Consider the following 114,646-nt stretch of genomic DNA (forward strand, 5'->3'; position numbering starts at 1 on the left):
AGGCGCCCTTCAGCCAAGCACGGGCTGGAGGGTCTGTCCAAGGTGATCGCCCTCGAGCGCGGCGGTCGCGGCGTGACGAGCACCTGTGTGAGCCCGGGCTACGTGCGGACTCCTCTCGTCGACAAGCAGATCGCCGACCAGGCGCAGGCGCACGGCATCAGCGAGAACGAGGTCGTGGAGAGCATCTTCCTCGGAGAGAGTGCCGTGAAACGGCTCGCTGAGCCGACAGAGGTCGCCGACCTGGTCCTCTGGCTCTGCGGTGAGAAAGCCGGAATGGCCAACGGCAGCAGCTTCACCCTCGACGGCGGCTGGAGCGCGAGATGAGTCAGCCCTTGAAAGGCCGGATCACGAAGGCGAGAGAAAGGCGTAGATATGGACAAGACGATCGGTTCCGCAGCTGAGGCCGTGGCCGACATACGGTCAGGTTCCTCGGTGGCGGTCGGCGGGTTCGGGCTGTGCGGCATACCGCGGGTACTGATCGACGCATTGTTCGCGGTCGGCGCGACCGATCTCGAAACGGTGTCCAACAACTGTGGCGTTGACGGGGCTGGACTGGGCGTCCTGCTCCGAGCGGGCAGGATCCGCCGCACCGTGTCGTCCTATGTCGGCGAGAACAAGGAGTTCGCACGTCAGTATCTGGCCGGTGAGCTGGAGGTCGAGCTGACACCGCAGGGCACGTTGGCCGAGCGGCTACGAGCGGGAGGTTCAGGGATTCCGGCGTTCTACACCCCGGCGGGAGTAGGCACTCTGGTCGCTGATGGCGGTCTCCCGTGGCGCTACAACGCCGACGGCTCGGTGGCGGTGGCGTCGCCGGCGAAGGAGACTCGGGGGTTCCGCGGCCAGGAGTACGTGCTGGAAGAGGGGATCGTCACCGATTTCGCGCTGGTACGCGCGGCCAAGGGTGATCGGCACGGCAACCTGGTCTTCGACGCCTCGGCCAGGAACTTCAACCCGCTGTGCGCCATGGCCGGCCGGATCACGATCGCTGAGGTCGAGGAGTTGGTCGAGCCGGGCGAACTCGATCCGGAGCAGGTGCACACACCCGGCGTGTTCGTACAGCGCGTCGTCGAGGTCGGCACAGCAGGCAAGGGAATAGAAAAGCGCACCGTCCGGGAGCGAGCCGCCGCCTCCCCCGTATCCGGCCCCGGTCACCAGCCGATGGAAGGTTGAACTGCAATGGCATTGTCGCGAGTTGAACTGGCGGCGCGAGTCGCGCACGAATTGGCCGACGGGCAGTACGTGAATCTGGGCATCGGTCTGCCGACTCTCGTCCCCAACTACGTGCGGAACGGGGTGCACCTGGTGCTGCAGTCCGAGAACGGCATCCTGGGCGTGGGCCCTTATCCATATGAGGACGAGGTGGATGAGGACCTGATCAATGCTGGCAAGGAAACGGTGACTGTCCTGCCGGGAGCGTCCTTCTTCGACTCGGCCTCCTCCTTCGGCATGATCCGCGGGGGCCACATCGATGTCGCGGTCCTGGGCGCGATGCAGGTGGCCGCCAACGGGGATCTGGCGAACTGGACCATCCCCGGAAAGATGATCAAGGGCATGGGCGGTGCCATGGACCTGGTCCACGGGGCGAAGAGGGTCATCGTGATGATGGAGCACACAGCGAAGGACGGCAGCCCCAAGATTGTTCCCGAGTGCACCCTGCCGCTGACCGGCAAGGGCTGCGTGCAGCAGATCATCACGGACCTCGCCGTCATCGACGTCACTGGTGAGGGCCTTGTGCTCCGTGAGACGGCACCCGGGGTCAGCGCCGACGAGGTCCGCAAAGCCACCGGCGCCAACCTGCTCAGCCCGTAGCCGGGACACGTCTGCGCAATGATCCCCGACCAGGCAGCACCGCAGGTGCGGCGAGGCCGCGTGGTCGTCAACGGCCGGATTCGAGTCGCTCCGGCCAACTGCGGGGCCCTGTACTGGTCCGGCCGCCGTCAGGCCTCCCGGACGAGGTGGATCAGGGCGCTCGCGTTGTAGTCCGGGGCAGCGGCAGCGGGAAGCCGTGGGTGAGCAGCACGGCGCCGTGGCCGTAGCGGCGGGCGCGGTGGGTGACGAGGACGGCGGCCTCGGCCGCGTACGTGTACGCGATCTGTTCGGCACTGTGCGGTCCGTCTGCGCGGAACCACGCCGCGACGCCGATGCCCATGTCGAGGATCGCGTACGAGGCGAGCCGTGCTACGCAACGGTGAACTCACCCTCGGCGTAGCCGCGTGGTAGCGCACATGCGCATCGACCATCTGCCGCAGTTGCCGGATCACGTCGCCGCCGGCGTCCAGTGCCGCGTGCCGGTCGGCGATCAGCGCCCTCATCGTCTCGATCATGATCTCGCCGAGCAGGGCCTGCTTCGAGCTCACGTGGCGGTACGGACTCGGGCCGCGGATGCCGAACGCGGCGCCGATGTCGGACATCGTCGTCGCGCGGTAGCCGCGTTCGGCGAACAGGCTCAGCGCCGCCGCGGAGATCGCCTGCGCGTCGACGGTCTGCCGCCTCGGCGGCACCTCCGCATCCCGTCCCGCCCAGTGCGACTCATCTTCGCCATGGAGCGCCTCAATCATGCGGCCGGGGGATACCTGCTACTGATTGTTAGCCCGCTCACTGTGGCGTATCACGCATGCCTCTTGACAGTTCTCTGGTCAAACGATCAAACTCCAAGCTAATGACCATTAGCTCATGAGGAGTGGCATGACAGCCCGGCGTACCGCGCTCGTCACCGGCGCATCTCGTGGAATCGGCAGGGCCATCGCGGAGCGACTCGCGGCAGAAGGGTTCGACCTCACTCTGTCCGCTCGTACGGACGGACCGCTCAAGGACGCCGCCGACGCACTGCGCGCCCACGGGCAGCGCGTGGAGACCGCGCCTGCGGACATGGCGGACCCGGCGGAGGTCGAGGCCCTCGCCGACGCACATCTCGAACTTCACGGAGGCCTCGACGTCCTGGTGCTGGCCGCGGGCATGGGCGCGGGTGGCGAACTGTCGACGTATCCCCTGAACAAATTCGACACGATGATGTCGGTGAACGTCAGGAGCGCGTTGCTGCTCACCCAGCGACTCCTGCCGGCGCTCCGTACGGCCGGATCGGCGCCGTCGGGACCAGGCGCGAAGATCATCGCCATCGCGTCGATCACCGGAGTCGTGAGTGAGCCGGGTCTGGCCGCCTATGGCGCCAGCAAGGCGGCCCTGATCTCCCTGTGCGAGTCGATCACAGTCGCCGAGGGCGGGCGGGGAGTGAGCGCGACGGCGCTGTCCCCCGGGTACGTCGACACCGACATGGCGGCCTGGGTGCACGACCGGGTCGACCCCTCCTCGATGATCCGCGCCTCGGACATCGCGGAGCTCACAGTGGCACTGTGCCGGCTGTCGCGGCATGCCGCAGTGCCCAACATCGTGGTCACCAGGCCCGGAGAGACGCTGTGGCGCGCATGACCACCGCCGGGAAAACAGGGCCGGACGCGGCGGCCCGGGCAATGATCTGACGAGCCGGACGGAGTCACCGTAAGTGTCCTTCGATTTCTCTCTCACACCCCGAGTCGTGGAGTGGCGCGACCGGATCGCCGAGTTCGTGGCGGACGTGGTCGTCCCGCGTGAACAGGAGGCGTTCACGAACGGCGTGGACGACGCTCTGCGCCGGGATCTCCAGCAGGCGGCCAGGGCGGCCGGGCTCTGGGCGCCCCAGGCACCCGCGGACCTGGGCGGGGGCGGCTTCCGCTTCGACGAGGCGGCGGTCCTCCTGGAGGAGGCCGGCACCAGCCTGCTCGGCCCGCTCGCCCTCAACTGCGCGGCCCCTGACGAGGGCAACATCCACCTGCTGAACGTGGTGGCCACGCCGGCGCAGCGCGACAAGTACCTCGTTCCGTTGGTCAACGGCGACATTCGCTCCTGCTTCGCGATGACCGAGCCGCCGCCCGGCGCGGGCTCCGACCCGTCGGCCGTACGCACCCTGGCGACCAAGGTCGCTGACGGCTGGAGGATCTCGGGCGAGAAGCACCTGATCACCGGGGCCGAGGGGGCCGCGTTCACGATCGTCATGGCACGTGACGGCGGGAGTGACGGGGCCACCATGCTGCTGGTCGACACCGGGACGCCCGGCTTCGCGGTGACGGAGCACGCCCGTACCATCGACTCGACCATGGTCGGCGGTCACTGCCGCGTGCTTTTCGAGGACGTCTTCGTTCCCGACGACGCCGTACTCGGCGAGCCCGGCAGGGGCTTCCAGTACATACAGGTCCGGCTCGCGCCCGCGCGCCTGACCCACTGCATGCGATGGCTGGGCGCCGCCCGCCGCGCACACGAGATCGCCCTGGGCCGGGCGGTCGACCGTGAGCTCTTCGGGCAGCGGCTGACCGACCTCGGGATGGCGCAGCAGATGATCGCCGACAACGAGATCGACCTGGTCGCGGCGCGGGCGTTGCTGTGGCAGGCCTGCTGGGAGGTCGCCCAGGGCGGCAGGGACACGGAGTCGTCCTCGCGCGCGAAGGTGTTCATCAGCGAGGCCGTCGGGCGTATCGTCGACCGGTCGGTGCAGCTGGCCGGGGGCCTGGGCACCAGCGAGGACCTGGTCATCGGCCGTATCTACGCCGACATCCGGGCGTTCCGTATCTACGACGGAGCCTCGGAGGCGCACCGGATGTCGATCGCGAAGCGGGCCGCGCGCCGGGCCGGTACCGCCGGACAGGGAAGCGGGGTCCGGTGGTGAGCACCGATCTGCCCGGCCTGCCGGCCGCGAGCATCGAGAAGTGGTTCCAAGCGACGCTGCCGGATCTGCTGGACGGCGGCCCCTGGCACGCGGAGCTGATATCCGGCGGGCTGTCGAACATCACGTACCGCCTGCACCTCCCGCACGGGACCGTAATCCTCCGGCGGCCCCCGCTCGGCCAGGTTCTCCCGAGCGCACACGACATGAAGCGCGAGTACCGCATCCAGACCGCGCTGGCGGGGACCGGCGTCCCGGTACCCCGGACCCTCGCGCTCTGCACCGATCCCGACGTCCTCGGCTGCCCCTTCTACGTCATGGCCGAGGTGCCCGGGCAGATCATGCGCACGGCGGACGACACCGCCGGGCTCACCCCCGAGACGCGCTCGGCGCTGGCCGCCGGTCTGGTGCGCACCCTTGCGGACCTGCACGGTGTCAACCCGTCGAGCGCAGGTCTGGCAGATTTCGGACGTCCCCAAGGCTACTGCGCACGGCAGATCGTCCGCTGGGGCGAGCAATGGCAGCGCTCGCACACCCGCGAACTCCCGGACATGGGCGTCCTCCTGAACAGGCTCTCGGACCATGTGCCGACGCACTCCGAGGCCTCGATCGTCCACGGCGACTACCGTCTCGACAACACGATCTTCGACATGACCGAGTCGCCACGCATCGCGGGCGTGCTCGACTGGGAGCTCTCCACGCTGGGAGACCCCCTGGCCGATCTCGGCATGACCCTGACGTACTGGCACGACCACGGCGACACGGACCGGGAACTGATCCCCGTGGCCGTGGGAGTCACCACGCAGCGAGGCTTCCCCACCAGCCGTGAAGTGGCGGAGAAATACGCCGCGTTGACCGGCCGGGACCTGAGCCTGCTGCCTTTCTACCTGGCCTTCAGCTCGATGAAGCTCGCCGTGATCTTCGAAGGCGTCCACGCCCGCTACATCCGCGGCCAGACGGTGAGCGAAGGCTACGAAGGCGCCGGCGCGGCGGTCCCGGTCCTGGTTTCGAAGGCTCTCCGCGAACTGCGCGCGCTCGCGGGGGCGTAGGCGGGGGTATGGCCGCGGGACGAACGCCTGCTCCCTGGAGCAGAAGCTCGCCGGAACCACGGCCATCCCCACCCCGTCAGCACCGGTGACGAGGCCGCAGGCCCGAGCGACGCAGAAGCGGGCCGCGACATGCGCGACGAAGTCTTCGAGCCAGGCGGGTGGGTCGGCCATCTGGTCGCGGAGGTGTTCACCGCGGATGAAAGGGCGTCCGGGGTGGCGCTGCCAGCAGGCCGAGTACAGACCCAGCCCGGCATGCCGACGCAGCTGGCCGCACTCGCGGCAGATCCGGGGCGGCTGCTTGGGCGGGCCTGGGCGGGAGCACGACCCACACCAGCTGGTGTCGTCCCGCAGATAGCCCGGCTTGCCGCAGCGAGGGCAGGGCTGCTGGACGGGGCGAGTCGCTCGGCTTTGCGGCGGCAGTCCCGTCAGAGTCGGTTGCCGGCCGAGCGGACCGGATGGCCGCACTGGTCGCATACGCGTGAGCAGGTGATGCACCGGCCCGTGTCCTCCTGGAGGACGCGGTCCTTGCCGCAGGACGGACACACTGTCTTCGTGGCCTGCTCCTGCATCCGGCGCCGGCATCGGCAGCAGTGCTGGCGGTCGCGATAGCCGACCGGCCCGCCGCAGGTGATGCAGTCCCGTTGCCTCTTGCCCACGGTGATCGCCGCCGGTCACAGAGGCGGCATTGACCGGCCCCGGGCGGAGGCGGCCTGAGGCAGGTCGGCGGTGGGCCGAGGCGGTGCGACGGGCCGCTCGACGGGGTGGTGTCGACCTCGATCAGGTCGTTGGGGGTGCACTCCAGCGCGGTGCACAACGCGGCCAGGGTGGTCGTCTTCACCTGCGAGGGCTCCTTGGTGAACAGTGCGGACACCGAGGCAGAGGACAGCGGTCCGCAAGACCGAGGTGGACGCCGGCCAGCGGCCGGGAGTCACGTCGGAAGAAGCCGCGGAGATCAAGCGGCTGCGAGCCGAGAACGCCGAACTGCGACGGGCGAACGAGATCCTCAAGGCGGCCTCGGCTTTCTTCGCGGCCGAGCTCGACCGGCCGTCGAAGCGCTCATAGCGTTCATCGACGCACACCGCCAGGTGTTCGGAGTCGAGCCGATCTGCCGTGTCCTGACCAGCCACGAACTGAAGATCGCAACGAGCACCTACTACGCCGCCAAGAACCGCACCCCCAGTGACCGGTCGGTCCGAGACGAGGAGCTGAAGACGCAGATCAGCCGCGTTCACGCGGACAATTTCAGCGTCTACGGAGTCCGGAAAGTCTGGCGGCAACTGCACCGCGAAGGCATACCAGTGGCCCGCTGCACCGTCGCCCGGCTGATGCGCGACCTCGGCCTCGAAGGCGTGCGACGGATCCGCACCACCGTCCGGAACGATGGCCAGGACAGGGCTGGTGACCTGCTCAGGCGCGACTTCACCGCGTCACGTCCGAATGAGCGGTGGGTGGCTGACCTCACCTACGTCGCCACTTGGTCCGGGACCGTCTACGTCGCATTCGTCGTGGACGTGTTCTCCCGGGCGATCGTGGGCTGGTCCGCCGCTACCAGCAAGCGGGCCAAGCTCGTCCTCGACGCCCTCGACATGGCCTTGCGGCGACGCGACCGCGCCGGAACTCCCGCTGGACCGGGGCTGGTTCATCATTCGGACGCGGGCAGCCAGTACACGTCTTTCGCATTCACCGCGCACCTGATCGAGGCCGGCATCGACGCCTCGATCGGCACCGTCGGCGTGCTGGTGGGCCCGGACGACCGTGGAGTCCACCGACACCGTCCAGTCGAGGTCGTCATCGGCGTCCGCTGCCGCCAGGACGGCGGCGAGGATCACCTCCCAGGTGCCGTCGACGGCCCATCTGATCAGCCGTTTGTGAGCGGTCGGGAACGAGCCGAGCTCGTGGGGAAGGTCTCGCCAGGGCGAGTTGGTGCGGTACTTCCACGCGATGGCGTCGAGCGTGCGGCGGTGGTCGGCCCATCGCCGCCCGCGGACCGGATCGGTCGGCAGCAGCGGCTCGATCCGGTCCCACATCGCATCGGTGATCACTAATCGGACGGACACTTCCGATCAACTGACCAACCCATCAAAGAGACACGCTCTAGCCCTGGCACGAAGGGAAGCGTCGAGCGGTATGGCGACGGCTCGGGCATCTGCTGGAGCGCGCCATGGCACCGGCGCCGTGATCGCCGGTTCCGACTGCGCCGGCCTCCTGAGCGGCTGCCCGAAGCTGACCGGAACCATGGAGTGTATGAGTTTGCAAGCATCCATTTCAGGGGGCGATGCTCTTGCGGGTCCGAGGTGTATGCTGCCGCATATGTTTACGGGGAAGGGCAGCCCAGGACGTGATCTGGACAGTGCACGGCTGAGGGCGTGGGAGGTGGTCCGGGACGCCAGCGCCCAGGTCGTGCGTAGTCTGTCCCGTGATCTCGAAGAGACCGCTGGGATCCCGCTGGAGTGGTACTCCGTGATCACCAGGCTGACAGAGGCCGGCGGCACCCTTCCCCAGAACGAACTGCTGCGACGCTCGCGGTTCAGTCAGAGCGGCGTCAGCAGGCTGGCCAAGAGGATGGAGGAGGAAGGGCTGGTCGAGCGCCGTCCCTCGGAGCGCGATCGACGGAACTTGGACGTCGTACTGACCGAGCACGGACAGGACGTCTACTTCAGGGTGCTGTCGGTACACCACTCCTCCGTCCAGAAGCACTTCGGCATGCGTCTCACCGACGAGGAGGCTGCCGCGTTGACCACCTTGATGCGCAAGGTGCTCGACGAGCCGGGAGCCGAGGAAGCCGAGGAAACGGCCACCGAAAACTTTGAGCAGTTCCTGCCGTTCGGGGAAACCGTGCTTGCCGTAACGTCCGAATCGACGTCCCTGCGCGACATCGCGGCCACCCGGGAGGCCCTCGAGCTTCCCCTGCTTCTCGACGCGGCCCGGCACGCGAGGCCGTCCGTCCTGAACGACCTCCGCGCACGCGTCCTGAGCATGTCGCGACTGATCGACGAGCCGGAGGAGTTCTTCCGAGCCGGCTGGGAACTGCATCGGCAGATCGCGTCCTGCTGCCAGAACGACGTCCTGCGGACGCTCTACCTCAACCTGCTCGACGCGATCGCATCGCACTTGAAACGCGTCGTACCGACGCACAACCTCCGGCAGTACCTCTACGAGCGTCTCGCCGTCCACGCCCGCATCGTCGACGCGGTGGCGAGCGGAGAACCCGAACTGATTGAAGCGGCAGCGCGAGCCCATGACCACACCCCCTCTCGGCTGTACGAGGCGATGGCGTACGCCGACGACCGAGTCGCGCTCGACTCCTAGCGAGCGCGTCCGCCAAGGTCACTGATCTCCGAGAAGTTCCTCGTCACCGAGTTCGAGTATCAGAGTGACGCGCGTCGAGTCATCAAGGGCGCGCGTGACGTGCCCCTTCCCCGTGGTGTCCTCCACGAGAATGATCTGTCCGGGCAGTACGGTGCGCCGCTCTCCCGTGCTGATTTCCAACTCGACTCCGCCGGAGAGTGGCACGATCAGTTGGCGTCGCGGTGCGTTGTGCGGTGTCGTGGGCGGAGCCTCCTCCTCCACACGCCGCCAGATCACATTGCGCACCGGTATCCTCTCCGACCACCAGGCGACAGACGTCGACACATCGGAACGCCGGTGACCCCCCGGCATCCGGATGTCCTCGAAATGGCTCTCACCTGCGGCGTCGCTGTACACGCGGAGAATCACCGGCTGGAGAGCCCCGTCCCTGACGCCATCCCCCGTCCCGCAGCCGACGCCGGAACGCTGTGCGCCCAGGGGCTCAGCACCGCTTCGAGTGATGTCCGGGTTTCCTTCTTCCACGTTTCGCTCTCCTCAATGAAATCGTTTCGCCGTTCGGCGCCTGTCGCCGTGTTGCCGACAGCCGTCTCAGAGGAGTGCTGCCACCTGCCCCGCGCTCAGAACGTCGATGCGAGGGTGCTCGATGGCGTGCTCCAGTACCCGACGGAGCGCTGCCATGCGCTCTACGTCGACCCCGGTCACGAACGGATGGACGATCAGCGTGACCAACCCGCCGCGTTCTGCGGCAGCTTCAAGCAGCCCCATCCAGTCTTCGGCCACTTGACCGGGCTTCTGGGCGCCGTCGGGCCGCATCTCGTACTGCCAGAAGTCGATCATGTCCCAGGTCCACGGGACGCCCACGAGTCCGCCCGGCAGCAGCATGATCTCGGGAGTGGTGCCCGGCATGCCGGTGCCGGCGTCGATGCTGCTGTCGATCCGGTACCCGAGCTCGCTCAGCACTTCGAGCGTACGGCCGCCGCGGTAACCGCCGGGTGCACGGAACGCCACGGGAGGGAAGCCCGCAAGTCGCAGCGCTGCCGTGCCGTCCCACAGCAGCTGTTCACGGGCCCGGTCGTCAAGGTCTTCCGCCCAGCGTTCGTGCACCCAACCGTGCAGTCCGATCTCATGTCCCGCCGAGGCGATCCGCTCGATCACCTCGGGGTGGTGCAGCGCGTTCCATCCCTCGACGAAGAAGGTCGCCCGCAGACGTAGCTCCGCGAACAGTTTGAGGAAGGCCGGCACGCCGCGACGGAGCCCGGGCTCGTCTGCGTCCGGGCGAGCCGTATGACGTCGGCCGACAGCGAGTGCCATGCCGAGATTGTCGACGGTCAGGCAGAGCGTGCCCCGTCGGGTAGAGACAGCTGACATGCAGGTCCTCCTTGCCCTCTTGCTGGCGATCGGGTGCCGGAAGCCCGTTTCAGGGAGATCACTACGGCACGTCCGGCAGGTGTCCGGTCAGTGACCGCGCATGACGCCTCGGTGGCGTGCGAACGATAGCACTAGTGCATGCAAGGTGGTAGCTATCACGACTATTGTATGCGGCCGCATGCATTGGTAGCTTCCTCACGGCGGCTTTCCATGGGGCCTACCCGGCCGCCGTCTCGTGCGCGACGACGCCAGCCTCCCCCAGGCGCACCAGGCCACCCCTGAGTTGCCCGGGCGGGACCACTTCTGCTTACTGCGCAGTCCCAGTGCAGGAAAGCCACGCGCCGACGAAACCGTAAGAGCATCGCAAGGAGTCATCAATGACGGATGAAGGAATGCGTATCCCCGGATACATATCGCTCGACAAAGTCGGTAAAGGAGCTCCCTATGTGCTCAGGGCCGGGGAGGGTGAGCACATCGCTGTCCGCAGCAGCCTCCGCACTCTGCTCACCCGCCAGGAAGACACCGAAGGCCACATGGGCCTGACGTACTGCGAAGGCGACATGGCACCGCCCACGCCTCCTCATTACCACCACGACACGACCGAGGGTGTCTACGTCCTGAGTGGCGTTCTCCGCGTCTGGCAGGACGACAGGAAAGGCAACCGCATAGTCACCGATCTCCACCCCGGTGACTTCGGGTTGCTGCCGACTGGCTGGGCCCACTCCTGGGCGTTCGCCGCCCCCAAGACCCGCTTCATCGCGTTCTACGCACCTGGTGGCTTCGAGGGAACCCTCCACTATCTCGATCCTTATGGGGCCCCCACCGCTGAACAGTTGGCCGAAACAGAGAAGCGCTTCGATGTGGTCTGGATGCCCGACTACCCCCTCATCCAGGAATCCGAGAAGACCGGCTGACAACTGGAAACGGCCGGATAAGGGCGCTGAACTGCCAATCTTCAGCCCCGCGGAACAACGAAATCTTCAGCAGGTCCATGGTTGCCCCGTCGGGGCAACCGTGCAGCACTTCCCTCTTGACCCGGGCATCGGGTCGCCCTCTTCACGAAAGCGGAACAAGCCATGTCCCTGTCGCACGCCAATGACGACGCGCGCACACGAGCGCGGGATGCTCGTCGAGTTGTCCTGGCAACGTTCATCGGTACCACGCTCGAGTGGTACGACTTCTTCGTCTACGCGCTCTGCGCGGTTCTGGTGTTCGGTCCGCTGTACTTCCCCACCGGGGACCCGGTGGTGGGTCAGCTCGGGGCCATGGCGACGTTCACGGTGGGGTTCGTGGCACGGCCGCTCGGAGGCGTCATCGCCGGTCACTTCGGTGACCGCATCGGCCGGAAGCGGATGCTCGTCGTGACGCTTGTGATCATGGGCATCTCGACCGTCTGTGTCGGGCTGGTGCCGACCTACGCCCAGATCGGGGTGTGGGCTCCGGCTCTGCTGGTGGCCCTGCGCATCGTCCAGGGTCTTGCCATGGGCGGCGAGTGGGGCGGTGCCGTGTCGATGGCCATCGAGCACGCGCCGGCGAACCGGAGAGCTCTCTACGCCTCTGCGCCGGCCGTCGGACCCGCGTTCGCACTGGTGCTGTCCAACCTCGTCCTGATCGGACTGGAGGCTGCCACCGGGGACGCCTTCACCGTCTGGGGTTGGCGGATCGCTTTCGTCAGCAGTGTGGTCCTCATCGTGATCGGTCTGGTGGCCCGTCGGAAGCTGAGCGAAAGTCCTCTGTTCGAGGCGTCGGTCGCCCAGGAACCGGAGGCGGTGCCCGTGCTGGAGGTGCTGCGCTCGCACGGCGGCACGCTGCTCAAGACCCTGATCGTCGCCGGTGTGCCGGGGATCTCCACCTACATAGTCCAGACGTACTCGCTGACTTACGGGACGAGTGCCGTCGGCTACAGCCGTTCCTCGCTGCTGTGGATCGCCATGGCGTGCGGGGTGGTCGCCATCCCGGCCGTGATCTATTTCGCCCGTCTCGCCGACCGCTTCGGTCTACGGCCGGTGCTCGTGGCCGGGGCCGTCATGCAGGGGCTCACGGCACTGCTCCTGTTCCCGCTGTTCGACTCCGGCAACCTCATGCTCGCCATGCTCGGGGGCGTGCTGGTGGTCACTTCCAGCTGCCTCTCCTTCAGCTGCATACCGGCGCTGCTGACGGAGAACTTCCCGCCGAAGATCCGGTACACCGGCATCTCGCTCGCTTACCAGCTCGGTTCCATCGTGGGCGGTGGGCTCGCACCCATCATCGCCACGGCCATCTTCACCGAGAGCGGGAAGTCGTGGCTCATCGGGACGTACATGGCGGCGGCGAACGTCGTGGCTCTGGGCTGTCTGATGCTGCTGCGCAAGAGGCCGGCATGGCAGGTGAAGGCCGAAGAGAAGACCGCAAGTGCGGCGCCCGCCCAGGGCGACGGCCGCAACCTCGTGGGTGACGTACCTGCCGCCGGTGCCTGACCCTGACCAGTGCCGACGCTGACCGCGCACGGCGGCGGCTGACGGACGAACTGGCGCCCGTCAGCCGCAGCGGCAGCGGCAGCGCGGAAATCCTGCTGGCGGCTTGAGTCCGGCAGGACTCGGATGCTGTCCGCAGGCTCGGTGGCGATCGCGAGGTGCGGTTCGAGTTCCTCAGTGGCGTCTTCCCCTGGACGAACAGGATCGGGGTGCGCGAGCGCTTCCGTGACGGGCGCGTCTTCCTCGTCGGTGACGCGGCCCACAACATGCCCACGACCGGTGGCTTCGGGATGAACACCGGTGTGCTCGACGCGGTCGACCTCTCCTGGAAGCTGGCCGCCGTCCTCAGCTGGATGGGGGCACCCGGACCTGCTGGACACCTATGAGTTCGAGCGCAAGACCAGCTCCGCGCAGACCGCTGAGCTGGCGGCAGAGGTTTACCGCGACTGGTAGGCGATGTCGGAGCATATGGCAGTGTTCGCGGCGAGGCCTCTGAAGGGGAGAAGCCCGGAGGCCGTGGCGGCAAGGAAGGAACTCGGGGAGCTCCTGCTCAAGGTGTTCGGTCGTGAGTTCAACGCGGTCGGAGGGGCCCTGGGCTACCGGTACGAGAACTCGCCGATCTGTGTCCCCGACGGCACCGCCGCTCTGCCCTTTGCGTTCGCGACTTACGTCCCGGCCGCCCGCCCGGGCCACCGTGCTCCGCATGCATGGTTGCCCGACGGAGCGTCCACCCTCGACCTTTTCGGCGAGGAAATGGTCCCTCTCTGTTTCGGCCGCCGGGCGTCCGACGCCCACGGTCTCGTCGTCGCGGCGCGTGCGCGACAGGTCCCCTTGAGGATCGTGGAGATTGATGATCCCGCGGTGGCGGCCCTCTACGCTCGGGCCTTCGTTCTGGTCCGGCCCGACGGGATGGTGGCGTGGCGGAGTGACGAGAGCCCGGCCGATCCGGACGGCCTGATCGACAGGGTGCGAGGCGCCTGCCTGGCGGTGGGCGGCCACAAGCGGACCATGCTGTCGCAGGTATGAAGGGCGCTCGGGAGCGGGTCGAGCGGAGACTCGGCATGGATCATGCACGCCCACCGGAACGTCCGCGACCACGATAGGTAGCCACAGCCAGAGAAGCTCACCTGATCGGCTTCTTCGGCGGGCGCCTTGAGACCGCGCCTGCGTAGTTCGCGCCGATTGGGGCTGCGGTCGTATCCGTTGTCGCCGAGCAAAATATCCGGCGCTTACATGGTCGGGGCATCCCTTCACCAAGTTACACAAAGGAGATGTAATGGATACCGGTCTTGTGCTTATGAGCTATCACGGTTCATGGGATGACGCTGCCTATGCCGAGAAGCACGGCTTTGCGAGTGTGGGTTTCGTCGACTCACCCCTCATCGCCGGTGACCCGTTCGTGGCCATGGCACTGACCGCCGAGCGCACATCGACCCTTCGGATCGGGACGATGCTCGCCATTCCCAGCAATCGCATCGCCCCCGCTTGTGCCACCGCCATCGCGACCATCAATCGGCTCGCCCCCGGCCGGGCGTTCCTCGGCCTCGGCACGGGCAACACGGGCCGCGCGATCCTGGGGCTGAAGTCGCTGCCCGTCAGTCGTCTCGCGGAGTACATCGCCTCGTGCCGCGCTTTGCTCGACGGCGAGGAGACCACCCACCCGGCGGGCGACACCTCGCGGTGGGTGCGGATGGCGCATGCCCCCGAGGATCGTTACGTCGACAGGGACGGTGTCCCGATCTATGTCGCAGCCGACGGCCCACGGGCGCGCGGTGTGGCATACGAGCTCGGCGACGGCTGGATCATGGGACTTCAGGGCTGCAACGCGATGGTGAACGCGCCGGAGGTGCTCGGAGCGTCTCTGGCGGCGGGGCGAGCAGCAGCAGCGGCGGCTGCGGCCGGCAAGGGTCCCGATGACTTCTACACGATGTGTTCGCTGGGGCTGTGCGTCCTTGAGGAGGGGGAATCCCCGATGTCGCCGCGCGCACTCGAACGGGTCGGCCCAGTCGCGATGCTGCCGTTCCATGCGTACGCCGACAACCCGGCTATAGGTGCACACCTTCCTTCCCCGATACGCGACCGCCTGGACATCTACGAGCGCAGGGTGCTGTCCCGCCTCGACGTCCCCCGTGACCGGCTGTACCAGGAGACGCACCGGGGTCACCTCTCGCATCTGCTCCCCGGCGAGGAGGACGTGCTGACCGAGGAGATCATCCGCATGACGACCCTGACGGGCACGGCGCGCGAGATTGCCGACGTCCTTCGAGGGCTCCAAGCAGCAGGGCTGCGGAACGTCACGCTCAACCCGCCGCCGCACCTGGCGCGTGAGGCGGTCCGGGAGTACGCCGAGAAGATCGCGCCGCTGCTCGACGCGGGAGGCCGAGTTTAGTCACACCCAAGCAGCCGCAGACGGCTGCGACGAGCGCATCCACTCGCGGCGGAGCCGTTCTTGGTGCGTCGCCACCGAGCTGCCTGGCCATGATCGGCTCGGCATGGTTCACCTCGGGGGAGGGGCAGGCGATGGCCGACATGGTGGCGGCCGGACCGCTCGACCTGAGCCCGCTGGAACACGTTGTCCATCCCCCACGCGTCAACGAGGCCATCAGCGGCACGGCGCGGCGCAGCGGCGGCTTCAGCAACTTCTTCGTGAGTCCCCTCGCGACCGCGTAGCGGCTCTGCGGAGTCCGGTAGCACAAGGAGCCTGTGGGCCCCACACAAACTACTGTGGGTTACGTCGGGCTCGCGGCCGTGCTCCTGTGCGGTCAGGGCGCGAGCCAGCTGGAGGCGATGTGTCGGCTCAATCCGCGGAGCGTGCGAGCCATGCCGGGGCGGCGGTGCCGACGCGGCTGGCGCTGCTGGCGTCGGCGGCCGCAGGACTGCCCGGCGACCGGGCCCTGCTGCTGGCCCTGCAGCAGGCGACCGCAGGTCTGGGGGGACTCGGCGGCGTGGTACACCGGCGGGACCCCGGATCCGGAGCGCTGAGGCTCATGGCGGTCAGCGGGCTCGCTCCCCCGGTCACCGAGGCATGGGCCGGTCTCCCGGAGGACGGTGACAGCGCGCCTGCCCGCGCCGTCCGGGGTGTCTCCGAGGTCTGGCTGACCGGGGATGTCGCCGGGGTCGGGGCATCAGGTACGGCATCCGTGCCGCTGCCCGGCCCCGACGGGCCGGTGGGCGCGCTGTCGGTGTTCACCGTGGCATCCGCGGCACCGGACCCCGACCAGTGGTCCCTGCTCCGGTCGGTGGCGGCATGGGCCGTCGAGCACCTGGACACACCGGCATCCGACGGCACCTACGTGCCGCACGAGCCGTTCCTCCGTACGCTGCGCGGCCTGCGCGTCGGCTTCGTGACGGTCGACGACGACTGGCGGGTCACCTTCGCCAACGAGGAGGCCGAGCGCCTGCTTGCCGTTGGACGGGTACAGCCCGGAACCGTGTTCTGGGACTTTCCCGCCACCCGTGTCCACGGCCTGGAGGCCCAGTGCCGACGGGCAGCCGCTGAGGGCCGGCCGGTCGGCTTCGACGTGCGCTGGCCGACCGACCAGCGGCTCTACCACGTCCGGCTCGACCCCGTGCCGGGCAGCGGGCTGGCGGTCTCGTTCCTCGACGTCACCGACCGTCGGCTGGGGCAGGGCGCGGGCTCGGCGGAGGAAGGGGCGATGGCCGCGCGCACCGCCCGGATGGGCGTGCTGACCGTGGCCCTCGCTGAGGCCGTGACGTCGCAGGACGTGGTCCGGGCGGTCGCGGAGCATGTGCTGCCGGCGTTCGGCGCGGACGGACTGGTGGTGGAGGCGCTGGAGGCCGGACGGGTCAGGGTGGTCGACTCCGTCGGCTACCCGCATGAGTTCCTCAGCCGGATCGACGGCATCCCTCTGGCCGCCAACACCGCGGTCACCGAGGCGCTGCGCACGCGAACCCCCGCGTTCGTCGAGTCCACGGCCGCCTTCACCGAGCGCTATCCGAATTTGAAGCGCCTGACCGCGATGTCGCCCATGAAGGCATGGGCCTTCCTCCCGCTCATCGCCTCGGGTCACGCCGTTGGCTGCTGTGTCGTCTCCTTCGCCCGGCCGCGCTCCTTCGACGAGGAGGAACGCGCCCTGCTGACCGCCCTGAGCGGCTTGGTCGCCCAGGCTCTGGAACGGGCCCGCCTGTACGACGTCGAACACACCCGGGCCCGGGGACTCCAGCGCGACCTGTTGCCCAGAACGCTGCCCTCCCTGCCCGCCGCCTCCGCCGCCGCCCGCTACCTGCCCGCGGGGCGCGGCGGGGACGAGGTCGGCGGGGACTGGTACGACGTCATCCCGCTGTCCGCCGACCGCGTGGCCATCGTGATCGGGGACGTCATGGGGCACGGCATCACCGAGGCCGCGACCATGGGCCGACTCCGCACGGCCGTCCGCACGCTCGCCGACCTGGAGCTGGAGCCGGCCGAACTCCTCGGCCACCTCAACGAACTCGTCGGCGACCTCGGCTATGACCACTACGCCACCTGCGCGTACGCCGTCTACGACCCAGTCACCCGCACCTGTTCCTTCTGCCTGGCAGGTCATCCGCCGCCACTCGTGGTGCATCCCGACGGCACGGTGCACAGTCCAGAACTGACCGTCAACCCTCCCCTCGGCGCCGCCGAACCGCCCTTCGACGTCCACGAGGTGCGCCTGCCCGACGAGAGCCTGCTGGTGTTCTGCACGGACGGTCTCGTCGAGTCCGCCACCCGGGACACGGAGGAAGGCCTCGCCCAGCTGCGCCGGACCCTGGCCGAAGAAGTGAGCCGCACCCCGTACTTCGACGTCGACCCGCCGGACGACGGAGGCGATCTCGACAGACTGTGCGACCACATCGTCTCGGCCCTGGTACCCGATCGGGAGGAAACCACCGACGACGCCGCGCTACTCGTCACCCGTATCCGCGGCACCCCCGCCGCCGATGTCGTCTCCTACGACCTGCCCCATGACCCCAGGGCCGCCGGACAGGCCCGAGCCCACGTCCGAGACCGGCTCGCCGGCTGGGACCTGGAACAACTGGCCATGACCACCGAGCTGTTGGTGAGCGAGCTGGTGGGCAACGTGGTCCGGCACGCACAGGGACCCATCCGCCTGCGCCTCCTGCGCAGCCGGTCACTCATCTGCGAGGTGTACGACCACAGCCTCACCACCCCGCGCATCCGGCGCGCCGGGTACACGGACGAGGGTGGCCGAGGCCTCCACATGGTCGCCGCCCTCTCCCGGCGCTGGGGCACCCGCTTCCTCGGAGACGGCAAGTGCATCTGGACCGAGCAGGACCTACCGTCGGGATCCTGATCAGCCGTATTTGTGATGAACCGCACCAGAAACTGCTGGTCTTCCTCCATGCAACGCGGATGTCACGCTGAGCGGGCGTTGACGCGGCAAGGCTGTGCCGAGGCAGTCCTTCGCCCACGGCCACCCGCGTCCCTCTTTGACGCGCCCTTATGAACGTCGCACAAGAGGGTCAAAATCTGGGCGTTCCCATCGGCAACCTGCTGCCCGCCGAACGACCCAAGGTAGGGGGACGCGGATTCAGTGCCGTGAACGGGGTTGTCCAAGACGGCTCCGACGCCGAGTTGGGCACATCGAGTACGGGGGATCGACCCTCTCCCGGGGCAGCTGACAGCGGCTCTCAGCGCCCCGCTGATTCGAGTGGGTCACGATGCGTCGGCACGACGGTCTCGCGCAACCCGCGGCCGGCTTCGGCATCTCGGCCGGCACCGCGGCCCCGATCCTGCTCTCGGCGCGCGTGGCGGGGGCATCGATGTCGCAGCCCTGTCGCTGTCGGACACCATCAGGGCGAGTTCCGCCCGGGGTCGTGGAGCTCGCCGTGGAGGGGCGTGACGGGCGAGCAACTCGTCGTACTCGGCGAGCAGTGCCTCGCTCAGCGCCTTGGCGGAAACTACGTCAGCGTCATGCGTCTGCTGAGACCTCGCAGAAGAAGTTGAGTGACCGGGTTGTCCTACGCCGACCGGGCGTTGGTCAATCTCCACGCCGTAACTCTCTTCGAGGTTTTCAGGTCGATCGTCGATCACAGTTGTGGCGATTGTGGCGAGGATCCTGGGACGCCTGACGTCGGGCAGGGTGCTTCAGCAGGTCGATCGTCGTTTTCGAACAGGGTGCGCATGTCGCAAGATCGTGGTCGCCGACGTCCGCGACGCCGGTTCAGTAGTTCGTCAGGCTGCGGCCGGTCCAGCGGGTGGGGCGAGTTCCCTGCGGATGACGGGGGCGATCTCGGTGGCGAGAAGCTCGATCGAGTCGTGGACCATCCCGGCGGGCATACCGCCGAAATCGACCTGGCCCATGAAACGGTCGATGCCGAGCACTTCGCGTTCGGCGAGGATCTTGTCGATGATCTCCTGGGGACTGCCGACCATCAGCGCGCCGAACGGTACCGCTGCGGCGTCGAACTCGGCGCGTCCGATGTGAAAGCCGCGTCCGGTGGGCGGCTTGGGGCGGACGTATTCCTTGTAGAAGGGGAAGACGTCGTCGCGTGCGCCCTGGGAGGTGCGGCCGACGTAAAAGTGGCCGGATCTGCCGAGCCGCAGCCGGTCGGCGGGGTGGCCGGCCGCTGTGCCGACCGCGCGGTAGTGCTCGACGAGGGGGCGGACACTTCGGATGTCCCCTCCGATGAGGCCGAGTGCCATGGGCAGGCCGAGGCGTCCGGCGCGTTCCACGCTGGAGGGGGTCCCGCCCACGCCGAGCCACAGCGGCAACTGCGGCTGCTGGGGCGGGGGCTGGAGGACAGGCCGTCCATGGCCGGGCGGAACCGTCCGCGCCAGGTGACGTGTTCGGGGTTCTCACGGATGGCGAGCAGCAGCCGCAGCTTCTCCGCGAACACGTCGTCGTAGTCCTCGAGGTCCACGCCGAACAGGCGGAACGCCTCGACGAACGCACTGCGCCCCGCGATGATCTCGGTGCGGCCGTCGCTGATCAGGTCGAGGGAGGCGAAGTCCTGGTGCAGCCGGACCGGATCGGCGGTGGACAGCACCGACACGGCACTGGCCAGCCGGATGCGGCTGGTGGCCTGGGCGATCGCGGCCAGCGGGACGGCGGGGTTGGCGACTGCGAAGTCCCAGCTGTGGTGCTCGCCGAGACCGAAGACGTCCAGGCCGGCCTGGTCGGCGGCGATGGCGTAGGAGACGATCTCGCGGGTGCGGCGCCCCGGGTCGTGCAGTTTTCCTGTGGCGGGGTCGGTCTGCAGGTCGGACAGGGAGATGATGCCCAGTTCCACGGTCGTCTCCGGTAGGCGGACAGGGGTTGAGAGGGAGCGGCCCGACCGGTGTGGTCGCGGACCGGGCCGCTGTGAAGGGCCGGGGGACCGGGTGGTCAGAAGGAGTGGGGCCCGAACCGGCCCCACATGATGACCGCGGCGACGATGAGCAGGATCGCGTTGAACCCGATGGCCTGCGGCTCCTTGCGGCGGGCGTGGAGGCCCATGGCCAGGACCATGATCACAGCCAGGCCGGTGGCGGCCAGCGGGGTAAGCGTGGTGGCGATGTCGAAAGCACCCGGCAGGATCAGCCCGAGGGCGCCGGCGAGTTCGGCGACGCCGATCAGACGTACCACAGGGGTCGAGACGTCACTGACCCACGGCAGCTGGGATATGAGCTTTTCGCGGGGCTGGGTGGCCTTGGTGACGCCGGCGGCCGCGAACAGCGCGGCGAGGACGCCCTGCAGGATCCACAGGAACACGTTCATCGGAGCGGAAACCTTCGTCTTCGGTCCCGCCGCGGCGGGGATCGCCGCGGCGGATAGGGATTGAGCGGATCAAGATTCAACGGGGGAGAGCTGGGAGGCGTCAGGCGGTGAAGACGCGCTCGGCTTCGTCGCGTTGGGTGTGCAGGTCCCAGTAGAGAGGGGCGATGTCCTCGGCCTCGGCGGTCGGGATTTCGGGAGGGCCGCCCGCGCCGATCCACACGCCGATGGCGACGTGCGCGGCCTGGATACCGGTGCCGGCCAGCTCCTTGTGCAGGTTGAGCACCCAGTTGCGCAGCGCCGCCTGGGCGGGGTTGACGTTGCCGAGCATGGGGATGGGGTCGACCGAGCCGGCGCCGTTGGTGAAGAGCAGGGTGCCCGCGCCGGCCTCACGCATCGCGGGCAGGACGGCCTGGGTGGCGGTGATGGCGCTGTGGAGCAGGAAGTCGATCCATCCCTGCACATCGGAGGGGCTGGTCTGGGACGGGGAGGTGAGGGCCATGGAGCTTATGGAGCCGTTGCCCGGAGAGGGGGAGTGCTCCAGGACGTCGATGCCGCCGAAGCGGGTGGCGGCGTCCTTGAGGGCCTGGGTCAGCGCGTCGTGGTCGAGCACGTCCGCCGGGAACGCCGCGGCGGTGATGCCCTCGGCGGTGAGCCGGGCGACGAGGTCGTCGAGCTTGGCGCGGTTGCGGGCGATGAGAGCGACGTCGTAGCCGCGCGAGCCGAAGGTGCGGGCGATGGCGAGGCCCATTCCGGGGCCGGCTCCGACGATGGCGATGCTGGGCATGGTGAAGTCCTTTCGTGTTGTGGGGGAAGCGTCTGGGATACGGAGTGGTCAGGCGACGGTGATCGCGATCTTGCCGACGGTGCCGGCGCCGAACGCGGCGAAGGCCTCGGGGGCACGCTCCAGGTCGAACTCGGCGGTCACCGACACCTTGAGGGCGCCGGAGGCGACCTGCCCGGCGAGGGTGGACAGGGTGTCGGCGGTCGGGTTGGACCGGAGCACGGCGGTGTGCAGCTTGCGGTCCTCCGAGGCCTCGGGGACTGGGGCGAGGGTCAGGGCGGAGGCGACGGCGCCGCCGTCGCGGGTGAGCGCGGTGAGCTCGGCCAGGTCGCCGGCGAGGTGCAGCACCGCGTCCACGCCGCCGGGGGCGATCGCCCGGACTGCGCGGTCACGTCCTGGGTGTAGTCGATGACGGTCACCTCGGCGGCGGTCAGCGCCGAGACGAAGCCGCTCTCGGAACCCGACTTGGCCGTGGCGATCACCCTCGCGCCCTGGGCCGCGGCCACCTGTACGGCGATGGCACCCACGCCGCCGGTGGCACCGGAGATCAGCACCGTGCTGCCCTCCAGCGGGCCGAGCAGGGCGAGACCGTCGGAGGCGGCGGTGCCCGCCAGCCCGAGCGCGCCGGCGTCACGCACCAAGACCCCGTCGGGCCGGCGGGCGATGCCGACGGCAGCGGGAACGGCGACGTACTGCGCCATCGAACCGGTGCCCAGGTATGCCTTGGCGTCCACGCCGAACACGGCGTCGCCGACCGCGAAACCCTCGACACCCTCACCGACCGCCTCGACGGTGCCGGCGAAGTCCTTGCCGGGGATCAGCGGGAAGCGGTGCTCCATAACGCCCTGCAGGTATCCGGCCGTCGTGGCCAGGTCGAACCCGTTCACCGAGGAGGCGGCCACCTTCACCAGCACCTCACCGGCCTCGGGGCGCGGCACCTCCACCTCGGCCACCTCGGGGCTGCCGGGTACCTGCGGCAATGTCACAGCGCGCACTGATCATCAACTCCTTGGCATCGGTTCGCCCGATTCGGAAAGGGGCATCCGATTCGTTTTCCGGAAAGGCCTGTCCGGTTCCGCGGGGTCCACGATAGCACTGAAACTGGATGGGTCATTCCGATTCGGTAGACTGAGTGTCATGAACCTTGGCGCCCAATCCAGCGATGACCCTGCCGCACAGCCTCTCCGCAGCGACGCCGAGCGCAACCGCACACGGATACTCGCCGCCGCGCGCACGGTGTTCAGGCGTGACGGCCTGCATGCCTCCATGGCTTCCGTGGCCCGCGAGGCGGGGGTGGGCATCGCCACCCTGTTCCGCCGTTTCCCGACGAAGGAGGACCTGGTCGCCGCGGTCTTCGCCGACCGTATGGACGCCTACGTCGACGCGGTCGGCGTTGCCCTCGACGACCCCGATCCCTGGCGCGGTCTCGCGGGGTTCATCGAAACGGGCTGCGCGATGCAGGCCGGGGATTACGGCTTCGCCGACGTGCTGACCATGACCTTCCCCACAGCCAAGGCTCTGGAGGAGCGCCGAAACCAGGCGTACGAGGGCGTCGTCCAGCTCATCGGCCGCGCCAAGGCCGCAGGACGTCTGCGTGAGGACTTCACCCCCGAGGACCTGGTGCTGGCGTACATGGCCAATGCCGGCGTCGTCAACGCCACCGGCGACACTGCTCCCGACGCCTGGAAACGCGTCGTCGCCTTGATGCTCCAGTCCTTCGAGGCCCCCGCCCGAGGCCCCCTGCCCGACTCGCCCGAGCCCCGCGCCCTCTACAAGGCCATGCTCCGGGCCAGTCAGGCGTGCTCCGCCTCGCCGGAACCCGGGAGGAAGGACTGAAAGGTCACGTGCGGCCGGATGCGCATCAGTGGCTCGGTCCGGTGGCCGGCACCGTCGGACCGAGGCGCCCAGGCCGGGCAGCTAAGGCATCTATGAAGCTCACGGGATGACTGGCAGCGCAGGGCGCGCGGCATCGATCAGCTACGACGCCGGCACACCCGGTCTCTCATCCCACCCACAGCCGCAGCACTCTCCTGCCTGTGGCGGAAGAAAAGAGGCAGACGGACATGGCAAGAGGCATACAAGTGGGCGACAAAGCACCCGACTTCACCCTGCTGTTGTCGAGCAGGTCTACCCGCTGAGCGCAGTCCAGGACGCCCACCGCGCGGTCGAGACCGGCCACGCCCGAGGCAAGCGCGTAGTCGACCCAACTCAGTAGGTCGGCCGGCCCTGCTCACCTCGTCAAAGAGTCGTTCTTTGAAGGGCGGGGTCCCTAAGACGCCGTCGGTCGCGGGCGCTGTCCCGGCGGTGGTCCGGTACACCGCCGCCACCGACGGCTCGCGCACCCAGATCTCCCCGGCCGTGCGGCCGGCGAGCACTCCGGCCCCGTCCCTGACCGTCAACGCCCGGGAATCTGGGGAGTCGCGAGCTCGCCTGACGTTCATCGGCACCGTCAGTCAAGGTGGCTGACATCCGATGTATTGGGGAGCTCCACGCTGCCCTCTGCTCCTTCCGGGCGCAGTCGAGGCGCGGGCAGTTGGTTAATCATCATCCAAGAATGGCCTGTCGTGCTGCTGGTGGAGTCACATGAGTTGGTGCTGCAGCCCCCTAGACATCCGATCTATGCCGCGGCAAAGATGACGTGGCCTCGGAGGACTCGAAGAGGTCGCACTTCCCCTCGTGTCGAACACCCATGGCTGGGAGATCTTGCCGTGACCCATGCATCCCACCCGCAGCGAAGAAGCGTCCTGAAGCTCGGCGGCGCCCTCGCCCTCGCACCCCTGATCACTCAGCTGGCCGGCGGCACCCCTGCGGGGCCGGCCTTCGCCGCGTCGGCGTCCGTCCAGTGGCCGACCCTGTCGCGCAAGGCGCTGAAGTACTCGGTCCCCGCCATGGACTGGCAGTCGCAGGCCCTGCCGGTCGGCAACGGTCGTCTCGGTGCCATGTTGTTCGCCGACCCGGACGAGGAGCGCATCCAGTTCAACGAGCAGAGTCTGTGGGGCGGGATCAACAACTACGACAACGCGCTCGCGGGCAAGCCCGACAACGCGTTCGACACCAGCATGACCGGCTTCGGCTCGTACCGGAACTTCGGCGACGTCGTCGTCACCTTCGCCGACCGTGCGAAGGTCACGGCTCCCGGCGGGCCGTACCGCACGTCCTCGTCGGAGGGCGTGGAGAAGTCGTACGACGGGAACGCGAGCACCAAGTGGTGCATCGAGGGGCCCGGTTCGAGGGTGCGGTGGCAGGTCGAGCTCCTCGAGCCCGTCGAGGTCCCCTCCTACCGTCTGACGAGTGCGAACGATGTGCCGCAGCGCGACCCGCAGGAGTGGACGCTGTCCGGTTCCGCCGACGGATCCGCCTGGACCACGCTGGACAGCCGCTCTTTGGCGGCGCCCTTCGAGAGCCGTTTCCAGACGAAGGAGTTCACCTGTGCCATCAGCGGGTCGTACCGCTTCTACCGGTTCGACTTCATCCCCAAGGCAGGGGTCAGCCACTTCCAGGTGGCCGAGATCGGTCTGTCCGGCGTCGACCTCGGCGGCGCCGCGCTGTACCTGTCGTCGCCGAGCGGGCACTCCGAGGGATCGGGTGCCGGGGCCGGGGCCATGGACATCTCGTGTTCGGTGGACCGCGATCCGGCCACCGTCTGGCGGGTCGACGACGCCGCGCCCACGGTCATCTGGCAGGCCGACCTGCCCCGCGCGGTCGCCGTCACCTCGTACACGCTGACGGCGGCCCCGGACCGTCCGCAGGACGACCCCCGGCGCTGGACGCTGGAGGCGTCGCAGGACGGGCGGGCGTGGGTGACCCTCGACACGCAGAACCCCGGTGCGCCCTTCGCCGACCGCGGTGAGACCCGGGCGTTCCGGATCACCAACAGCACCGCCTACCGCACCTACCGGCTCACGTTCACCCCCGGCGGGTCGTCCACCGGCTTCCAGATCGCCGAAGTCGCCCTGGAAGGCAGGGGGTTCGACACGCGCACGCAGCGCGCGTTCGTCGACTACCAGCGCGCCCTGGACTTCGTGGACGGTGTCCATGTCACCCGGTTCGGCGCGCCGGGGCGGCGCGTCCTGCGGGAGGCCTTCGCCAGCCGGTCGGCGGACGTCATGGTCTTCCGGTACAGGTCGGAAAGGGACCGGGGACTTTCCGGGGCGATCTCTCTGACGTCCGCGCAGCAAGGCGCCCCGACGACCGTCGACGCCGCCGCCCGGCGGATCGCCTTCGGCGGAGTCATGGGCAACGGTCTCAAGCACGCGTGCACCGTCCAGGTCGTGGACACCGACGGCGACCTCCGCGCCGACGGGTCGATGCTCCGGTTCAGCGGCTGCACAAGCCTGACCCTGCTGCTCGACGCCCGCACCGACTACAAGCTGGACGCCGCCGCCGGATGGCGCGGAGCTGATCCCGAACCGGTCATCACCAGGACACTCGACAGAGCATCCGCCCGGTCCTACAGGGAGCTGCGCGAGGAGCACACCGCCGCGACACGTGCTCTCATGAACCGCGTCTTTGTCGACTGGGGCACCTCCGACGACGCCGTCATCGCCCTGCCCAGCAACGCCCGGCTCGCACGTTACGCGGCGGGCGGAGAGGACCCGACCCTCGAACAGGCGATGTTCGACTACGGCCGCTACCTGCTGATCAGTTCCTCGCGCCCGGACGGCCTGCCCGCCAACCTCCAGGGCCTGTGGAACGACAGCAACTCACCGGCGTGGGCCTCCGACTACCACACCAACATCAACGTCCAGATGAACTACTGGGGGGCCGAGACGACGAACCTGCCGGAGTCCCACGAAGCACTCATCGAGTTCATCAGGCAGGTGGCGGTGCCCAGCCGCGTGGCGACCCGCAACGCCTTCGGAAAGGACACACGAGGCTGGACCGCCCGCACCAGCCAGAGCATCTTCGGCGGCAACGCGTGGGAGTGGAACACCGTCGCGAGCGCCTGGTACGCGCAGCACCTCTACGAACACTGGGCGTTCACCCAGGACATGAAGTACCTCCGTACCGTCGCGTACCCGATGATCAAGAAGATCTGCGAGTTCTGGGAGGACCACCTCAAGGAGCGCGAGGACGGACTCCTCGTCGCACCGAACGGCTGGTCCCCCGAACACGGGCCGCGCGAGGACGGCGTCATGTACGACCAGCAGATCATCTGGGACCTGTTCCAGAACTACCTCGACTGCGAGGCCGCGCTGGGGGCCGATCCCGCCTACCGTGCCAAGGTCACGGACATGCAGGCACGCCTCGCGCCGAACAAGATCGGCCGGTGGGGGCAACTGCAGGAGTGGCAGGAGGACATCGACAGCCCCACCGACATCCACCGCCACACCTCACACCTCTTCGCGGTCTACCCGGGCCGCCAGATCACCCCGAAGACACCCGACTTCGCGGCCGCCGCCCTCGTCTCGCTCAAGGCGAGGTGCGGTGAGAAGGACGGCGTCCCGTTCACGGCCGCGACGGTGTCGGGCGACAGCCGCCGCTCATGGACCTGGCCCTGGCGGGCGGCCCTGTTCGCCCGCCTCGGCGACGGACACCGCGCCCAGATCATGCTGCGCGGACTGCTCACCTACAACACGCTGCCCAACCTGTTCTGCAACCACCCGCCCTTCCAGATGGACGGCAACTTCGGCATCACGGGCGCCGTCGCGGAGATGCTCCTGCAGAGCCACGACGACGTCATCCACCTGCTCCCCGCCCTGCCGGACGCCTGGAAGGCCAAGGGTTCCTTCACCGGACTGCGCGCCCGCGGCGGCTACGAGGTCAGCTGTGAATGGCGGGACGGGAAGGTCACGTCCTACAAGATCGTGGCCGACCGGGCACGGAACCAGGGGAACATCACCGTACGGGTGAACGGCGCCGACAGGAAGGTGAAGCCGAGCAAGTCCTGACGGCGCCAAAGGGGAGACGGCGGCCGCGGGGCCGTGACGGCGAACACCGATCCGTTCTCGTCCCGCGCCGCCGCTGCCGTCGGCACGGCCGGTTTCGCGACCGCGTCCTGCCGACCGGTACAAGACACGTCGCGTCCGGCAATCGTGCTCGTTGTTGGCAAGGTCGGGATCAGCCAGCAGGATGCCGTGAAGCAACCGCCACAGAGCGGCCGGGTCGGACGAATCTGACGTTCGTCGGGTTGACCGAACGAGCCGCCGACCGGGTCCCTGCGCGGCGTCACGCGGTGTGTGGTTGCCGAGAGCCGTCGTTGCCGACCTCGGCCACGGCGAACCAGCCATGGTCCGCCACCGACTGATGACCTCCGTGGACGATCTCGCTGATGAACTGCCGGGTTTTGGGACATCCTGAGGTGGTTTCAGGCCTTGGTCGTGTGCTTGAGGTGGGTGTCGAAGAAGGCCTCAATGCGTAGCCATGCGTCAACAGAGGCTTCTGGGACAGGTCCGAACCCGGCGACGCGGTACAGCGGGTGCAGCAGGCGCGGGCCGAATTGTTCGTCGTTGAGGAAGGCGTGGCCTGCCTGTGGGTACTCCTTCACGTCGTGTACGACGCCGAGCCTGTCGAGGGCGGATTCGAGCTTGGCCGCCGCTCCCTTGAGCGGTCGATCGCGGCCCCCGTAGCTGGCGACGATGGGGCAGGCGTCGGCCAGGGCCTGGTCCATGTCCTTGGGGAGCTGGCCGTAGTTGGCGGACGCGGCGTCGAAGATGCCGCTGCCTGCCCCCATGAGGGCGAAGGACCCGCCCATGCAGAAACCGATGATCCCGACCGCGCCGGTGCAGTCGGGGTCATCGACGAGGTAGGTTCTCGCGGCGGCGATGTCCTGGTAGGCGCGGCCGTGGCCGGACAGCGCGGCCCGCATGGTGGGTATCAGGCAGCGGCGTGCGCCTCCGTCCGTGTACAGGTCGGGCATCAGGGTCAGATATCCGGCGCTTGCGAGCCGCCGCGCCTGTCGGAGCATCTCGTCATTGGCACCCATGACCTCGTGCGCGACCACGACTCCGGGCCATGGGCCAGGTCCGTCCGGCCGGACGAGATGCCCGGTCAGCCGCTTGGAACCGCCGGCCGGGGCGCTGAGGTGGGTCAGGGTGACGGAAACGGGATCTGGCATGGCATCCTCCGGACGACGATGTGGTGTGGTGTGGTGTGGGTGAGGCCGATGGGTCAGGTGGCCGGGGAAGGAACCGTGCCAGGTTGAGTGGATCCGTCCGGGGCGCACCGCACCCTTGTGAAGAGTCCAGGACCGGGGTTCATGCCCGGGCGGTGGTGACCCAGTCGTACGATGGTCGCCGCACGGCTGGGTCACGGGAGAAGACACCCTTGACGTGTACGGCGAGCAACGTCTCGATCGAATCGGGGGTGAGCTCGGTGAAGGGGGCGTTGCGGATGTTGCCCGCGTTGTTGATCAGGATGTCCACGGTGCCGTAGGCGTCGAGCGCGGTCTGCACGATGGCCTTGCCGCCCTCGGGGGTGGCGACCGAGTGGTAGTTCGCGACGGCTTGGCCCCCCCCCGCGTCGATGATTTCCTTGACGACATGGTCGGCCATGGCGGTGCCGCCGCCGGTGCCCGCGATCGTGCCGCCGAGGTCGTTGACGACGACCTTGGCGCCGCGCGCGGCGAGGTCGAGGGCGTGGGTGCGACCCAGACCGCCGCCGGCGCCGGTCACGATGGCGACCCTGCCCTCGAACGAGATTCCGTCCACTGTCAGATCACTTCCTTACTGTCGTCTGTTGCGGCAGGCAGCCGCGGTCGCTCTGCGCCGATGACGTCGGACGAGGCGCAGCACCAGGCCTCACTCACGTGTGCCGCCTGGGGTTGGGTCAGGCCGGGCGGACGCCGTCCACGGTGATCCGCAGGGCCGACGGGCCACGCAGGTCGGCCATCGGGCGGTAGGGCGGCGGGTCCTGCGACAAGCGAGGGTTGACCAGACGTCGGGTCAGCTCGCGGACCGCGATCTGGCCTTCCATGCGGCCGAGTCCGGCCCCGAAGCAGAAGTGGATGCCGGCGCCGAAGCTGAGGTGGCCGATGTCGGGACGAGTGATGTCGAAGGTGTCCGGGTCGGGGAAGCGGCGCGGATCCCGGTTGGCCGCGGCGAGGGCGAGGATGACCGTGGAACCCTTGGGAATGGTGCGGTCGCCGATGACGATGTCGTCGACCGCGACACGCGGCCGCAGATGCACGGAGGGCTCCAGGCGCAAGGTCTCCTCGATGGCACCGGCGGCGAGGGAGGGGTCGGCCTGGAGCCGGGCCAGCTGCTCGGGGTGACGCAGCAGCAGGAGCATGCTGCTGCTTATGAGGTTGACGGTGGTCTCGTGGCCGCCGATGAAGAGCATGATGGCGGTGCTGAGCAGTTCCGGCAGGCTCATCGGGCTGCCCGGGCCGTCGTCGTGGATCATGCGCGACAAGATGTCCTGCCCCGGCTTCTTGCGAAGCCGCTCGATGTGGGCGAGGAAATACTCGGCCAGTTCCTGCTGGGCATGGTTCCTGGCCGCGGCGGCCTCAGGGTCGCGCGGGTCGACCAAGAACTCCGGGCTGCCGGCCCCCTCCTCAGCAAGAGGGGCCAGCGTGAAGGCGTCTTCGGGCGGGACACCCAGGAGGTGGCAGGCCACGCGGACGGGGATCGGGTGGGAGAACTCCGAAACCAGGTCGAACTCGCCGCGCCCGGTCAGGTGGTCGATGTGGTCGCGGATCAGCTCTTCCACCATCGGCCGTAGGCTCTCGACGAAGCCCGGACGTGCGGGCGGGCCGAAGTGGCGCTGGGCCAGGCCGCGCAGCTGGTCGTGGGTGGGGTTGTCCCGCACGAGGAACGACGGAGCAGTACCGGGAGCCGGAGCGTCCACGCCAACCCGGCTGTCCGGGCTGGCGTTGCCACGGTCGGCGGAGATGCGTGGGTCCCGGAGCAGCGCACTGACCTCGTCGTATCCGCTGACGACGCAGGTTCCGTCGTCCTGGACGGAGACCGCCTCTTTGCGTAGTTCGGTGTAGAGAGGCCAGGGGTGAGGGCGGCTGTCAGGGTGAAGAACCTGCCTGTACAGGGTGGACGCCATGGGGGTGCCACTCGCTTTCGTGTGGGGGGATCGGGGGGGGATCAGCGGCCGACCGGCCGAAGGGCGCGTGCGGTGTTCTCGTCGCAGGCGACGAACTCGGCCGGGAACGGCGCACCTTGGCGGACGAGGGATTCGTAGTAGTGCAGGTAACGCCCGTTGTCGAAGGTGACCGCGGCCACCGTGCGGTCTTCGCGTCCGTACAGCACGCTGAAGGAGCCCTGGCCGAGGGTGCCTTGGACCACCGCGATACGGTCGGCGATGCCGGGGTAGCCGACGCCCTTGATGTTCACGCCGAACTGGCTGGACCAGAAGGCCGGCAGACCGGTATGGGGGATCGGGGCCTGGCCGGGCCGACGCGTGATGTTGTGGGCGACCGTGCGGGCCTGGGTGACGGCGTTGCCCCAGTGCTCCACCGACAGCCGGCGGTCCGGGAGGAGGGGATGCGGCGCGGCGGCGACATCACCGGCGACGTACACGTCGGGCACGGGCTGCCCGTCGTGGCCGAGAGCGCGGCACTGGTCGTCGCAGTGCACCCCGCCGCTGTCCGCCCGTACGGCGGAGTCGTCCAGCCATTCGACGTTGCGCTGGGCGCCGAGCGCGACGACGGCCAGGTCCGCGTCGACGGCGGCGCCGTCCGACAGCACGATCTGCCGCAGCGCCCCGGTCCCGTCCGCCACGAAACGCTCGACGGTGTTCCACATCCGCACGTCCACGCCCTTGTCCCGGGCGAGGTCCGCCACCACGCCACCGATCACGCTTCCCAGCGGTCCCTGCAACGGCGTGGCCTGTGCCTCGACGAGTGTGACGTCGAGGCCGAGTTCGCGGCAGCCGGAGGCCAGTTCGCTCCCGAGGAAGCCGGCGCCGATGACGACGACGCGACGCGGTGGACGGGCCAGGCGCCGCTGAAGGTCTTCGGCGTCGTCGCGGGTGCGGACGGTGAGGACACCGTCGATGTCGTCGGCGGCGCCGCCGGGGAACGGACGGGCCCGGGTACCGGTGGCGATGACCAGGCTGTCGTAGCCGACCGTGCCGCCGTCCGCCAGCCGGACCAGGCGGTGGTCCGTATCCAGGCCCGTCGCCGGGACACCCAACCGGAAGCGTGCGTCCAGGGGCCGCGTGACCGGCAGTTCGAGGCGATCGGGCGGCAGCTTCTCGCTCACGCATGCCTTGGTCAGCGGAGGGCGGTCGTACGGACGATGGGGCTCGTCGCCGATGATGGTCAGCTGTCCGGAGAAGCCGGACTCGCGCAGGGCCTCGGCGGTCTTCAGCCCGGCGAGGGAGGCGCCGACGATGACAACGTCGCGGCCGTTCCCCCCGCTGGTCGTGGCGGGTTCGTCCGCGTTGCCCGTGCCGACGGTGATGGCGCGCACGGGGCAGGCCAGTGCGGCGCGGTGTACCGCGTCCCGCATCTCGTCGGGTGGGTTCGGTACGTAGGTCAGAGCCTCAAGGCCATGCAGGGTGAAGGCGTCGGGGGCGGCGAACACGCACTGTCCGTAGCCCTCGCAGCGGTTCAGGTCGACACTTACCTTCACTGGGCATCCCCGCTCGGCCGGGACGTGAGCACCGAAAGCAGAACCCGGTCCACCAAGGACTCCACGAAGGCGGCATCGACCTGGCTGTCGGCGACCAGGACCTGGTGCAGGATCGCGGCACGCGCGAGATCCGCCAGCGGGACGGGATCCGCGTCATCCCCGACCTCGCCGCGTTCCCTGGCCCAGCTCAGGACGGTCTCCGCCAGACGGGCGTGGTGCAGGCGGACCAGTTCCTTGGTCATGCCTCCGACACTGCCGTCGTCGGAGGCGGCGACCAGGAGGCCGGAGAGGTACTTGGGTGAAGGCTGCACCTGCGCGCCGCCGGTCGGCACCAAGTTGTGCAGCAGATCGCCGCGCAACGATCCGGTGGCGGTCACGTCAGCGGTCTGGTCGACGGCCCGGCACGCGGCCCGGCGCAGCGCCGCGGCCATCCGCTCGTCCTTGTTCGCCCAACGGCGGTACATCGTTTTCGTGCTGGCCTTGGCCCGCTCGCACACAGCGGTCAGGGTCAGCCGCTCGTAGCCGACCTCGGCCAGCAGGTCCAGCGCGGCGTCCAGCAGCGCGGCCTCGCGGTGGACGTCCATCGGGCGGCCTGCTGATTCGGCTGGGGTCGGCGTGGTCATGGACGGCTCCAGAACATCAGGAAACGCCATGCGTTCCTTCCCCACTTGCTCAGACGTAAGGCGGACAGAAAGTTGATCTTGTGGCATGAGCGTCTCTCTGGGAGTGGTGACCGTGACGACTGTCGAGGCGGATGTGCGCCTGCTGCCCAGTGGCTCAGGGTGTCCAAGCAGGGTGGGGGAGTCCCGCCCCGTCATAATCGGAAGGTGCTTTCCAGTTAACCGTACGGGACGGCCGTCCCGGATGTCGAGTCGGAAGGTGCCTCGATGCGTTCTGACGCCCAGCGCAATCGCAGGCGGGTCCTGGAGGCGGCGATGGAGACGTTTGCCGTGGAGGGCCTGTCGGTTCCGGTGGCCGATATCGCCCGGCGGGCAGGGTCGGCACCGGCACCGTCAGTCGGCATTTCCCGACGAAGGAATCCCTGTACGAAGCGATCGTGCTTCACCTGGTCGGTGGCATCGTCGACAAGGCCCGGGACCTCTCCGCACAGAATGATCCGGGCAGCGCGTTCTTCCAGTTCCTGGCCCACATGGTCGAGCAAGCGGCGGTGAACCGCGGTCTTGCCGAGGCGATGAGCGGTGCCGGTTTCGATGTCGAAGCGGTCGCCTTCCGTCCCGAGCGCAGCCTTGAAGCTGTGGAGAGCGAGCTGCTGACGAGGGCTCAGCAGGCGGGTGTGGTACGGCGGGACATCACTCGCGCCGATGTGAAAGCGCTCCTGGTCGGCTGTCTGGCCCGAGAACGTCAGGGCTGCGACCCGGAAGCCCGGCAGCGCATGATCGACGTGGTGTGCACCGGCCTGCGAGCCGAACCGGGCACACCAGTCGGCGACCGGGGGCTTGTCGGCTGAGCGGGTCCTTCAGTGACTTGTTTCTACTTCGTGGACGGCACCTTCGGCACTCCCGGGAACGGCAGCCGCAGCGCACCGAAGGCCTCCGCCGGGACCGCGGTCTCGCAGGAGGAGCCGATGGGGCAGCCGCCGAGGAAGTGAGCCGTGAGGGGGAGTCCCCACCAACGCGCCGACGTGCGACCCCGTGAACCCATGGATCTCGGCCGCGATGGCCGACGCGCCCTCCGAAGCCTCCCCTGTCAGGTACGCCCAGGAGCTCGTGGCGGGCATCGCTCACGCCACCCTGGAGATGCTCGATAAGCGCCCATCTCGCGGTCGAGAATCCACGAGCCCTGAGGGCGGTGCTCCAGGCCCGTCTGGACAGGGTCGACACCCGGGCGCTTCAGGGGTTCCGCCGCTCGACTGAGCCGGTCAGTCTGGGCTCTGGCTCGGATCGGGAAGAGTGGAACTTCAAGAGATCCGATGTGTGGCGGTTCCTGAGGCTGGAGGGTGGCCTTCCCAAGAGGTGGCGGGCCTCTAGAAATCGCCTGTCCAATGTGCTGATTTGGTTGAATCTCGTCTCAGCTATAGACGCGGCCGCCGTTGTGCTCCTATAAATCCATCCGATGTATTCCTTAGGGCGACGCGAAGCACGGCCGTCATGTCGGCGTTCCGCCCCTGACGCCCTGTCATCCCCCTCTTGACACATGGAGCCGCACCATGTCCTCTGCCTCCCTCAGCAGACGCTCTCTGATGAAGGCCGCCGCCCTTGCCGGAGGAGTGGCGGCCTTCGGGCTGCCTCAGGCCCTGTGGCCCTCCACCGCCGAGGCATACACCGTCCCCTCGAAGATGGACTGGTGGTACCAGGCCAGGTTCGGGATGTTCATCCACTTCGGGTCGTACTCGTACCTCGGCCAGGGCGAGTGGGCGTTCGACAGCCAGCAGTGGAGCAAGGCGGACTACCAGACCCAGGTCACCAAGAACTTCAACCCGACCCAGTTCAACGCCGCCACCATCGCCGAACTGGCCAAGAACGCCGGCATGAAGTACCTCGTGATCACCGCCAAGCACCACGAGGGCTACGCGATGTGGAACTCCGATGTGGCGGGCTTCACCGACACCACGGGTACCAAGCAGTACAACCTGCGCGACTACAACGGCATTCAGACCGACCTGCTCATGGACCTCAAGACGGAATGCGAGAGCCGTGGCATCAAGTTCTGCCTGTACTACTCGATCCTCGACTGGAACCACCCGTCCCAGACCGACCGTCACGAGAGCGGTCTCACCACGATGTCCTCGCAGGCCGCCCGCACCGCCTACATCGCCGACATGAAGGCACAGCTTCAGGAACTGCTGGACCGCTACGACCCGGCACTGCTGTGGTTCGACGGCGACTGGTTCGACGAGCCCTCCAGCCCCACCCTGCAAGACTGGTGGCTGACATCGGACGGCGAAGACCTGTACGACTGGCTGATCGCCCGCAAGCCCGACCTCATCGTCAACGAACGGGTCAAGCGGGACCACGGCCTCGGCGACTACGCGGTCGCGGAGTTCGGGATACCCAGCGCACCCATGAGCCGGCCGTGGGAGCGGTGCGCAACCATGAACGGCTCCTGGGGCTACGACGCGTCGAAGGAGAACTCCTACAGATCAGTCACGGATATCGTTCGAGAGCTCGTGACGGTCGTCTCCCGGGACGGCAACCACCTGCTGAACATCGGCCCCAAGGGCGACGGCTCGGTCACCGCAGGAACCCAAACCGTACTGAACGGCCTGGCCTCATGGATGTCGACGTACAGCGACAGCATTCACGGCACCAGCGGCAGCCCGTTCGCCACCGAACCCGCCTGGGGGAAGGTCACCAAGAAGAACGGCAAGCTCTTCGCCCACGTCTTCACCTGGCCCACGAACGGGCAGCTACGGATCCCGGCGATCGACAACACGATCAACCGCGTCTATCTGCTGAACAACCCCTCGGTCTCGCTCCCGTACACGGTCACCGACCAGATCAACGTCACCGTCCCCGCCACCGCGCCGAACGCCATCGATTCCGTGGTGTGCGTCGAGGTGCAGGGCATGCCCGTGAGGGTCTCGGCGACGGTATTCCAGAACGTCAACTACGAAGGTGCCCGGGCCGTCCTGCCGCTGGGCGGCTACACCTCCTCCCAGCTGTCCGCCGCAGGCCTGGGACCTGCCATGACCTCCTCCCTCCTGGTGCCCGACGGCTACCAGGTGACGGGCTACTCCGGCGACAACTTCACCGGCACCGCCTGGACGTTCACCTCCAACACCCCCGACCTCCGGGTGACCGGCAACAACGACGTCATCGCCTCGCTGAAGGTGACGTTCAGGCCCGACAAATACTTCAGCCTGACCAATGTCACGAACCACCTGGTGCTGGACAGCGGCGGCAATGTCGCGAGCGGCTCGCCCCTGAAGCAGTGGGAGTCGATAGACAACGCCAATCTCCAGTGGCAGGCCATCGAACTCGGGAACGGCTACTACAGGCTCGTCAACCGCACCAACGGCATGGTCGCCGACGGCTGGGGCGCAACCCGCAACGGCGATCCGGCCCGGCAGAAGGCCTGGGACGGCAGCAACACGCAGCAATGGCAGATCGTCCACCGAGGCCAAGGCCAGTACTCCATCGCCAACCGCAGCACGGGACTGGTCCTCGACGGCGGCGGAATGGTCACATCAGGGTCCGTGACCAAGCAGTGGACGTGGCAGCAGAGCACCAACCTGCTGTGGACGATCAGGCCAGTCGGCTGACTGGGTCGGTGGCTGCACAAGCGACTCAAGAACACAGCTGAGCGGTCACATCAGATGCGGCGGTGCTGAAGAGCGCCGCCGCACAGGGAACTTGTCGGTCAGCACCCACCGACTTGCCTGTGCACGCCACACGTTGGGGCGTGTACACCCGGGTGCTCGGTGGTGGCGGGCGTCCAGCGTGCCGGCGCGGCGCGGGACCAGTCCGTCGAGCCGTGCCTGGTGGCGATTGAGCACAGGGCGGTGGACTCCTCCTGTCGCCCACGCTGGTGGCCGAGGGGCCGGAGACGAGCGTCAGCGGCCGGTACGGGTCCAGCCGGTTCAGCGCCTCGGGCACGTCGGGGGCGATCTGGCTCGCCCGGACTACGCAGACGTGCTGGTCCGGCAGCAGAGTCAGGGCCCGGCGGCCCTGGCCGGGGCCGTGGTCGAGGGTCACGGTTCCGGTGACGGCGATGGCGGTGGCGACGGTGGTGATCACGGCGTCCGCAGCGTCGAGCTGGTCCACCGTCAGCGGCGGGACGTCCTCCAGCCGCGACCAGGGCCCCTGGGAGACGAGGTCCTCGGGGAGTCCCGGCGGCATGACCACGGACCGCGCTCCGGTCCGTGCCAGCGCGCGCCCGACGGCGGCCGCGGCACCGGCCATCGGCACCCGGACCACCGTGGCTCGGTACTCGGCGGCGCGTTCGGTGAACAGCCGACGACGTCCGGTCCCGCATGGTCCGCGCGACGCCCGTGCGGGACCGGTACGTCATCGGGGCTCTCGGAGCCCGGCACGTCTGCCAGAGCCGTCCTCACTGCGCCGAGGACTGTCTCGCGGCCGCTCATCGTGCTTCCTTCCCTTCCGCCGCCGTACGGCCTCCGTCTTGTCCGGTCGTTCTCGTACGGCGCCACCAGGCACGCATCGATTCCCGGGCCGGCGCGGGCGCGTCCCGGGTGGCGGACCAGCGGGCGAGGGGACCCGGCAGGAAGCCGATCCGGCCCTCGCGGCCCACGAGGCGGGCCCCGAGGGCTGCGAGCTTCTGGACTGCGGCCAGCCGTCCGGGGGAAGACAGCACGGCGCCCGCGGCCTTCATGGCCAGCGCCTCGGTGATGGGCAGCAACCGGGCCGCACGTTTCGCCTCCACGGCCTTGGCACGCAGATGGACCAGCACTTCAGGAATGTTGATCTTCACGGGGCAGGCGTCGTAGCAGGCACCGCACAGGGTCGAAGCGAAGGGCCGCGAGGCAGCGTTCTCGACGCCGACGAGCTGCGGCGTCAGGACGGCGCCGATCGGGCCGGGGGCGCTCGCCCGTGGACGAGCGGGGCAGGAGCTGGAGGAAGACGTCCAGGTCGGCGAAGGACGGCAGCACTTTCTCGATGCCCATGACGGTGATCAGGGTCTGAGGCAGGGTCAGGCACATCCGCCCGTTGCCCTCCGACTCCCGCGACCACCACCGTGCCGGTGTCGGCGGCGGCGAAGTTGGCACCGGAGACGGCCACTTTGGCCCGCAAGAACTTCTCCCGCAGATGGAGCCGGGCCGCTTCGGCGAGGTCGTGTGGGTTGTCGGTGAGTTCCTCGGGGGCCGGTCTGCCCCAGTCGCCCATCTCCCGCTGGAAGATGTCCAGTTCGGCAATCAGGTCGATGCCTCCCCCACGCTCGACTGCGCTCGCGCGGGGGACCCCCACCGCCAGATCGTCCACTCGCTCACGCCGGCGGCGCGGATGGCGGCGGTCAGCTCCTCGGGCACCTCCCGGTGCGCCGCCTCGTACTCCTCGACGCGGTCGGCACGGACCCTGGTGTGCAGGGCGACCCTCATGACGGCTCCTTCTCAGCCGGCACTACGGGGACGGGGACGCCCTCGGCCAGCAGCCCCTCGGCGCGCAGCTCGCCCCACAGCGCGTCCGGGATCGGGCGGCGCAGCTGCTCGACGGTGTCGCGTACCTCGTCGGCGGAGCGGGCGCCGGTCAGGACGCTCGCGACCGCGGAGTGGCCGAAGGGGAAGCGCAGGGCGGCGGCGCGCAGCGGGACGCGGTGGCGTTCGGCCACCTTCAGCAGGCGCAGCGCGCGGTCGAGCACCGCCCGGGGCGCCGGGGCGTAGTCATATGTGGCGCCCGGCCTCGGATCGGTGAGCAGGCCGGAGTTGAAGACCCCTCCTACGACCACGCTCCGGCCTCGCGCGGCGGCCTCCGGCAGTAGTTCGGCGAGCCCGCCCTGCTCCAGGAGGGTGTAGCGGCCGGCCAGCAGTACCACGTCGATGTCGGTCTCGCGCAGGAAACGGGCGGGCAGCGCGGACTGGTTCATGCCGACGCCGATGGCCCCGACCACGCCTTCGGTGCGCAGGCGTTCCAGCGCCGGATACGCCTCGCGCAGGGCCTGCTCGGCGTGGTCGTCCGGGTCGTGCAGCAGCGCCACGTCGATCCGGTCGAGGCCGAGGCGGTCCAGACTCGCCTCCAGGGAGCGCAACACCCCGTCGGCGCTGAAGTCCCAGACGCGGCGGTGGGTCGCGGAGACGGCGAAGCCGTTCGCGAGGTCGTCGCCGCAGCCACCCTCCGGGTCGGGGACGAGCAGCCGGCCCACCTTGGTGGAGACGGTGTAGGTGTCCCGGGGGCGGTCGCGCAGGGCCGCGCCGAGCCGCCGTTCCGACAGGCCGAGCCCGTAGTGGGGTGCGGTGTCGAAGGTGCGGATTCCTGCGTTCCAGGCCGCGTCCACGGTGGCGAGGGCGGCCTCGTCGGTGACCGGCTGGTAGAGGTTGCCGATGGCCGCGCACCCGAGCGCGAGCTGCGTGACCCCGACCGCGCTGCCGCCCAGCGTGGTGGTTCTCACGACACGGCCGCCGGGCGCAGCCGCAGCCCCTGCATGCCGCCGTCCACCGCGAGTGCGGTGCCCGTGACGGACGCCGCGGCGGGACTCGCGAGGTAGACGATGGCGGCCGCCACCTCGTCGGCGGTGACCAGACGGCCCATGGGCTGGCGGGCGTTGAGCGCGGCACGCTCCGCTTCCGGGTCGTCGGCGGCGTCCAGCAGCCGACCCACCCAGGGGGTGTCGGCGGTACCGGGGTTGACACAGTTGACGCGGATGCCCTCGCGGACGTGGTCGGCGGCCATGGCGAGGGTGAGGGACAGCACGGCGCCCTTGCCGGCTGAGTACAGGGCGCGCTGTGGCAGTCCGGCGGTGGCCGCGATGGAGCAGGTGTTGACGACGGCCGCAGTGCCCGGACGGGCAGTGGCAGCGCTGCGCAGATGGGGGAGGGCGGCCCGGGTGGTGCGGACCATGCCGAGGACGTTGACGTCCAGGACGCGGTGCCACTGCTCGTCGGGGTTGTCCTCGACGGTACCGATGGCGCCGATGCCTGCGTTGTTGACGAGGATGTCGATGCCGCCCAGCCCGGTGGCCGCGGCCTCCACGGCGGCGCGTACCGAGGTGTCGTCGCTGACATCGGCCTTGAGACCGAGCAACGGCCGTGGCACACCGGCGGGTTCGAGGTCCAGGACGGCCACCGCCGCGCCCTGCGCGGCCAGCGCGCGGGCCGTGGCGAGCCCGATTCCTGCAGCGCCTCCGGTGACGACGGCTCTGAGACCTGACAGATCGGTCATGCCGCATCCTCCTGCCCGGCGTGGTCGGCCGCCCAGAACGTCCCGTCGGGGTAGCGGTATTCGGCGAGGGATTCCTCGCGCATGGTGGCGGAGAAGCCGGGGGAGAGCGGCGCGGTGTAGTGGCCGTCGCTCATCACCACGGGCTCGGTGAAGTGCTGATGGAGATGGTCGACGTACTCGATGACCCGGTTCTCGGTGGTACCGGACAGCGCCAGGTAGTCGAACATCGACAGGTGCTGCACCAGCTCGCACAGCCCGACTCCGCCGGCGTGCGGGCACACCGGCACCCCGAACTTGGCGGCGAGCAGCAGGATGGCGAGGTTTTCGTTGACTCCGCCGACCCGGGCGGCGTCGATCTGGAGGATGTCGAGGGCGCCGGCCTGGAGGAGTTGCTTGAAGACGATGCGGTTCTGCACGTGCTCGCCGGTGGCGACCTTCACCGGTGCCACCGCACGGCGTACTGCCGCGTGGCCGAGGACGTCGTCGGGGCTGGTGGGCTCCTCGATCCAGTACGGATCGAACTCGGCGAGCGCCTTGGTCCACTCGATCGCCTCGTCGACGTTCCAGCGCTGGTTGGCGTCGATGGCGATGCGGATGCCGTCGCCGACGGCGGCACGGGCGGTGCGCATCCGCCGGATGTCGTCGTCGAGGTCGGCGCCGACCTTGAGCTTGATCTGGGTGAAGCCGTCGGTGACGGCCTGCTTGGCGAGCCGGGTGAGCTTGTCGTCGGAGTAGCCGAGCCAGCCGGGCGAGGTGGTGTAGCCGGGATAGCCGCGCTCCAGCAGGATCGACTCGCGCTCCGCGAGCCCCGTCCGGCCTTCGCGCAGCAGCCTCAGAGCGTCCTCGGGGGTGAGGGCGTCGGCGATGTAGCGGAAGTCGACCTGGGAGACCAGCCATTCGGGTTCTGCGTGGGCGAGCAGTTGCCACAGCGGCTTGCCCTCCCGCTTGGCGGCGAGGTCCCACACGGCGTTGACGACGGCGCCGATCGCCATGTGCATCACGCCCTTCTCGGGGCCGAGCCAGCGCAGCTGGCTGTCCCCGATCAGGTCGCGGCTGAGCGAGCCCGGGTCGGCGCACAGCTCCGCCACGTCACGCCCCACCACGTGCGGCCGCAGTGCGTTGATCGCGGCCGCCTGGACGTCGTTGCCGCGTCCGATGGTGAAGGTGAAACCGTGGCCTTCGGGCCCGTCGCCGGCGTCCGTGCGCAGCACGACGTAGGCGGCGGAGTAGTCGGGGTCCGGGTTCATCGCGTCCGAGCCGTCCAGTTCCCGTGAGGTGGGGAAGCGGACGTCGTAGGTGTCGACCGCGGTGATCCGGGCGGAGGTTGCAGTCAAGGGGGTGCCTTTCACGCTTGGCCGAAGGTCTGGCGCTGGCTGCCGAGTCCGTCCACGGACAGCTCGACGGTGTCGCCGGAACGCAGATAGGGGGTGCCGGGAAGGCCGAGGGCGACGCCCGCGGGTGTACCGGTGTTGATCACGTCGCCCGGCTCCAGAACCATGTACTGGCTCAGGTACGACACGATGTGGTCGACCGGGAAGATCATGTCGCTGGTGTGGCCGTCCTGCCGCTTCACGCCGTTGACGCTCAGGTGTAGTCCGAGGTTCTGCGGGTCGCCGACCTCGTCGGCGGGGACCAGCCAGGGGCCGAGGGGATTGAAGGTCTCGCAGGACTTGCCCAGGTCCCACTGCGGCGAGTACTCCAGCTGGAACTCACGCTCCGAGACGTCGTGGCTGACCGCGTAGCCGGCGATCACCGTCCGCGCGGCGGCCGGCCCGTCGAGGTAGCGTGCCCGGCGGCCGATGACGACCGCCAGTTCGACCTCCCAGTCCGTCTTCACCGAGCCTCGGGGAATCAGCACTTCGTCGTACGGGCCCACGACCGTGCCCGGGTCCTTCATGAAGACCACCGGACGCGGCGGGATCGGCGCTCCGGTCTCGGCGGCGTGGTCGCGGTAGTTCAGGCCGACACAGACGATTTTGCCGGGACGGGCGACAGGTGCGCCGACCCGCAGACCGTCCGCGTCCAGTTCGGGCAGCCCGCCCGCCGCGACCGCCGCACGGGCTCGGTCGACACCGTCCTCGGCAAGGAACGCGCCGTCGATGTCGGAGGCCACGGATGACAGATCCAGCAGTCGGCCGTCGTCGGTGCGGACAGCGGGCCGCTCCTCGCCGGGCGCGCCGACTCGTAGCAGTTTCACTGGGCAACTCCTTGCCATGGGTTGGTTCGTGAGGGGGTCACCGGCCGAATGGGCGCGCCGCCGTCGGTGCCATGAGCAGGACCTGCGGAGGGTTTGGCGCCTCTTCCCAGTCATCGGAGGAATGGCGGCAGGGTGACTGTAAACGCAGAAGGGCCCGCTGACCAAGGAAACCTCGGATGTATTTCGCCATCGTTGGCTGCTGCTTCCCGTCTGTCTGGTTAGTATGAGTTGTTTTGCCCATGAATGGAGATGAGGTTCGGTGTCTTCCCCCCGATGAATCCGGAGAGCCCTCACACGCTCATCTTCCCTGCTGAGAGCAGGGAGCGTCGGTCGGTTCTCCGGGTTTTGAGGGGGCTGGCACCGCCACGCATCCGTCCCGCCTCGCCATCGCGGGGCGGTCTGCGGTGGCCTCGTTGCTGAATTGTGAGCTGTTGTCCCTCAGCGCCTCAAACTCGCAGTCACCGATATAAGCGCAGGTGGGAAGCGGTTTTGGCAGGCGATCCAGGGTGCCCGCGCGGACTCGTGGCGGTCTGCGGGCCTCCGGAACGGAAATCTGCGGCCGTGCACTCTTGTCAACGCCGGCAACGCCGTCGTAACGTCCTCGACGTCCCAAATACATCGGAGGAATGGCTCGCACGTTCCGGTGTACAACCGGTGCGCACCGTGCGGCCGTTCGGCCTCCATGTCCGTCTGGCTGCCACTCCCTCACGCCCCCGTCTGGTGCGGTCCGCGCATGCCCTTGCGCCGGATCCGCAGTCTGCCCGGCGGCGGCCTCGTCCTTCCCCCGCAGGCGAGTACGCCCCCTCCACCCTCGCCCGGCGGCTCCCCGCCCTGCCTGAAGAGAGAACACGGTTATGAAGCTCGCTCGCACCCGCTCCACCGCCGCAGGCGTCATCGCCGTCGTGGCGGCGATGACGCTCGTCACCGCGTGCAATCGCGACAGTTCCGACTCGGCCGGCTCGAGCAGTGACGCACCCGCGATCGGCATCGACCTGCCGCGCTCCGACTCCGACTTCTGGAACTCCTACGCGCAGTACCTGAAGAAGGACATCAAGTCCGATGGTGTCAACGCCCTCCCGCTGAGCAACTCGCAGAACGACGTCACCAAGCTGGTCGCCAACGTCCAGGTGTTCCAGAACACCGGTGCCAAGGCCGTCGTCATGGCGCCCCAGGACACCGGCGCCATCGCCTCCACCCTCGACACCCTGTCGGCTGCGAAGATCCCGGTGGTCAGCGTCGACACCCGTCCCGACAAGGGCGACGTCTACATGGTCGTCCGCGCCGACAACAAGGCGTACGGCACCAAGGCCTGCGAGTACCTCGGCAAGCAGTTGAACGGCGAGGGCAAGGTCGCCGAGTTGCAGGGCGCCCTGGACTCCATCAACGGGCGCGACCGCTCCGAGGCCTTCGCCGCCTGCATGAAGGAGAAGTTCCCCAAGATCAAGGTGTTCGAGCTGCCCACCGACTGGAAGGGCGACGTGGCCTCCGCCAAGCTCCAGTCGCTGCTGGCCCAGCACCCGGACCTGAACGGCATCTACATGCAGGCCGGCGGTGTCTTCCTGCAGCCCACCCTGGCGCTGCTGGAACAGAAGAAGCTGCTCAAGCCGGCGGGCCAGAAGGGCCACATCACGATCATCTCCAACGACGGCATCCCGCAGGAATTCGACGCCATCCGCAAGGGCCGGATCGACGCCACCGTCTCCCAGCCCGCCGACCTTTACGCCAAGTACGCCCTCTACTACGCCCAGGCCGCGGCCGAGGGCAAGACCTTCAAGCCGGGCAAGACCGACCACGACTCCACCATCGTCAAGATCCCGGGCGGCCTGGAGGACCAGCTGCCCGCCCCGTTGGTGACCAAGGACAACGTGGACGACAAGACCCTGTGGGGCAACAACGTCGGCTGATCACCGGCAGCTCACGCCCGCGGCGGGGAGGGAACGGCACCTGCCTCCGTCCCCACCGCGCTCTTCCCCGCTCCCCAGCATCCGACGTCAAAGGACGGAATCCACCATGGCGGATACCGCGACCGGTCCCGAGCATCCGGCCCCGGTGGCCGAGGCGACCGGCATCAGCAAACGGTTCGGCGCGACCGTCGCCCTGCGCGACGCACGTATCAGCGTCGCCGCGGGCGAGTCGCACGCCTTGGTCGGCCGCAACGGCGCCGGCAAGTCGACGCTCGTGTCCATCCTCACCGGCCTCCAGCAGCCCGACACCGGCAACCTGCGCTTCTCGGGCGAACCGGCGCCCGCCGTCGGCGACATCGACGCCTGGCGCTCCCGCGTCGCCTGCGTCTACCAGCGCTCCACCATCATCGGTGACCTGACCGTCGCCGAGAACCTCTTCCTGAACCGGCAGAGCGCCGGCGCGGTACAGCCCATCCGCTGGAAGCAACTGCGGCTGCGCGCGGAAGAGTTGCTCGGCGAGTACGGCGTGGCCGTCGACCCTGCCGCACGCGCGAAAGACCTCACCGTCGAGCAGCGGCAGTTCGTCGAGATCGCCAGGGCCCTGTCTTTCGGCGCCCGATTCATCATCCTCGACGAACCGACCGCCAAGCTCGACGCCCGCGGCATCGGCCGCCTCTTCGACAAGCTCCGCGACTTGCAGGACCAGGGCGTCGCCTTCCTCTTCATCTCCCACCACCTGCAAGAGGTGTACGACCTCTGCAGCACGGTCACCGTCTACCGCGACGCGGCCCACATCCTGACCGCGCCCGTGGCCGAGCTCGGTCACCAGGCGCTGGTGGAGGCCATGACCGGCGAGTCCGCCTCCGTCGCGGCGGTCGCCGAGAGCCGGCCCCCGGCCGCACGGGCAGGCTCCGAGGAAGTGCTGGAGATCAGCGGCCTGACGCTTCCCGGTGCCTGCGAGGAGCTGTCTCTCTCGGTCCGCGCGGGCGAGGTGATCGGGCTCGCCGGTGCCGCGGCCAGCGGCAACGTCCAGGTGGGCGAGGCCGTCGCCGGTCTCCACCGGGCCAAGGAGGGCAGGATCTCGGTCGGCGGGAGGAGCGTGCACACCGGCAGCGTGCCGTCCGCCCTGGCCGCCGGGGTCGGTCTGGTCCCCGAGGACCGCCACCTCCAGGGACTGGTCAACAATCGCAGCGTCGCGGAGAACGCCACCCTGACCGTCACCGACCAGCTCGGCCCGCTGGGCACGGTCCTGCCCGCCCGGACCAGGGCCTTCGCCCAGCGCATGATCCAGGACCTCGACATCAAGACCCCGGGCGCCACCACGCCGGTCTCCGCCCTGTCCGGCGGCAACCAGCAGAAGGTCGTCGTCGCCCGCGCCCTGGCCACCGACCCCCATGTGCTGGTGGCCATCCGCCCCACCAACGGCGTGGACGTCAAGTCCAAGGAGTTCCTGCTCGGCAGGATCCGGCAGGTCGCCGACGGCGGCAAGGCCGCGCTGATCGTCTCCGACGAACTGGACGACCTCAAAGTGTGTGACCGGGTCGTCGTCATGTTGCACGGCCGGGTGGTCGCCGAGTTCGACCGCGGCTGGAAGGACGACCACCTCGTCGCCGCCATGGAGGGCGTCGGCACCCCCCTCGCATCCACCGTATCCGGCACCGACGAGCACGGAAGGTAGTCATGTCCGCCACCACAGAACTCACCGAGCCCGCAGCGAGCGCGGCGGAGCCGGCCACCGCGGACACCGCCCGCCGCCGGGTCGACCTCGGCCGCTTTCGTGAACTGTCCCTGGTTCCCGCCATCCTTGTCCTGATGCTGATCGGGTTCATCGTCTCGCCGGCCTTCCTCACCGCCGACAACCTCATCGGCGTCGCCCAGCAGTCCACCGAGCTGAGCCTGCTCGTCCTCGCCACCACTTTCATCCTCATCTGCGGACGGATGGACCTGTCCCTGGAGTCGACCATCGGTGTGGCTCCGGTCATCGCCGTGTGGCTCGTGCTGCCTTCCAGCGGTGGGCGGTTCATGGGCCTCGGGCTGTTTCCCGAATGGGCGGCGGTCCCGCTCTGCCTCCTGGTCGGCGCGGTGATCGGCGCCGTCAACGGCTTCCTCATCCTCAAACTGCGCCTCAACGGTTTCATCGTCACCCTCGGCGCCCTGACCATGCTGCGAGGCCTTCAGGTGGCCCTCTCCGAGGGCCAGTCCATCGTGGAGCTGCCGTCCTCGTTCACCTACCTGGGCAAGGCCTCCTGGCTGGGCGTCCCGGCCGCCATCTGGATCTGCGCGCTGCTGTTCGCGGTGGGCGGCAGCGCGCTGGCGTGGCTGCGGCACGGCCGCGCGCTGTACGCGATCGGAGGCAACGCGGATGCCGCCCGCACCGCAGGCATCCGCGTCGACCGGATCGTCTGGGTGGTGCTGATCATCGGCAGCCTGCTCGCCGCGTTCGCCGGAATCCTCTACAGCGGGCACTACGGCTCCATCTCCGCGACCCAGGGCAGCGGCTGGATCTTCCAGGTCTTCGCCGCGACCGTCATCGGCGGAGTGAGCCTCAACGGCGGCAAGGGCTCCGTGTTTGGCGCCCTCACTGGGGTCCTCACCCTCCAGCTGGTCGTCAACGTGATGACACTGGCAGGTGTACCGCCCCTGTGGAACCAGTTCCTCAACGGCGCGATCATCATCGTCGCCCTGATCATCTCCCGCTTCGCCTCCGGCGAGAAGCAGGAGTAGAGGACGACTCCCGGCGGCTTCGCCCTCCGCCCGGACGAGGACCGGGCGGAACGCGACGGCCCTTACCCCCCACAGAGAGGCACCCCAGTGGCACTGACGGACGAGGCCATGGACAAGATCAAGGCGATGATCGTCGCCGGCGAACTCGCCCCCGGCTCCCGCCTTCCCAAGGAGGAGATCCTCGCCGCCCAGCTCGGGCTCTCCCGCAACTCGCTGCGCGAAGCCGTGCGGGCCCTGACCGCCATGCGGATCCTGGTCAGCCGACAGGGCGACGGCACCTACGTCTCCAGCCTGGAGCCCCACCTTCTCCTCGAAACGCTGTCCTTCGCAGCGGATGTGTCCCAGGGGCGTGCCGCCCTGCAGTTGCTCCAGGTACGCCGACTGCTCGAACCCCAGGCGACCGGACTGGCCGCGGCCATGCTGCAACCGCACGACCTCCAAGAACTCCGCGACATCCTCGACCGGTGCCGTTCGGCCGCAACCGTCGAGGACTTCGTCGCCCACGACATCGCCTTCCACCTGCGCATCGTCGAAGCCGTCGGCAACCCGGTTCTCTCCATGCTCCTGGAGGTGCTCTCCACCCGCACTCAGCGGGTACGCATCGTCCGAGGCAGCCGCACCCGTGATGCGCTGGACAGCGCCCACCAGGATCACGAGGAGATCCTCCGCGCGCTCCAGGCACGCGACGCGCTGCTCGCGGTCTCTGCCGCGACTGTTCACATCACTGCCGTCGAGCAGTGGCTGGTGACGAGCTGCGTGGACGACACTCTCCGCCCGATCGACGGCTGACCGCTCCCCACCGCTTTCCGGGGCCGTCCCCAGGATCGTGCTTCACCTTGAATCGACCATCGGACGTACCCAATTGGGGCTCGTGGCCAGAGAGATGTCGCTGCCCCGGTGCGGCGCCTTCTCCCGGGACTGACCGGTCCCGGTCCCGGCGGTACTCCTAGTCCGGCGCGCATCCTCGCAGGATGTACGCGATCACGTCGTCCGGACCGTGTTCGGCGGTCTCGGTCGGCAGCATGCCGCTGGCTGCCAGCCCGGCATAGCCGCGCAGGGTGGTGAAGACCGGCAGGGCCAGGCGCTGCCACGGTCCTGCGAAGAAATGGTCGGTGGCGTCGGGGCGCAGCACGAAGGATCCCTCCGGCCTGCTCAGCCGCACCTGGTCTCCCACCTCGGCGGTCCGTCCCCACCGAGCCCCGCGCCCGGATGATCCAGCACGCACAGCTCGACAAGGCCTGCGGGTTCGTAGCGCCACACCGAGTACGTACGCCGGGTCAGCCCGCTGCCCATCAGCACCCGCACCTGCTGGCCGGGCCGCACCCTCAGCCCGGCGTTCCGGGAGCGGCCTGGACATGTTTGCTGCCATCGAATGTTGAGCGCACCGGCAGGCGGCAGACGCACCTCGCAACAAGGCTCCGGCCGGAGGTTACGGACGTACGTGTTCCCGAGTTCACGGAGCGCGTGAGCGCGACCGGCGGGGCCCAGGTGCCGACTGGCGCCTGGTCACCGAACCGAGCTCAGTGGCATGACCCTGTAGTACGTCGGCACTGCGATCACGGCGACCGCGACGTGCATCAGGAGCAGCGCCACCACACCGGTCACCTCGCCCTCGCCGAACAGGAAAAAATCCGGCACGCAGGACAACACGACGACCGACGGGACGAGTCGGCGGAGCAGCCGTTCGGGATCGGGGGAGAACCTGCGGACGAGGGTCCACCCGACGGAACCTCCCAGCACTCCCAGCGCAGTCAGCCGCAGCAGGAAGGCGACGAACACACCTCCCGTCACCGTGATCGGACCCCGACGGGAGGGGAGCGTCTCAGAGACACGGGACATGGCAACTCCAAACGGACGCGAGGGACATTGGTCAGTTCTTGGGGCTACTTGTGGCATTCACTTGTTGAAAGAAGCGGTCGCCGTCACGCCTGCCGGCTGCGCGCCGTGTCGTAGCCACGAGGTAGTGGACGGCAACGGCGAAAACCAGCAGCGCGGTCCAGTCGTTCAGGCGCAGGCCGAGGATGTGGTGGGCCTCGTCCACCCGCAAGTACTCGATCCAGAAGCGACCTGCGGCGTACGCGGCGGCGTACAGCGCGAACGCCCGCCCCCGGTCGAGACGGAAACGGCGATCCGCCCACAGGACCAGGGCGACCACGCCGAGACACCACAACGACTCGTACAGGAACGCCGGGTGATAAGTGGCCAGGTTCGGGGTGTCCTCAGGCCGGTGCGCGGGGTCGATCTCCAGGGCCCAGGGGAGGGCGGTGGCCCGCCCGTAGAGCTCCTGGTTGAACCAGTTGCCCCAGCGGCCGATGGCCTGCCCCAGTGCGATGCCGGGAGCGACGGCGTCGGCGAACGCGGACAGCGGAACGCCGTTACGGCGGCAGCCGATCCAGGCTCCGACGGCACCGCCGGCGATGGCGCCCCAGATACCGATACCGCCGTCCCAGATGAACAGGGCCTTCGCCGGATCACCACCCTTGCCGAAGTACGGCTCGCTGGAGGTGATCACGTGGTAGAGGCGGGCGCCGACCACGCCGAAGGGGACCGCCCACAGAGCGATGTCCGCCACGACGGCCTTCTCTCCGCCGCGTGCGGCCCATCGACGGCCACCCAGCCACACGGCGGCGGCGATGCCGAGGATCAGCATCAATGAGTAACCGCGCAGCGGCAGCGGCCCCAGCTGGACCTCACCGACGGACGGGCTGGGAATGAAGGCCAAGGTCACGGGTAGTTCCTCACACGAGGCGGTGGAACAGCCGGCCATCGGCTGCGGGGCTGATCGTCGCCGCCCGCGTCCCTCCCGCACATCGACCGATCAACGCGTCCTTCGTCCACCGATCGGTGAACCCGCCCCGCTGGTCGGCTGATTCTGCCGCTACGCGGCTGCACCTACTCTGTAGGCCATGGCACTGCAACAGGCGTGGGACCGGCAGCGGTGGAAGACCATCGGACAGCACGCCTTCTTCGTCACCGTGCTCGCCCTGTCCGTGCCGGGTGCGCTGGCCGGGGCGAACATGACGACCGGCGCCGCACTGTCGCGGATCGGCCCGGCAGTGGGGCTCGCCCTTTGGTACGCGTACTGGATCGCGCTGCGCGGTGGCGCCGACCGCCCGCCGCTGCCTTACCTCGTCGGTGCCTTGTCCGCGTGGGCGGTCATGACCGTAGTGGACCCCGCGTTCCTCCCGGTGGCGATGGCGGTGCTGAGCCCGTACTTGCTGCGGTGGGCCTGGTGGTCGGCCGGCGGGGTGCTGGTGCTGGGCGCCGCCTGGTCGTGGCAGAGCCTGACCACGGACGGCTCCGTCGACGTGCGGGCGCTCACGGGATGCGTACTTGGTACCGCCGTGGCGGTCACGATCACCTGCTACGTCGCGACCCTCGATCACGAGAGTCACACGCGGCAGCGGCTCCTCGACGAGCTCACCGCCACCCAGGCCGAACGCGCGGCAGCGGAACGCCAGGCGGGCACCCTGGCCGAACGGCAGCGCCTGGCCCGCGAGGTCCACGACACGCTCACCCAGGGGTTCGCCTCCATCGCCATGCTGCTGGACGCTGCACGCGACGACCTGCCACCCGACTCCCCTGCGGCCCGCCGCGTCGAGCATGCCATGCGCACGGCCCGGGACAACCTCGCAGAGAGCCGCCGCCTCGTGCACGCTCTTCGCCCGGCGCCACTTGACCGCACGCACCTGGCAGAGGCGGTCCGTGAACTCACCGCCCGGCTCGCGGAGGAGACCGGCACCGAGGTCTACACGATTGTCACCGGCCGCCCGGCCGCCCTGCCTCCCAGTACCGAGGGCGAGTTGCTGCGGGTCGTGCAGGAGGCACTGACCAACGCCCGGCGGCACGCCCGCGCGATGAGTGTCTCGGTCACGCTGTCGTACCTCGGCGACGTCCTGGCGATCGACATCCAGGACGACGGCACCGGGTTCGCACCGGTTGCCCGGCATACGGGCGTTGGCCTGATCACCATGCGGGAGCGGATTGCCGCTTTGCACGGCACGTTCGCGGTCGAAAGCTCCCCGGGCGAGGGTACGACCGTCGCCGTCACGGTGCCACTCCCGGTCGAGCCTTCCGCCTCCGACCCCTCAGCCGTGTCGGGCACCGAGCGTATGGCCCCGGCGTCATGAGGACGTCGGCCGGTCCCACGATCCGAGTCCTCCTCGCCGACGACCACCCCGTGGTCCGTGACGGGCTTGCCGCCATGCTCTCCACCCAGCCCGATCTCACGGTCGTCGGCGAAGCCGCCACCGGCGCCGAGGCACTGCGCCAGACTGCCTCACTCGCACCCGACGTCGTGCTGATGGACCTGCAGATGCCCGGCATGGACGGCACGACCGCGACCGCCGCCATCCGTGCCGCCCACCCCGAGGTGCGGGTACTCGTCCTGACCACCTACGACACGGACGCCGACATCACTGCCGCCGTCGACGCCGGCGCAGTCGGCTACCTGCTCAAGGACACCGGACGACACGAGCTCTGCGAGGCGGTTCGTACCGCGGCTCGGGGAGGCGCGGCACTGTCGCCCACGGTGGCCGCCAAGGTCCTCGCCCATATGCGCGGCGACCGGGGCGCCGGCTTGTCCGGCAGGGAGCTCGAAGTCCTGTCCGCCGTGGCCCGGGGGCAGAGCAACAAACAGATCGCCCGCGCCCTGCGCCTGTCGGAGGCCACTGTCAAGACCCATCTGCTGCACATCTACGCCAAGCTCGACGTCCGCGACCGGACCGCCGCCGTCACCGCCGCACTGGGCAGGGGAATCATCCGCATGGACTGAAGGCCTTGCTGAAGACACAGGGGCATGGGGCAGTCCGGTGGGAGAGAGGTCGCGGCGTCGCGCCGCCCGGGAACACGAAGCACCCCACAATCGTGGGCTCGGCAGCCGGGCTGGCGAGACCGAGCAGAACGCCGGAGACCAGCGGCCGTATGGTGACGATACTGTCTTCACCGACTGGTCACGGAATTACCCCAGTTGACTTCCTGCGCCTCGGTATCCCACCAACACTCAGGACAAGCACGGCGACGAACCGCTCTTCGTCGCCGGTCTGTTGGACACAGGAGTTGCACCGGTCCAGGAGCGTCCCGTTGAGCCCGGATGGTGGCGTACGGCCAGGGCAGGGCCTATACCGAGGGCTGCATGGGCCGCTTATGGCCGCTTTTTCGGGGTGAGGGCCGGGCCTCATTGTGCTTGGGCCGCACGCGGGTGCCCGCGTGGTGCAGGATCCGATCGACGGTGCCGACGGAGTAGCTGCACTCCGCAGCGAGGTCCGGCACCGTGACGCCGGCCTCGTACCCCGCAGCACCTCACCGTCGTCTGTGGCGCCCAACGCCCCGACGCCGCGCTGGAACGCCGATTGCTCGACCAGAACCGACGGCTGGTGTCCACGAAGCCGCGCATACTGGTGCGAGTGGTACGGCTTGCCGGCCAGCACGGTTTATCGCCTCGCAGAACTCCGCGAGGCTGCTGCGTTATCAAGGCTGTCGCCGCCGGAGATCTCTGGCCCCGCTACGGCGACACACCCCTCATGACCTGCGCTGTACCAAAGTGCCAACCATTTCGCTGATTCTGCGGCTCCGGCCGCTGAAGCTACTTGGCATCAGTGCAGGTCGTGAGCGTGGCCTGGTGCCAACTAAGGCGCCCGGTCACACCGTGTGACGAGGATTTTCATCACCTCGATGCATGTGGATCGAGCCGCGTTCGATCGGTCCCGGGGTACGGGACTCCGAGGTTCATGCCCGCTATCGGTGGAGACCGGTGGTTGCTGCCCGTACCCCGGTGTCACCGAGGCGTTGAACCGCCTGGCCGAGGCAGTCCCGCTGATCATCATCACCAACAGCGCCTTCGAGTGGAACATCGTCTGCTCGATCCCCCACCTGCGGCGGCCAAGGCGTCCGCTGGACTCAAGCCCAAACCCGTCCGGCACCAACCGAGCACACCAAGGGAAACGACGTATGCCTCTTGGCCGAGGGTCAGCGCAGCCGGTCCTTGGCCTTGTAGTACGCCCCGGCGAAGGGCAGGAACCAGGCGGTGCCGTTGTAGAACGGCACCGGAACCTTGGGGAAGCCGAAGCCGCGCATGGGGTTGGCCTCCGGGTGGCCGTCCATGACCTCGGCCATGGCGCGGCCCATGTAGGTGGCCATCTGGACGCCGTGGCCGCAGTAACCCATGGAGTAGTAGAGGCCGTTGTCCTCGCCCGCGTGCGGAACGCGGTCGTAGGAGAAGCCGACCATGCCGCCCCATACATAGTCGATCTTCACCCCGGCCATCTGCGGGAAGATCTCGGTCATCTCCCGCTTCAGGACGTCACCGCTCTTGATGTCCGAGGCGGGGTCCGAGGGGGCGAAGCGGGCCCGGCCGCCGAAGGCCAGGCGGTTGTCCGGGGTGATGCGAATGTAGTGGCCGATGTTCTTGGAGGACACGACCACGCGGTTGTTGGGAATGAGCTGCCTGGCCCGCTTCTCGCCCAGTGGCTCGGTGACGATGACGAAGCTGCCGACGTTGATCAGCCGCTTGCGGAACCAGGGCAGCGACTTGTCGGTGTAGGCGTCGGTGGCCGCCATGACCTGCGTGGCGCGGATGGTGCCGTGCAGGGTTTCCACCAGGAAGCCGCCGCCAGGGAGGCGGGTGAGGCCGGTCGCGGCGTTGCGTTCGTGGATCTGAGCCCCGGCGCGTTCGGCGGCCTCGGCCAGGCCATGGACGTATTTGCCGACGTGAAGGTGCGCGCTGAGCGGGTCGAGCAGGGCTCCGTGGTAGTAGTCGGAGCCCAGCTCGGCACGTAGATCGCTCTTGCTCAGCAGCGTGGTGTCGTGACCGAAGTTGTCGGCCAGGTCGCGCTGCTTGGCCCGCATGCTCTCGAAGTGCCGCGGCTTGAACGCGACGCCCAGACGGCCTACGCGGTGGAAGTCGCAGTCGATCTGCTCCTTGACCGTCAGCTCCTCCACCAGGTCCACCGCCTCGCGGAAGGCGTCGTACAGTTCCCGGGCCCGCGGCTGCCCGTAGCGCTTGCGCGCCTCGGCCGGGTCGATGGTGATGCCCTGGGTGCACATGCTGCCGTTGCGTCCGGAGGCGCCGGAGCCGACCTTGTCCTTCTCCACGAGGACGACGTGGGCGCCCTTGAGTGCCGCGTGGTAGGCGGTGGACAGGCCGGTGAGGCCGCCGCCGATGACCACCAGGTCCGCCTGCTCGGGCAGGGGCTTGCCGGTCCGGTCGGGGAAGGCGGGAGCTGTGTCGAGCCAGTAGGGGATCTGCTTCATGACGTACGTCCTCGGGTCTTCTGGTGGTCCAGGGGGTGTTGTCCGGGTCCCGGCTTCAGCAGCCGAGCAGGGCCGGCAGGCCGGACAGGTCGGGCAGCTCGTCGAAGGGCTGGTAGTCGGCGCTGCCGCGGGCGCCGATGGAGCCGTTGTGGCCGTAGCGGTTGATCCACACGCGGCGAGCGAGGCCGAGATCGCGGGTGGGGATGAGGTCGTACTCCCAGCCCTGGGCGACGTGGATGACCTGGGCGGGGTCGATGTCCATGGTCTGGAAGGCGTACTCGAAGGTCTGCCGGGACGGCTTGTACGCCTTGGCCTGCTGGGCGGTGATGACATGGTCGAACTCGACGCCCATGTGGGCCAGGTTCTGGGCGATGAGGTCGTCGTCCGTGTTGGAGATGATGGCGATCTCGTACCGGGACTTCAGCGCCCGCAGGGCGGCCGGGACCTCGGGGTGGGGGCCGAAGGTGGGCACGGCCGCGACCAGGGCCTCGCCGTCGGACTGCCGGTACTCCAGGCCGTGCAGACGCATCGCTATCTCCAGGCTGGCGGGCAGCAGCTCGCGGAAGGGGCGGTATGCCTCCAGGACGGCGTGGAACCGCATGATGCGGAAGTCGTCGAGGAACTCGTCGACGTTCAGACGGTCCAGGTCCAGCCGGTCGGCCAGGACCTTCAGGGTGGTGGGGCCGAGCTGGAAGTCGACCAGGGTGCCGTAGGCATCGAAGGTGACGATCTGGCGCATGGTGTTCAACCTCTTTCCTGGCATATGGGACACCGGGTTCAGGAGGCTGCCGAGGCGTTGGGGCAGCGACCTGTTTCGGGGGATGGGGGCTGAGGGGTGCCCGAGGGGCCGCCGCTGGAGGACGAACCCCCGGGCAGGGCCGGGGACGACGCATGCTGATCAGGTGGTCGGCGGCAGCATCGTTACTGCGCCGATGCGATGAGCCTCTCTCCGGCTCGAGGTGTTGCGTCAGTGAAGCACTGTGGAGAATCCGGCAACAAGGGACGTGAGGCCGCGAGATCGACCGCGCATTTTGTGCGTGTGCACAATTTCTGAGAGGCACCGCGAGTGGCTCCGGCGCGGACTGCGGCCGTCGGCCGGTTGCCTCGCCCCGTCCGACGACCGGTGGATCAGGACATCGTCGCCCGGAAGCGGGCGCCCGCGTCCGTCTCCAGCCAAGCCAGGGCGAGGACCAGCCGGGCGGCGTCGTTCGGTCGGGACAGCTTCAGCCCGGTCGCCTCTTCCGCGGCCTGCAGGCGATTGCCCACCGTGTTCCGGTGACGGTAGGTGCGTGCGGCCACCTCCGCGACCGAGCCCAGGTCGAGGTACCAGCGCAGGGTCTCGACGATGCTGTCGCTGTCGCGCAGCTCGAGCAGTGGGCGCAGCACGCCGGTGGCCATCGCACCGGTGAGCTCCTCCTGCGCCGACATGATCGCCCCGATCCAGTGGCCCTCCACGTGCCGCACTCCGGGCTGCGCGGAGCTGCGGATCGCGGCACGTGCGAACCGGATGCCCCGCGCCGTCAGCGCCAGGCCGGGGACTTCCGCGACGCCGCAGCGCCATGGGGCGAACGGCCGCAGCATGGCCAGCACGGCCTCTTCATCGCGCCGTCCGTGACCGATGATGCCGAGGAGCTCGTCGCCCATCCATCCGAAGTGACGCAGCAGGCCGCCCCGACGCAGCGCATCGTCGACCTGGGACACGGCCGGGTCCCCGGTAGGAACGGATTCGACCACGACCACGGTCAGGGCGACGTTCTCGGAGAAGCCCAGCAACGTGGAGGCCTCGGCGACGATGGAGGGATCCTGCTCCCCTTCCAGGACCAGGCGGGTGAAGGCACGGTTGCGCACCTCCGCACGATGGCTCGCCAGGTCGCGCTCGGTGCGGCGGTAGGCGTCGACGACCTCGACGCTGTTGGCGTCCGTCGCCTCCCAGACGCGGATCAGCCCGTCGAGGAAGTCGGGATCGGCGCTGATGCCACGTGCTCGCCCCTCTGCGAGCACGGCCTCCCACAGGGTCCTGAGGTCCAGCTGGAAGGAGTGCATCAGAGCGGTCAGGGGAAACGCCTGCTCCGCTCGCTCGCGTCCCACGTCCTCGGTGGCGCGCGAGACCGTCCGGGGCACGGGACCGCCGGCCAGCCGGGTCAGGGCGAGTTCGAGGGTTCGTCGCATCCCCTCCCGTTTCTGGACCGGGTCCCAGTCCGCCGACGCGTAGGCGGGCTCCTCGGCTTCCAGTCGTTCGAGAGCACGAGAGGTCAGTTCGTCGAGTCGTTCTTCGAGGAGCCGGCGCGCGATCGCCTGCACGGCGTCGTGGCGGGCCCCGCCCTGACGGCGTCCCGGGCCGCTCATGAGGACCGCCTCTCCCGACGACAGCCGTCACCGGACGGATCCGGGGCCGTCTCCGGGTCATGCCGCTGACATGCCGGTGGGGCTCCCTGGCAGTGATTGTGCACAGGCACAAAATACGGGGTCGATGTCGCGGCCTCGCGTCCCTTGTTGCCGGATTCTCCGCGGGGTTTCATCTGACGCATCACCTCGGGCGGGAAAGAGCTTGTGACATGACCACGCACTTGGAGCAGCTAATGGCACTTCCGTTAGCCACCTGATCCCCAGTCCGTCACCTTGAGCAGGCGCGCTGCTGAGGGCGCAGCGTTCCTCGGGTCAGTGTCAGCGCTTCGCCAGGCAGAGCGGGATCGAGACCACCCAAGACTCCGGCAGAGACTACGCCGAGCTCAAGGCGAGGGTCGAGGACCATGAGGACACCGATGGACCCTGCCGAGGCGCTACGCGGGGTGCTCGCCGCCAACGTCACCTGGGAAGCCATGACCGCCGCCGCGTGAGCTGATGACCGGTCTCGATGAGCGCTCCGCCTTTGACGGACGACCCGCCTCGGACCTGATCGCCGACCAGGTGGTGGAGAGCGTCCTGGCCCGGGTCCCACTTGGTCGAGGTCTGCGTAGCCCCAGAAGCGATCGAGACACAGCCGCGGCAGCCCTGCCCGCCGCCCCCGGGAACCGCAATCGATCGACCTGAGCGTCGTGACACAGGCCCACGGTGAGTGATGAGCGACCTGACGACGAGAGAGAGAACGCACCGATGACCTCAGCGACCAACACCGGCCAGGACGGAACGACCATCCCCTGTCACACCGGCCCACTGCCGGGCTCGCTCCTCGATCACGTCCTGCGGCAGTCCTTCGGACTCGAGGGATATGTCCAGCACCCACTGGGCGGGGAGATCGACCAGAACGTCCGGATCACCGGCGACGACGGCATGCGCTACTTCGTACGGGTCACCCGCGCGGAGCCGGACTCGGCCGACGTCCTCTGGCAGAACTCGCTCCTCCAGCATCTGGCCTCCACCGTTCCCGGCCTTCCGGTGCCACGGCTGGTCCCGACACGCGAGGGGAAGTTCCTCGCCGCCGTCGTCCACGAGGGCCGAACGCACGTGGTCCGCGTGATGAGCTGGCTTGAGGGCCGGGTCCTGGCGGAACTCGACGACCACCCCGCGGCGCTTCTGCGTCAGCTGGGAGAAGCCGCCGGGCGGCTGAGCCTCGGACTCTCCAGCGTGGAGCCACCGGTGGGCTTGGAACCGCACGACTGGGACATGCGCCGGGCCGCTGAGATCGTCGAGGCGTCGCTGCACGCCGTACAGGACGCGGGCCGACGGGAGTCGGTGCGTACGATCATGGGCTGGTACGACGATCTCCTGCCGGCCTGGGACCGACTGCCGCGGAGCGTCGTACACCAGGATCTCAATGATGCCAACGTCCTGGCCGACGCCGACGAGGACGGGGTGCTGCGGATCTCGGGCATCGTCGACCTGGGCGACTCGCTCTACAGTGTGCGCGCGGCGGAGGTGGCGATCGCGGCGGGCTACGCCATGGTCCGCAAGGCCGACCCGCTCGCCGCTGCGGCCGAAGTCGTGGCCGGCTTCCACTCGGTGCTCCCCCTGACGGCTGAGGAACTGGCGGCTGTCTATCCGTTGGCGGCCGCCCGGCTGTGCATGAACGCCGTGACGTGGACGCGCCGGGTCGCCGAGTGCGACACGCCGTACGGGCGGACCCGCATGCGACACACCTGGCCCACGATCGCGCAGGTGGCCGAGGTCTGCCCCGACGTCGCCGAGGCGACGTTCCGGGTCGCGTGCGGGCTCCCCCCGACGCGGGAGCAGCGGGCTCTGGAAGAGGTCCTGGCAGAGGCGGCCCGAGAGGGCTCCCCGCACGCACCGGCCCCGCAGCTGCTCGACCTGCGACCGGCAAGTGATCTCTACGACGAAGTCGACTGGCACGACGCGAGGGCGGTGCGAGCGAGCATCGACGACGTCCTCGACGGACGACGGCGACGGGGCTACGTGCCCCACCTCAGCGCATCGCTGCTCCTGGGGGACCGGCGCCGTCCGGGAGCCGACGAGCCCGCGACGGTTCAGGTCGGCGGCTCGCTGATCGTGGCCGACGCCGAGGAGGTTGCCAGCCCGCTGTCCGGCGTCGTCGAAGCCCGCGGTGGCGCCGGGATGCCGTTGGTACTGCGACATGCGGTCGAGGGGCGGGAGTTCTGGACGTGCTGGTGGGGACTCGACGACACGCCGCCCGTCGCGGCGACGGTCCCGGCCGGGGCGCCGTTGGGACGCGCCGCGGCGAGCGAGGAGACGGACCCGCTCGGGCCCTGCGTCCAGGTACAGGTCCACCGCACCGCGCGGATGGCCATGTGGCCGCCGCCTCGTGTCGTGCCGCCTTCCGCACGGCAGGTGTGGAGCCACCTGTCACCCGACCCCGCCCGGCTCCTCGGGTTCACCGAGTCCTCCGCCGCGGCCCCCACCATCGACGACGTCGTCTCAGTGCGCCGTCGCCACATCGCTCGCTCCCAGCGCAACTACTACCGCACCCCGATGAACCTCGTGCGCGGGCGGGACGTGTGGTTCCACGACGAGGACGGCCTGGCCTATCTGGACTCGCTGAACAACGTCACCCACGTCGGCCATGCCGAGCCACGGGTGACGGCCGCCGCCACCCGACAGATGCGCAAGCTCAACACCAACAGCCGTTTCGTCTACCCGCAGATCGCCAGTTACGTACAGAAGCTGGTGGCCACGCTGCCCGACCCGCTCGAGGTCGTCTTCCTCGTGTGTACCGGCAGCGAGGCGAACGACCTGGCGCTGCGGATCGCCCGCCAGGTGACAGGTCGTCAGCACATCGTCAACATCGACGGCGCGTACCACGGAAACACCGGTGTGGTGACCGGGATCAGCCCGAACCGTTACAAGGGCCCCGGCGGCGCCGGGGCACCCGCGACCACCCACGAGGTCGTCATCCCGGACCGCTACCGCAGCACCTACGGGTACGACGACGCGGACGCCGGAGTCAAGTACGCGCGCGACGCCGCGGCTGTCATCGAGCGGATCACGGCCGACGGCCGACCCCCGGCCGCCTTCATCGCCGAGTCCCTGATGGGATCGGGTGGGAACATCGTGTTCCCCGACGGCTACCTCGACGGCGTGTTCTCCGCTGCCAGGCGGGCGGGTGCCCTGTGCATCTCCGACGAGGTCCAGGTCGGCGTCGGACGACTCGGGCCCTGGTGGGGGTTCGAGCTCCAGGGGGTGGTCCCGGACATCGTCACGATGGGCAAGCCGCTCGGGAACGGGCATCCCCTCGCGGCGGTGGTCACGACCCGGGAGATCGCCGACGCGTTCGACACGGGCATGAAGTACTTCAACACCTTCGGCGGCAACCCGGTCTCCTGCGCGATCGGCGAGGCCGTGCTCGACATCGTCGAGCAGGACGGGCTGAGGGAGAACGCCGTGAGCGTGGGCGGGTACTTCGCCCAGTCGCTGCGCGAGCTCCAGCAGCGCCAACCGCTCATCGGTGACGTACGGGCCGCAGGCCTCTACCTCGGCGTCGAACTGGTCCGCAACCGCACCACCAAGATGCCGGCCACCGAGCAGGCCTTCATGGTCACCGAGCTCATGAAGGAGCGAGGCGTCATCGTCTTCCCCAATGGCGTGCACGACAACGTACTGAAGATCAAACCGCCCATGACCTTCCGCCGCGAGCACGTGGATCTCTACGTCGACGTGCTGGACGAGGTCCTGTCCCTGCCCGAGCTGCGCTCGGCCGTTCAGTCCTGAGACGGGTAACCGTCCACTGAGGCAGGGAACGAGAGTGGCCCGCGAAAGCGAGAAGTGCCCCGCGGGCCGGCTTCTCCGGCCAGGGCTTCTAGCCCTCGCCCGCCATGGGCGGCATCGCCGCGGACCTCGCCCTGGAGCGCCGCGCCTCCCAGTCGATCGACTTCATCACACAAACGGCCGTTCCACGGCCTGAGTCAGAAAGAGAAGACACATGACCCTGACCATCGGCGCGCTGAGGGCCGAGCCCGGCCAGAAAACCCGCGGGACCCTGCCCGCCGACCTGGGCACCACGACGGTGGACGTCCCCCTGATCCTCGTCAACGGGTCCCGTCCCGGCCCGAGGGTCGTGATCACCGGTGGCGTTCACGGCGGCGAGTTCATCCCCGTCGACGCCACCACCCGCCTGGCCGGGCTGCTGGAACCGGACGAGATCGCCGGCCAGCTGGTGATCTGCCCCGTGTCCAACCCCCCGGCCGTCTACGGGGGCAGGCTCAACATCTCCCCGCTGGACGGCGTCAACATCAACCGCGTCTTCCCCGGCGACAAGGACGGCGGCCCCACCGACCGGATGGCGGCCTGGCTCTTCGAGCACCTGATCGACGGCGCCGACGCCTACGTGGACCTGCACAGCGGCGGCATCGACCAACACCTGCTCGACTTCGTCGGCTACCGCCTGACCGGGGACGCCGAGCTCGACGCGAAGAACAAGGCGATGGCCCACGCGGTCGGATACGAGCTGGTCATCTTCGGCACCAGCGCCGACGGCGGCAACAGCCACGCCGCGGCGAACCGGCAGGGCATCCCCGCGATCCTCGTCGAGACCGGCCAACTCGGCGACCGCGACCCCGCCACCGTGCGCAGGCTCCTCGACGCCCTCTACCGGATCCTGCACCACCTCGGAGCCATCGAGGCGTCGGAGCACATCAAGCAGCCGACCGTGCAGCCACGGGACTGGATGTGGACGGGCGACGTCGAGTCTTCCGTCGCAGGCCTCTGGTACCCGGACGCGGTCACCGGCGACGAGGTGACCGAGGGACAGACCATCGGCCGCATCATCGACCCGGTCGACGGCACCGAGCACAAGATCACCGCCAACGCCACCGGAAAGATCGTCTACAACATGAACGGACTCTCCGTCCGCCCCGGCACGCACCTCGCAGCCATCGCCGCCCCGCACCACTGACGGGACTCCTTCCAGGAGAATTGTCTGGAAGAGCGATCCGGTTTCTGGCCCCGCTATGGCGACGCACGCCTCATGACCTGCGCTGTACCGAAGTGCCAATGATTTCGCTGACTCTTGCGGCTCCGGCTGCCGAAGCCACTTGGTATCAGTGCAGGTCGTGAACGTGGCCTGGTGCCAACTAGCGAGCCCGGTCACACCGCAACCCGCAGTCGGCGCGAGACCTGCGGCCGATGTGCCACGCCGGGCACGCGCAGGCCGAGGTGGACGGTTCCGGTCCGGATGATCCGGAACCGGGCGGCGCGCCTGCCCTCCTCGAAGAGACGCTCCCTTTCTGCATCCGGCGCGGCCGGCGGGCCCTTCGTCTCCGGCTGTTCCTCCCGGAGACGCGGCACCACGGGCCGCCCGGGCACCCTCATGGGCCGTTCGGCCTCATCGCGGACCTGGCGAGGCCTCGGCGCCTCCGCCGGGGGTGACACTGGTCGGCAGCGACCCGCACACCCGACCCTCGGAGCCGCGAAGGGGGCAGCCGTATGACGGCCTGGACGTGGGAGTACGAGGGATACGATCCCGCGCACGAGCGTGTGCGGGAGTCGCTGTGCACGCTCGGCAACGGCTGCTTCGCCACGCGCGGGGCCCTGCCCGAGTGCACGGCGGACGACGTGCACTACCCGGGCACCTACGCGGCCGGCTGCTACAACCGTCTCACCTCCGTCGTCGCGGGCCGGCACGTCGAGAACGAGGACATGGTCAACCTGCCGAACTGGCTGCCGCTCCGTTTCCGGACCGCGGGCGGCGCGTGGCTCACGCCCGACACCGCACCGGTACTGAGCCACCGTCAGACCCTAGTCCTGGAGTCGGGCCTGCTGGAGCGCGTGACCCGTTACGGCCTGGACGGCGGACGGGTGCTGTCGGTACGGCAGCACCGTCTCGTGCACATGGCCGATCCGCATCTCGCCGCCCTGCGCACCGAGTTCACCGTGGAGGGTGCCACCACGGAACTGGACGTCGAGGCGGCACTCGACGGCGGGGTCACCAACGCCGGAGTGCGCCGCTACCGCAGCCTCGATGGACGCCACCTGACCCATGTGCACACCGGCACCGCCCACCCCGGCACCGTCTGGCTGCGCTGCCGTACCCGGACTTCGGACATCCGCATCGGCATGGCCGCCCGGCTGACCGCCGACGCACCGGTCGCCGACACGCACGAACCTCCGCGGGCGCTCCAGCGCGTGACCCTGGTCCTGGAGCCGGGCCGTACCGTGACCGTCGACAAGACGGTGGCCCTGCACACGTCACGCGACCCGGCGATCAGCGACCCGCTCCAGACCGCCGTCGACCGCGTGACCACCGCCCCCGGCTTCGAGGAACTGCTGGAGTCGCACGCGACCGCCTGGGGCCAGCTGTGGCGGCGGGCCGAGATCGATGTCCCCGGGGAGCCGGGAGCCATCCTGCGGCTGCACCTCTTCCACGTGCTCCAGACCCTTTCCCCGCACACCGCCGACCTGGACGTGGGCGTACCGGCCCGCGGACTGCACGGAGAGGCCTACCGCGGGCACATCTTCTGGGACGAACTGTTCGTCCTGCCCTACCTCAACCTGCACTTCCCCGAGGTCTCCCGCGCCCTCCTCCACTACCGCCACCGGCGCCTGGACCGGGCCCGCGCCGCCGCGCGGGCCCTCGGTCGGCGCGGCGCGCTGTACCCGTGGCAGAGCGGCAGCGACGGACGCGAGGAGACCCAGCGCCTGCATCTCAATCCCCGCTCGGGACGCTGGCTGCCCGACCACTCCCACCTGCAGCACCACGTGGGATCGGCCATCGCGTACAACGTGTGGCAGTACTGCGAGGCCAGCGGTGACGCGGAGTTCCTGCACACCAAGGGCGCCGAGATGCTGCTGCAGATCGCGCGCTTCTGGGCCGACTCGGCCACCTGGGACGAGAGCCTTCGACGGCACCGCATCCGGGGTGTGGTCGGCCCGGACGAGTACCACGAGGCCTATCCCGGCGCCGAGGCCCCCGGCCTCGACGACAACGCGTACACCAACGTCACGGCCGCGTGGGTCCTCACCCGCACCCTGGAGGTGCTGCGCGACCACCTCCCCGAGCCGCGGCGGCGCGAACTCCTGGAACGGGCCGCCCTGGAGGAAGGCGAGCTGGAGCGGTGGGAGAACGTCTCCCGCACGCTGCACGTGCCCTTCCACGAGGGCGTCATCAGCCAGTTCGACGGCTACGGCGACCTCGCCGAACTCGACTGGGAGGGCTACCGGAAGCGGTACGACGACATCCGCCGGCTCGACCGGATCCTGGAGGCGGAGGGCGACACCGTCAACCGCTACAAGGCGTCGAAGCAGGCAGACGTGCTGATGCTCGGCTACCTCTTCTCACCCGGGGAACTCCAAGACCTCTTCCGCCGCTTGGGTCACCGGCTGGACGAGCGGATCTGGCGGCGCACCGTCGACCACTACATGGCCCGCACCAGCCACGGCTCCACGCTCAGCGGTCTCGTCCACGGCTGGATCCTGGCCCGGGCCCGGCGCACCGAGGCGTGGACGTTCTGCCAGGAGGCCCTCAGAGGCGATGTGGCCGACCTGCAGGGCGGAACCACCGGAGAGGGCATTCACCTGGGCGCCATGGCCGGCACCCTCGACCTGGTGCAGCGGGGTCTCACCGGGCTGGAGACCCGCGCGGGGGCGCTGTGGCTGGACCCCGTTCCGCTGCCGGAGCTGTCGTCGTACGGCTTCTCGCTGCAGTACCAGGGCCACTGGGGTGTGCGGCTGCGGCTGGAGAGCGGTCTGCTGGAGGTCGCCGTTCCGCCGTCCGACCTCCCGCCGATCGACGTGCGACTGCCCGACCGCACGATCGGCGTCGAGCCCGGGGAGACGAGCCGGCTGCTGCTTCCGGACTGACAGCCGCGCGACGCCGCGGACCAGGACGGATCAGGTCCCGGGGCCTCGGAGATCGCGGGCCAACCCCGGCCGCCCAGTCGCCGATCTGCTCGAGATCGCGGGCTGCCAACGGCCCGGTCTCGGGAGGACCGTTCTGAGCGCCGCACCCCGTCAGTGCCGCCCGACCCTCCCCGTGGGCCGGTCGACCCTCCCCGTGGGCCGGTCGGCCCACCCCGGCGGGCGGATCTCCGGGCCCGGAAGGGGCCCACCGCCCCTCGCGGGTGGCCGTCGCCGGTGCGACGGTGGGAGTGGATGTGCAGACTGCCCCCCGTAGGCGGTGGGAACGATGACATGGGAACTGCCCTTGGTCGTGGGAGTCGACGGGTCGGACGGCAGCCTGACGGCGGTCGACTGGGCGGTGGACGAGGCGGCCCGGCACGGATGCCCGCTGCGGCTGGTCCACGGCTCCCTCTGGGAGCGGTACGAGGGCCGCACCCCGTCGGTCGGTGCGGGACGTCCGGCGGGGCGGGTGACGGCCGACCGCATCGTGGCCTCCGCGGCGGAGCGGGCCGGGCGGCGCCACCGCGACGTGAAGGTGTCCACCGACGTCCTCCTCGCCGATGCGGCGGACGCCCTCCTGCACGAGGGCAACAACGCCACCGCCCTGATCACGGGGTCGCGGGGGCGCGGCGAGCTGAAGGGACTGCTGCTCGGCTCCGTCGGGCTCGCCGTCGCGGCTCGTGCCCACTGCCCGGTGATCGTCGTGCGCGGCGACCGGGCCGGTCTGGCCGGTGCTCATGAGCGCATCCTGCTCGGTGCCGGTGACGCCGAGACCGGTGGGGAGGCGACGCGCTTCGCCTTCCGGGAGGCAGAGGCCCGCGGGTGCGTCCTGGACGTGATCCGGGCCTGGCGCTGCCCCGCGTTCGAGACCGCCGACGACGCCGCGCTCGCCGAAGCGGCCGACCGTGCCGAGGAGGAGCGGGCACGCGGGGAACTCGACGAGCTGCTCCGCGAGGCCGTGACCGACCACCCGGCCGTACGAGTGCGTCGCACGACGGTCGAGGGCCCGGCCCGCAGGGTGCTCGTGCACCGTTCCGCGGCGGCCGACCTCGTGATCGTCGGCGCACGGCGCCGGCACGGCCACGTCGGGCTCCAGCTCGGCAGGGTGGCCCACACCCTGCTGCACCACGCCGAATGCCCCGTGGCCGTCGTACCGCAGCGCGACTAGGGGGCAAGGGCCCGCGCCGTGTACACCGGATTCGCCGTGTACACCGGATTCACAGAGACCGCGTGAGGCGTTCGACCCGGTCGTGGAGGCGCTCCACGTAGTGCTCCGACTCCGGCTTCATCAGGACACTGCGCAGGATGCGCGCACCGTCGGCGTCCGCGTCGATCTTCGGGTGGCGTGCGGTGAACGCCTCGCGGTCGGCCCTGAGGGTGCTGAGGAACACCGGATCGGGGTCCGCCATGCCGTCCGCCAGGACCCGAGCCGACGCCGCGTCGACGGCGGTGAGAGTGCCGGGTTCCACCACCGGGAAGCAGCCGACGATGTCCAGCTCGGGCTCCTGGTACAGCTCGAGCGCGTCCGAGGCGCTGATCAGCTCGGACCACCGCAGGGCGGCCCGGCGGCCGGCCCCGAGGACGCGGCCGAGGCCGTCGGGCGTGGGCGGGAGGAGCTGGAAGGTGAGCCACAGGGCGGCGGCCGAGGCCCCGGCACGCGAGCACTCCAGGCTGATCTCCCCGAGGTGGAGCTCGCTGGAGGTGAAGTAGGTGTACGGCGAGTCGTGGAGGTAGAAACGGCCGACCTCGGGGTCGCGGAAGAGGACGGCGCCGCAGCCGTAGGGCTGGAGTCCGTGCTTGTGCGGATCGACGACGATCGAGTCGCACCGGGCGATCGCCCGCCAGGGCTCCGGGGGGAGTCCTTCGGGCCCGTCGGCGCCGGCCAGCAGGGTGAAGAAACCGCCGTAGGCGGCGTCGATGTGGAGCCGGACGCCGTAGCGGTCCCTGAGGGCCAGGGCGTCGTGGATGGGGTCGACGGCCCCGAGGCCGGTGGTGCCGGCGGTGAGGACGACGGTGCCCACCTCTCCCGTCCGCAGGACGTCCTCGAGGGCGTCGAGGCTGATGCGCCCCCGGTCGTCGGTGGGGATCGGATGGCCCTTCACGCCCAGGACGTGGCACATGCGGCCGTGCGTGTAGTGCGCGTCGGCGCTGTAGGCGACGCCCCGGCCGGGGTGGAGCTCCCGGGCGACGAAGAGGGCTTCGAGGTTGGCGATCGTGCCGCTGGTGGTGAGGTGGCCGAGGTGGGTGTCGTAGCCGAACATCGTGGCGAGCCGGGCGACGGCCTCGCGTTCCATACGGGCGGTGGCCGGACCGCCGTCCAGGGCGTGGTTGTTCGGGTTGATCAGCATGGTGGTGAGGTAGCCGACCACGGCCGCCGGGTGCGGGGGCTTGAGCATCTGGCCCGCGTAGTGCGGGTGGAAGAAGGGGTAGTTGTCCTTCAGCCGCCCGGTGAACTCCTCGAAGGCGGCGGCGAAGCGGTCGTCCTCGACGAGGAGGGACGGGTGCCGCTCGTAGGGCCCGAAGGTGTCGGCCCATTCCTGTATCGCGTCGTTGGCCCGGCCGAGCCAGTGCTGGAGCTCCACGGATCTCCCTTTCTGCCGCGTGCTGAGGGGATGGATGCTCACCATAGAGGTTTCATTGACTGCTCAGCAATTGATAGATCAGTAATTGATACGTCAGTAGTTGAGGTGGCAGTAGGTGACGTGGCAGTAAAGTCGGTCGGGTGGAGACAAGGAACCGAGACGACGACGAAGCCGCCCGCGCCGCCCACAGCCCGCTCGTGCACGACTTCGGGCTGCTGATCAAGGCCGCCACTCGCCTGGAGCAGCGCATCGACACGGTCCTGCGGCGGGAGTGCGCGATCAGCCACACCATGTTCGAGGTCCTCATCAGGCTCTGCCGGGACCCGGGCGAAGAGGTCTCACAGCGCCGCCTCGCCGATGACCTCACCCTCACCAGCAGCGGCATCACCCGTCTGATCGACCGCATGGAGGCAGTCGGGCTGGTGCGCCGCGTGCCCGCCCCCGAGGACCGCCGGAGCGTCCTGGTCGAGGCGACCGACCGAGGGCGGACGGTGTTCCTGCGGGCCGCCGCCGTCCACGCGGAGGTCGTCGAGAAGTACTTCGTCGCGCCGGTGGCCCCCGGCGACTACCGACGGATGACCGGCGCACTGGGCGAGATCGGGAAGGCCCTGAGCGACACCTGACCGGCACGCCCGCACCCCGGAAGGCCGTGCGGGCACCGCGCCGCCCACGGACACGTCACCGTCATCCCGGGGATGCCGTGGAGGACGGACACCACCTCCGTTCGAGGGGCACGCGCGGTGCTCGCCGTCCGGGTCCTCGCCGTGCTCACCGGCGTGGCAGCCGCCCCCGCGCCCGGCACCGGCGCCCGAAGCCCGGGTAGGGCGGGGCGCTCGACGGCACGCGCCGCACCGACCTGCGCAACGGGGGAGTCGCGGCCCTCCGGGCGCGCCAGGGGGTGTCCGCAAAGTCCCGCCTGCCCCGCGACGCCCGGCACGCCGAGAGCACGCACCGAACGCCGCGGGGCCCGCCCTCCGGGCGGACGACGCGACTTTGCGGACACCCCTAGGCGCCCTTCCCGCGTCCTTGCACGCTGCCCGTCACCGCCAGCACGGAGAGCACCACCAGCGCGGCGGCCGGGCCGAGGACCACCCAGGGGGCCAGTTCGGCGTACGGCTGGTTCTCCGACAGCAGGCGGCCCCACTCGGGGGTGGGCGGCTGTTCGCCCAGGCCCAGGAAGCCGAGTGAGGCCAGGACCAGGACCGTCGTGGGCAGCCGGAGCAGGGCGTTGCGCACCAGGGGCGGAACCACCGCGGGGAGCAGATGGCGGCGCACCAGGTGCAGCCGTCCCGCACCGAGGGACACGGACGCGGCGATGTGGCCGCTCGCGCGTTCCTGTTCCAGCAGCGCCGCGGTCTGGGCGGCGTACGGGCTCCAGCCGACCACGCACACCGCGCAGGCCGCCCCCCACACCGACGGCCCGGTCACACCCGCGATGAGCAGCCCCGCGAGCACGGCGGGCAGGGTCGACACCACCTCGGTGGGGCCGGCGCTCGCCCGCGGTGCCATGCCCAGCAGGAGTCCGGTGAGCGCGCTGACGGCCGTCACGGCGAGGGCGACACCGGCGGTGCGCAGGGCACCGTGCCCCAGCCGGGCCAGCAGGTCCCGGCCCAGGGCGTCCGTGCCCAGGGGGTGTTCGAGGGAGGGGGGCAGCAGCCGCGCCGCCGTGTCGACCTGGAGGGGGTCGCGCAGGAGGCCCGCCGTGACCAGCGCGAGCAGGGCGAGGGCACAGGCCGCGGTGATCCAGCGCAGGGAGCGCGGCACGGTCAGCGGCGGCCGGTGCAGGGCCGGCAGCGCGCCGTCGCGCAGGGACCGGCCGAGGAGCGCGTGGCGCAGGGCCCGGATGAGGACGCCGGCGCTCACCCCGAGCAGGACCAGGGCCAGAGTCGCCGTCTGCAGCACGGGGAGGTCCTGCGCGACGGCGGCGTCCAGGGCGAGTCGGCCGAGGCCCGGGATGTTGAAGATCTTCTCCACCGCGACCGCACCGCCGACCAGGGCCACGACGGTCGGCAGCAGCTGCGGCAGCATGCCGGGCAGGGTGCGGCGCAGGGCGTTGCGGGCGATGTGGCCGGGCGGGAGTCCGACGGCGTAGGCCGTACGCGCCCACGGTTCGTGGAACGCCGCGGGCAGCGCCTGGTCGAGCAGCCCGCCGAGCATCGCCCCCGAGGGGATGCCGAGGGCGAGCGAGGGCAGCACCATCGACTGCGGCCCCTCCCACCCGCTGGACGGGAACCACCCCCACCACACCCCGCACACCGTCGCCAGCACCGAGGCGAGGAGGAACTTCGGCAGCGCGGCCAGTACGGCGGCCGTGCCGCCCGCCCGGTCCCGCCGCAACCGGCGCCGGGAGCCGAGGAAGACCGTGCGGGCGCAGAGCAGTCCGGCCACCAGGACCGTGACCGCGAACGCCCCCAGCATCAGCGTCAGGGAGACCGACAGGGCGGTGGCCACCTGAGGCATGACCGGCTCCCCGGACACCCAGGAGACGCCCGCGTCCCCGCCCGGCAGGCCGCGCAGCCAGTGCGCGAGATGCGTGAGCGGACCCTCGTCCAGCCCCAACTGCCTGCGTACGGCGTCCAGTTCCGCCGGGGTGGGGTTCTGGTCGGCGGAGCGGGCGCGCAGCACGGTGCGGGCCGGGTCGGCCCCGGACAGCCACGGCAGCGCGGCCACCGCGCCGAGCAGCGCGGCCCCGGCGAGCAGACGGCCGGCCGCCGAGGGCCAGAGCAGGGGACGGGCGGAGGTGTGGGCGACGCTCACGGGGCCGGGGCCTACTTGAGGTGGGTGTCGACGTCGATCAGGGAGCGCTCGCGCGGGTCGAGGATCACGCCCTCGACGTCCGGCGCGATGCCCTGCACGGCCTGCTCGTGGACGAGCGGCACCACCGCGTCGGTGCGCAGGATCTCCGCCTCCGCCTTCATGATCTTCTCCTGGCGGCGCTGGGTGTCGCGCTCCCCGGCGGCGGCCCGGATGGCCTTGTCCACCGCGGGGTCCTTCAGGCCGGCGATGTTGTAGACGCCCTCGCTGGTGAAGTCGCTGGCGAGGTAGTCGACCGCGTCGCCGGTGTCCAGGAGGGTCACCCGGGAGAAGACGAGGGCGTCGTACTTCCCGGCGAGGAGGTCGGACTCCATCTGCGTGTACTCGCGCACGTCCTGCTTCACGGTGAATCCGGCCTTCTCCAGCTGCTGCTGGAGCACGGTGGCGGCCTCGGGCAGCTCGGCCCGGTTGGTGTAGGTGGCCAGCCGCAGCGTCCTGCCCTTGGTCTCGCTCTTCACCCGGGCGGCGGGCGTGGCCGCGGCGCGGCCCGTCACCTTCACCCGCTTGTCGGCGGCCCAGGGGACGGCGGGCCCGAACAGGCCCTGGGCGGGGTCGGCGTAACCGCCGAAGACGGAGTCGACCAGCGCGGAGCCGTCGACGGCCGCGCGGGCGGCGGCGCGCAGCCCGGCGTCGGCGAACAGGCCGCCGCGGGTGTTGAGGATCAGGCTGTCGGTGCGCACCGACGGGACGTCGTGCCGGGTGCCCTCGGCGAGCAGCTTCGCCTGGGCGGTGGGGATCCACTCGGCGATGTCGGTCTCGCCGCCGCGCAGCGCGTTGGCGCGGGCCGTGCCGTCCGCGATCCAGCTCACGTCGATGCCCGGGGCCTTGGCCTTGCCGCCCCAGTATCCGTCGTAGCGGTTCAGCGTGGCCTTGGTCTTGCCGCTGAGCCGGGTGATCTCGAAGGGGCCGGTGCCGGTGCCGACCGGGCTGACGGCGCCGTCCTTCGCGTACGCCTTCGCCGACAGGATCGCCAGGGCGGGGCTGGCCAGTCGCAGCGGCAGCACCGGGTCGGGCGACTTGGTGGTGAGGGTGACGGTGTCGGCGTCCTCGGCCTTGGCGGTGAGGGTCACGTCGCTGAGGACCCGGGGCTTGGGCTTGGCCGCGCTCGCGTGGTCGAGCGCGTTGACGACGGACTCGGCGGTGACCTTGGTGCCGTCCTGGAACTCGGCGTCGCGCAGCTCGAAGGTCCAGGTGGTGTCGCCGTCCTGCTTCCAGGACTTGGCCAGGGCGGGCTTGGCCGTGCCGTTCCGGTCCAGGGCGGTGAGGCCCTCGGCGACGGACAGCTTGCTCAGCACGGTGGCGTCGTTGCTGTAGGGGGAGAGCGCCTGGACCGGCGGCACGGCCAGCGCGACGCGCAGCCGCCCGCCCGATCCCGCCCCGGCACCCGTGCCGTCGTCGCTGTCGCCCGGTGCGAAGCAGCCGGCCAGCAGGGGGGTGAGGGCGAGCGCCGCTATGAGGCCGCGGGAGGTGGTGCGCATGTCGTCGGGTCCTGTCGTGCGGGAGGTCGGGCATGCCGCTGGAGCTTGATCGGCGGCGCCAGCATATAAGGGCAGCCTTACCGAACTCGTCGCCGGGTGGATGAATTCTCAACGACTGGACGGTTCCACGAGCGAACCCGGCGCTATCGACCGGCTGTTCGAGGTGTGCCATCGTGGGCGCCGGGCGGAGGTGAGGCGCATGACCGGCGCGGACCCGGGGCTGTTCGGCCCGAACTCGGTGACCTGGCAGACGCACGGCGACCCGATGATGTGGATCGCCGGCGTCCGGGCGCTCTACCTCCAGGCCCTGCACCCGCGCGCGGTGCGCGGCGTCCTGCAGAACTCCGACTTCCGCCGGGACGCCTGGGGCCGGCTGCTGCGCACCGCGAACTTCGTCGGCACGACGACGTACGGCACCACCGAGGCCGCCGAGCGGGCCGGCGCCCGCGTCCGGAAGATCCACAGCATGCTGTCGGCGACCGACCCGGACACCGGCGAGCGCTACCGCGTCGACGAACCCGGCCTGTTGCTGTGGGTGCACTGCGCCGAGATCGACTCGTATCTGCACGTCCTGCGCCGGTCCGGGTTCCGCCTCACCGATGCCGAGGCCGACCGCTACGTCGACGAACACCGGCAGAGCGCACGCCTGGTGGGCCTCGACCCGGCCGCCGTACCCGCCGACCGGGCCGAACTCGCGGAGTACTTCGAGAAGGTGCGACCCGACCTGGCCGCCGGGCCCGAGGCACGCGAGGTGGACGACTTCCTCCTCCGCCCGCCGACGCACCCGCTCCTCATACCGGCGCGCGAAGTGCTGTGGCGGCGCGTGGCACAACTGGCGTACGCCTCCCTGCCACCGTACGCCCACGAGCTGTACGGCAGACCGGCCCCCGCACCCGCCACCGTCACCCGGCAGCTGCGCCTCACGGGCCTCCTGCTGCGCCGCGTTCCCGCACGTCTGCGGTGGCAACTCCCGCCCAAACACATCCTGCGCGCCATGGCGAGGCTCGGCCCGCACGCGCGTCCGGCCCCGTACAAACTCGGACGGTAGGCCGCCATACTGAGGGGCCAAGGGGAGGGGCGGGCGAACGGCTACCGGGGGGAGCGTCGCGCGAGATGGGGGACAACAGGCTCATTCACGGCCGGTACCGGCTGCTCGACCTGATCGGGCGCGGCGGCATGGGCGAGGTGTGGCGGGCCCGGGACGAGTCCCTGGGCCGGCTCGTCGCCGTCAAGTGCCTCAAACCGCTGGGCCCCAACCACGACCACGCCTTCACGCGCGTGCTGCGGGAGCGGTTCCGCCGCGAGGCTCGGGTGGCGGCGGCGCTCCAGCACCGGGGCATCACCGTCGTGCACGACTTCGGCGAGTCCGACGGCGTCCTCTACCTCGTCATGGAACTGCTGGACGGCCGCAACCTCAGCCAGCTCCTGGAGGACAACAAGCAGCACCCGCTGCCGGTCGCCGACGTCCTGGAGATCGCCGAGCAGGTCGCCGCCGCCCTCGCGTACTGCCACGAACAGGGCATCGTCCACCGGGACCTGAAGCCCGCCAACATCGTGCGGCTCGGCGACGGCACGGTGAAGATCTGCGACTTCGGCATCGCCCGGCTCGGCCACGACATCGGCTTCACGTCCCGGCTGACCGGCACCGGCATCGCCATGGGCACCCCGCACTACATGTCCCCGGAGCAGATCAGCGGCACCGAGGTCGACCAGCGCAGCGACCTGTACTCGTTCGGGTGCGTGCTCTACGAGATCGCCACCGGCGTTCCGCCGTTCGACCTCGACGACGCCTGGGCGATCCTCGTCGGTCACCGCGACACCCCGCCCCGCCCTCCGCGCGAGCACCGCCCCGAACTGCCCGAGTACCTGGAGCGGGTCGTCCTCGACCTGCTTGCCAAGGAACCCGCGGAACGCCCCGGTGACGCCCGCGAGCTGGCGCGGAGGATCAGCGGGCACCGGGCCGCCCCGGCGTACGTGCCGACCGTCGTGGCGGCCGGGCCCGTTCCCGGGGCACCGGCGCGCGCGAGGCGGCTGCCGTCCTGGACCCGCGGCATGACCACCGGACACAAGGCGGCGGGCACCGGGCTGCGCACCACACCTCCCGACCCGGCGGCCGGACTGTCCGGCGAGTGGATCGCGCGGCCCGCCACCGGCCCCGTCGAGGAACCCGTCCCCGAGGAACGGCCCACCCCGTCGCCGGAGGTCCTGACCGCCCTGGCCGGCCGGCACAACGCGGGCCTGAGCCTCGGCCGGCTCGGCCGCTGGGCGGAGGCGGGCGAGGTGCACCGGGCGGTCGCCGCCGAACGCGAGCACCTCCTCGGCCCCGACCACCCCGACACCCTCGCCAGCCGCTACGAGGTCGCCTTCACCCTCAGCCGCACCGGCCGCGCCCCGGACGCCCTGCGCGAGTACAAGCACGTCGCCGAGGCCAGGATCCGCACCCTCGGCGCCGACCACCCCGACACCCTCGCCGCCCGCCAGGAGATGGCCTACGTCCTGGGCCAGCTGAACCGGCCCTTCGACGCGCACCGCGTCTACACGTCCGTGCTCGCAGCCCGGGAGCGCACGATGGGCCCCGACCACCCCGACACCCTGCGCTGCCGGCACAACCTGGCCTTCAACCTCAGCCGCCTCGGACGCCTGGAGGACTCCTACCGCATGGCCCGCGAGGTGGCCGCCGCGCGTGCCCGGGTGCTCGGCCCGGACCACCCCGACACCCTGGTCACCCGCTACGAGGTCGCCTACGCCCTGGGCCAGCTGGGCCGCTGGTCCGAGGCCCTGGAGACCTACCGCGAGGTCGCCGAGGCCCGCGCCCGCGCCCTCGGCCCCGACCACCCGGACACCCTCGCCGCCCGCCACGAGATCGGCATCAGCCTGGGCCGCCTCGGCCGCAGCGCGGAGGCCCTGGACCTCTACGACGCCCTGGCCGAGGATCGCACCCGGATCCAGGGCCCCACCCACCCCGAGACCCTGCGCGCCCGGCACGGCCGCTGCGTCAACCTCGGACGCCTCGGCCGCTGGGAGGAGGCCCTCGCCGAGTCCCGGGACGTCAGCGCCCTGCGGGAGCGGGCCCTCGGTCCCGACCACCCGGACACCCTGATCAGCCGCCGCGAGGTCGCCGTGGGCCTGGGCTGGCTGGGCCGCTGGGCCGACGCGCTCACCGAGTACCGCCGGGTGGCCGCCGCCCGCGAACGCGTCCTCGGCGCCGACCACCCCGACACGCTCGCCGGCCGCAACGACGAGGCGCACTGCCTCCAGCAGCTGGGCCGCGGCGCCGAGGCCGTGGCGCTGTACCGCAGGGTGGCGGCCCTGCGCCAGGAGCGGGCCTCCGGCGGGCAGTGAGGCTTCCGCCGGGCAGTGAGGCCTTCCGGCGGACAGCGCCTGTGGCCGACCCGGATCACCCCGTGTTACGAAGAACCATGACCGCACCCCTGGGATCCCGCGCACACCGGACGTACGACGCCGTCATCGTCGGCGGCGGCCACAACGGCCTCGTCGCCGCCGCCTACCTGGCCCGGGCGGGCCGCTCCGTGCTGGTGCTGGAGCGGCTGGACCACACCGGCGGCGCGGCCGTGTCCACCCGGCCCTTCCCCGGGGTCGACGCCCGGCTGTCCCGCTACTCCTACCTGGTCAGTCTCCTGCCGAAGAAGATCGTCCGGGACCTCCGCCTCGACTTCCGGGTGCGCACCCGCACCGTCTCCTCCTACACACCCGCCGAACGCGACGGCCGCCCCACCGGGCTCCTCGTCGGCGGCGGCGAACGGCGGACCAGGGAGGCCTTCGCCCGGCTCACCGGCTCCGACGGCGAGTACCGGTCCTGGCAGGAGTTCTACGGCATGACCGGCCGCGCCGCCCAGCGGATCTTCCCCACCCTCACGGAGCCGCTGCCCACCCGCGCGGAGCTGCGCCGCCGCCTCGACGACGAGGAGGCCTGGAGGACGCTGTTCGAGGAGCCGATCGGGGCCGCCGTCGAGCGGCACTTCGCCGACGACCTGGTGCGCGGCGTGGTCCTCACCGACGCCCTGATCGGCACCTTCGCCGACGCCCACGACCCCTCGCTGAAGCAGAACCGCTGCTTCCTCTACCACGTGATCGGCGGCGGCACCGGCGCCTGGGACGTGCCGGTCGGCGGCATGGGTGCCCTCACCGACGCGCTGGCCGACGCCGCACGCGCCGCAGGGGCCGTCCTCGCCACCGGCCACGAGGCGCTGCGCATCGCCACGGACGGCAGGACGGCCGAGGTCACCTACCGCACGGCCGACGGCGAGGGCACCGTCGCCGCCCGGCACGTCCTGGTCAACGCCTCCCCGCAGGCCCTGGCCGACCTGACCGGCGACCCCTCGCCCAGCCCCGCCGAGGGCGCCCAGCTGAAGGTGAACATGCTGCTCAAGCGACTGCCGCGGCTGCGGGACAGCGCCGTCGACCCGCACGAGGCGTTCGCCGGCACCTTCCACATCGCCGAGGGCTACGAGCAGCTGGCCACCGCCCACGCCCAGGCCGCCGCCGGTGACCTGCCCGCCGCGCCGCCCTCCGAGATCTACTGCCACTCCCTCACCGACCCGAGCATCCTGGGGCCGGGCCTGGCCGAGCAGGGCTACCAGACCCTCACCCTGTTCGGTCTGCACACCCCGGCCCGGCTCTTCGAGCGGGACAACGACGGCGTCCGCGAGGAACTCCTCAAGTCCACGCTCGCCCAGCTCGACGCCCACCTGGCCGAGCCCCTCGCCGACTGCCTGGCCACCGACGCGGACGGACGGCCCTGCATCGAGGCCAGGACCCCGCTCGACCTGGAACGGGACCTCGGGCTGCCCGGCGGCAACATCTTCCACCGCGAGCTGAGCTGGCCCCACGCCCAGGACGGCACCGGCCGCTGGGGCGTGGAGACCCGGCACGCGAACGTGCTGCTGTGCGGGGCCGGCGCCGTGCGCGGGGGCGGAGTGAGCGGGGTGCCCGGGCACAACGCGGCCATGGCGGTCCTGGAGGGCGGGCCGACTGAATCACTGCCCTCCTGAGGGGCACTCCGGCAGGGAAGGTATCCATACCGGCCGGCCGCCCCACGCGGACGGTCGTACCCCCCACGGGAGGCTCCCATGGCCGAGCTCAGCCCGACCGACCTCCAGAAGGCGCTCAAGGGCATGGACTACCCCACGGACAAGAAGCACCTGGTGGAGCGTGCCCGCAGCAACCACGCCGACGACAAGGTCGTCCGCACCCTCGACGGCCTGAAGGAGGACCGCTTCGACGGCCCGAACGAGGTGCAGAAGGCCGTCTTCAACCAGTGAGGAAACCGCTGAGGAAACCGCCTCAGTCGGCCGACGGCGCCCAGCCCGCCGCTTCGACGCGCGACGCGTCCGCCGGGCGCGCCTCGTCGAACAGGACGCCGTCGGCCGCCTCCACCCGCAGCCCGTCCACGTAGACCCCGCGACCGACGTACAGCCGGTCCGTCGCGTACCGCCAGCGCACGGCCAGCGCCCGCGCGGCGGGCAGCTCGGCGGTGAGCCGGTGCCAGACGCGGCCCGACCAGCCGCTGACCGAGCCCGACGGGTGCTGCCGGGGATCCTCGCCCCGGCGGGACGTCGTGAAGGGCACCGGCCGCCAGGACGTACCGCCGTCGGTCGTGGCCTCCAGGACCAGGACGTCGGCCTTCGGCTCGGTGTCCCACCACAGCGCGCAGCGCAGCCGCGCCCCGCCGGACGACGTGTCGAGCGCGGGCAGGGCCAGCGTCGCCGTGGCGGAGACCGCCATCCCGGAGAACCAGGCCGTGCGTCCCCGCGCGGGCCGGACCGGCACGGCGCGCGCCAGGTTGTTCGCGGCGGCCACCCGGGGAGCGGAACCGGACCGCCAGCTCCGCACCGGATGGACGGAGTTGCCGAGGACGACGAGGAACGAGTCGGTCGACGGGTCGAGCACCAGCGAGGTACCGGTGAAGCCGGTGTGCCCGGCACTGCGCGGCGTGGCCATCGCGCCCATGTACCAGTGCTGGTGGAGCTCGAAGCCGAGTCCGTGCTCGTCCCCGGGGAACGCCGTGTTGAAGTCGGTGAACATCAGCTCCACCGACTCCGGTTCCAGGATCCGGGCGGGCCCGTAGACACCCCCGTTGAGCAGTGTGCGGGCGAGGACCGCGAGGTCCCAGGCGTCGGAGAACACGCCCGCGTGGCCCGCGACGCCGCCCAGGCCGAAGGCGTTCTCGTCGTGCACCTCGCCCCACACCAGGCCGCGGTCCAGCCCGGACCACGGCTTGCGCGCGTCCTCGGTGGCCGCGATCTTCGGCCGCCAGGAGGCCGGCGGGTTGTAGCGGGTGCGGCGCAGGCCCAGCGGGGCGGTGATCTCCTCGCGCAGGAGGGTGTCCAGGGGGCGGCCCGTGATCCGTTCCAGCACGAGCTGGAGCGAGATGAGGTTGAGGTCCGAGTACAGGTACGCCGTGCCCGGGGCGCTGACCGGCGCCTCGTCCCAGATGCGCTGGAGCTTCTCCTCGTACGTGGGCGCGCTGTACAGCGGGATCCAGGCGCGGAAGCCCGAGGTGTGCGTGAGCAGCTGACGGATCGTGATGTCCTGCTTGCCCGCACGGCCGAAGTCGGGCAGGTACGCGGCGACCTTCGCCTCCAGCTCCAGTTTCCCCCGCTCCATCTGCTGCACGGCGAGGAGCGAGGTGAACAGCTTCGACACCGACGCCAGGTCGAAGACGGTGTCCTCGGCCATCGGGATCTGCTCGCCGGGCGGGAACTCGATCCCGGTGTCGGTCTTCTCGTCGTAGGCCCGGTAGCGCACCGCCATGCCGATGGGCCGGTGCAGCGCGACCGTGCCGCCGCGTCCGGCGAGCAGGACGGCGCCCGCGTACCAGGGGCGCTTCGGGGAGGGGCGCAGGAACGCCTCGGCGTCGGTGACCAGTTGCCGCAGAGGGGCGGGGAGCAGCCCGGCGCGGGCGGCGGAGCCGTGCCGCAGCGTGTGACGCCCCGTGACCGGGGCGGCCTCGGCGGGTAAGGGAGCGAGGGCCAGGGCACCACCCAGGATCAGGGCGCGCCTGCGCGTCGGCCCGCCGGTCGTCGTCGCTCTGTCTGCCGTGCCTTCGGTCACCGCGCATCCTTCCGCCGAACCGCCCTGGACGTCCCGGACAGTATGTCCTCCCGACCCGGCCCCGCCGATAAATCTGACGGTGTATCAGAAAAGCCCTTCCGTCCTCCGGAGGACTCCGGCATCCTGCGCCCATGCAGACGGAGCTGAGCAAGCAACTGGGAGTCGAGCACGCCGTCTTCGGCTTCACGCCGTTCCCCGCCGTCGCCGCGGCCATCAGCCGGGCCGGCGGCTTCGGGGTGCTCGGCGCGGTCCGCTACACCGCCCCCGACGACCTCAAACGCGACCTGGACTGGATCGAGGCGCACGCCGAGGGCAGGCCGTACGGCCTGGACGTCGTCATGCCCGCGAAGAAGGTGGAGGGCGTCACGGAGGCCGACGTCGAGGCGATGATCCCCGAGGGGCACCGGCGGTTCGTCGAGGACACCCTCGCCAAGTACGGCGTGCCGGACCTCCCCGAGGGTGAGGCGTCCGGGTGGCGCATCACGGGCTGGATGGAACAGGTCGCCCGCACCCAGCTCGACGTCGCCTTCGACTACCCGATCAAGCTGCTCGCCAACGCGCTCGGCTCCCCGCCCGCCGACGTCATCGCCCGGGCCCACGATCAGGGCGTCCTCGTGGCGGCCCTCGCGGGCAGCGCCCGGCACGCCCGCAAGCACAAGGACGCCGGGATCGACATCGTCGTGGCACAGGGCTACGAGGCGGGCGGCCACACCGGCGAGATCGCGTCCATGGTGCTCACTCCCGAGGTCGTCGACGCCGTCGCCCCGCTGCCCGTCCTGGCCGCCGGCGGCATCGGCAGCGGACCGCAGGTGGCTGCCGCACTCGCCCTCGGCGCCCAGGGTGTGTGGCTGGGCTCCCTGTGGCTGACCACCACAGAAGCGGACCTCCACTCGCCCGCCCTGACCCGCAAGCTCCTCGCGGCCGGCTCCGGCGACACCGTGCGCTCCCGCGCCCTCACGGGCAAGCCCGCACGCCAGCTGCGCACCGAGTGGACCGACGCCTGGGAGGACCGGGACGGACCCGGCCCGCTGCCCATGCCGTTGCAGGGCCTGCTGGTCGCCGAGGCCGTCTCCCGCATCCAGAAGTACGAGGTGGAACCACTGCTCGGCACGCCGGTCGGGCAGATCGTCGGGCGGATGAACAGCGAACGCAGCGTCCGGGCCGTCTTCGACGACCTCACCCGCGGCTTCGAGGAGGCCGTGGACCGCGTCAACCGCATCGCCGGAAGGAGCGGCCAGTGAACAGCGGTGTTCCCCAGGGCTTCTGGGCCCAGGCGGCACGGGACCCCGGCCGCGAGGTGCTCGTCGCACCCGACGGCGAGGAATGGACCGCCGGACGCCTGCACGCCGCCGCCAACCGGCTCGTGCACGGCCTGCGCGCGGCCGGGCTGGCACGCGGCGACACCTTCGCGGTCGTCCTCCCCAACGGCGTCGAGTTCCTCACCGCGTACCTCGCCGCCAGCCAGGCCGGGTTCTACCTCGTGCCCGTCAACCACCACCTGGTCGGGCCGGAGATCGCCTGGATCGTCTCCGACTCCGGCGCCAAGGTCCTCCTCGCCCACGAGCGTTACGGTGACGCGGCCCGCCACGCCGCCGACGAGGCCGGCCTCCCCGGCACCCACCGGTACGCCGTCGGCACGGTCGAGGGCTTCCGGCCGTACGCCGAACTCCTCGACGGCCGCCCCGAGTCGCCGCCCGCGGACCGCACCCTCGGCTGGGTCATGAACTACACCTCGGGCACCACCGGCCGCCCCCGCGGCATCCGCCGCCCGCTGCCCGGCAAACCGCCGGAGGAGGCCTACCTCGGCGGCTTCCTCGGCATCTTCGGCATCCGGCCCTTCGACGACAACGTGCACCTGGTGTGCTCGCCGCTCTACCACACGGCCGTCCTCCAGTTCGCCGGGGCGTCCCTGCACATCGGCCACCGGCTGGTCCTGATGGACAAGTGGACACCCGAGGAGATGCTCCGCCTCATCGACCGCCACCGCTGCACCCACACCCACATGGTCCCCACCCAGTTCCACCGCCTGCTGGCCCTGCCCGACGAGGTGAAGGACCGCTACGACGTCTCCTCCATGCGGCACGCCATCCACGGCGCCGCCCCCTGCCCCGACCACGTCAAACGGGCCATGCTCGACTGGTGGGGCCCCTGCGTGGAGGAGTACTACGCGGCCAGCGAGGGCGGCGGCGCCTTCGCCACCGCCGAGGACTGGCTGAAGAAGCCCGGCACCGTCGGCAAGGCCTGGCCCATCAGCGAACTCGCGATCTTCGACGACGACGGCAACCGGCTGCCGCCGGGCGAACTCGGCACCGTCTACATGAAGATGAACACCGGCGGCTTCTCGTACCACAAGGACGAGGCCAAGACCCGCAAGAACCGCATCGGCGACTTCTTCACCGTCGGCGACCTGGGCCACCTCGACGAGGACGGCTACCTCTTCCTGCGCGACCGCAAGATCGACCTGATCATCTCCGGCGGCGTCAACATCTACCCGGCCGAGATCGAGTCGGCCCTGCTCGCCCACCCCGCCGTCGCGGACGCCGCCGTCTTCGGCATCCCGCACGACGACTGGGGCGAGGAGGTCAAGGCGGTCGTCGAACCGGCCCCCGGACACCGGCCCGGGTCCGCCCTCGCGGCCGACCTCCTCGACCACTGCGCCCACCGCCTCGCCGGATACAAACGGCCCCGCAGCGTCGACTTCATCGCCGAGATGCCCCGCGACCCCAACGGCAAGCTGTACAAGCGGCGGCTGCGCGAGCCGTACTGGGAGGGCCGGACCCGACCGGTGTGAGGCGGCGACTCAGGTATGGGGAGCGGGGGCCGGCGTCATCCTTTGGTCGGCCCCCGCTCGCCCTCCGGCCGATGTCCGGCCGGGCCCCGCCTCCCTAGCGTCGGACCATGACCATCGCGACCACCGAGGGACCGCTGAAGCGGGGGGCCGTACGGCCGGGCGAGCGGGCCCTCGCCCCCGATCTCGCACGCGGGATCATGCTGCTGGGCATCGTGCTGTCCAACACCGCCTTCCACCTGTGGGCCGCCCGGCGCGGACCGTCCGGATGGCAGCCCGGGGACGGCTCCTGGCTCGACCACGCCGTGCAGTTCACCATGATCACGGCCCTGGACCTGCGGATCTACCCGCTCTTCGCCTTCCTCTTCGGCTACGGCATGATGCAGCTCTACCTCCGGCAGACCGCCGCCGGCACCGACGGGCGCGACGCCGCGAGGATCCTGCGCCTGCGCAGCCTCTGGCTGATCGTCATCGGCCTGACGCACGCCGCCCTGCTCATGTCGGGCGACATCATCGGCTTCTACGGAGTCCTGAGCCTCATCCTCGGCCTGGCCTTCCTGCGGCGCGGCGAACGGGCCCTGACGTGGTGGATCCGGATCGGTGTCGCCCTGCTCCTGCTCGTCTCGGCCGGGCCCGTCGTCTCGGCGCTGCTCCGGGGCGAACTGGGCGGGCTCGGCGACGCCGGTGCCGAACCGGGCTTCACGGCGTACGCACCGGACGAGGAGAACTGGCTCACCGCCGCCGGAATCCGGCTCCGGACGGGCCTGTTCGTCACCTTCGCCGCCGCCCCGCTGACCCTCGTCGGCGGCGGGTACGTCCTCTTCCTGCTCGGCTTCCGGGCCGCGCGGCGCCGCGTCCTGGAGGAACCCGGCCGTCACCGCACGCTGCTGCGGCTGACGGCCGTGCTCGGCATCGCCATCGGCTGGCTCGGCGCGCTGCCCGCCGCGCTCGCCCACACCGGCGTCCTGCACGTGCCGGACGACATGCAGAGCGAATCCGGCGCGCTCACGGTCCTGCGCGACGTGACCGGCAACGCCGCCGGCCTCGGCTATGTGGCCGCCGTCGCCCTCTTCGCGCACTGGTGGACCACCCGCCGGCCCCGGCGCGGTGCGACGGCGGTGGCGGCGGTGACCGCCGTCGGCAAGCGGTCCCTGTCCTGCTACCTCGCCCACTCGCTGCTCTTCGCCCGGGTGCTGGCCGCCTGGGGACTCGGCCTCGGCGCGCACCTGGGCAGCGCCACCATGGCGCTCTTCGCCCTGGCCGTCTGGCTGGTCACGGTCGCGGGAGCGTACGCCCTGGAGCGGGCCGGGCGCCGGGGCCCGGCCGAAGTCCTGCTACGGCGACTGATGTACGGCTCCCGCCGGACCTGAACAGGGGTGCCGCCCCCACGGGAGCGGCACCCCTCACTCGGTCAGCGGCGCTCGTGCACCCGCACCACCTTCAGCTCCGGCGAGGACCGGATGTCCTTCTCGCAGAAGCGCGAGGTCACCCACTTCTCACCGGAGAACAGCCGGGTCTGGTCGGCGAAGTGCGGCGAGTCCGGGTTGGACGACTGGGAGTACGCCAGCAGGGTGCGGGCCACGGGGCAGCTCCCGCCGTCCCAGCCCACCGCCTGGAGATGGCTCGACCCGAACGGCACCTCCGTGTAGCCGCCCGCGGCCGCGTCCCACCTCGGCTCCAGCACGTTCCACACGCCGAGCCGGCCCGAACCGCCCGGCACCGCAAGACGCTCCCCGCCGCGGACCACGAACTGGTGCGCGCCGAGCGGCGCGTCGAGCGCGATCCCCGCGGCGCGCAGCTCCGTCACCGCGTCGGCGAGGGCGGCGGCGACGCCGGGATCGTCCGTGTTGAGCGTGTTCGGGGTGCGCACCGGGTCGGCCGCCGAGAACGGCACCTTCCACAACCGGGCCTGCGGCACCGTCTGTTCGAGCCTCCGCCAGAACCGGTCGAAGAGCAGCGCTCCCCGGCTGCCGGTGTCCATGGTGCGGTCCCACCCCCTGAGCACCCCGCAGGCCGCCGACACGTCGACGGCCCTGCCGTCGCTGCTCGTCGCGCTGCCACCGGGCAGTGCCGCGCACGCCCGTGCGACGTCCGCCGCGGCGAGGTCACCCGCGGTAACCCGGTTGGCGAACTGCTGCCGCTGCAGGTCGCGTACGGTCAGACCGCCCCGCTCCGCCATCGCGGCCACGTCCTCGATCCCGCCCCGGGTGCGCAGGCCGAGCTCGGTGCCGACCGTGCCGAAGACCCGCTCGTACCCGGTGATCGGCCGGTCGGCGTTGGTCAGCCACGCGGTGCCGTTGGAGTTCTCGACGTACGGGGCGTCCCGCAGCGTCGGCATCCTGGCCGGGCCGAGGATCCCCGGCCGGACCGCGCCGGGGTCCCTGCCGAGGGCGCAGTCGCCGCGCGAGCCGTCGAGGATCGCGATCCCGGACGCCGGATAGGTGGTCCGGCCGAGCTCCGTCGAGCAGCGCTCCGCCAACTCGTCGGTGATGCGGGGGAGCACCTGCGCCTGGGTGAAGAGGGAGTGCCCCGCGCGGTCGGCGGCGATCGTGTTCACCCACGGGATGCCCTGGTGCCGGGCGAGGGAGGCGCGGACCTCGTCCGTGCTGCGCGCCTTGCCGAAGCCGAGCGAGGTGTCGGCGAAGCGGAGGTTCGCGGCGTTCGGGTCGTGCAGGGCGTACGCCGTCGTGCTGGTCCACGGCAGCGGCACCTGGGGGTTGAGGGAGGTGACGACGGGTCCGTAGCGGGTCCACCACTGGGTGCGGGTCACCGGTGCGCCGTCCTTCACCGCGACCGTCACGGTCCGCTTCGTCATGCGTTCCGGCCTGCCGTCCACGAGGTAGGTCGTGGGGTCGGCCGGATCCAGCGTCAGCCGGTGGAAGTTGGCCGGTATGCCGGTCGAGACGGTGTGGCTCCAGGCCACATGTGCGTTGAAGCCGATGGAGATCGCGGGAGTGCCCAGCAGTGAGCCGCCGGAGACGTTCAGCTCGCCGGGGATCGTCTGCTGCGACTGCCAGAACCGCCGCCCGCCCTGCCACGGGTAGTGCGGGTTGCCGAGCAGCAGGCCGCGGCCGTTCGCCGTCGTGTCGCCGCGGAAGGCGACCGCGTTGGAGCCCATGCCGGGGTCGCCCCACAGCTCGTCCGCCGCCTTCGCCACGGCCTTCGCGTCCGGCGTGCGCGCGGACCGGGCGGACGGGCCGGAAGGGGCGGACGCGGTGGCCGGGGCGGACGGGTCGCCGGAGGCCTCGGCCGGTCCGGCCGGCGGCTGCGCGGCGGTGATCGTCTCGACGAAGCGCCCCTCGCCGGAGATCGAGGCGATGGCGAGGCCGCGGGCCGCCACGTCGAGTTCGGTGACCGGCCGGACCCAGGCGGCGCCCGCGCAGCCGGGATCCGTGATCTTCCGCTGCTTCAGCCAGGCGTTGTAACCGGCCGCCCAGCCGCGCATCATGTCCCGGACCGCACGGCTCGGGCCCGCGGGAGCGGGTTCGGCGAGCAGCTTCTCCACCGTGCCGCTCCGGCGGACCCCGCGGAAGTACAGGTCGCTGGCGAGGTTCGTGCGGGCCGCCGAGAGTTCGCCGCCGGCGGCCGCCTCGGCGCCGAAGTACCGGGACCGCTCGCCCCGCAGGGTCACGAACCCCTCGGCGAGCGTGCAGACCTCGTCGGCGGCCTGCGCCCACCCCGTGCCGAAGCCCAGGTCGGCGTAGTCCCCGGCGAGGATGTGCGGGATGCCGTACTCGGTGTAGCGGATGACGGCGGACAGGCCGTCGCCGGACGGGTGGTGCTCCTCCCGTCCCTGGCTGGGGGCGGCGGCCGCGGGTAACGCGGACGCGGCCGTGAACAGGGCCGTGGCCCCGAGAACGAGTCGTCTCCAGCGGGTGCGCATCGTGCCTCCCGGCCTCGTCGAGCAGAAGGGTGGCCGAGCGCGCGCATCGGTCACCCGGCTGTCAGTTCCATGACATGTGACGCGCGTGACAGGGGTGAGGTTGATCGCGGGGTGACTTGACCTGCCCCGGGCGTCCACCGAGGATCGACTCCCATGACGACGCCCGGACACGGCAGCACGGTCGACGGAGTCCTGCGACGCAGCGCCCGGCGCACCCCGGCGCGCGTCGCGGTGGAGTACGGCGAACGCACCTGGACCTACGACGAACTCGACACCGCCGTCTCCCGCGCGGCCAGCGTCCTCCTCGCCCAGGGACTGGCCCCGGGCGACCGGGTCGGCGCCTACGGCCACAACTCCGACGCCTACCTCATCGCCTTCCTGGCCTGCGCCCGGGCGGGCCTGGTCCACGTCCCGGTCAACCAGCACCTGACCGGCGACGACCTCGCCTACATCGTCGGCCAGTCGGGCAGCTCTTTGGTCCTCACCGACCCGGACCTCGCCTCCCGACTCCCCGGTGGCGTACGGACGTTGCCTTTGCGCGACGCCGACGACTCGCTGCTCGCGCGGCTGGCCGGGGCACCCGCCCACGACGGCCCCGAGCCGCGCGGCGAGGACCTGGTGCAGCTCCTGTACACCTCCGGGACGACCGCCCTGCCCAAGGGCGCGATGATGACGCACCGGGCCCTGGTGCACGCGTACCTGAGCGCGATCACCGCCCTCGACCTCAGTGCGGGCGACCGCCCCGCGCACGCGCTGCCGCTGTACCACTCGGCGCAGATGCACGTCTTCCTGCTGCCCTGCCTCGCCGTCGGCGCGACGAACCTCATCCTCGACGCCCCCGACGGCGACCGGCTCTTCGACCTGATCGAGACGGGCCGAGTGGACAGCCTGTTCGCCCCGCCCACCGTCTGGATCGCGCTGTCGCACCGCCCCGACTTCGCGACCCGCGACCTGAGCGGCCTGCGCAAGGCCTACTACGGAGCGTCGATCATGCCGGTCCCCGTACTCGAACGGCTCAAGGAGCGCCTGCCGGACCTGGCCTTCTACAACTGCTTCGGCCAGAGCGAGATCGGCCCCCTCGCCATGGTGCTCGCCCCCGACGAACACAAGGGCCGCATGGACTCCTGCGGCCGTCCCGTCCTGTTCGTCGACGCGCGCGTGGTCGACGAGAACGGCGACGACGTCCCCGACGGCACCCCCGGCGAGATCGTCTACCGCTCCCCGCAACTGTGCGAGGGCTACTGGGACAAGCCGGAGGAGACCGCCGAGGCCTTCCGTGACGGCTGGTTCCGCTCCGGCGACCTCGCCGTACGCGACGCGCACGGCTACTACACGATCGTCGACCGGGTGAAGGACGTCATCAACTCCGGTGGCGTCCTGGTCGCTTCACGCCAGGTCGAGGACGCCCTGTACACCCACCCCCGGGTCGCCGAGGCGGCGGTCGTGGGCCTGCCCGACGAACGCTGGATCGAGGCGGTCACGGCCGTCGTCGTCCCCCAGGGAGAGGTCACCGAGGCGGAACTCGTCGACCACGTCCGCGAGAAGCTCACCCCCTTCAAGGCACCGAAGCGGGTGGTGTTCGTGGAGGAACTGCCGAGGAACGCCAGCGGGAAGATCCTGAAGCGGCAGCTGAGGAGCGACCTCGCCTGAACGGCACGTGCGCGGACGCGCGGCACCCGCCCGTCGCCCCGGAACCCCGTTGCGTCCGGCTGCCGCGGGACACGAAGATCTGCGGCATGCCCGACTTCAGCGCCCCGGACGGAACCCGGCTCGCCCACCACCTGCGCGGTTCCGGCGAGCCGCTCGTCGTGCTCCCGGGCGGGCCCATGCGGGCCTCCGGCTACCTCGGGGACCTGGGTGGGCTCGACGCCCACCGGCAGTTGGTGCTCCTCGACCTGCGCGGCACCGGGCAGTCCGCGGTGCCGGCGGACCCGGCGACGTACCGCTGCGACCGTCTGGTGGACGACGTCGAGGCGCTGCGGCTCCACCTGGGCCTGGAGCGGATGGACCTGCTGGCGCACTCGGCGGGCGGCAGTCTCGCCATACTGTACGCGGCCCGGTACCCCGAGCGGCTGTCGCGGCTGGCACTCATCACGGCCACCCCGTGGGCACTGGGCCTGCCGGCGACGGCGGAGCAGCGACGCGCGGCGGCACGGCTACGGGCGTCGGAGCCCTGGTTCCCCCAGGCGTTCCCGGCGTTCGAGGCCTGGCTGTCCGGCAGCGGTGACTTCGATCCCGTGTTCCTCCCGTTCTTCTACGGCCGTTGGGACGACACCGCGCGGGCCCACGCCGATCGGGAGGAGGACGAGACGAACGACGACGCGGCGGACGTCTACGGCGCGGACGGCGCCTACGACCCGGCCGCGACGCGGGCCGCGCTCGCTCGTGTCGCGGCCCCGGTGCTCGTCCTGGCCGGGGAAGCCGACGGCGGCCCCAGCCCGGCTCTCGCCCGCCGGACCGCCGAAGCCCTCCCGAAGGCCGAACTCGCGGTGCAGCCGGGCGCGGGGCACTATCCGTGGCTGGACGACGCCGAGTGGTTCACACGGCGCGTGACCGCCTTCTTCTCCGGCCAGGGCCAGGGCCAGGGCTCGGACGACTGACGGCCTCTGCCGTCGGCAGAGCGAGCGGCGCCCGCGACGGTCGCCTCACTACCGTTCCCTGCATGGACACCCCACCGCGAACGATACGGGCGAACGGCATCGGTCTGGCCTACCGGGTCTGGGGACCGCGGGAGGCACCGCCCGTCCTGCTCCTCCACGCCCGCGGCGCCGACGGTGCCGACTGGGCGGAGACCGCCCCGGCACTGGCCGCCGGGCCACGCCGGGTGTACGCCGTCGACCTGCGCGGGCACGGCCGCAGCGACTGGCCCGGCGACTACGCCTACGAGACCATGCGCGACGACGTCCACGCCTTCCTCGGCGCGCTCGGCATCCGCAGCGCCGACGTCGTGGGCCACTCGCTCGGCGGCGCCGTCGCCTACCTGCTGGCCCAGCACCATCCGCGTCTGGTACGGAGGCTCGTCCTGGAGGACGTGCCCGCGCCCGTCCCGCTCGATCCGCCGCGGCCGCCGGCCCGACGTCCCGACGGGGACCTGCCGTACGACTGGGCGATGATCCTCGCCACCGACGAACAGCGCAACACCCCAAACCCTGTGTGGTGGGACCACATGGGTCGGATCACCATGCCCACGCTGCTGATCGGCGGTGGCCCGACCAGCCTGATCCCGCAGGACCAGATCGCCGCCCTCGCCGGACTGCTGCCCGACGCCCGGCACGTCACCATCGACGCGGGGCACCTCGTCCACGAGACCCGGCCGAAGGAGTTCCTGGCGGCCGTGGAGGACTTCCTCGGTGCCGGTTCCTGAGCCGGCCGGACCGACGGCGACTCAGCCCTGTGGACCGTACGCCGTCATGAAGCGGTCGCGGAACTCGTCCATGCCCCAACGGGGCGCGTCCGGCGCGGGCTTGAGGCCGTCGGTCCAGTTCCAGTCGGCGACCCGGTCCAGGACCTTCTTGTCCCGGGCGACGATCGTGACCGGCACGTCCTTGCCGGTGTCGCCGGCGGTGACCGTCGGCACCGGCTGGTGGTCGCCGAGGAAGACGAGCACCGTGTCCTCGTCGCCGTAGCGCTCGACCCACTCGGTGAGGCTGCGGATCGAGTACTCGACGGCCTTCCGGTACTCGGTGCGGACCTTCTCCGGGTCCTTCCACACCTCCGTGGGGTTGGTGCCCTCCTTCTTGATCCGGTGGAACACCGAGCCGTCGCCGAGGTCCTCCCAGTCGATCATCCGCGCGATGGGGGACCAGGGGTTGTGACTGGAGGCCAGGATGATCTCCGCCATGATCGGCTCACGGTCCTTCTTGCCGTGCTCCAGGCGCTGGAACGCCTCCATGCTGAACTGGTCGGGCACCGGCGTCCAGCTGAAGTACGGGCCGTGGTAGCCGAGGTGCTCGGAGTCGTAGATGTGGTCCAGGCCGAAGAACTTCCCCTCCGGCCAGGCCCGGCGCACACCGGGCACGATGCCGACGGTCCGCCAGGCGCCGGTCTTGCGGAAGTAGTTGGTCAGCGTCATGCGGTCGCTGGTGGTCAGGCTGCGGTACCGCTGCTGGTTCTTGATCCACAGACCGGACAGGAAGGTCGAGTGGGCGAGCCAGCTGCCCGCGCCGGTCACCGGCGACTGCAGCCAGCCGCTGCGCGACTCGAACCCGGCCGCCTTCAGCGAGTTCGTTCCCTCCTTCAGCACCGTGTCCATCCGGGGCGCCATCGCCGGGTCGTCGATCGCGACCCGGCCGTAGCTCTCGATGAAGGTGAACAGGACGTCCTTGCCGCGCAGACCCGTCAGCAACTGGTCCGGAGGCGTCTTCGCGAAGGCGTCCACGGCGGCCTGCTTCTCGAAGACCCGTGCGTCCCGCAGCCCCGCGCGCACCTGTTCCACCCGGTTTCCGAGGAACTCGGCGTTGCCCTTCGTGGCGACCGGCACGCCGCCGATCTGCACGCCCAGCGTCATGCAGGTGATCCACGCCGTACCGAGGATCAGCGTCGTACGGGACGCGACGGGACGGTGACCGACCATCAGGTTCGTCAGCCGCACCACCGCGAGCGTCGTGAGCACGAGCACCGCGACGAACAGTACGATCACCCCGATCACGGCCAGCACCTGGCCGGTACGGCCGAACGTCTCCCTCAGGAAGTCCGTGGCGTTCTCGATGAGAATCCAGTCGAGGACCAGGTCGAAGGGCCGGGCCAGGATCTGGTAGAAGCCCATGTCGACGAATTTCAGGACGGTGGTCAGCCCGAGGAACACGCCCGTGACGACCGCCATGATCCGCCGGGGCCTCGGCGGCAGCGCGAGCAGCAGGCCCGCGAGGAGCACGCCCTCGGCCGGGATGCGGACGAACGAGGCGAACTCCACCCGTTCGACGCGGTTCGGTACGAGCAGCGCGAACAGCACGAGCAGACCCGCCAGCACGGTCGTCCCGATCGAGACGCCGCGTGCGGTGCGGGGGTGGCGCCGCCGCCAGCCGAACCAGCCGGGCCTCGACGCGCCCGATGCGGCGTCCGGTGTGTGGTCCTGGTCCGCGGCTGCTTCGCGCGCGGCCCCGGCGTCGTCGCCTTCTCGACGTGCGGTGGTGTCGCCGTCCGGGGTGGGCATGCCGGTGTCGCCGTCCGGGCCGGGTGCGGTGGTGTCGCCGTTGCCGTCGCCCTCGGTGTCCGCGCCGGCGTCATCGCCCGACGCTGCCGCTTCCTTCCCGCCGTCCGGATCCTCCGTACCGGATCCCCCGCCCGGTGCCACCGCCCCCGCGTCGTCAGCCGGTTCCGCCCCGCCCTCGGTCGTGTCCGACTGCTGGTGGGAGCGAGTGAAGAGCGACACCCGGGGGGTCCTTCCGTGCGGTCTTGCGATGGCATGGCAAACACAGCCCAGTGACCGAGCCTGCCACCACCAGTACGTCCGCACGTCACCTCGGGTTCAATCGGCGGGTCGGAGATTCACCCGTCCGCCGCCACCGCCACCTCGCGCGCCCAGCGGTAGTCCGCCTTGCCGCTCGGCGACCGCTGGACGGCCTCCGTGATCACCAGCTGCCGCGGGAGCTTGTAGCCGGCCAGCCGGTCACGGCAGTGCGCCCGGATGTCCTCCAGCGACAGGCGCGCGGCACCCTCCCGCAGCTGCACCACGGCCGCCACATGGTGTCCCCACCGGGGATCCGGCACCCCGGCCACCAGCGCGTCGTAGACGTCCGGGTGGGACTTGAGTGCCTGCTCGACCTCCTCCGGGTACACCTTCTCGCCGCCGGTGTTGATGCACTGCGAGCCACGGCCCAGGACGGTCACCACACCCTCCGCGTCGACGGTGGCCATGTCGCCGAGCAGCACCCACCGCTCGCCGTCCTTCTCGAAGAAGGTCGCGGCGGTCTTGGCCGGGTCGTTGTAGTAGCCGAGCGGCACATGTCCGCACTGGGCGACCCGCCCCACCTCGCCGACGGCGACCGGCTCGTGCGTGACGGGATCCACCACCTGTGTGCGGGCGTTGACGCGGACCCGGAAGCCGCGCTCCGGGCCCGAGTCCTCGGTCGCCGTCCCGTTGAACCCGGACTCCGAGGAGCCGAAGTTGTTCAGCACCATGGCGTTCGGCACCAGCTCCTGGAACTGCCGGCGGACCGTGTCCGACATGATCGCGCCGGACGACGACACGCTGAACAGCGAGGAACGGTCGATGTGCCGCAGCGGGCCGCGCAAGGCGTCGACCAGCGGCCGCAGCATCGCGTCGCCCACCAGCGAGATGCTGCTGACCTTCTCCTTCTCCACGGTCCGCAGCACCTCCTCGGGCACGAACTTGCGGTGGATCACCACCCGCTGCCCGAAGTTGAAGCCGATGAACGCCGTGAGCGTGGAGGTGCCGTGCATCAGCGGTGCCGTGGGGAAGAAGGTGATGCCCTCCCCGCCCGCCGCGACCCGCTCGGCCAGCTCCTCCGGTTTCTTCACCGGCTCACCGGTCGGCGCGCCCCCGCCGAGACCGGCGAAGAACAGGTCCTCCTGCCGCCACATCACACCCTTGGGCATCCCGGTCGTACCGCCGGTGTAGATGATGAACTGGTCATCGCCGGACCGCGCCGGGAAGCCCCGCTCGGGGGACCCGGTGGCCTCCACATGGGCGAACTCCACACAGGGCAGCGCAGCGGCTCCCGGCGCCGGCGCCCCGACCCGGATCAGATGCCGCAGCTTCTCCGTGCGTGGCCGTGCCGCCGCCACCCGGTCCGTGAACTCCGCGTCGAAGACCAGCGCCGCCAGATCCGCGTCCCGGTAGAGGTACACCAACTCCTCCTCCACATAGCGGTAGTTGACGTTGACCGGGACGATCCGCGCCTTCAGGCAGCCCAGCACCGTCTGGAGGTACTCCACGCCGTTGTAGAGGTGGAGCCCGAGGTGCTCCCCGGGCCGTATCCCGCTGTCGAGCAGATGGTGGCCGACGCGGTTGGCCGCCGCGTCCAGCTCCGCGTACGTCAGCCGGCGCTCCGCGCCCATACCGGGATGGTCGACGTGGACGAGCGCCTCACGGCCGGGAACGACGTCGACGACCGACTCGAACAGGTCGGCAAGGTTGTACTCCACCGCTCCTCCTGACCCCGGGACGTGCCTGGCATCGGACGGTTCGCCGGTCATCAGAGCAAAGGGCGCTCCAACTGTGAAGGGTCCGCGCGAGAAAATCTGACTGTCTGTCAGAAAACCCTTGAAGTGCCTCACCGCCTACTGCAACCTGTTCTCGTTCCAGGAGAGGGGAGTTCGCCATGGGCGGGACGGAACACCTCACCGTGCAGCGCGAAGGCGCCACACTGGTGCTCACGCTCAACAGGCCACAGGCCAGGAACGCGCTCTCGCTGCCGATGCTCGTCGGCCTGTACGACGGCTGGCTGGAAGCCGACGCGGACGACTCCGTCCGCTCGATCGTCCTCACGGGCGCGGGCGGTTCGTTCTGCTCCGGCATGGACCTCAAGGCCCTCGCCGGGAACGGCATGGCGGGGGAGGAGTACCGGGACCGGCTCAAGGCCGACCCGGACCTGCACTGGAAGGCGATGCTGCGCCACCACCGCCCGCGCAAGCCGGTGATCGCCGCCGTCGAGGGGTACTGCGTCGCGGGCGGGACGGAGATGCTCCAGGGCACCGACATCCGCGTCGCCGGCGAGTCCGCCACCTTCGGCCTGTTCGAGGTGCGGCGCGGGCTGTTCCCCATCGGCGGCTCCACGGTCCGCCTGCCCCGCCAGATCCCGCGCACCCACGCCCTGGAGATGCTGCTCACCGGCCGCCCCTACAGCGCCCGGGAGGCCGCCGCCATCGGCCTGATCGGCCACGTCGTCCCCGACGGCACCGCGCTCGACCGGGCCCTGGAGATCGCCGAACGGATCAACGCCTGCGGTCCGCTGGCCGTCGAGGCCGTCAAGGCCTCCGTCTACGAGACCGCCGAGATGACCGAGTCCGACGGCCTCGCGGCGGAACTGACGCGTGGCTGGCCCGTCTTCGACACCGCCGACGCCAAGGAGGGCGCCCGCGCCTTCGCGGAGAAACGACCGCCCGTCTACAAGCGCGCCTGACCGAAGGAGCCCCGCTCCATGCCCGAAGTCCTCAAAGCCCCCCTCGTCGTCGAGTTCCCCTTCACCCGCTCCCTCGGACCCGTCCAGAGCGCCTTCCTGACGGGCCTGCGCGAACGCGTCGTCCTCGGCGTGCGCACCGGCGACGGCCGCGTCCTCGTCCCGCCCGTCGAGTACGACCCCGTCACCGCCGAGGAGATCCGCGACCTGGTCGAGGTCGCCCCCACCGGCACGGTCACCACCTGGGCCTGGAACCACGCCCCCCGCCGCGGCCAGCCCCTCACCACGCCCTTCGCCTGGGCCCTGGTCCGCCTCGACGGCGCCGACACCGCCCTCCTGCACGCCCTCGACGCCCCCGGCCCCGACGCCGTGCGCACCGGCATGCGCGTCCGCGTCCGCTGGGCGGCGGAACGCACCGGCGCCATCACGGACATCGCCTGCTTCGAGCCGTACGACGGAGCCCGGCGCGAACCGTCCGGGCACACCGGCGTGTTCGAGGACCCGGTCACCGGCATCGTCGCCGCCGCCCGCCTCGACTACACCTACTCACCCGGCCGCGCCCAGACCGCCTACATCGACGCCCTCTCCGGCCGCCGCACCGTCGGCGAACGCTGCCCAGCCTGCCGCAAGGTGTACGTCCCGCCGAGGGGTGCGTGCCCCACATGTGGGGTGGCCACATCCGACCAGGTCGAGGTCGGGCCGCGCGGCACCGTCACCACGTTCTGCATCGTCAACATCAAGGCGAAGAACCTCGACATCGAGGTGCCGTACGTCTACGCCCACATCGCCCTCGACGGCGCCGACCTCCCGCTGCACGGCCGGATCGGCGGCATCCCGTACGACGAGGTCCGCATGGGGCTGCGCGTCGAACCCGTATGGACCGAAGGCGCCCGCTACCCCGACCACTACCGGCCCACGGGCGAACCCGACGCGGACTACGACACCTACAAGGAGCTGCTGTGACGAGCGCACCGAGGGGCCGCGAGATCGCCGTCGTCGCCTTCGCCCAGACCGATCACCGGCGCGCCCGGGACGAGCTCTCCGAGGTGGAGATGCTCATGCCGGTGCTGCACGAGGTCCTCGACCGGACCGGCCTGAAGACCGCCGACATCGACTTCACCTGCTCCGGCTCCAGCGACTACCTCGCCGGCCGCGCCTTCTCCTTCACCCTCGCCCTCGACGGCGTCGGGGCCTGGCCGCCGATCTCCGAGTCGCACGTCGAGATGGACGGCGCCTGGGCCCTGTACGAGGCCTGGACCAAACTCCTGACCGGCGACGCCGACACCGCCCTCGTCTACGCCTACGGCAAGTCCTCGCCCGGCTCGGTCCGCGACGTCCTCACCCGCCAGCTCGACCCGTACTACGTGGCACCCCTGTGGCCCGACTCCGTGGCCCTCGCCGCCCTCCAGGCGCAGGCCCTCATCGACGCCGGTGACACCGACGAACCGGCGCTCGCCGCCGTCGCCGCCCGCAACCGCGAGGCGGCGGCCGCCAACCCCCACGCCCAGCTGCGAGGGGTCGTGCCGCAGGGCGACCACCTCGTGCGGCCCCTGCGCACGGGCGACTGCCCGCCCATCGGCGACGGGGCCGCCGCCGTGATCCTCGCTGCGGGCGACCGGGCCCGGGAGCTGTGCGCACGCCCCGCCTGGATCCGCGGCATCGACCACCGCACGGAGGCCCACGGTCTCGGCGTGCGCGACCTGACCGACTCGCCCTCCACCCGCCTGGCCGCCGAGCGGGCCGGCGCCTTCGACCGGCCCGTCGACACCGCCGAGCTGCACGCGCCCTTCACCGCCCAGGAGATCGTCCTGCGCAAGGCGCTCCGCCTCGGCGACGACGTGACCGTCAACCCCTCCGGTGGCGCCCTCGCCGCCAATCCGATCATGGCCGCCGGCCTCATCCGCGTCGGCGAGGCCGCCGCCCGCGTCCACCGCGGTGTGTCCGACCGCGCCCTCGCCCACGCCACGTCCGGCCCCTGCCTCCAGCAGAACCTGGTCGCCGTCCTCGAAGGGGAGCCCCGATGAGCAAGGAGCCCGTCGCCGTCGTCGGCATCGGCCAGACCAAGCACGTCGCGGCCCGCCGGGACGTCTCGATCGCGGGACTGGTCCGCGAAGCGGCCCGCCGGGCCCTGGACGACGCCGCGCTGACGTGGGCCGACATCGACGCCGTCGTGATCGGCAAGGCGCCCGACTTCTTCGAGGGCGTCATGATGCCGGAGCTCTACCTCGCCGACGCCCTCGGCGCCGTCGGCAAACCCATGCTCCGCGTGCACACCGCGGGCTCCGTCGGCGGATCCACCGCGCTCGTCGCCGCGAACCTCGTCGCCGCCGGCGTCCACGGCACCGTCCTCACCCTCGCCTTCGAGAAACAGTCCGAGTCGAACGCCATGTGGGGCCTGTCCCTGCCCATCCCCTTCCAGCAGCCCCTGCTCGCCGGGGCCGGCGGGTTCTTCGCCCCGCACATCCGCGCCTACATGCGGCGCAGCGGCGCACCCGAGACGATCGGCGCCCTCGTCGCCTACAAGGACCGCCGCAACGCCCTGAAGAACCCCTACGCCCACCTGCACGAGCACGACATCACCCTGGAGAAGGTGATGGCCTCGCCCATGCTGTGGGACCCCGTCCGCTACTCGGAGACCTGTCCTTCCTCCGACGGCGCCTGCGCCATGATCCTCACCGACCGGACCGGGGCCGCCCGGGCACCGCGCCCGCCCGCCTGGATGCTCGGCGGCGCCATGCGCAGCGAACCCACCCTCTTCGCGGGCAAGGACTTCGTCTCCCCGCTGGCCGGCCGGGACTGCGCGGCCGACGTCTACCGGCAGGCCGGGATCACCGACCCCCGCCGCGAGATCGACGGCGCCGAGATCTACGTGCCGTTCTCCTGGTACGAGCCCATGTGGCTGGAGAACCTCGGCTTCGCCGACGAGGGCGAGGGCTGGAAGCTCACCGAGGCGGGCGTCACCGAGCTGGACGGGGACCTGCCCGTCAACATGTCGGGCGGTGTGCTGTCCACCAACCCCATCGGCGCCTCCGGCATGATCCGCTTCGCCGAGGCGGCGCTCCAGGTGCGGGGACAGGCCGGAGAACACCAGGTGGAGGGCGCCCGCAGGGTTCTCGGACACGCCTACGGCGGCGGATCGCAGTTCTTCTCCATGTGGCTCGTGGGAGACCGGCCCCCGGACTCGTGAAAGGTCCCCCTCACGTGCCCTGTTGGCCATGGGACGCGATCGCTAGGCTGGCCGCGGACGACGCAATCGGGAGGAGCACGGACGTGGCCGAGACCACCACCCAGCAGCGCCCGCTCACGGGCTGGGACAAGCCGGACCTGGACCTCACCAACGCACAGTGGCAGTCCAGCAGCCGTGGCCTGGGGGATGTGCAGATCGCCTTCGTGGAAGGCTTCATCGCCATGCGGAACAGTGGCCGCCCCGAGAGCCCTTCCCTGATCTTCACGCCCGCCGAGTGGGGCGCGTTCGTCTCGGGAGCGCGGGAAGGGGAGTTCGATCTCACCTGAGAGGTTCGACGTCGGCCGCGTCGGTCGATCTCACCCGAGCCGGCGGTGAACCATCCCGGGCGGCCGTGATCCGACGGCCGATCCGGGGGTGTTCCGCCCGCATTTCCGGACACGCGACCAGAGGCACCGCCCGGGGACCGGCACCTGAGCCAGGCTGGCCCCGGGAGACAACGGTCGTGTCCCGAAGGTGAGGACCCATGAGCACCCTGCCGGTCGTCGTGGCGGTCGACGGTTCGGACGACAGCCTGCGCGCCCTGGAGTGGGCCGTCGACGCCGCTCGCCGACGCTCGGCGCCCCTGCGCGTGGCGCACGTCCGCCAGTACGCCCACTGGGCACAGCCCGAGTTCCTCGCCGCCGGGCCGGCGGACCCGCAGGACGACCCCGTCCTCGAGCGGGTCCGCGCCCACCTGGAGGGCCGCGCCGGGCTGCCGGCCACCGAGTACCTCGGCCTGGAGGGCGCGACCTCCGCGCTGCTGCCCGAACTGGGCGCCACCGCCCAGCTGCTGGTCCTCGGCTCCCGGGGCCGCGGCGGCTTCGCCGGTCTGCTGCTCGGCTCGAACAGCATGACCGCCGCCCGCGACGCCGAGTGCCCCGTCGTCGTGGTGCCCCGGCCCGGACGCGAGGTCCACGGCGAGGCACCGGCCGGTCCCGGCCCGCGGGTGGTCGTCGGCCTGAAGGTGGACGGGCCCGACGAGGCCACCCTCGAGTTCGCCTTCGCCGAGGCCGCCCGGCGCGGCGCCCGGCTCCAGGCGATCGCCGCCTATCCCTGGCCCGCGCAGCCCTGGATGCTGCCCGGGGAACTGCCGCCGCCGATCGTCGACCAGGACGTGATCGCGGACGAGGCCCGGGTCCTCGCCGAGGGCTTCCTCGCCCCGCACCGCGAACGGCACCCCGACGTGCCGACCGAGCCGGTCCCGGCCCCGGGCGACGCGGCCGGACACCTCGTGGCGGCCTCCCGGGGCGCCGACCTCGTCGTCGTGGGCCGCCACCGGCGGCACCTGCTGGCCCCCGCCCGCATGATGGGCTCGGTCACCCACGCCGTCCTGCTGCACTCGGCGGCCCCCGTCGCCGTGGTCCCGCCCGCGCCGCCGGAGGACTGACCCCGCGGTGCGCGATCCGGGTCGGCCTATCATCGGCCCCATGCGGGAACCGATGAGCAGGGACGCCCGGCTCGCCCTGGACCTGGCCCTCACCATCCGGCACGACGGGAGCGGCGGCGTCACCGACGACCTGACCGAACCGGCCGACCTGACCGCCTGGGTCCGGGCCCACCCCGAGGTCCTGCCGGACACCGGCCGCTTCACCGCGAGCCCCGAGCAGCTCGCCGCCGTCCGCGAGCTACGGGCCGCCGTCCGCGCGCTCTTCGCCCGTGCCGTGCGCCCCGGCGCACCGAGCCCCGCCGACGCGGCCCGCCTGCTGCCTGTGCCGGAGGCCGTACGCCTCCTGAACGAGGCGGCCGCCCGCACCCCCACCGTGCCCGTCCTGGACTGGCCCGACGAGGCCGCCCCCGTCGCGCACCGGCGGCCCGTCCGCCCCGACGACGAACTCACCTCGTCCCTCGCGCACGCCGTGATCGCCTTCCTCGCGAGCCCGGAACGCGAGCGGCTGCGGGCCTGCCACGCACCGCGCTGCGTGCGGTACTTCCTCAAGGAGCACGCGCGCCAGGAGTGGTGCAAGCCGTCCTGCGGCAACCGCGCCCGGGTGGCCCGCCACCACCAGCGCCACAAGGCGACGGCCTAGCCCGTACCGGTACCGCCCGGGCCCGCCCCGCCCACGGTGCCGGTGGTGATCCGGCCCGACCGGTACGCCGCCCGCCCGGCACTTCGCAGGCCCGGGCACGTACCATGGCGACATGTCGTTCCTCCGCCGCCGCAGCGCCACTCCCGCCGGGCCCGACTTCGACGTACTGGCCATGGACCCGGGCGACTGGCCCGGCAACCTCGGTGCGGGCCTGCTGCCCGCCCCCGACGGCACCTGCCAGGGCGTCTTCCTGCGCTACGACCTGTTCGGCGGCCGCGGTCCCGCCATGATCATCGGCAATCTGCCGGAGGGCTCCCCAGCCCGCGAGGTCCCCGAGGGCGAGGTCCCCTTCGAGGTGGCCCAGCTGCTCCTGGCGCTGGAGAACGACGAGGAGGTCACCGTCGTCGGCACCGAGGACGTCCCGGTGATGCAGGGCGACAACCTCCTGATCGTGCGGCGCGTCAAGCTGTCCGAGGGCCGTATCTCCTGCGTCCAGTTCGACCGCAGCGACAACGTCCTGGTGACCATCGCCGCCTGGGACCGCCCCATCACGGACGACCTGTACGCCCTCCTCAAGCCCCTGCCCGCGGAGCTCTTCCAGCAGGGCTGAGCCCGGCGGCGGCCAGCACACGAAAGGGCCGCTGTGCGCCTGGTCAGGCGCACAGCGGCCGCTTCGTCCCCGTCAGCGAGTGCCGACCGCCGCGCGCACGGCCCGCCGGGCCAGCTGGCAGTCGTCGTGCAGCCGCCGCAGCAGCAGCCGCTGTTCCTCGCCGGACGGCGCAGCACCAGGGTGGGCCGTGCCCGATGCCGCCGGGGTCGCGTCGTGCATCGAACGCTGCACGGCCGTCTCATACGTCCGGATCTCACGCGTCAGCACCAGCATCAGGTTCACCAGGAAGGCATCCCTGGACGCCGGGCCCGCCGACTGCGCGATCTGGCTGATCTGGCGACGAGCCACCGGTGCGTCCCCGAGCACCGACCACAGCGTCGCCAGGTCGTAACCCGGCAGGTACCAGCCCGCGTGCTCCCAGTCCACCAGCACTGGACCGGCCGGTGACAGGAGGATGTTCGACAGCAGTGCGTCGCCGTGGCAGAACTGGCCCATGCCCTGCCGCCCGGCTGCCTGGGCGATGCCGTGCAGCAGCTTCTGCAGGTCGCCCAGGTCCCGGTCGGTGAGCAGTCCCAGCTCGTGGTACCGCGAGATCCGGGCCGCGTAGTCCAGCGGGGCGTCGAACGTGCCCGCCGGGGGCCGCCAGGCGTTCAGCCGGCAGATCGCGCCGAGCGCCGCCCGGATGTCGGCCCGGGGCGGTGCCTCGGCCGGATGCCGCTGGAGGGCCGCCACCCGCCCGGGCATCCGCTCGATCACCAGGGTGCAGTTGTCCGGGTCCGCCGCGATCAGTCTCGGCACGCGCACCGGAGGGCGGTGCCGGACGAACGAGCGGTACGCCGCTATCTCGTGGCGGATCCGCTCGGACCAGGCGGGGGAGTGGTCCAGTAAACACTTGGCGACGGCCGAGCTGCGACCGGTCGTACCGACCAGCAGCACGGACCGGCCGCTGCGGCGCAGGACCTGCACCGGGGAGAACTCCGGGCAGATGCGGTGCACCGACGCGATGGCCGTGCGCAGCTGCGCGCCCTGGGGGCCGGACAAGTCGAGTCTCCCGCTGAGCGGTTGCGCGCCGAGCACCGCGCCGCGCCGGGCCCTGCCCGCTCCGAGCACGGGGGCCGCCGGCCGCGCGGGGGCGAGGTAGGGGCCGCTGTCCGTGGGACGCGGGTGGAGCGACCGGGGCGGTGCGGACACGGAGGACGATGCTGCGTACATGGGCGAGACAGATCCCTTCGTGTGCCTGCGACGACAGCGCACCACCCGGCCCGGACGCCCGGGATCACCCTGGGGAATGTCCCTGGGGCGACCGGGTCGGGGTGGCGCGTTCCTACCTGACACCGGATGCCCGGTGGCACACCATCTGGCGCACCCTGGCGAACCCTGGCGAATAGTCGCCCGGCAAGTCTCCCCGGGCTACTGTCAACTCAGCCGAGAACCTGGGGGCTTGACGTGAGCGGACAACCCAACACCCGGCTCGCGGACCTGTTCGGCCTGGCCGGCTGGTCCAAGGGCGAACTCGCGAGGCTGGTCAACCGGCAGGCGGCGGCCATGGGCCATCCCCAGCTGTCGACCGACACCTCCCGGGTGCGGCGGTGGATCGACATGGGAGAGATCCCGCGCGATCCGGTGCCGCGGGTGCTGGCGGCTCTGTTCACCGAGCGTCTCGGCCGTGTCGTGACCATCGAGGACCTCGGTCTGGTCCGGCACGGGCGTGCGGGGAAACGGCAGGGCGTCGGGAGCCCGGAGGCTCCCGACGGTGTGCCGTGGGCGCCCGAGCGGACCGCCGCGGTCCTCACCGAATTCACGGGAATGGACCTCATGCTCAACCGACGCGGCTTGGTGGGCGCGGGCGCCGCGCTCGCCGCGGGATCCGCACTCAGCAGCGCCATGTACGACTGGCTGCACACCGACCCTGTCCTGACGGCCGACGCCCCCGACCTCGACCATCCCCTGCACGCCGACCCCGCTGGGTTCGACCGCTACGAGGCCGCCCCCATCGGGTCGCAGGAGATCGAGGAACTGGAGCGCTCGGTCGAGGTGTTCCGCGCCTGGGACGCGGCCCGCGGCGGCGGGCTCCAGCGCAAGGCCGTGGTGGGCCAGCTCAACGAGGTGGGCGGCATGCTCGCCTACCGTCACCCACCCCACCTCCAGCGGCGCCTGTGGGGCGTCGCCGCCAACCTGGCCGTCCTCGCGGGCTGGATGTCGCACGACGTCGGCCTGGAGCCCACGGCCCAGAAGTACTTCGTCATCGCCGCGCACGCGGCCAGAGAGGGCGGGGACCGGCCCCGCGCGGGTGAGGCGCTCTCCCGCGCGGCCCGCCAGATGGTGCACCTGGGCCGGCCGGACGACGCCCTGGACCTGATGAAGCTCGCCACGTCCGGCTCGGGCGAGGAGGTGCTGCCCCGCACCCGGGCGATGCTCTACACCATCGAGGCCTGGGCACAGGCCTCCATGGGCAAGGGCCAGGCCATGCGCCGCACGCTCGGGCAGGCGGAGGACCTCTTCGTCTCCGACAAGGCGGACGTCCCCCCGCCGGACTGGATGCAGACCTTCAAGGAGGAGGACCTCTACGGCATGCAGGCCCTGGCCTACCGCACGCTCGCCGAGTTCGAGCCGGGGGCGGCCGCGCACGCCCAGCACTACGCGGAGAAGGCGCTCGCCCTGCGGGTCGACGGGCGGCAGCGCTCGAAGATCTTCGACTACCTGTCGATGGCCTCGGCCTGCTTCATCGCCGACGACCCCGAACAGGCCGACCGCTACGCCCGCCTGGCCCTGGTGTCGATGGGCTCGAACTCCTCCCACCGCACCTGGGACCGGCTGCGCCAGATGTACCGGCTCACCGCCGAGTACGCCGGATACCCGAGGATCCAGGAGCTGCGGGAGGAGATCAAGCTCGCCCTGCCGAAGACGAAGGGCAGGGGCGGCAACAGCGCACGGGCCTGATGTTCCTATGACGTGACCTTGACGGCGAGCAGACAGGCGTTGTCCTCGCGCTCGCCGGCGCCGAACTCCTCGACGACCGTCCGTACGCAGTCCTCCGCGGTGCGGTCGCCGGTGAGGCGTGGGGCCAGGTCGAGGAGGAGGTTCGCGGCCGCCGTTCCCGTGTGCCCGGGCACCAGCCCGTCGGTGTGCAGGAGCAGCAGGTCGCCCACCTGGAGGGTTTCCTCGGCCTGCCCGTAGCCCGGCCCCGAGGTGGCGCCCAGCAGGACGCCGTCCGGTGCGCTCAGCGCGCGCCCCGTCCCGTCGCGGAACAGCAGCGGGGCGGGGTGTCCGGCCTGCGCCCACACCAGGGTGCGGGTGCCGGGCCGGTAGCGGCAGCAGATGGCGCTGCCGAGGGCGGGTTGCACGGTGGCGTCGAGTAACTGGTTCAGCCAGGCCATCAGTTGTCCGGGCTGCGCGCCGGCCATCGCCATGCCGCGTACGGCACCGAGCAGCATGGTCATGTTCGATGTGACGCCGACCCCCTGCCCGGTGAGGTCGCCGACGCTGAGGAGTGTCTCGCCGCCGGTCAGTTCGAGCGCGTCGTACCAGTCGCCGCCGATGAGGGTGGTCGTGGACGCCTGCAGGCGCCGGGCCGCGAGGTCCAGGGTCCGCGGGCCCCGGTGCGGGAGCCGCAGGGAGCCGCGCCATGGCGGCAGCACGGCCTCCTGCAGCTCGACCGCGAGCCGGTGCTCGGTCCGCGCGGCCTCCCGCTGGTGGTGCAGCGAGTCACGGGTCTCGCTCACCACCCGCTGGCTGCGGCGCAGTTCACTGACGTCGCGCAGCACGGCCCACATCGAGGCGGTGCTGCCGTCGGTGTCGAGCACCGGTTCGCCCATCATGTGCACGGTCCGGACGTCACCGTCCCGGCGTGCGATGCGGAACTCGCCGTCGATGGGCCGGGCGTCGACGAGGCAGTTCGTGACCATCGCCGTCAGCTTCGGCCGGTCCTCGTCGAGCACCAGGGACGGCAGCTCGTCGAGGGTGAGCGGGGGAGCGGCGGGGTCGCGGCCGAGGATCCGGTAGAGCTCCCCGGACCAACTGGCCTCGTCCGTCAGCAGGTTCCATTCGGCGCTGCCGACCCGGCTGAGCAGCGAGCCCTGCGGGGGCGTGGCCGGGTCCGGCGTCGGCGCCGTGGGCAGAGGGCCGTCCCGCAGCTGGGCCAGATGCTCGTCGAGGTCGTTGAGCTGGTGCAGGGCCAGGTCGCAGAGGGCGCGTTGCCAGCGTCCCCGCGGGTGGTCCGGTCCGTCGTCCTCCTCGGCGCCCCGGCGCACGGCGTCCACGTCGCCCTTGAGCCGCCGCGTCTGCGATATGAGCGCGTCGACCGAGCCGCGTCCGGGCGGCTGGGCGGCTGGGCGGTCCGCGGAGAGGTGGGACGGCATGACGCACTCCGATGCGGGGACGGTACGGCCAAGGCGGACGGAGGGACCGGTTACGACTGTGGCACAGCCCGCGACGCCCTGTAAGGGATTTGGCACCACACGATACGGTGGTGCTTCTGGCATATGCCACAGTCTCACGGAGTTACTCCGAGGTAGGTGCGAGACGTGTCCCCCGGGGGCTCAAGTCGTAGATTACACAGGGTATTTGACGCCCTGTCGGGATGCCGACGTCGACTCCCGCGCATGTTCGACGACCCTGTGTTCGATGCCTGGGTCAGTACCTCAGGACCCCGGCGATACCGTCCGCCTCACCGAGGGTGCCGTCGGGTACGAAGCGCACGTCGGCTCCCGTCTCCAGGCACTGCTCGACGATCTCGTCCACGATGTCCTCGCGGGAGTCGAGGTCGCCGCTCCCGGCGAGGACCAGATGGTCCCCGGCGTCCTGCACCGTCACGCGGTAGTTCTCCTCGACGGCCAGCAGCCGGACGCGACCGTCCCGGGCGCTCTGCCACAGCTCGTCGACCCCGGCGGCGAACGCCCGTCGCCCCCGGGCCGTTTCGAGCGCGCGGGTCACGGCGTCCGTGCTGCTGCGGGCCTCCTCCTCGAGCACCGGACGCAGGGCCTGCCACACCGCCTCGGGGGTTCCGTGCGCGAGTCCGCCGTGCGGGACGTGCACCGCGCCCTTGGCGGCGCTGCCGACCTCGTCCAGCAGGGAGAGGGCGGCCGGCTCGCCGGTGACGTACAGCCGCCGCGGGTGGTCGCGCAGGACGGCGCCCAGCGCGGTGTCGGTCTCGCGCAGGAACTGCCGGGTGCGTTCCTCGCGGAACGCGCTCGGCTGGTCCCCGACCCGCTGCTGCCGTTCCGGGTCGAAGTTCTCCACGCGCCGGGTCAGCGGGAAACCGCAGAGGCGGGCCTCGGTGACGCGGTCGACGCCGCCGTTCCAGAGCGTGACGCGGTCGGCGGCGAGCGACAGCACCCAGAACGGCCGCTCGGCCGTCTGCGCGGAGACGAGGTTGCGGGTGAGGAAGGTGTCCGAGAGCACCACGCGTTCGGGCACCGGCCGGGCCAGCGACCACACCTGGTGCTCGCCCGGGGCGGCGAAGAGCACCAGGCCGTCCTCGGCGTGCGTCAGATCGACCTCGGAGAGGGCGCGGTCGAGGTGCCGGCAGACCTCGGCGCGTCGCTCGCGGCTGACGGCCGGATCCGCCTCCAGCTGCCTCTTGGCCTCGGCCACCACGTTGCGGAGCCGGACCTGGTCCTGGGCGTTGTCGGGTTCGCGCCGGTGCGTCGGCGTCAGCACGGAGACCGCGGGGTAGGGGCGCGGGCGCCGCAGTTCGGCAAGGGTCGCGGGACTCAGAACGTGCTCCATGACAGCACGATAGAGCGGATTCACCTTTAGGGCATTTGGGGCAATCGACCTGACGGCCCGGGTGCTCGTGGGTGCCTTCGCGGGTGCAGGCTGGGGGGAGGAGGTGGCTGCCGATGGCGCGCCTGGTGGTGGACGGCGGGGAGGTCGTGGTCCGGCTCGCGCCACGGGAGGCGCTGCCGGCCCGGCGCCGCGAGGTGCGGGTGCGGTCCGCGGACGTGCGGGAGGTGCGCGTCGAGCCGGAATGGTGGCGGGCCCTGCGCGGCACGCCGCTCGGCGGACGCTGCCGCCCCGGCCGGTGGTGCGTCGGGGAGCGGCTCCATGCCCTGGGCCGCGATTTCGTCGCCGTCCGGGCGGGGGTGCCCGTAGTGGTCCTGGATCTGCGGCGGCCGGTGCCGTTCACCCGCCTCGCCGTCTCCGTCCCGGACGCCGAACAGGTCGCCGACCTCCTCCGGCGGCGCGTGCGGGCCTGAGGGCGGGGGCGCCGCCGCGGAAGTTGGGGAAGTCTTTGCCGCTGGCCGAAACGCGACCAGGGGCGCCCCGTGGCTGAGTGGCTCATCGAATATTGCGCGCCGGAGTCGGACGCTGTCACACGCTCGAAATATAGATGGCCTCTACAGCTGATTTGCGCGAAGTCCTTCGACGGGCGCGAGAAGAGCCTGCTCCGGGAAGCCACCGCGGACCTGATCCCCCGGTCCGTGAAAGGACCTCCTCGCCCGGCCGGACCACCCGGTCTTCGACCTCGTCGACCCCGGACGGCTCCGGCAGGCCGCACACCGCGACACACCCGTGAGCAGCCAGGCGGCGCGGCGCGGCCTCGAACGGCCCTCGACCTGGCGACGTGGTTCGACGTCCACGCCCCCGAGGTCTCACTCGGCTGAGAGCACGGGCCGCTGCCGCACCGGCTCACTCGCTGTCGTGGTCCGAGCCGCAGGAACTGCCGTCCGGCGGGAGCGTGCCGTACAGCAGGAAGGCGTCGACCTTGCGGTGCACACACGGGGAGGAGCCGTAGCCGGTGTGGCCCTCGCCCCGGTTGTCGAGCACCACGGCCGACGACCCGAGCCGCTCGGCCGTCTCCATCGTCCACCGGTACGGCGTGGCGGGGTCGCCCCGGGTGCCGACGAGCAGCATCCTCGGCGTGTCGACGTTCTTGACCTCGTCGCGGATGAAGTCGGTGCCCCTGGGGCGGCCGTAGCACATCAGGACCTGGGTGAGCCGGTAGCGGCCGAAGACCGGTGACGCGTGCTCGTAGCGGGCCCGCAGCCGGCCGAGCTCCCGGCCGACCTGCGCGGCGGCGGGGCGGTCGGGGTCGTCCGCGCAGTTGACCGCCATCAGGGCCGCCGGCAGGTTGTCCAGGGGCACGTCCTCCGGGTCGGTGAGACCGGCGTGCGGGGCCCGCAGCGGCGGGTGGAGGAAGCCGCCGGACAGGAAGGCCTCCAGTCCGCGCGTGTCCCCGTCCTCGAGGAGCTGCGCGATGGCCCGCTGCAGCGAGGGCCACAGCTCCCGGCTGTACAGCCCCTGCGCCAGTGCGCCCGCGAAGTCCTGACCCGAGAACTCCTCACCGAAGTCCGTCGGCACCGGTTCCTCGTCGAGCGACTCGACCACCTGTACGACGTGTTCTCCCGCCTCGCGGGGGTTCCGGCCGAACGGGCAGGCGATGTCCTCCGTGCACCAGGTGAGGAAGTTCTCCAGCGCGGTCTGCTGTCCCTGCGCGCTCACCACACCCTGTTCGGCCAGCGGCTCGGTCAGCGTGTCGACGCCGTCCAGCACCATCCTGCCGACCTTGCCGGGGAACTGCGCCGCGTACACCGCGCCGAGCCGGCTTCCGTAGGAGAAGCCCAGGTAGTTGAGCTTGTCGTCACCGAGCGCGTCCCGCATGACGTCCAGGTCGCGGGCGGCGTTCACGGTGCCGATGTGGGGCAGGACGGGGCCCGAGTGCTCGGCGCACTCGGCCGCCGCGTCGCGCAGCGTGCCGAGCACGGCCTGCGGGTCGGCCGCGTCGGCGTTGCCGTCGGTCGCGTCCAGGGCGTCGCCGGAGGCGTTGCCGCAGCTGACCGGTGAGGAGCGGCCGACGCCGCGGGGGTCGAAGGAGACCACGTCATAGCCGTCCGTCAGGCCCATGAAGTCCTTGCCGCCCATGGCGAGTTGGGCCACGCCCTGGCCGCCCGGGCCACCGAAGTTCAGCAGCACCGAGCCCCGGGACTTGCCCGTGGCCCGGTAGCGGGCCACGGCGAGATCGAGGGTGCCCTTCTCCGGCCGGGAGTAGTCGAGTGGCACGGTTACCTTGCCGCACTGCAGGTCCTTCGGCATCTCCGCGCCCGCGCAGGCCGACCAGCGGACCTTCTGGTCGTAGAAGCGCGTCAGGCCGGGCGGGGGGTCGTCGGCGGCCGGCAGCCCCGTACCCAGCAGGGCCAGCCCGGCCGTGCCGGTGACCGCGCAGCGCCGGAGCGAGGGGTGCGTGGACAGCTTGGCCAGCATCGATGCCTCCCAGGGCGCCCCACGGCGCCCTCGCCCACGATAAGCGGGCCCTGGAAGCCGCGCCTCCGGGCGAGCGGGGCCGGGCGGGGTGTCTTATCCTGCGCCGCCGCAACGCCGCATACGAAGGGCTTTACCGCTAGTTCGACAACCGGGCCGCTCGATGGAGTGAAAGGGCGATAAGCCATAACTCGGACCGGGTGCCGCGCGTTTTGTCTCGTGCGGGTGAGTGCCCGCGACGATGTCTGGAAGGCAGGGAACCTATGAGACGGGTTACCCGAAACGGTGTGATCGCCGTCGCCGCCGCCTCGGGCGCGATGGCCCTGACCGTCCCCGCGCACGCCGGTTCCGGGGCGGACGGCTCCGCGGCCGGTTCGCCCGGGGTGGTCTCCGGCAACACCGTCCAGCTGCCGGTGCACGTCCCGGTGAACGTGTGCGGGAACACCGTGAGCGTGGTGGGGCTCCTGAACCCCGCCGCGGGCAACAGCTGTGCGAACAAGAGCGGGCCCGCGGACCGGCCCGGCAAGTCCGGCGGCGCGGCCGCCGAGGGCAGCGGAAAGGATTCGCGGGGCGTGGTCTCCGGAAACGGCGTCCAGCTGCCGGTCGACCTGCCGGTCAACGTCACCGGCAACTCGGTGAACGTGGTCGGCATCGGCAACGCGTCGACGGGCAACGAGTCCTCGAACACCCCCGGCGAACGCCCGGTCCGACCCCACCACCCACCGGAGCCGGCCCCGAAGCCGTCCACCCCACCGAGGGCCCACCCCGCACCGGAGCCGGCCGCCCCGCACACCCCGCGGCAGGCCCAGGGCGCCCTCGCCCACACGGGCACCGACCACACCCTCCCGGCCGTCGCGGTGAGCGCGGCGCTCCTGGCCGGGGGAGTGGTCCTGCGCCGCCGGTTCCGCCCGGGGGCGGACGGCTGAACGGCCACCCGGCACGGTCCGCGGCGGGCGGTCGCGCACCCGGTGTCCTCAGAGCGCCTCCGCGACCCCCGTGAGCAGCACCATCCCCGAGTCGCCGTAGTCCGGCAGGGTCGGGTCGGTGTCGATGTGGGTGACGTCCAGGTCCCGGGTCAGCGGGGTGAAGACCTCGGTGACCGTCGACGGGTTCACCGGGCAGCCGGGCCAGCGGGAGGCCGGGCCGATGCGGTAGGTCGGCATGTTCTCCATGAACGCGGCGACCAGGTGGCCGCCCGGCGCGACCGCGCGGACGAAGGTGCGGCAGAAGTCGGCGAACTCGGCGAAGTCCTCCGTGGCGCCCTCGGCGACGAAGTGCATGGAGCCGAGTCCGTACGTGCCCGGCCGCAGCGTCCGCACATCGGCGTGGACGACGTTCACCGGGGCCAGCGCCCCGGCCAGGGTCGCGGGCACGGCGGGGTTGAGCCGCCGGCACAGCGCGTGGAAGGGGAGCCAGCTCGCGTCGGGGCGGTGACAGATCTGCTCCTGGAGGTAGGCGACGTTGCTCGACCCCGCCTCCACCGCGTCGATCCTGCGGCTCACGGCGGACGCGAGGATGAGCGGGTAGAGGTTGGGGCCCGCCCCGAACTCCACCGAGCGGTCGATGCTCCCGGGCGGCAGGCGCCGGTAGTAGGCGGAGTGGTGCGCGATGATCGCCGCGTCCGAGGGATGCACCTCGCGGTAGTTCTCCGCGAGGTAGTCGGCGACCGGCCAGCGGTCCCAGTCCACGTCGTCGTTGTGCGTCGTCATGGCCGTCTAGTCCTTCAGCCGCAGCGGGAAACGTTCGGACAGCCGGGTCAGCGTGCCGTTCAGGTGGTCGATGTCGTCGTCCGAGTTGAGAGCGGTGAGCTGGATGCGGAAGCCCACCCGGTCGCGCGGGACGAGGGGGTAGGCGGCCAGCGTCACGTAGATGCCCTCCTCCCACAGGAACGCGGCGACCGCGTCCAGGTCCGCGGGGTTCACCAGCGGCACCTCCACGATGGGCAGCCGGTCCGTGTTGAGGGTGCTCACCCCCAGCTCGTCCAATTGGTCGAGCACCCGCACCGTCTTGCGGTACAGGTCGGCCCGGATGGGGTCGCCCCGGCGCTCGTTGACGTCCAGCCCGGCCAGCGCGGTGGCCAGGGACGCCGTCGGGGACGGCCCCGAGTACAGGTAGGGAGCGGCCGCGGTCTTCAGCCGGTTCTTGAGCTCCGGCGGCAGCGCCAGGAACGCCAGCAGCGACGAGTACGCCTTGGAGAAGCCGCCGACGAGCACGATCCCGTCGTACGACTCCCCAGTGTGCCGCACCACGCAGTTGCCGCGCATGCCGTACGGGCACGGCTCGCCCGGCGCGCGTTCCCCGATCACGCCGAAGCCGTGCGAGTCGTCGACGTACAGCGTCGCGCCCTCGGCGCGGCACACCGCCGCCAGCGCGGGCAGGTCGGGGATGTTGCCGCTCATGCTGTTGACGCCGTCCAGACAGACCAGCCGGGGCGTACCGGGCGGCACCCGGCGCAGCAGGGCCCGCAGTTCGTCGAGGCGGTCGCCGTGGAAGCGGTGCAGGGCGGCACCCCGCGCACGGGCCACCACGCAGCCGTCGTAGACGGTCCGGTGGGCGGTCGCCTCGACGAACACGTGCCCGTCCTCGGCGAGCGCCGGGATCACCGAGGCGTGCACCAACGTCAGCGTGGGCAGCAGCAGCGTGTCCGGCGCGCCCAGCAGCGCGGCCAGCCGCTCCTCGATGTCCGGGTACAGCCGCGGACTGCCCAGCAGGCGCGACCAGCTGGGGTGCGTGCCCCACTGGCGCACCGCGGGATCGACCGCGTCCATGACCTCCGGGTCCCAGTCGAGCCCGAGGTAGTTGCACGACGCGAAGTCGATCAGCCAGTGGTCGCCGCTGCGGATGTGCCGGCCGCGCACCTCGTCCAGGACCGCGTCGCTCATGGGACTCGTGCGCCGCAGGTGCTCCAGGTCCGCCCAGCGTGCCTCCCGGCGTCCCCGGGCGGCGTTCACGCGTGGGCGTCGCGTACGGGGCGGCGCGAAGGGGCGGGTGCTCGGCTCCCGCAGCACGTGGGCGCTCTGCTCCACCGTCAGGGGCCGGGCGAACAGGTAGCCCTGCCCGAACCGGCACCCCATCCCCGCCAGCAGGTCCCGCTGCGCGGGGTCCTCGATGCCCTCCGCGATGACCTGCAGACCCAGGGTGTCGGCGATGCGCACGATGCCCTCGACCAGGGCGACCTGCTGGGCGTCGCGCGCGATGTCGTCGATGAAGGACTTGTCGATCTTCAGCACGTCGATGGGGAAGTCCCGCAGATAGCGCAGCGAGGAGAAGCCGGTGCCGAAGTCGTCGACCGCGATGTGCACCCCGAGTTCCTTGAGCGTGTGCAGCACCGTCTGGAGCCGGTCGTCCCGGTGCAGCAGCACCGTCTCCGTCAGCTCCAGCTGCAGCGACCCGGGCTCCAGCCCCGGCGTGCTGAGCGCCTGGCCGACCTGCTCGACGAACCCCGCGTCGCGGAACTGGCGGGCGGAGACGTTCACGCTCACGTACGGGGGATGGGAAGGCCCCGGCAGCCGTTGCAGGGCCGCGATGTCGCTGACCGCGTTCTCCAGCACCCACGACCCCAGCGGGCCGATGTGCCCGGTCTCCTCGGCCAGGCCGATGAGCTGGTCCGGCGTGACGGGCGGCCGCTCCTCGGTCGGCCAGCGGACCAGCGCCTCGAACCCCACGACCTCCCCCGCCGCGATGTCCACGACGGGCTGGTAATGCAGCGCGAACGCCTTGTCGGCGACCGCCCGGGCCAGCTGCGACTGCAGATCGTGCCGCTCGACCATGCGGCTGCGCAGCAGCGGCCGGAAACGGCGCCACTGCCGCTTGCCCGCCGCCTTCGCCGCGTAGAGCGCGAGGTCGGCGTGGCCCAGCAGCTCCTCCGCGTCCGTGCTGTCGCGCGCGGTGGCCACGCCCACGCTGGCGGACACCGTCACCGACTCGTCGTCCAGGTCGAACGGCCGACCCAGCGTCTGGATCACCTGGGCCGCCAGCAGCTCGGCGTCGAGGGGCTGCTTGGCGTCCTCCATCAGCACCGCGAACTCGTCGCCGCCGAGCCGGGCCGCGGTGTCGGTGCGCCGCAGGGTCCGGGACAGCCGGTTGCCGACGGCGATCAGCAGATGGTCGCCCGCCCGGTGCCCCATCGTGTCGTTGACCAGTTTGAAGTCGTCGAGGTCGATGAAGAGCAGACAGGTCAGGGAGGACTCGCGGCGACCGCGCAGCAGGGCGCGTTCGATCCGCTCCAGCAGCAGCGTCCGGTTGGGCAGACCGGTCAGCGAGTCGTGGAAGGCCCGCTGGGTCAGCTCCTGTTCCAGCCGCCGCTGCTCGGTCACGTCCCGCAGGGTCACCACCAGTCCGGACACGGTCCGCTCGTCCCGGAAGTCGCTGAACCGCACCTCCACCTCGACGCGCCCGTCGCCGCGCCGCACCCACCAGTGGTCGTGCCCCGCCGGTGAGCCCCGCTCCCGTACGGCGGTCAGCTCCCGGGTGGCCCGCTCCCGGTCCCCGGGGTCGACCAGCTCCGGCAGGGATACGCCGACGAGATCGTCGGTGCCGAACACGGACCGCGCGGACGGGCTGGCGTACCGGATGGTGTCGTCGTCCTCCAGGATCAGGATGACGTCGGAGGCGTTGCGGACCAGGGTGCGGAAGTAGGCCTCCTTCTCCCTGCGGACCACTTCCTTCCGCAGCTTGACCCGCTCCATGGCCAGGCCCGCGTGCGACGCCAGGATCTCCATGGAGCCCCAGGTCTCGTTGAGCTGCCGTTCCGGGCCGGCGACCAGGAGGACGCCCGGGATCGCTCCGGCCGGGCGGTCCGGCTGGGTCATGGGGCACACCAGGACGGACGGCAGGGCGTCCAGCTCGGCGCCGACGCTGTCGTCGAGGGCGGCCGGGCTGACCAGGCGGGTGCCGCGCGCGCCGAGGTCCGCGACCCGCTCCGACGGCAGCAGCACCGTCCGGTGCGGGACGTCCGGCCCGAGCAGCCGGTCGACCGCCGTACGGCAGGACGCGTCGACCTCCTCCTGCCGGAAGGCCGAGACCAGCGAGGCGGCGGCCCCGCGCAGGGCCAGCTCCCGGGTCACGGCGTGCCGATGGGCCACCACCATCCCGGCCAGCCGGAGGATCACCAGCAGGAACAGCACCCCGGAGAAGGCCGCGATCACGGCGGCGTCCCGGGTCTGCTTGCTCAAGCCCTCGTACAGCAGGATCCCCGGCGCGATGAGCGTGGCCACGGCCAGCATGACCAGCCGGCGCGGCGGCGGGAGCAGGGACGCGCGCTGCGGCACGGAGGCGGTCAGTTCGACCATCGAGGGGTGCAGGGCGGCCAGGCCCCAGGCGGTGTAGAAGGCGATCCACCCGGTGTCGAGCAGGGTGCCCGTCTGCCACAGGCCGTTCAGTTGCAGGATCCCGTAGGCGATGTCGAAGCCGAGCAGCGTCACGGTGCCGACGACCAGCAGACCCACGGCACGGTTGTGGCCGGTGACCGGGCTCGGGGTCAGCAGCCGGGCCAGCAGGGCCAGCACGAGGACGTCGCCGAGGTGGTAGGCGATGCTGATCGCGCGCTGCTGCCAGGTCATCCCCTCCGCCACCGTCAGCGGCTGCACCAGGTACACCCACACGGGCAGCGCGAGGCCCGCCGTGACGATCAGCGCGTCGAGCAGGCTCGGCAGATCGCGGTCGGCCCAGCGGTGGCGCACCAGTCCGGACAGGCCGATCGCGAAGAGCGGATAGGTGGCGAGGTAGCAGGCGTCGGCGGGGGAGGGGAACGGATTGGAGGCGTCGAAGTACTCCTCCATCACGTTGTGGTAGGTGTCTCCCGTGATGAAGGTGAGCAGCCCGCCGGCCAGGAACCACCAGGGCCACTGGTGGGCGGGCCGGTGCAGGCGAACGCCGACCAGTACCGCGGTGACTCCGGCCAGCCCGATGACGGCCCACAGCGCGGGAGCCACCACCGGGATGGTCATGTACACGATTGTGACGGCCGTGACCAGGGCGATGTAGGCGGCCATCAGCCGCCGCGCCGGCAGCGAGGACATGCGCCTCCCCCCGTCGGGGAGACCGGGGTGTACACCTGGTCCTGTTGAATTCGATAGTAAGTTCGCCCGGGTGGCCCTGCATCTCGGGGACCGGTCACGGAGCCCGGGGGAGCGGACCCGGCCCTCGCGGCTCGGGTGTCAGCCGCGTCCCTGATGGAACCGGACGTGCAACTCCCGTACACTCTCCGTGAGTTCGGGTGCCGGGCCGTCCACGACTACACCGGGTGCGACCTCGTGGACGGGGAGTGTCCGGACCGGTGGCGCGGGGACCTGCAACTCGCTCAGCCAGGATGAGAGTTGCTCGGAGGAGGCGACGTAGACGATGCGTCCCAGGCCGACCCAGGCGTGCGCGGCCGCGCACATCGGGCAGTGCTCGCCGGAGGTGTAGACGGTGGCGGCCACCCGCTCCTCGGGTGAGAGGCGGGCCGCCGACCAGCGCGCCAGTTCGAACTCGGGGTGCCGGGTGCGATCGCCAGAGGCCACCCGGTTGTGGTCCTCGGCGAGGACCGTGCCGTCCCCGCCGACCAGGACCGATCCGAACGGCTCGTCCCCGGCCTGCAGCGCCTCGGCGGCGAGTTCCACGCAGCGGCGCAGGTACGGCAGGTCCGTGTCCTTCACGACCATGGTGTGGCCCTTCCCCGTGATGATGTGATCAACAGGACCTTATGGCGTCGGCCCACATGGGGAAAGGAACGGTGGGGGACGCGATGGGGTGTTGCCGTACCGGAAAAGGCGTTGCCGCATGGGCCGGCCGGTGCTGGAGTGCACCCATGGACCACGTCGATCACGCCGCGCTGCTCGCCCTGTTCGACCGGGACCTGCGGGAGGGGGCCCGGCCGGACGGCCCCGACGCCCGCGTCGAGCGAACCGGCGGCGTCGTGCGCCAGGTCGCCGATGCGCAGGGCTGGAACGGCGTCCTGTGGTCCGCCCTGGACGAGGCCGGAGCGGAGGCGGCGATCGCCGAGCAGATCCGCGCCTACACCGGGCTCGGCCTGGACTTCGAGTGGAAGCTGTACGGACACGACCGGCCCGCGGACCTCGGGCAGCGGCTGCGCGCGGCGGGTTTCACGCCCGGGCCGCAGGAGACGCTGATGATCGGCGAGGCCGGAGGTCCGGTCCTCGACGCCGAACCGCCCAAGGGCGTCCGCGTCCTGCCGGTCACCGACGCGCCGGGCGTGGATCTCGTCGCCGAGGTCCACGAGCAGGCCTTCGGCGCGGACAGCACCTGGCTGCGGCGCCGACTGCGCGCGCAGTTGGCGACGGACCCGGACACCGTCGTCGCCGTCGTGGCGATGGCCGGGGACGAGCCGGTGAGCGCGGCCCGGATGGAACTCGTGCCGGGCACGCGGTTCGCCGGCCTGTGGGGCGGCGGCACCGTCGAGGGCTGGCGCGGCCGCGGCATCTACCGCGCCCTGGTCGCCCACCGCGCCCGCGTCGCCGCGGCCCGCGGCTACCGCTACCTCCAGGTCGACGCCTCCGACCAGAGCCGACCCATCCTGGAACGCCTCGGCTTCATGCCGCTGACGACGACGACGCCGTACGTCTACGAGCCGGGACGGGCCGCGGCGCGGTCATGACCGGCCCGACACGCCCGACGCACCGACGCGCCCGCGCGGCCGGCCGGCCGCGCGGGCGGGTTGTGTCGTGCGTACGGTTGTGTCGCGCCGTACGTCGGTACGTCGTCAGCGGCGTGCCTTCGAGCGGTCCAGTGCGGTCACGCCGAGCGCGGCGAGACCGATCTGGATGAGCCACTCGACCCAGTCGACGCCCTTGGTGTCGGCCACGCCGAACGCGGCGGCGAGCGCGGAGCCGATCAGCGCGGCAATGATGCCGACGACGATCGTCCACAGGATGCCGATCCGCTGACG

The 114,646-nt window shown here is 70.8% G+C and carries 90 protein-coding genes, 10 pseudogenes and 1 other annotated feature (2 of these 101 cut by a window edge); of the genes and pseudogenes, 55 read left to right on the forward strand and 45 right to left on the reverse strand.

All coding sequences use genetic code 11. The annotated features are described in order from the left end of the window. The 3 genes and pseudogenes from ACSUPV_RS38830 to ACSUPV_RS38840 all read left to right on the forward strand — a co-directional run. Window positions 1-324, forward strand: a pseudogene (locus tag ACSUPV_RS38830) (SDR family oxidoreductase); it begins 352 nt to the left of the window's first position. Window positions 325-372: 48 nt separating this feature from the next. Beyond that, window positions 373-1,170, forward strand: coding sequence for a CoA transferase subunit A (locus ACSUPV_RS38835; RefSeq protein WP_359787353.1), 798 nt, complete (start codon window positions 373-375; stop codon window positions 1,168-1,170). Window positions 1,171-1,176: 6 nt separating this feature from the next. Beyond that, the gene (locus tag ACSUPV_RS38840) at window positions 1,177-1,809 is read left to right on the forward strand and encodes a CoA transferase subunit B (protein WP_189943842.1); all 633 of its coding nucleotides are present in this window, start codon (window positions 1,177-1,179) and stop codon (window positions 1,807-1,809) included. Between the two features lie 151 nt (window positions 1,810-1,960). On the opposite strand, the gene ACSUPV_RS38845 is transcribed toward ACSUPV_RS38840, so the two are convergent. Then, window positions 1,961-2,149, reverse strand: coding sequence for a hypothetical protein (locus tag ACSUPV_RS38845; RefSeq protein ID WP_436949634.1), 189 nt, complete (start codon window positions 2,147-2,149; stop codon window positions 1,961-1,963). A gap of 235 nt (window positions 2,150-2,384) precedes the next feature. Further along, window positions 2,385-2,558 (reverse strand): annotated as a pseudogene (locus ACSUPV_RS38850) (TetR family transcriptional regulator); the annotation flags it as partial. 127 nt (window positions 2,559-2,685) lie between these two features. On the opposite strand from ACSUPV_RS38850, the gene ACSUPV_RS38855 reads away from it, so the two are divergent. From ACSUPV_RS38855 to ACSUPV_RS38865, 3 genes are all read left to right on the forward strand, one after another. Next, the gene (locus ACSUPV_RS38855; protein ID WP_359787359.1) at window positions 2,686-3,426 is read left to right on the forward strand and encodes an SDR family NAD(P)-dependent oxidoreductase; all 741 of its coding nucleotides are present in this window, start codon (window positions 2,686-2,688) and stop codon (window positions 3,424-3,426) included. Window positions 3,427-3,499: 73 nt separating this feature from the next. Continuing rightward, window positions 3,500-4,696 (forward strand): acyl-CoA dehydrogenase family protein, encoded by a 1,197-nt coding sequence (locus ACSUPV_RS38860; protein WP_436949635.1) that lies wholly within the window; start codon window positions 3,500-3,502, stop codon window positions 4,694-4,696. Continuing rightward, entirely contained in the window at window positions 4,690-5,742 is a 1,053-nt protein-coding gene (locus tag ACSUPV_RS38865) for a phosphotransferase family protein (RefSeq protein WP_359787365.1), read from the forward strand. The genes ACSUPV_RS38860 and ACSUPV_RS38865 overlap by 7 nt, the downstream gene beginning before the upstream one ends. 187 nt (window positions 5,743-5,929) lie before the next feature. Here ACSUPV_RS38865 and ACSUPV_RS38870 read toward each other — a convergent pair whose 3' ends face one another. Next, the gene (locus tag ACSUPV_RS38870; RefSeq protein ID WP_436949636.1) at window positions 5,930-6,613 is read right to left on the reverse strand and encodes a helix-turn-helix domain-containing protein; all 684 of its coding nucleotides are present in this window, start codon (window positions 6,611-6,613) and stop codon (window positions 5,930-5,932) included. Window positions 6,614-6,645: 32 nt separating this feature from the next. Between ACSUPV_RS38870 and ACSUPV_RS38875 the strand changes: the two genes are divergently transcribed. Then, on the forward strand, window positions 6,646-6,804 hold the full coding sequence (locus ACSUPV_RS38875; RefSeq protein WP_436949637.1) for a hypothetical protein: 159 nt from the start codon (window positions 6,646-6,648) through the stop codon (window positions 6,802-6,804). Continuing rightward, window positions 6,759-6,887: a sequence feature (AL1L pseudoknot), on the forward strand. (Overlaps the previous gene by 46 nt.) Next, window positions 6,828-7,460 (forward strand): annotated as a pseudogene (locus ACSUPV_RS38880) (IS3 family transposase); the annotation flags it as partial. Its footprint overlaps the feature before it by 60 nt. Before the next feature lie 165 nt (window positions 7,461-7,625). On the opposite strand, the pseudogene ACSUPV_RS38885 reads toward ACSUPV_RS38880, so the two are convergent. Continuing rightward, window positions 7,626-7,769, reverse strand: a pseudogene (locus ACSUPV_RS38885) (transposase); the annotation flags it as partial. Between the two features lie 283 nt (window positions 7,770-8,052). Between ACSUPV_RS38885 and ACSUPV_RS38890 the strand changes: the two are divergent. Further along, the gene (locus ACSUPV_RS38890) at window positions 8,053-9,051 is read left to right on the forward strand and encodes an FCD domain-containing protein (RefSeq protein WP_359787375.1); all 999 of its coding nucleotides are present in this window, start codon (window positions 8,053-8,055) and stop codon (window positions 9,049-9,051) included. Window positions 9,052-9,069: 18 nt separating this feature from the next. Here the strand turns inward: ACSUPV_RS38890 and ACSUPV_RS38895 are convergent, their stop codons facing one another. Together ACSUPV_RS38895 and ACSUPV_RS38900 are read right to left on the reverse strand one after the other, a co-directional pair. Beyond that, window positions 9,070-9,573 (reverse strand): hypothetical protein, encoded by a 504-nt coding sequence (locus ACSUPV_RS38895; protein ID WP_359787378.1) that lies wholly within the window; start codon window positions 9,571-9,573, stop codon window positions 9,070-9,072. A 66-nt stretch (window positions 9,574-9,639) separates the two neighbouring features. Next, window positions 9,640-10,419 (reverse strand): polysaccharide deacetylase family protein, encoded by a 780-nt coding sequence (locus tag ACSUPV_RS38900; RefSeq protein WP_436949638.1) that lies wholly within the window; start codon window positions 10,417-10,419, stop codon window positions 9,640-9,642. Between the two features lie 377 nt (window positions 10,420-10,796). Here ACSUPV_RS38900 and ACSUPV_RS38905 point away from each other — a divergent pair, with 377 nt between their 5' ends. From ACSUPV_RS38905 to ACSUPV_RS38935, 7 genes are all read left to right on the forward strand, one after another. Then, window positions 10,797-11,333 carry a quercetin 2,3-dioxygenase gene (locus ACSUPV_RS38905; protein WP_436949639.1) on the forward strand — a complete coding sequence of 179 codons (537 nt, stop codon included), beginning with the start codon at window positions 10,797-10,799 and terminating at the stop codon, window positions 11,331-11,333. Between the two features lie 162 nt (window positions 11,334-11,495). Continuing rightward, window positions 11,496-12,875: an MFS transporter gene (locus ACSUPV_RS38910; protein ID WP_436949640.1), complete on the forward strand. Its 1,380-nt coding sequence runs from the start codon at window positions 11,496-11,498 to the stop codon at window positions 12,873-12,875. 155 nt (window positions 12,876-13,030) lie between these two features. Further along, the gene (locus ACSUPV_RS38915; protein ID WP_436949641.1) at window positions 13,031-13,258 is read left to right on the forward strand and encodes an FAD-dependent monooxygenase; all 228 of its coding nucleotides are present in this window, start codon (window positions 13,031-13,033) and stop codon (window positions 13,256-13,258) included. 82 nt (window positions 13,259-13,340) lie between these two features. Beyond that, window positions 13,341-13,898, forward strand: a complete 558-nt coding sequence (locus ACSUPV_RS38920) for a hypothetical protein (protein WP_436949642.1) — start codon at window positions 13,341-13,343, stop codon at window positions 13,896-13,898. A gap of 250 nt (window positions 13,899-14,148) precedes the next feature. Further along, complete coding sequence (locus ACSUPV_RS38925; RefSeq protein ID WP_436949643.1) at window positions 14,149-15,261, forward strand: LLM class flavin-dependent oxidoreductase; 1,113 nt, start codon at window positions 14,149-14,151, stop codon at window positions 15,259-15,261. A gap of 89 nt (window positions 15,262-15,350) precedes the next feature. Beyond that, window positions 15,351-15,542, forward strand: coding sequence for a hypothetical protein (locus ACSUPV_RS38930; protein ID WP_037758119.1), 192 nt, complete (start codon window positions 15,351-15,353; stop codon window positions 15,540-15,542). Window positions 15,543-15,661: 119 nt separating this feature from the next. After that, on the forward strand, window positions 15,662-18,169 hold the full coding sequence (locus ACSUPV_RS38935) for a SpoIIE family protein phosphatase (RefSeq protein WP_436949644.1): 2,508 nt from the start codon (window positions 15,662-15,664) through the stop codon (window positions 18,167-18,169). An 881-nt stretch (window positions 18,170-19,050) separates the two neighbouring features. On the opposite strand, the pseudogene ACSUPV_RS38940 reads toward ACSUPV_RS38935, so the two are convergent. From ACSUPV_RS38940 to ACSUPV_RS38960, 5 genes and pseudogenes are all read right to left on the reverse strand, one after another. Beyond that, window positions 19,051-20,234, reverse strand: a pseudogene (locus ACSUPV_RS38940) (LLM class flavin-dependent oxidoreductase). Then, window positions 20,204-20,575, reverse strand: coding sequence for a DoxX family protein (locus ACSUPV_RS38945; RefSeq protein ID WP_031118839.1), 372 nt, complete (start codon window positions 20,573-20,575; stop codon window positions 20,204-20,206). Before ACSUPV_RS38945 ends, ACSUPV_RS38940 begins: the two are co-directional and overlap by 31 nt. 100 nt (window positions 20,576-20,675) lie before the next feature. Next, on the reverse strand, window positions 20,676-21,359 hold the full coding sequence (locus ACSUPV_RS38950) for an SDR family NAD(P)-dependent oxidoreductase (protein WP_359787408.1): 684 nt from the start codon (window positions 21,357-21,359) through the stop codon (window positions 20,676-20,678). 48 nt (window positions 21,360-21,407) lie between these two features. After that, window positions 21,408-21,704 carry a zinc-binding dehydrogenase gene (locus ACSUPV_RS38955; protein ID WP_382616049.1) on the reverse strand — a complete coding sequence of 99 codons (297 nt, stop codon included), beginning with the start codon at window positions 21,702-21,704 and terminating at the stop codon, window positions 21,408-21,410. Further along, window positions 21,629-22,351 (reverse strand): alcohol dehydrogenase catalytic domain-containing protein, encoded by a 723-nt coding sequence (locus tag ACSUPV_RS38960; protein ID WP_436949645.1) that lies wholly within the window; start codon window positions 22,349-22,351, stop codon window positions 21,629-21,631. Before ACSUPV_RS38960 ends, ACSUPV_RS38955 begins: the two co-directional genes overlap by 76 nt. A 142-nt stretch (window positions 22,352-22,493) precedes the next feature. On the opposite strand from ACSUPV_RS38960, the gene ACSUPV_RS38965 reads away from it, so the two are divergent. From ACSUPV_RS38965 to ACSUPV_RS38975, 3 genes are all read left to right on the forward strand, one after another. After that, entirely contained in the window at window positions 22,494-23,192 is a 699-nt protein-coding gene (locus ACSUPV_RS38965) for a TetR/AcrR family transcriptional regulator (protein ID WP_436949646.1), read from the forward strand. A 106-nt stretch (window positions 23,193-23,298) separates the two neighbouring features. Beyond that, window positions 23,299-23,571, forward strand: coding sequence for a zinc-binding dehydrogenase (locus tag ACSUPV_RS38970; RefSeq protein ID WP_436949647.1), 273 nt, complete (start codon window positions 23,299-23,301; stop codon window positions 23,569-23,571). Between the two features lie 493 nt (window positions 23,572-24,064). Then, complete coding sequence (locus ACSUPV_RS38975; protein ID WP_436949648.1) at window positions 24,065-27,247, forward strand: glycosyl hydrolase family 95 catalytic domain-containing protein; 3,183 nt, start codon at window positions 24,065-24,067, stop codon at window positions 27,245-27,247. A gap of 416 nt (window positions 27,248-27,663) precedes the next feature. Here the strand turns inward: ACSUPV_RS38975 and ACSUPV_RS38980 are convergent, their stop codons facing one another. The 5 genes from ACSUPV_RS38980 to ACSUPV_RS39000 all read right to left on the reverse strand — a co-directional run bounded on the left by ACSUPV_RS38980 (window position 27,664) and on the right by ACSUPV_RS39000 (window position 32,505). Next, the gene (locus ACSUPV_RS38980; protein ID WP_037758127.1) at window positions 27,664-28,413 is read right to left on the reverse strand and encodes a dienelactone hydrolase family protein; all 750 of its coding nucleotides are present in this window, start codon (window positions 28,411-28,413) and stop codon (window positions 27,664-27,666) included. A 139-nt stretch (window positions 28,414-28,552) separates the two neighbouring features. Further along, a complete protein-coding gene (locus tag ACSUPV_RS38985) occupies window positions 28,553-29,005 on the reverse strand; it encodes an SDR family NAD(P)-dependent oxidoreductase (protein WP_436949649.1) in 453 nt (150 codons plus the stop codon). Window positions 29,006-29,123: 118 nt separating this feature from the next. After that, window positions 29,124-30,143: a cytochrome P450 gene (locus ACSUPV_RS38990; RefSeq protein ID WP_436949650.1), complete on the reverse strand. Its 1,020-nt coding sequence runs from the start codon at window positions 30,141-30,143 to the stop codon at window positions 29,124-29,126. A gap of 248 nt (window positions 30,144-30,391) precedes the next feature. Next, window positions 30,392-31,882, reverse strand: coding sequence for an FAD-dependent oxidoreductase (locus ACSUPV_RS38995; protein ID WP_436949651.1), 1,491 nt, complete (start codon window positions 31,880-31,882; stop codon window positions 30,392-30,394). Continuing rightward, window positions 31,879-32,505, reverse strand: a complete 627-nt coding sequence (locus ACSUPV_RS39000; protein ID WP_359787437.1) for a TetR/AcrR family transcriptional regulator — start codon at window positions 32,503-32,505, stop codon at window positions 31,879-31,881. The genes ACSUPV_RS38995 and ACSUPV_RS39000 overlap by 4 nt, the downstream gene beginning before the upstream one ends. Before the next feature lie 434 nt (window positions 32,506-32,939). Here ACSUPV_RS39000 and ACSUPV_RS39005 point away from each other — a divergent pair, with 434 nt between their 5' ends. Continuing rightward, window positions 32,940-33,350, forward strand: coding sequence for a hypothetical protein (locus tag ACSUPV_RS39005; RefSeq protein ID WP_436949652.1), 411 nt, complete (start codon window positions 32,940-32,942; stop codon window positions 33,348-33,350). 23 nt (window positions 33,351-33,373) lie between these two features. Here ACSUPV_RS39005 and ACSUPV_RS39010 read toward each other — a convergent pair. Next, a pseudogene (locus ACSUPV_RS39010) lies at window positions 33,374-33,581 on the reverse strand (hypothetical protein); the annotation flags it as partial. 468 nt (window positions 33,582-34,049) lie between these two features. Here ACSUPV_RS39010 and ACSUPV_RS39015 point away from each other — a divergent pair. Further along, the gene (locus ACSUPV_RS39015) at window positions 34,050-36,104 is read left to right on the forward strand and encodes an alpha-L-fucosidase (protein WP_382616065.1); all 2,055 of its coding nucleotides are present in this window, start codon (window positions 34,050-34,052) and stop codon (window positions 36,102-36,104) included. A 25-nt stretch (window positions 36,105-36,129) separates the two neighbouring features. Here the strand turns inward: ACSUPV_RS39015 and ACSUPV_RS39020 are convergent, their stop codons facing one another. The 7 genes and pseudogenes from ACSUPV_RS39020 to ACSUPV_RS39050 form a co-directional block, all read right to left on the reverse strand. Next, entirely contained in the window at window positions 36,130-36,744 is a 615-nt protein-coding gene (locus ACSUPV_RS39020) for a LutC/YkgG family protein (RefSeq protein ID WP_436949988.1), read from the reverse strand. 178 nt (window positions 36,745-36,922) lie between these two features. Next, window positions 36,923-37,704: pseudogene (locus tag ACSUPV_RS39025) on the reverse strand (LUD domain-containing protein); the annotation flags it as partial. 53 nt (window positions 37,705-37,757) lie between these two features. Then, a pseudogene (locus ACSUPV_RS39030) lies at window positions 37,758-37,898 on the reverse strand (L-rhamnose mutarotase); the annotation flags it as partial. Continuing rightward, complete coding sequence (locus ACSUPV_RS39035; RefSeq protein ID WP_436949653.1) at window positions 37,895-38,905, reverse strand: aldo/keto reductase; 1,011 nt, start codon at window positions 38,903-38,905, stop codon at window positions 37,895-37,897. The pseudogene ACSUPV_RS39030 and the gene ACSUPV_RS39035, both read right to left, overlap by 4 nt. Beyond that, window positions 38,902-39,675, reverse strand: coding sequence for an SDR family NAD(P)-dependent oxidoreductase (locus tag ACSUPV_RS39040; protein WP_359787452.1), 774 nt, complete (start codon window positions 39,673-39,675; stop codon window positions 38,902-38,904). The genes ACSUPV_RS39035 and ACSUPV_RS39040 overlap by 4 nt, the downstream gene beginning before the upstream one ends. After that, window positions 39,672-41,009, reverse strand: coding sequence for an L-fuconate dehydratase (locus ACSUPV_RS39045; RefSeq protein WP_436949654.1), 1,338 nt, complete (start codon window positions 41,007-41,009; stop codon window positions 39,672-39,674). The genes ACSUPV_RS39040 and ACSUPV_RS39045 overlap by 4 nt, the downstream gene beginning before the upstream one ends. Window positions 41,010-41,020: 11 nt before the next feature. Then, window positions 41,021-41,872 carry a fumarylacetoacetate hydrolase family protein gene (locus ACSUPV_RS39050; protein WP_359787457.1) on the reverse strand — a complete coding sequence of 284 codons (852 nt, stop codon included), beginning with the start codon at window positions 41,870-41,872 and terminating at the stop codon, window positions 41,021-41,023. A gap of 854 nt (window positions 41,873-42,726) precedes the next feature. Between ACSUPV_RS39050 and ACSUPV_RS39055 the strand changes: the two genes are divergently transcribed. From ACSUPV_RS39055 to ACSUPV_RS39070, 4 genes are all read left to right on the forward strand, one after another. Continuing rightward, window positions 42,727-43,776, forward strand: a complete 1,050-nt coding sequence (locus ACSUPV_RS39055; protein WP_382616072.1) for a sugar ABC transporter substrate-binding protein — start codon at window positions 42,727-42,729, stop codon at window positions 43,774-43,776. A gap of 106 nt (window positions 43,777-43,882) precedes the next feature. Continuing rightward, complete coding sequence (locus ACSUPV_RS39060) at window positions 43,883-45,454, forward strand: sugar ABC transporter ATP-binding protein (protein WP_436949655.1); 1,572 nt, start codon at window positions 43,883-43,885, stop codon at window positions 45,452-45,454. Window positions 45,455-45,456: 2 nt separating this feature from the next. Further along, on the forward strand, window positions 45,457-46,500 hold the full coding sequence (locus ACSUPV_RS39065) for an ABC transporter permease (protein ID WP_436949656.1): 1,044 nt from the start codon (window positions 45,457-45,459) through the stop codon (window positions 46,498-46,500). An 87-nt stretch (window positions 46,501-46,587) separates the two neighbouring features. Beyond that, entirely contained in the window at window positions 46,588-47,289 is a 702-nt protein-coding gene (locus ACSUPV_RS39070; protein WP_037758140.1) for a FadR/GntR family transcriptional regulator, read from the forward strand. Window positions 47,290-47,446: 157 nt separating this feature from the next. On the opposite strand, the pseudogene ACSUPV_RS39075 reads toward ACSUPV_RS39070, so the two are convergent. From ACSUPV_RS39075 to lgt, 3 genes and pseudogenes are all read right to left on the reverse strand, one after another. Continuing rightward, window positions 47,447-47,835: pseudogene (locus ACSUPV_RS39075) on the reverse strand (siderophore-interacting protein); the annotation flags it as partial. 171 nt (window positions 47,836-48,006) lie between these two features. Then, a complete protein-coding gene (locus ACSUPV_RS39080) occupies window positions 48,007-48,339 on the reverse strand; it encodes a DUF6069 family protein (RefSeq protein WP_436949657.1) in 333 nt (110 codons plus the stop codon). Window positions 48,340-48,370: 31 nt separating this feature from the next. Next, window positions 48,371-49,228: a prolipoprotein diacylglyceryl transferase gene (gene lgt / locus ACSUPV_RS39085; protein ID WP_436949658.1), complete on the reverse strand. Its 858-nt coding sequence runs from the start codon at window positions 49,226-49,228 to the stop codon at window positions 48,371-48,373. 178 nt (window positions 49,229-49,406) lie between these two features. On the opposite strand from lgt, the gene ACSUPV_RS39090 reads away from it, so the two are divergent. Both ACSUPV_RS39090 and ACSUPV_RS39095 read left to right on the forward strand, forming a co-directional pair. Beyond that, window positions 49,407-50,630, forward strand: a complete 1,224-nt coding sequence (locus ACSUPV_RS39090; RefSeq protein ID WP_436949659.1) for a sensor histidine kinase — start codon at window positions 49,407-49,409, stop codon at window positions 50,628-50,630. After that, window positions 50,627-51,274, forward strand: coding sequence for a response regulator (locus tag ACSUPV_RS39095; protein WP_133916588.1), 648 nt, complete (start codon window positions 50,627-50,629; stop codon window positions 51,272-51,274). Before ACSUPV_RS39090 ends, ACSUPV_RS39095 begins: the two co-directional genes overlap by 4 nt. Before the next feature lie 1,193 nt (window positions 51,275-52,467). Here ACSUPV_RS39095 and ACSUPV_RS39100 read toward each other — a convergent pair. The 3 genes from ACSUPV_RS39100 to ACSUPV_RS39110 form a co-directional block, all read right to left on the reverse strand. After that, window positions 52,468-53,751, reverse strand: coding sequence for an NAD(P)/FAD-dependent oxidoreductase (locus ACSUPV_RS39100; protein ID WP_037758146.1), 1,284 nt, complete (start codon window positions 53,749-53,751; stop codon window positions 52,468-52,470). Between the two features lie 55 nt (window positions 53,752-53,806). Continuing rightward, window positions 53,807-54,490 (reverse strand): haloacid dehalogenase type II, encoded by a 684-nt coding sequence (locus tag ACSUPV_RS39105; protein WP_359787480.1) that lies wholly within the window; start codon window positions 54,488-54,490, stop codon window positions 53,807-53,809. A gap of 389 nt (window positions 54,491-54,879) precedes the next feature. Continuing rightward, on the reverse strand, window positions 54,880-56,097 hold the full coding sequence (locus ACSUPV_RS39110) for a helix-turn-helix domain-containing protein (protein ID WP_436949660.1): 1,218 nt from the start codon (window positions 56,095-56,097) through the stop codon (window positions 54,880-54,882). Between the two features lie 747 nt (window positions 56,098-56,844). Here ACSUPV_RS39110 and ACSUPV_RS39115 point away from each other — a divergent pair. From ACSUPV_RS39115 to ACSUPV_RS39130, 4 genes are all read left to right on the forward strand, one after another. Then, window positions 56,845-59,871, forward strand: coding sequence for an aminotransferase class III-fold pyridoxal phosphate-dependent enzyme (locus tag ACSUPV_RS39115; RefSeq protein ID WP_436949661.1), 3,027 nt, complete (start codon window positions 56,845-56,847; stop codon window positions 59,869-59,871). Window positions 59,872-60,082: 211 nt separating this feature from the next. Next, the gene (locus tag ACSUPV_RS39120) at window positions 60,083-61,054 is read left to right on the forward strand and encodes a succinylglutamate desuccinylase/aspartoacylase family protein (protein WP_436949662.1); all 972 of its coding nucleotides are present in this window, start codon (window positions 60,083-60,085) and stop codon (window positions 61,052-61,054) included. Between the two features lie 530 nt (window positions 61,055-61,584). After that, window positions 61,585-63,957, forward strand: coding sequence for a glycoside hydrolase family 65 protein (locus ACSUPV_RS39125; RefSeq protein ID WP_382616095.1), 2,373 nt, complete (start codon window positions 61,585-61,587; stop codon window positions 63,955-63,957). A gap of 325 nt (window positions 63,958-64,282) precedes the next feature. Then, the gene (locus ACSUPV_RS39130; protein ID WP_382616097.1) at window positions 64,283-65,164 is read left to right on the forward strand and encodes a universal stress protein; all 882 of its coding nucleotides are present in this window, start codon (window positions 64,283-64,285) and stop codon (window positions 65,162-65,164) included. Between the two features lie 49 nt (window positions 65,165-65,213). On the opposite strand, the gene ACSUPV_RS39135 is transcribed toward ACSUPV_RS39130, so the two are convergent. Continuing rightward, window positions 65,214-66,578 carry a pyridoxal phosphate-dependent decarboxylase family protein gene (locus ACSUPV_RS39135; protein WP_382616099.1) on the reverse strand — a complete coding sequence of 455 codons (1,365 nt, stop codon included), beginning with the start codon at window positions 66,576-66,578 and terminating at the stop codon, window positions 65,214-65,216. Window positions 66,579-66,718: 140 nt separating this feature from the next. Between ACSUPV_RS39135 and ACSUPV_RS39140 the strand changes: the two genes are divergently transcribed. Then, on the forward strand, window positions 66,719-67,201 hold the full coding sequence (locus ACSUPV_RS39140) for a MarR family winged helix-turn-helix transcriptional regulator (RefSeq protein WP_382616101.1): 483 nt from the start codon (window positions 66,719-66,721) through the stop codon (window positions 67,199-67,201). Between the two features lie 382 nt (window positions 67,202-67,583). On the opposite strand, the gene ACSUPV_RS39145 is transcribed toward ACSUPV_RS39140, so the two are convergent. Next, a complete protein-coding gene (locus ACSUPV_RS39145) occupies window positions 67,584-69,335 on the reverse strand; it encodes an ABC transporter permease subunit (protein ID WP_382616103.1) in 1,752 nt (583 codons plus the stop codon). Window positions 69,336-69,346: 11 nt separating this feature from the next. Further along, on the reverse strand, window positions 69,347-70,870 hold the full coding sequence (locus tag ACSUPV_RS39150; protein WP_382616104.1) for an ABC transporter substrate-binding protein: 1,524 nt from the start codon (window positions 70,868-70,870) through the stop codon (window positions 69,347-69,349). A gap of 199 nt (window positions 70,871-71,069) precedes the next feature. Here ACSUPV_RS39150 and ACSUPV_RS39155 point away from each other — a divergent pair, with 199 nt between their 5' ends. The 4 genes from ACSUPV_RS39155 (at window position 71,070) to ACSUPV_RS39170 (ending at window position 76,152) form a co-directional block, all read left to right on the forward strand. After that, on the forward strand, window positions 71,070-71,918 hold the full coding sequence (locus tag ACSUPV_RS39155; protein ID WP_436949663.1) for an oxygenase MpaB family protein: 849 nt from the start codon (window positions 71,070-71,072) through the stop codon (window positions 71,916-71,918). Window positions 71,919-71,983: 65 nt separating this feature from the next. Next, window positions 71,984-74,212 carry a serine/threonine-protein kinase gene (locus ACSUPV_RS39160; RefSeq protein ID WP_382616106.1) on the forward strand — a complete coding sequence of 743 codons (2,229 nt, stop codon included), beginning with the start codon at window positions 71,984-71,986 and terminating at the stop codon, window positions 74,210-74,212. A gap of 77 nt (window positions 74,213-74,289) precedes the next feature. Continuing rightward, window positions 74,290-75,882, forward strand: coding sequence for a phytoene desaturase family protein (locus ACSUPV_RS39165; RefSeq protein ID WP_436949664.1), 1,593 nt, complete (start codon window positions 74,290-74,292; stop codon window positions 75,880-75,882). A gap of 78 nt (window positions 75,883-75,960) precedes the next feature. After that, window positions 75,961-76,152 (forward strand): DUF2795 domain-containing protein, encoded by a 192-nt coding sequence (locus ACSUPV_RS39170; protein WP_031118597.1) that lies wholly within the window; start codon window positions 75,961-75,963, stop codon window positions 76,150-76,152. 22 nt (window positions 76,153-76,174) lie between these two features. Here ACSUPV_RS39170 and ACSUPV_RS39175 read toward each other — a convergent pair whose 3' ends face one another. Beyond that, the gene (locus tag ACSUPV_RS39175) at window positions 76,175-77,944 is read right to left on the reverse strand and encodes a serine hydrolase (RefSeq protein WP_436949665.1); all 1,770 of its coding nucleotides are present in this window, start codon (window positions 77,942-77,944) and stop codon (window positions 76,175-76,177) included. Window positions 77,945-78,075: 131 nt separating this feature from the next. Between ACSUPV_RS39175 and ACSUPV_RS39180 the strand changes: the two genes are divergently transcribed. From ACSUPV_RS39180 to ACSUPV_RS39190, 3 genes are all read left to right on the forward strand, one after another. After that, entirely contained in the window at window positions 78,076-79,185 is a 1,110-nt protein-coding gene (locus ACSUPV_RS39180) for an NAD(P)H-dependent flavin oxidoreductase (RefSeq protein ID WP_037758172.1), read from the forward strand. Then, entirely contained in the window at window positions 79,182-80,735 is a 1,554-nt protein-coding gene (locus ACSUPV_RS39185; protein ID WP_436949666.1) for an acyl-CoA synthetase, read from the forward strand. The genes ACSUPV_RS39180 and ACSUPV_RS39185 overlap by 4 nt, the downstream gene beginning before the upstream one ends. A 107-nt stretch (window positions 80,736-80,842) precedes the next feature. After that, entirely contained in the window at window positions 80,843-82,102 is a 1,260-nt protein-coding gene (locus ACSUPV_RS39190; protein ID WP_436949667.1) for a DUF418 domain-containing protein, read from the forward strand. Window positions 82,103-82,143: 41 nt separating this feature from the next. On the opposite strand, the gene ACSUPV_RS39195 is transcribed toward ACSUPV_RS39190, so the two are convergent. Then, window positions 82,144-84,615, reverse strand: coding sequence for a penicillin acylase family protein (locus tag ACSUPV_RS39195; protein WP_436949668.1), 2,472 nt, complete (start codon window positions 84,613-84,615; stop codon window positions 82,144-82,146). Window positions 84,616-84,768: 153 nt separating this feature from the next. Here ACSUPV_RS39195 and ACSUPV_RS39200 point away from each other — a divergent pair, with 153 nt between their 5' ends. From ACSUPV_RS39200 to ACSUPV_RS39210, 3 genes are all read left to right on the forward strand, one after another. After that, window positions 84,769-86,265, forward strand: coding sequence for an acyl-CoA synthetase (locus ACSUPV_RS39200; protein WP_037758179.1), 1,497 nt, complete (start codon window positions 84,769-84,771; stop codon window positions 86,263-86,265). Between the two features lie 86 nt (window positions 86,266-86,351). Continuing rightward, window positions 86,352-87,215, forward strand: a complete 864-nt coding sequence (locus ACSUPV_RS39205) for an alpha/beta fold hydrolase (protein WP_436949669.1) — start codon at window positions 86,352-86,354, stop codon at window positions 87,213-87,215. 62 nt (window positions 87,216-87,277) lie between these two features. Next, window positions 87,278-87,979 carry an alpha/beta fold hydrolase gene (locus ACSUPV_RS39210; RefSeq protein WP_031118606.1) on the forward strand — a complete coding sequence of 234 codons (702 nt, stop codon included), beginning with the start codon at window positions 87,278-87,280 and terminating at the stop codon, window positions 87,977-87,979. 21 nt (window positions 87,980-88,000) lie between these two features. On the opposite strand, the gene ACSUPV_RS39215 is transcribed toward ACSUPV_RS39210, so the two are convergent. Together ACSUPV_RS39215 and ACSUPV_RS39220 are read right to left on the reverse strand one after the other, a co-directional pair. Then, window positions 88,001-89,986, reverse strand: a complete 1,986-nt coding sequence (locus ACSUPV_RS39215) for a sulfatase (protein WP_436949670.1) — start codon at window positions 89,984-89,986, stop codon at window positions 88,001-88,003. Between the two features lie 116 nt (window positions 89,987-90,102). Beyond that, window positions 90,103-91,722, reverse strand: coding sequence for an acyl-CoA synthetase (locus ACSUPV_RS39220; protein WP_436949671.1), 1,620 nt, complete (start codon window positions 91,720-91,722; stop codon window positions 90,103-90,105). A gap of 176 nt (window positions 91,723-91,898) precedes the next feature. Between ACSUPV_RS39220 and ACSUPV_RS39225 the strand changes: the two genes are divergently transcribed. From ACSUPV_RS39225 to ACSUPV_RS39260, 8 genes are all read left to right on the forward strand, one after another. Beyond that, window positions 91,899-92,699 (forward strand): crotonase/enoyl-CoA hydratase family protein, encoded by an 801-nt coding sequence (locus tag ACSUPV_RS39225; RefSeq protein WP_031118609.1) that lies wholly within the window; start codon window positions 91,899-91,901, stop codon window positions 92,697-92,699. Between the two features lie 18 nt (window positions 92,700-92,717). After that, window positions 92,718-93,659 (forward strand): Zn-ribbon domain-containing OB-fold protein, encoded by a 942-nt coding sequence (locus ACSUPV_RS39230; RefSeq protein WP_031118610.1) that lies wholly within the window; start codon window positions 92,718-92,720, stop codon window positions 93,657-93,659. Next, on the forward strand, window positions 93,656-94,720 hold the full coding sequence (locus ACSUPV_RS39235) for a thiolase domain-containing protein (RefSeq protein ID WP_037758184.1): 1,065 nt from the start codon (window positions 93,656-93,658) through the stop codon (window positions 94,718-94,720). The genes ACSUPV_RS39230 and ACSUPV_RS39235 overlap by 4 nt, the downstream gene beginning before the upstream one ends. Continuing rightward, window positions 94,717-95,883: a thiolase domain-containing protein gene (locus ACSUPV_RS39240; protein WP_359788454.1), complete on the forward strand. Its 1,167-nt coding sequence runs from the start codon at window positions 94,717-94,719 to the stop codon at window positions 95,881-95,883. The genes ACSUPV_RS39235 and ACSUPV_RS39240 overlap by 4 nt, the downstream gene beginning before the upstream one ends. An 83-nt stretch (window positions 95,884-95,966) precedes the next feature. Continuing rightward, the gene (locus ACSUPV_RS39245) at window positions 95,967-96,209 is read left to right on the forward strand and encodes a DUF397 domain-containing protein (protein ID WP_031118613.1); all 243 of its coding nucleotides are present in this window, start codon (window positions 95,967-95,969) and stop codon (window positions 96,207-96,209) included. A 197-nt stretch (window positions 96,210-96,406) separates the two neighbouring features. Continuing rightward, window positions 96,407-97,309 carry a universal stress protein gene (locus tag ACSUPV_RS39250; protein WP_359788456.1) on the forward strand — a complete coding sequence of 301 codons (903 nt, stop codon included), beginning with the start codon at window positions 96,407-96,409 and terminating at the stop codon, window positions 97,307-97,309. Between the two features lie 40 nt (window positions 97,310-97,349). Beyond that, complete coding sequence (locus tag ACSUPV_RS39255; RefSeq protein ID WP_031118615.1) at window positions 97,350-97,949, forward strand: CGNR zinc finger domain-containing protein; 600 nt, start codon at window positions 97,350-97,352, stop codon at window positions 97,947-97,949. Between the two features lie 112 nt (window positions 97,950-98,061). After that, complete coding sequence (locus ACSUPV_RS39260) at window positions 98,062-98,559, forward strand: hypothetical protein (protein ID WP_031118618.1); 498 nt, start codon at window positions 98,062-98,064, stop codon at window positions 98,557-98,559. Window positions 98,560-98,631: 72 nt separating this feature from the next. Here ACSUPV_RS39260 and ACSUPV_RS39265 read toward each other — a convergent pair whose 3' ends face one another. Beyond that, entirely contained in the window at window positions 98,632-99,771 is a 1,140-nt protein-coding gene (locus tag ACSUPV_RS39265; RefSeq protein WP_037758187.1) for an aminoglycoside phosphotransferase family protein, read from the reverse strand. Between the two features lie 234 nt (window positions 99,772-100,005). Here ACSUPV_RS39265 and ACSUPV_RS39270 point away from each other — a divergent pair, with 234 nt between their 5' ends. Further along, window positions 100,006-101,499, forward strand: coding sequence for a DNA-binding protein NsdB (locus ACSUPV_RS39270; RefSeq protein ID WP_031118621.1), 1,494 nt, complete (start codon window positions 100,006-100,008; stop codon window positions 101,497-101,499). Between the two features lie 5 nt (window positions 101,500-101,504). Here ACSUPV_RS39270 and ACSUPV_RS39275 read toward each other — a convergent pair whose 3' ends face one another. Together ACSUPV_RS39275 and ACSUPV_RS39280 are read right to left on the reverse strand one after the other, a co-directional pair. Continuing rightward, complete coding sequence (locus ACSUPV_RS39275; protein ID WP_436949672.1) at window positions 101,505-102,917, reverse strand: PP2C family protein-serine/threonine phosphatase; 1,413 nt, start codon at window positions 102,915-102,917, stop codon at window positions 101,505-101,507. A gap of 274 nt (window positions 102,918-103,191) precedes the next feature. Beyond that, entirely contained in the window at window positions 103,192-104,286 is a 1,095-nt protein-coding gene (locus ACSUPV_RS39280; protein WP_382616130.1) for a baeRF3 domain-containing protein, read from the reverse strand. A 113-nt stretch (window positions 104,287-104,399) separates the two neighbouring features. Between ACSUPV_RS39280 and ACSUPV_RS39285 the strand changes: the two genes are divergently transcribed. Beyond that, on the forward strand, window positions 104,400-104,756 hold the full coding sequence (locus ACSUPV_RS39285) for a hypothetical protein (RefSeq protein ID WP_031118625.1): 357 nt from the start codon (window positions 104,400-104,402) through the stop codon (window positions 104,754-104,756). Window positions 104,757-104,915: 159 nt separating this feature from the next. Continuing rightward, a pseudogene (locus tag ACSUPV_RS39290) lies at window positions 104,916-105,164 on the forward strand (asparagine synthase (glutamine-hydrolyzing)); the annotation flags it as partial. Window positions 105,165-105,189: 25 nt separating this feature from the next. On the opposite strand, the gene ACSUPV_RS39295 reads toward ACSUPV_RS39290, so the two are convergent. Next, the gene (locus ACSUPV_RS39295; protein WP_359788465.1) at window positions 105,190-106,761 is read right to left on the reverse strand and encodes an alpha/beta hydrolase; all 1,572 of its coding nucleotides are present in this window, start codon (window positions 106,759-106,761) and stop codon (window positions 105,190-105,192) included. Window positions 106,762-107,021: 260 nt separating this feature from the next. Between ACSUPV_RS39295 and ACSUPV_RS39300 the strand changes: the two genes are divergently transcribed. Then, window positions 107,022-107,684 (forward strand): chaplin, encoded by a 663-nt coding sequence (locus ACSUPV_RS39300; protein ID WP_359788468.1) that lies wholly within the window; start codon window positions 107,022-107,024, stop codon window positions 107,682-107,684. A gap of 48 nt (window positions 107,685-107,732) precedes the next feature. Here the strand turns inward: ACSUPV_RS39300 and ACSUPV_RS39305 are convergent, their stop codons facing one another. From ACSUPV_RS39305 to ACSUPV_RS39315, 3 genes are all read right to left on the reverse strand, one after another. Further along, complete coding sequence (locus ACSUPV_RS39305) at window positions 107,733-108,467, reverse strand: class I SAM-dependent methyltransferase (protein ID WP_436949673.1); 735 nt, start codon at window positions 108,465-108,467, stop codon at window positions 107,733-107,735. Between the two features lie 6 nt (window positions 108,468-108,473). Beyond that, on the reverse strand, window positions 108,474-112,778 hold the full coding sequence (locus tag ACSUPV_RS39310; RefSeq protein WP_436949674.1) for an aminotransferase class I/II-fold pyridoxal phosphate-dependent enzyme: 4,305 nt from the start codon (window positions 112,776-112,778) through the stop codon (window positions 108,474-108,476). Between the two features lie 138 nt (window positions 112,779-112,916). Further along, window positions 112,917-113,402, reverse strand: a complete 486-nt coding sequence (locus ACSUPV_RS39315) for a nucleoside deaminase (RefSeq protein ID WP_037758201.1) — start codon at window positions 113,400-113,402, stop codon at window positions 112,917-112,919. A 146-nt stretch (window positions 113,403-113,548) separates the two neighbouring features. On the opposite strand from ACSUPV_RS39315, the gene ACSUPV_RS39320 reads away from it, so the two are divergent. After that, on the forward strand, window positions 113,549-114,355 hold the full coding sequence (locus ACSUPV_RS39320; protein WP_436949675.1) for a GNAT family N-acetyltransferase: 807 nt from the start codon (window positions 113,549-113,551) through the stop codon (window positions 114,353-114,355). A 105-nt stretch (window positions 114,356-114,460) separates the two neighbouring features. On the opposite strand, the gene ACSUPV_RS39325 is transcribed toward ACSUPV_RS39320, so the two are convergent. After that, on the reverse strand, window positions 114,461-114,646 hold the 3' portion of the coding sequence (locus ACSUPV_RS39325) for a GlsB/YeaQ/YmgE family stress response membrane protein (protein WP_031118633.1). The gene runs 78 nt beyond the window's last position; 186 of the gene's 264 nt are visible here — the last part of the coding sequence; the start codon falls outside the window, past its right edge; its stop codon occupies window positions 114,461-114,463.

Origin of the sequence: Streptomyces sp. SudanB52_2052 (assembly GCF_964272415.1) — a bacterium.
In the GTDB taxonomy this organism is placed as follows: domain Bacteria; phylum Actinomycetota; class Actinomycetes; order Streptomycetales; family Streptomycetaceae; genus Streptomyces; species Streptomyces olindensis.

Excerpts from the sequence above, each read along its gene's own strand:
- ACSUPV_RS38835 (WP_359787353.1), top strand. The coding sequence starts at position 373 with ATGGACAAGACGATCGGTTCCGCAGCTGAGGCCGTGGCCGACATACGG.
- ACSUPV_RS38840 (WP_189943842.1), top strand. The coding sequence starts at position 1,177 with ATGGCATTGTCGCGAGTTGAACTGGCGGCGCGAGTCGCGCACGAATTG.
- ACSUPV_RS38845 (WP_436949634.1), bottom strand. The coding sequence starts at position 2,149 with ATGGGCATCGGCGTCGCGGCGTGGTTCCGCGCAGACGGACCGCACAGT.
- ACSUPV_RS38855 (WP_359787359.1), top strand. The coding sequence starts at position 2,686 with ATGACAGCCCGGCGTACCGCGCTCGTCACCGGCGCATCTCGTGGAATC.
- ACSUPV_RS38890 (WP_359787375.1), top strand. The coding sequence starts at position 8,053 with ATGTTTACGGGGAAGGGCAGCCCAGGACGTGATCTGGACAGTGCACGG.
- ACSUPV_RS38900 (WP_436949638.1), bottom strand. The coding sequence starts at position 10,419 with ATGTCAGCTGTCTCTACCCGACGGGGCACGCTCTGCCTGACCGTCGAC.
- ACSUPV_RS38905 (WP_436949639.1), top strand. The coding sequence starts at position 10,797 with ATGACGGATGAAGGAATGCGTATCCCCGGATACATATCGCTCGACAAA.
- ACSUPV_RS38910 (WP_436949640.1), top strand. The coding sequence starts at position 11,496 with ATGTCCCTGTCGCACGCCAATGACGACGCGCGCACACGAGCGCGGGAT.
- ACSUPV_RS38920 (WP_436949642.1), top strand. The coding sequence starts at position 13,341 with ATGGCAGTGTTCGCGGCGAGGCCTCTGAAGGGGAGAAGCCCGGAGGCC.
- ACSUPV_RS38925 (WP_436949643.1), top strand. The coding sequence starts at position 14,149 with ATGGATACCGGTCTTGTGCTTATGAGCTATCACGGTTCATGGGATGAC.
- ACSUPV_RS38930 (WP_037758119.1), top strand. The coding sequence starts at position 15,351 with ATGATCGGCTCGGCATGGTTCACCTCGGGGGAGGGGCAGGCGATGGCC.
- ACSUPV_RS38945 (WP_031118839.1), bottom strand. The coding sequence starts at position 20,575 with ATGAACGTGTTCCTGTGGATCCTGCAGGGCGTCCTCGCCGCGCTGTTC.
- ACSUPV_RS38950 (WP_359787408.1), bottom strand. The coding sequence starts at position 21,359 with ATGCCCAGCATCGCCATCGTCGGAGCCGGCCCCGGAATGGGCCTCGCC.
- ACSUPV_RS38965 (WP_436949646.1), top strand. The coding sequence starts at position 22,494 with ATGAACCTTGGCGCCCAATCCAGCGATGACCCTGCCGCACAGCCTCTC.
- ACSUPV_RS38970 (WP_436949647.1), top strand. The coding sequence starts at position 23,299 with ATGACTGGCAGCGCAGGGCGCGCGGCATCGATCAGCTACGACGCCGGC.
- ACSUPV_RS38980 (WP_037758127.1), bottom strand. The coding sequence starts at position 28,413 with ATGCCAGATCCCGTTTCCGTCACCCTGACCCACCTCAGCGCCCCGGCC.
- ACSUPV_RS39000 (WP_359787437.1), bottom strand. The coding sequence starts at position 32,505 with ATGACCACGCCGACCCCAGCCGAATCAGCAGGCCGCCCGATGGACGTC.
- ACSUPV_RS39015 (WP_382616065.1), top strand. The coding sequence starts at position 34,050 with ATGTCCTCTGCCTCCCTCAGCAGACGCTCTCTGATGAAGGCCGCCGCC.
- ACSUPV_RS39020 (WP_436949988.1), bottom strand. The coding sequence starts at position 36,744 with ATGGCCGGTGCCGCGGCCGCCGTCGGGCGCGCGCTGGCACGGACCGGA.
- ACSUPV_RS39040 (WP_359787452.1), bottom strand. The coding sequence starts at position 39,675 with ATGACCGATCTGTCAGGTCTCAGAGCCGTCGTCACCGGAGGCGCTGCA.
- ACSUPV_RS39055 (WP_382616072.1), top strand. The coding sequence starts at position 42,727 with ATGAAGCTCGCTCGCACCCGCTCCACCGCCGCAGGCGTCATCGCCGTC.
- ACSUPV_RS39060 (WP_436949655.1), top strand. The coding sequence starts at position 43,883 with ATGGCGGATACCGCGACCGGTCCCGAGCATCCGGCCCCGGTGGCCGAG.
- ACSUPV_RS39065 (WP_436949656.1), top strand. The coding sequence starts at position 45,457 with ATGTCCGCCACCACAGAACTCACCGAGCCCGCAGCGAGCGCGGCGGAG.
- ACSUPV_RS39080 (WP_436949657.1), bottom strand. The coding sequence starts at position 48,339 with ATGTCCCGTGTCTCTGAGACGCTCCCCTCCCGTCGGGGTCCGATCACG.
- ACSUPV_RS39090 (WP_436949659.1), top strand. The coding sequence starts at position 49,407 with ATGGCACTGCAACAGGCGTGGGACCGGCAGCGGTGGAAGACCATCGGA.
- ACSUPV_RS39095 (WP_133916588.1), top strand. The coding sequence starts at position 50,627 with ATGAGGACGTCGGCCGGTCCCACGATCCGAGTCCTCCTCGCCGACGAC.
- ACSUPV_RS39100 (WP_037758146.1), bottom strand. The coding sequence starts at position 53,751 with ATGAAGCAGATCCCCTACTGGCTCGACACAGCTCCCGCCTTCCCCGAC.
- ACSUPV_RS39105 (WP_359787480.1), bottom strand. The coding sequence starts at position 54,490 with ATGCGCCAGATCGTCACCTTCGATGCCTACGGCACCCTGGTCGACTTC.
- ACSUPV_RS39110 (WP_436949660.1), bottom strand. The coding sequence starts at position 56,097 with ATGAGCGGCCCGGGACGCCGTCAGGGCGGGGCCCGCCACGACGCCGTG.
- ACSUPV_RS39115 (WP_436949661.1), top strand. The coding sequence starts at position 56,845 with ATGACCTCAGCGACCAACACCGGCCAGGACGGAACGACCATCCCCTGT.
- ACSUPV_RS39120 (WP_436949662.1), top strand. The coding sequence starts at position 60,083 with ATGACCCTGACCATCGGCGCGCTGAGGGCCGAGCCCGGCCAGAAAACC.
- ACSUPV_RS39125 (WP_382616095.1), top strand. The coding sequence starts at position 61,585 with ATGACGGCCTGGACGTGGGAGTACGAGGGATACGATCCCGCGCACGAG.
- ACSUPV_RS39130 (WP_382616097.1), top strand. The coding sequence starts at position 64,283 with ATGACATGGGAACTGCCCTTGGTCGTGGGAGTCGACGGGTCGGACGGC.
- ACSUPV_RS39150 (WP_382616104.1), bottom strand. The coding sequence starts at position 70,870 with ATGCGCACCACCTCCCGCGGCCTCATAGCGGCGCTCGCCCTCACCCCC.
- ACSUPV_RS39155 (WP_436949663.1), top strand. The coding sequence starts at position 71,070 with ATGACCGGCGCGGACCCGGGGCTGTTCGGCCCGAACTCGGTGACCTGG.
- ACSUPV_RS39160 (WP_382616106.1), top strand. The coding sequence starts at position 71,984 with ATGGGGGACAACAGGCTCATTCACGGCCGGTACCGGCTGCTCGACCTG.
- ACSUPV_RS39165 (WP_436949664.1), top strand. The coding sequence starts at position 74,290 with ATGACCGCACCCCTGGGATCCCGCGCACACCGGACGTACGACGCCGTC.
- ACSUPV_RS39170 (WP_031118597.1), top strand. The coding sequence starts at position 75,961 with ATGGCCGAGCTCAGCCCGACCGACCTCCAGAAGGCGCTCAAGGGCATG.
- ACSUPV_RS39180 (WP_037758172.1), top strand. The coding sequence starts at position 78,076 with ATGCAGACGGAGCTGAGCAAGCAACTGGGAGTCGAGCACGCCGTCTTC.
- ACSUPV_RS39190 (WP_436949667.1), top strand. The coding sequence starts at position 80,843 with ATGACCATCGCGACCACCGAGGGACCGCTGAAGCGGGGGGCCGTACGG.
- ACSUPV_RS39195 (WP_436949668.1), bottom strand. The coding sequence starts at position 84,615 with ATGCGCACCCGCTGGAGACGACTCGTTCTCGGGGCCACGGCCCTGTTC.
- ACSUPV_RS39200 (WP_037758179.1), top strand. The coding sequence starts at position 84,769 with ATGACGACGCCCGGACACGGCAGCACGGTCGACGGAGTCCTGCGACGC.
- ACSUPV_RS39205 (WP_436949669.1), top strand. The coding sequence starts at position 86,352 with ATGCCCGACTTCAGCGCCCCGGACGGAACCCGGCTCGCCCACCACCTG.
- ACSUPV_RS39210 (WP_031118606.1), top strand. The coding sequence starts at position 87,278 with ATGGACACCCCACCGCGAACGATACGGGCGAACGGCATCGGTCTGGCC.
- ACSUPV_RS39225 (WP_031118609.1), top strand. The coding sequence starts at position 91,899 with ATGGGCGGGACGGAACACCTCACCGTGCAGCGCGAAGGCGCCACACTG.
- ACSUPV_RS39230 (WP_031118610.1), top strand. The coding sequence starts at position 92,718 with ATGCCCGAAGTCCTCAAAGCCCCCCTCGTCGTCGAGTTCCCCTTCACC.
- ACSUPV_RS39240 (WP_359788454.1), top strand. The coding sequence starts at position 94,717 with ATGAGCAAGGAGCCCGTCGCCGTCGTCGGCATCGGCCAGACCAAGCAC.
- ACSUPV_RS39250 (WP_359788456.1), top strand. The coding sequence starts at position 96,407 with ATGAGCACCCTGCCGGTCGTCGTGGCGGTCGACGGTTCGGACGACAGC.
- ACSUPV_RS39255 (WP_031118615.1), top strand. The coding sequence starts at position 97,350 with ATGCGGGAACCGATGAGCAGGGACGCCCGGCTCGCCCTGGACCTGGCC.
- ACSUPV_RS39260 (WP_031118618.1), top strand. The coding sequence starts at position 98,062 with ATGTCGTTCCTCCGCCGCCGCAGCGCCACTCCCGCCGGGCCCGACTTC.
- ACSUPV_RS39265 (WP_037758187.1), bottom strand. The coding sequence starts at position 99,771 with ATGTACGCAGCATCGTCCTCCGTGTCCGCACCGCCCCGGTCGCTCCAC.
- ACSUPV_RS39275 (WP_436949672.1), bottom strand. The coding sequence starts at position 102,917 with ATGCCGTCCCACCTCTCCGCGGACCGCCCAGCCGCCCAGCCGCCCGGA.
- ACSUPV_RS39280 (WP_382616130.1), bottom strand. The coding sequence starts at position 104,286 with ATGGAGCACGTTCTGAGTCCCGCGACCCTTGCCGAACTGCGGCGCCCG.
- ACSUPV_RS39285 (WP_031118625.1), top strand. The coding sequence starts at position 104,400 with ATGGCGCGCCTGGTGGTGGACGGCGGGGAGGTCGTGGTCCGGCTCGCG.
- ACSUPV_RS39295 (WP_359788465.1), bottom strand. The coding sequence starts at position 106,761 with ATGCTGGCCAAGCTGTCCACGCACCCCTCGCTCCGGCGCTGCGCGGTC.
- ACSUPV_RS39300 (WP_359788468.1), top strand. The coding sequence starts at position 107,022 with ATGAGACGGGTTACCCGAAACGGTGTGATCGCCGTCGCCGCCGCCTCG.
- ACSUPV_RS39305 (WP_436949673.1), bottom strand. The coding sequence starts at position 108,467 with ATGACGACGCACAACGACGACGTGGACTGGGACCGCTGGCCGGTCGCC.
- ACSUPV_RS39310 (WP_436949674.1), bottom strand. The coding sequence starts at position 112,778 with ATGTCCTCGCTGCCGGCGCGGCGGCTGATGGCCGCCTACATCGCCCTG.
- ACSUPV_RS39315 (WP_037758201.1), bottom strand. The coding sequence starts at position 113,402 with ATGGTCGTGAAGGACACGGACCTGCCGTACCTGCGCCGCTGCGTGGAA.
- ACSUPV_RS39320 (WP_436949675.1), top strand. The coding sequence starts at position 113,549 with ATGGACCACGTCGATCACGCCGCGCTGCTCGCCCTGTTCGACCGGGAC.